The sequence below is a fragment of the Candidatus Scalindua japonica genome (assembly GCF_002443295.1).
Lineage (GTDB): Bacteria > Planctomycetota > Brocadiia > Brocadiales > Scalinduaceae > Scalindua > Scalindua japonica.
The window spans coordinates 1-115343 of sequence record NZ_BAOS01000004.1 but is presented as its reverse complement, the minus strand read 5'-3'; the positions used below and the strand labels follow the sequence as shown (position 1 = coordinate 115343).

The 115343-nt window shown below is 38.7% G+C and carries 99 protein-coding genes and 3 pseudogenes (1 of these 102 running past the window's edge); 63 read left to right on the top strand and 39 right to left on the bottom strand.

The genetic code is table 11. From position 1 onward, the window contains the following. The 4 genes from trpD to SCALIN_RS02755 all read left to right on the top strand — a co-directional run. Positions 1 to 365 carry the end of an anthranilate phosphoribosyltransferase gene (gene trpD / locus SCALIN_RS02770; RefSeq protein ID WP_096892735.1) on the top strand. Its footprint begins 649 nt before the window's first position, so the window shows 365 of its 1014 coding nt (coding positions 650-1014); its start codon lies beyond the left edge, outside the window; it ends in the stop codon at positions 363 to 365. A 324-nt stretch (positions 366 to 689) separates the two neighbouring features. Further along, a complete protein-coding gene (locus tag SCALIN_RS02765; protein WP_096892734.1) occupies positions 690 to 1163 on the top strand; it encodes a hypothetical protein in 474 nt (157 codons plus the stop codon). Positions 1164 to 1364: 201 nt separating this feature from the next. Continuing rightward, complete coding sequence (locus SCALIN_RS02760) at positions 1365 to 1592, top strand: DUF2180 family protein (protein ID WP_096892733.1); 228 nt, start codon at positions 1365 to 1367, stop codon at positions 1590 to 1592. A 27-nt stretch (positions 1593 to 1619) separates the two neighbouring features. After that, on the top strand, positions 1620 to 2993 hold the full coding sequence (locus SCALIN_RS02755) for a hypothetical protein (protein WP_096892732.1): 1374 nt from the start codon (positions 1620 to 1622) through the stop codon (positions 2991 to 2993). A gap of 186 nt (positions 2994 to 3179) precedes the next feature. On the opposite strand, the gene SCALIN_RS02750 is transcribed toward SCALIN_RS02755, so the two are convergent. Then, positions 3180 to 3362: a hypothetical protein gene (locus SCALIN_RS02750; protein ID WP_096892731.1), complete on the bottom strand. Its 183-nt coding sequence runs from the start codon at positions 3360 to 3362 to the stop codon at positions 3180 to 3182. Positions 3363 to 3641: 279 nt separating this feature from the next. Here SCALIN_RS02750 and SCALIN_RS02745 point away from each other — a divergent pair, with 279 nt between their 5' ends. The 18 genes from SCALIN_RS02745 to moeB all read left to right on the top strand — a co-directional run bounded on the left by SCALIN_RS02745 (position 3642) and on the right by moeB (position 19692). Then, positions 3642 to 4532 (top strand): cupin domain-containing protein, encoded by an 891-nt coding sequence (locus SCALIN_RS02745; RefSeq protein ID WP_133111625.1) that lies wholly within the window; start codon positions 3642 to 3644, stop codon positions 4530 to 4532. A 24-nt stretch (positions 4533 to 4556) separates the two neighbouring features. Then, positions 4557 to 5318, top strand: coding sequence for a 5'/3'-nucleotidase SurE (surE, locus tag SCALIN_RS02740; RefSeq protein ID WP_096892729.1), 762 nt, complete (start codon positions 4557 to 4559; stop codon positions 5316 to 5318). Positions 5319 to 5921: 603 nt separating this feature from the next. Continuing rightward, positions 5922 to 7196, top strand: coding sequence for an adenylosuccinate synthase (locus tag SCALIN_RS02735; protein ID WP_096892728.1), 1275 nt, complete (start codon positions 5922 to 5924; stop codon positions 7194 to 7196). Between the two features lie 3 nt (positions 7197 to 7199). After that, positions 7200 to 7916, top strand: a complete 717-nt coding sequence (locus SCALIN_RS02730) for an isoprenyl transferase (protein WP_096892727.1) — start codon at positions 7200 to 7202, stop codon at positions 7914 to 7916. Continuing rightward, on the top strand, positions 7913 to 8743 hold the full coding sequence (locus SCALIN_RS02725; protein ID WP_096892726.1) for a phosphatidate cytidylyltransferase: 831 nt from the start codon (positions 7913 to 7915) through the stop codon (positions 8741 to 8743). The genes SCALIN_RS02730 and SCALIN_RS02725 overlap by 4 nt, the downstream gene beginning before the upstream one ends. Positions 8744 to 8772: 29 nt before the next feature. Next, the gene (locus SCALIN_RS02720; protein ID WP_096892725.1) at positions 8773 to 9732 is read left to right on the top strand and encodes a PhoH family protein; all 960 of its coding nucleotides are present in this window, start codon (positions 8773 to 8775) and stop codon (positions 9730 to 9732) included. Positions 9733 to 9783: 51 nt separating this feature from the next. Continuing rightward, a complete protein-coding gene (gene ybeY, locus SCALIN_RS02715) occupies positions 9784 to 10221 on the top strand; it encodes an rRNA maturation RNase YbeY (RefSeq protein ID WP_162532117.1) in 438 nt (145 codons plus the stop codon). Between the two features lie 5 nt (positions 10222 to 10226). Beyond that, a complete protein-coding gene (locus tag SCALIN_RS23735) occupies positions 10227 to 10325 on the top strand; it encodes a DNA repair protein RecO C-terminal domain-containing protein (protein ID WP_420885412.1) in 99 nt (32 codons plus the stop codon). Between the two features lie 128 nt (positions 10326 to 10453). Next, positions 10454 to 11377 carry an outer membrane protein assembly factor BamD gene (gene bamD, locus SCALIN_RS02710; RefSeq protein ID WP_096892723.1) on the top strand — a complete coding sequence of 308 codons (924 nt, stop codon included), beginning with the start codon at positions 10454 to 10456 and terminating at the stop codon, positions 11375 to 11377. 13 nt (positions 11378 to 11390) lie between these two features. Next, positions 11391 to 11936 carry an LptE family protein gene (locus SCALIN_RS02705; protein WP_096892722.1) on the top strand — a complete coding sequence of 182 codons (546 nt, stop codon included), beginning with the start codon at positions 11391 to 11393 and terminating at the stop codon, positions 11934 to 11936. 6 nt (positions 11937 to 11942) lie between these two features. Continuing rightward, entirely contained in the window at positions 11943 to 12794 is an 852-nt protein-coding gene (gene folP / locus SCALIN_RS02700; protein WP_203415318.1) for a dihydropteroate synthase, read from the top strand. 165 nt (positions 12795 to 12959) lie between these two features. Further along, positions 12960 to 13793, top strand: a complete 834-nt coding sequence (cdaA, locus tag SCALIN_RS02695) for a diadenylate cyclase CdaA (RefSeq protein WP_096892720.1) — start codon at positions 12960 to 12962, stop codon at positions 13791 to 13793. 5 nt (positions 13794 to 13798) lie between these two features. Then, positions 13799 to 14797 carry a CdaR family protein gene (locus tag SCALIN_RS02690; RefSeq protein WP_133111624.1) on the top strand — a complete coding sequence of 333 codons (999 nt, stop codon included), beginning with the start codon at positions 13799 to 13801 and terminating at the stop codon, positions 14795 to 14797. A gap of 4 nt (positions 14798 to 14801) precedes the next feature. After that, positions 14802 to 15542 (top strand): pyridoxine 5'-phosphate synthase, encoded by a 741-nt coding sequence (locus SCALIN_RS02685; protein ID WP_096893040.1) that lies wholly within the window; start codon positions 14802 to 14804, stop codon positions 15540 to 15542. Between the two features lie 66 nt (positions 15543 to 15608). Then, positions 15609 to 16478: a 4-hydroxy-tetrahydrodipicolinate synthase gene (gene dapA, locus SCALIN_RS02680; RefSeq protein WP_096892718.1), complete on the top strand. Its 870-nt coding sequence runs from the start codon at positions 15609 to 15611 to the stop codon at positions 16476 to 16478. 66 nt (positions 16479 to 16544) lie between these two features. Then, entirely contained in the window at positions 16545 to 17105 is a 561-nt protein-coding gene (gene folE / locus SCALIN_RS02675) for a GTP cyclohydrolase I FolE (RefSeq protein ID WP_203415317.1), read from the top strand. A 7-nt stretch (positions 17106 to 17112) separates the two neighbouring features. Further along, positions 17113 to 18756 (top strand): TolC family protein, encoded by a 1644-nt coding sequence (locus SCALIN_RS02670; RefSeq protein ID WP_096892716.1) that lies wholly within the window; start codon positions 17113 to 17115, stop codon positions 18754 to 18756. Positions 18757 to 18885: 129 nt separating this feature from the next. Further along, positions 18886 to 19692, top strand: a complete 807-nt coding sequence (gene moeB, locus SCALIN_RS02665) for a molybdopterin-synthase adenylyltransferase MoeB (protein WP_096892715.1) — start codon at positions 18886 to 18888, stop codon at positions 19690 to 19692. 109 nt (positions 19693 to 19801) lie between these two features. On the opposite strand, the gene SCALIN_RS02660 is transcribed toward moeB, so the two are convergent. After that, on the bottom strand, positions 19802 to 21892 hold the full coding sequence (locus SCALIN_RS02660; protein WP_096892714.1) for a DUF542 domain-containing protein: 2091 nt from the start codon (positions 21890 to 21892) through the stop codon (positions 19802 to 19804). Positions 21893 to 22107: 215 nt separating this feature from the next. Here SCALIN_RS02660 and cobO point away from each other — a divergent pair, with 215 nt between their 5' ends. Genes cobO through SCALIN_RS02645 form a run of 3 tightly spaced genes read left to right on the top strand, consistent with a single transcriptional unit; the run spans position 22108 to position 24605 of the window. Next, the gene (gene cobO / locus SCALIN_RS02655) at positions 22108 to 22635 is read left to right on the top strand and encodes a cob(I)yrinic acid a,c-diamide adenosyltransferase (RefSeq protein ID WP_096892713.1); all 528 of its coding nucleotides are present in this window, start codon (positions 22108 to 22110) and stop codon (positions 22633 to 22635) included. Between the two features lie 47 nt (positions 22636 to 22682). Then, positions 22683 to 23420 carry an FAD-dependent thymidylate synthase gene (thyX, locus tag SCALIN_RS02650; RefSeq protein ID WP_096892712.1) on the top strand — a complete coding sequence of 246 codons (738 nt, stop codon included), beginning with the start codon at positions 22683 to 22685 and terminating at the stop codon, positions 23418 to 23420. A gap of 42 nt (positions 23421 to 23462) precedes the next feature. Then, positions 23463 to 24605, top strand: coding sequence for a uroporphyrinogen decarboxylase/cobalamine-independent methonine synthase family protein (locus tag SCALIN_RS02645; protein WP_096892711.1), 1143 nt, complete (start codon positions 23463 to 23465; stop codon positions 24603 to 24605). A gap of 236 nt (positions 24606 to 24841) precedes the next feature. Here SCALIN_RS02645 and SCALIN_RS02640 read toward each other — a convergent pair whose 3' ends face one another. The 4 genes from SCALIN_RS02640 to SCALIN_RS02630 all read right to left on the bottom strand — a co-directional run bounded on the left by SCALIN_RS02640 (position 24842) and on the right by SCALIN_RS02630 (position 26001). Beyond that, a complete protein-coding gene (locus SCALIN_RS02640) occupies positions 24842 to 25087 on the bottom strand; it encodes a DUF2442 domain-containing protein (protein WP_096892710.1) in 246 nt (81 codons plus the stop codon). Between the two features lie 3 nt (positions 25088 to 25090). Then, positions 25091 to 25192 (bottom strand): hypothetical protein, encoded by a 102-nt coding sequence (locus tag SCALIN_RS24245; RefSeq protein ID WP_478210002.1) that lies wholly within the window; start codon positions 25190 to 25192, stop codon positions 25091 to 25093. A gap of 62 nt (positions 25193 to 25254) precedes the next feature. Further along, the gene (locus tag SCALIN_RS23730) at positions 25255 to 25308 is read right to left on the bottom strand and encodes a DUF4160 domain-containing protein (RefSeq protein WP_420885413.1); all 54 of its coding nucleotides are present in this window, start codon (positions 25306 to 25308) and stop codon (positions 25255 to 25257) included. Positions 25309 to 25809: 501 nt separating this feature from the next. Continuing rightward, the gene (locus SCALIN_RS02630; protein ID WP_096892709.1) at positions 25810 to 26001 is read right to left on the bottom strand and encodes a CopG family antitoxin; all 192 of its coding nucleotides are present in this window, start codon (positions 25999 to 26001) and stop codon (positions 25810 to 25812) included. 490 nt (positions 26002 to 26491) lie between these two features. Here SCALIN_RS02630 and SCALIN_RS02625 point away from each other — a divergent pair, with 490 nt between their 5' ends. From SCALIN_RS02625 to SCALIN_RS02595, 7 genes are all read left to right on the top strand, one after another. After that, entirely contained in the window at positions 26492 to 26716 is a 225-nt protein-coding gene (locus tag SCALIN_RS02625; protein ID WP_096892708.1) for an AbrB/MazE/SpoVT family DNA-binding domain-containing protein, read from the top strand. Beyond that, positions 26713 to 27192 carry a type II toxin-antitoxin system VapC family toxin gene (locus tag SCALIN_RS02620; protein ID WP_096892707.1) on the top strand — a complete coding sequence of 160 codons (480 nt, stop codon included), beginning with the start codon at positions 26713 to 26715 and terminating at the stop codon, positions 27190 to 27192. The genes SCALIN_RS02625 and SCALIN_RS02620 overlap by 4 nt, the downstream gene beginning before the upstream one ends. 83 nt (positions 27193 to 27275) lie before the next feature. Next, positions 27276 to 28406: a threonine-phosphate decarboxylase CobD gene (gene cobD / locus SCALIN_RS02615; protein ID WP_096892706.1), complete on the top strand. Its 1131-nt coding sequence runs from the start codon at positions 27276 to 27278 to the stop codon at positions 28404 to 28406. 141 nt (positions 28407 to 28547) lie between these two features. Beyond that, the gene (gene asnS, locus SCALIN_RS02610) at positions 28548 to 29939 is read left to right on the top strand and encodes an asparagine--tRNA ligase (RefSeq protein ID WP_096893039.1); all 1392 of its coding nucleotides are present in this window, start codon (positions 28548 to 28550) and stop codon (positions 29937 to 29939) included. A 719-nt stretch (positions 29940 to 30658) separates the two neighbouring features. Further along, positions 30659 to 31027 carry a hypothetical protein gene (locus SCALIN_RS02605; protein WP_096892705.1) on the top strand — a complete coding sequence of 123 codons (369 nt, stop codon included), beginning with the start codon at positions 30659 to 30661 and terminating at the stop codon, positions 31025 to 31027. Positions 31028 to 31168: 141 nt separating this feature from the next. Further along, a complete protein-coding gene (locus tag SCALIN_RS02600) occupies positions 31169 to 31714 on the top strand; it encodes a gluconate 2-dehydrogenase subunit 3 family protein (protein ID WP_096892704.1) in 546 nt (181 codons plus the stop codon). Beyond that, positions 31711 to 33396, top strand: a complete 1686-nt coding sequence (locus SCALIN_RS02595; protein WP_096892703.1) for a GMC family oxidoreductase — start codon at positions 31711 to 31713, stop codon at positions 33394 to 33396. The genes SCALIN_RS02600 and SCALIN_RS02595 overlap by 4 nt, the downstream gene beginning before the upstream one ends. On the opposite strand, the gene SCALIN_RS02590 is transcribed toward SCALIN_RS02595, so the two are convergent. The 3 genes from SCALIN_RS02590 to SCALIN_RS02580 are packed head-to-tail and all read right to left on the bottom strand — an operon-like array spanning position 33389 to position 35051. After that, positions 33389 to 33820: a hypothetical protein gene (locus tag SCALIN_RS02590; protein WP_203415315.1), complete on the bottom strand. Its 432-nt coding sequence runs from the start codon at positions 33818 to 33820 to the stop codon at positions 33389 to 33391. The two genes, SCALIN_RS02595 and SCALIN_RS02590, sit on opposite strands and share 8 nt — an antisense overlap. Positions 33821 to 33837: 17 nt before the next feature. Then, positions 33838 to 34695 (bottom strand): ion transporter, encoded by an 858-nt coding sequence (locus SCALIN_RS02585; RefSeq protein WP_096892702.1) that lies wholly within the window; start codon positions 34693 to 34695, stop codon positions 33838 to 33840. After that, the gene (locus SCALIN_RS02580; RefSeq protein ID WP_096892701.1) at positions 34692 to 35051 is read right to left on the bottom strand and encodes a HopJ type III effector protein; all 360 of its coding nucleotides are present in this window, start codon (positions 35049 to 35051) and stop codon (positions 34692 to 34694) included. Before SCALIN_RS02580 ends, SCALIN_RS02585 begins: the two co-directional genes overlap by 4 nt. A 261-nt stretch (positions 35052 to 35312) precedes the next feature. Here SCALIN_RS02580 and SCALIN_RS02575 point away from each other — a divergent pair, with 261 nt between their 5' ends. Both SCALIN_RS02575 and SCALIN_RS02570 read left to right on the top strand, forming a co-directional pair. Then, on the top strand, positions 35313 to 35936 hold the full coding sequence (locus SCALIN_RS02575) for a hypothetical protein (RefSeq protein ID WP_096892700.1): 624 nt from the start codon (positions 35313 to 35315) through the stop codon (positions 35934 to 35936). Between the two features lie 75 nt (positions 35937 to 36011). Then, positions 36012 to 36383: a rhodanese-like domain-containing protein gene (locus tag SCALIN_RS02570; RefSeq protein WP_096892699.1), complete on the top strand. Its 372-nt coding sequence runs from the start codon at positions 36012 to 36014 to the stop codon at positions 36381 to 36383. Between the two features lie 196 nt (positions 36384 to 36579). On the opposite strand, the gene SCALIN_RS02565 is transcribed toward SCALIN_RS02570, so the two are convergent. Continuing rightward, entirely contained in the window at positions 36580 to 37089 is a 510-nt protein-coding gene (locus tag SCALIN_RS02565; RefSeq protein ID WP_203415314.1) for a phosphatidylglycerophosphatase A family protein, read from the bottom strand. 554 nt (positions 37090 to 37643) lie between these two features. Between SCALIN_RS02565 and SCALIN_RS02560 the strand changes: the two genes are divergently transcribed. Both SCALIN_RS02560 and SCALIN_RS02555 read left to right on the top strand, forming a co-directional pair. Continuing rightward, positions 37644 to 38648, top strand: coding sequence for an elongator complex protein 3 (locus tag SCALIN_RS02560; protein ID WP_096892697.1), 1005 nt, complete (start codon positions 37644 to 37646; stop codon positions 38646 to 38648). Then, complete coding sequence (locus SCALIN_RS02555) at positions 38632 to 39321, top strand: DUF6873 family GME fold protein (protein WP_096892696.1); 690 nt, start codon at positions 38632 to 38634, stop codon at positions 39319 to 39321. The genes SCALIN_RS02560 and SCALIN_RS02555 overlap by 17 nt, the downstream gene beginning before the upstream one ends. Before the next feature lie 406 nt (positions 39322 to 39727). Here the strand turns inward: SCALIN_RS02555 and SCALIN_RS02545 are convergent, their stop codons facing one another. The 3 genes and pseudogenes from SCALIN_RS02545 to SCALIN_RS02530 form a co-directional block, all read right to left on the bottom strand. After that, entirely contained in the window at positions 39728 to 41491 is a 1764-nt protein-coding gene (locus tag SCALIN_RS02545) for a hypothetical protein (protein WP_096892694.1), read from the bottom strand. Positions 41492 to 41850: 359 nt separating this feature from the next. After that, a complete protein-coding gene (locus tag SCALIN_RS02540) occupies positions 41851 to 42969 on the bottom strand; it encodes an IS91 family transposase (RefSeq protein ID WP_096892569.1) in 1119 nt (372 codons plus the stop codon). After that, positions 42966 to 43873: pseudogene (locus SCALIN_RS02530) on the bottom strand (tyrosine-type recombinase/integrase). The gene SCALIN_RS02540 and the pseudogene SCALIN_RS02530 overlap by 4 nt, the downstream one beginning before the upstream one ends. Before the next feature lie 682 nt (positions 43874 to 44555). On the opposite strand from SCALIN_RS02530, the gene SCALIN_RS02525 reads away from it, so the two are divergent. Both SCALIN_RS02525 and SCALIN_RS02520 read left to right on the top strand, forming a co-directional pair. Beyond that, complete coding sequence (locus tag SCALIN_RS02525; protein WP_133111622.1) at positions 44556 to 44789, top strand: hypothetical protein; 234 nt, start codon at positions 44556 to 44558, stop codon at positions 44787 to 44789. Then, a complete protein-coding gene (locus SCALIN_RS02520; RefSeq protein ID WP_096892692.1) occupies positions 44771 to 45901 on the top strand; it encodes a hypothetical protein in 1131 nt (376 codons plus the stop codon). The genes SCALIN_RS02525 and SCALIN_RS02520 overlap by 19 nt, the downstream gene beginning before the upstream one ends. Before the next feature lie 318 nt (positions 45902 to 46219). Here SCALIN_RS02520 and SCALIN_RS02515 read toward each other — a convergent pair whose 3' ends face one another. Together SCALIN_RS02515 and SCALIN_RS02510 are read right to left on the bottom strand one after the other, a co-directional pair. Then, entirely contained in the window at positions 46220 to 46624 is a 405-nt protein-coding gene (locus SCALIN_RS02515) for a type II toxin-antitoxin system VapC family toxin (RefSeq protein WP_096892691.1), read from the bottom strand. Next, on the bottom strand, positions 46611 to 46892 hold the full coding sequence (locus SCALIN_RS02510; RefSeq protein WP_096892690.1) for a type II toxin-antitoxin system Phd/YefM family antitoxin: 282 nt from the start codon (positions 46890 to 46892) through the stop codon (positions 46611 to 46613). The genes SCALIN_RS02515 and SCALIN_RS02510 overlap by 14 nt, the downstream gene beginning before the upstream one ends. A gap of 250 nt (positions 46893 to 47142) precedes the next feature. Here SCALIN_RS02510 and SCALIN_RS02505 point away from each other — a divergent pair, with 250 nt between their 5' ends. Beyond that, on the top strand, positions 47143 to 47391 hold the full coding sequence (locus SCALIN_RS02505; RefSeq protein ID WP_096892689.1) for a DUF2442 domain-containing protein: 249 nt from the start codon (positions 47143 to 47145) through the stop codon (positions 47389 to 47391). 533 nt (positions 47392 to 47924) lie between these two features. Here the strand turns inward: SCALIN_RS02505 and SCALIN_RS02500 are convergent. Next, complete coding sequence (locus tag SCALIN_RS02500) at positions 47925 to 48983, bottom strand: DUF1573 domain-containing protein (RefSeq protein ID WP_096892688.1); 1059 nt, start codon at positions 48981 to 48983, stop codon at positions 47925 to 47927. Positions 48984 to 49117: 134 nt separating this feature from the next. Here SCALIN_RS02500 and SCALIN_RS02495 point away from each other — a divergent pair. Beyond that, a pseudogene (locus tag SCALIN_RS02495) lies at positions 49118 to 50025 on the top strand (tyrosine-type recombinase/integrase). Next, the gene (locus SCALIN_RS02485) at positions 50022 to 51140 is read left to right on the top strand and encodes an IS91 family transposase (RefSeq protein WP_096892569.1); all 1119 of its coding nucleotides are present in this window, start codon (positions 50022 to 50024) and stop codon (positions 51138 to 51140) included. The pseudogene SCALIN_RS02495 and the gene SCALIN_RS02485 overlap by 4 nt, the downstream one beginning before the upstream one ends. Positions 51141 to 51250: 110 nt before the next feature. On the opposite strand, the gene SCALIN_RS21915 is transcribed toward SCALIN_RS02485, so the two are convergent. After that, the gene (locus SCALIN_RS21915; RefSeq protein ID WP_162532116.1) at positions 51251 to 51412 is read right to left on the bottom strand and encodes a hypothetical protein; all 162 of its coding nucleotides are present in this window, start codon (positions 51410 to 51412) and stop codon (positions 51251 to 51253) included. A 485-nt stretch (positions 51413 to 51897) separates the two neighbouring features. On the opposite strand from SCALIN_RS21915, the gene SCALIN_RS02480 reads away from it, so the two are divergent. The 3 genes from SCALIN_RS02480 (at position 51898) to SCALIN_RS02470 (ending at position 58881) form a co-directional block, all read left to right on the top strand. Continuing rightward, on the top strand, positions 51898 to 53904 hold the full coding sequence (locus tag SCALIN_RS02480; protein ID WP_162532115.1) for a multiheme c-type cytochrome: 2007 nt from the start codon (positions 51898 to 51900) through the stop codon (positions 53902 to 53904). A 74-nt stretch (positions 53905 to 53978) separates the two neighbouring features. Continuing rightward, on the top strand, positions 53979 to 57587 hold the full coding sequence (locus SCALIN_RS02475) for a sister chromatid cohesion protein PDS5 (protein ID WP_096892686.1): 3609 nt from the start codon (positions 53979 to 53981) through the stop codon (positions 57585 to 57587). Beyond that, positions 57559 to 58881, top strand: coding sequence for a MopE-related protein (locus SCALIN_RS02470; protein WP_096892685.1), 1323 nt, complete (start codon positions 57559 to 57561; stop codon positions 58879 to 58881). The genes SCALIN_RS02475 and SCALIN_RS02470 overlap by 29 nt, the downstream gene beginning before the upstream one ends. A 509-nt stretch (positions 58882 to 59390) precedes the next feature. Here the strand turns inward: SCALIN_RS02470 and SCALIN_RS02460 are convergent. After that, positions 59391 to 59618: a hypothetical protein gene (locus SCALIN_RS02460; RefSeq protein WP_203415313.1), complete on the bottom strand. Its 228-nt coding sequence runs from the start codon at positions 59616 to 59618 to the stop codon at positions 59391 to 59393. Between the two features lie 33 nt (positions 59619 to 59651). On the opposite strand from SCALIN_RS02460, the gene SCALIN_RS02455 reads away from it, so the two are divergent. The 11 genes and pseudogenes from SCALIN_RS02455 to queC all read left to right on the top strand — a co-directional run bounded on the left by SCALIN_RS02455 (position 59652) and on the right by queC (position 71781). Then, a complete protein-coding gene (locus SCALIN_RS02455; RefSeq protein ID WP_096892683.1) occupies positions 59652 to 60686 on the top strand; it encodes an IS630 family transposase in 1035 nt (344 codons plus the stop codon). 501 nt (positions 60687 to 61187) lie between these two features. Then, positions 61188 to 61913, top strand: a pseudogene (locus tag SCALIN_RS02445) (ATP-binding protein). A gap of 371 nt (positions 61914 to 62284) precedes the next feature. Beyond that, positions 62285 to 63835: a cobyric acid synthase gene (locus SCALIN_RS02440; RefSeq protein ID WP_096892682.1), complete on the top strand. Its 1551-nt coding sequence runs from the start codon at positions 62285 to 62287 to the stop codon at positions 63833 to 63835. Continuing rightward, positions 63828 to 64862 (top strand): adenosylcobinamide-phosphate synthase CbiB, encoded by a 1035-nt coding sequence (gene cbiB, locus SCALIN_RS02435; protein ID WP_096892681.1) that lies wholly within the window; start codon positions 63828 to 63830, stop codon positions 64860 to 64862. Before SCALIN_RS02440 ends, cbiB begins: the two co-directional genes overlap by 8 nt. A gap of 233 nt (positions 64863 to 65095) precedes the next feature. Beyond that, positions 65096 to 65743, top strand: coding sequence for a precorrin-6y C5,15-methyltransferase (decarboxylating) subunit CbiE (gene cbiE / locus SCALIN_RS02425; RefSeq protein WP_096892679.1), 648 nt, complete (start codon positions 65096 to 65098; stop codon positions 65741 to 65743). 93 nt (positions 65744 to 65836) lie between these two features. After that, positions 65837 to 67426, top strand: coding sequence for a DEAD/DEAH box helicase (locus SCALIN_RS02420; RefSeq protein ID WP_096892678.1), 1590 nt, complete (start codon positions 65837 to 65839; stop codon positions 67424 to 67426). 45 nt (positions 67427 to 67471) lie between these two features. After that, on the top strand, positions 67472 to 68152 hold the full coding sequence (locus tag SCALIN_RS02415) for a class I SAM-dependent methyltransferase (protein ID WP_096892677.1): 681 nt from the start codon (positions 67472 to 67474) through the stop codon (positions 68150 to 68152). Positions 68153 to 68274: 122 nt separating this feature from the next. Further along, positions 68275 to 68694, top strand: a complete 420-nt coding sequence (locus SCALIN_RS02410) for a hemerythrin domain-containing protein (protein WP_096892676.1) — start codon at positions 68275 to 68277, stop codon at positions 68692 to 68694. Further along, positions 68691 to 70118 (top strand): DUF4139 domain-containing protein, encoded by a 1428-nt coding sequence (locus SCALIN_RS02405; RefSeq protein ID WP_096892675.1) that lies wholly within the window; start codon positions 68691 to 68693, stop codon positions 70116 to 70118. The genes SCALIN_RS02410 and SCALIN_RS02405 overlap by 4 nt, the downstream gene beginning before the upstream one ends. A 224-nt stretch (positions 70119 to 70342) precedes the next feature. Continuing rightward, entirely contained in the window at positions 70343 to 70999 is a 657-nt protein-coding gene (locus SCALIN_RS02400) for a radical SAM protein (protein ID WP_096892674.1), read from the top strand. Between the two features lie 89 nt (positions 71000 to 71088). Next, complete coding sequence (queC, locus tag SCALIN_RS02395; RefSeq protein WP_230406543.1) at positions 71089 to 71781, top strand: 7-cyano-7-deazaguanine synthase QueC; 693 nt, start codon at positions 71089 to 71091, stop codon at positions 71779 to 71781. Positions 71782 to 71888: 107 nt separating this feature from the next. Here the strand turns inward: queC and shc are convergent, their stop codons facing one another. Then, positions 71889 to 73925 (bottom strand): squalene--hopene cyclase, encoded by a 2037-nt coding sequence (shc, locus tag SCALIN_RS02390; RefSeq protein ID WP_096892673.1) that lies wholly within the window; start codon positions 73923 to 73925, stop codon positions 71889 to 71891. A 141-nt stretch (positions 73926 to 74066) separates the two neighbouring features. Here shc and SCALIN_RS02385 point away from each other — a divergent pair, with 141 nt between their 5' ends. Further along, positions 74067 to 74918: a DNA-3-methyladenine glycosylase family protein gene (locus SCALIN_RS02385; RefSeq protein ID WP_096892672.1), complete on the top strand. Its 852-nt coding sequence runs from the start codon at positions 74067 to 74069 to the stop codon at positions 74916 to 74918. Here SCALIN_RS02385 and SCALIN_RS21910 read toward each other — a convergent pair. The 6 genes from SCALIN_RS21910 to thrC all read right to left on the bottom strand — a co-directional run bounded on the left by SCALIN_RS21910 (position 74915) and on the right by thrC (position 83940). Continuing rightward, positions 74915 to 75052: a hypothetical protein gene (locus tag SCALIN_RS21910; protein ID WP_162532114.1), complete on the bottom strand. Its 138-nt coding sequence runs from the start codon at positions 75050 to 75052 to the stop codon at positions 74915 to 74917. The two genes, SCALIN_RS02385 and SCALIN_RS21910, sit on opposite strands and share 4 nt — an antisense overlap. A gap of 161 nt (positions 75053 to 75213) precedes the next feature. Continuing rightward, positions 75214 to 75699, bottom strand: a complete 486-nt coding sequence (gene leuD, locus SCALIN_RS02380) for a 3-isopropylmalate dehydratase small subunit (protein ID WP_096892671.1) — start codon at positions 75697 to 75699, stop codon at positions 75214 to 75216. Between the two features lie 44 nt (positions 75700 to 75743). Next, positions 75744 to 80018: an acyl-CoA dehydratase activase gene (locus SCALIN_RS02375; protein WP_096892670.1), complete on the bottom strand. Its 4275-nt coding sequence runs from the start codon at positions 80016 to 80018 to the stop codon at positions 75744 to 75746. Between the two features lie 61 nt (positions 80019 to 80079). Then, complete coding sequence (gene leuC, locus SCALIN_RS02370) at positions 80080 to 81342, bottom strand: 3-isopropylmalate dehydratase large subunit (RefSeq protein WP_096893036.1); 1263 nt, start codon at positions 81340 to 81342, stop codon at positions 80080 to 80082. Between the two features lie 317 nt (positions 81343 to 81659). Then, complete coding sequence (locus SCALIN_RS02365; protein WP_096892669.1) at positions 81660 to 81974, bottom strand: hypothetical protein; 315 nt, start codon at positions 81972 to 81974, stop codon at positions 81660 to 81662. A 631-nt stretch (positions 81975 to 82605) separates the two neighbouring features. Continuing rightward, positions 82606 to 83940 (bottom strand): threonine synthase, encoded by a 1335-nt coding sequence (gene thrC / locus SCALIN_RS02360; protein ID WP_096892668.1) that lies wholly within the window; start codon positions 83938 to 83940, stop codon positions 82606 to 82608. Positions 83941 to 84166: 226 nt separating this feature from the next. On the opposite strand from thrC, the gene SCALIN_RS02355 reads away from it, so the two are divergent. Together SCALIN_RS02355 and SCALIN_RS02350 are read left to right on the top strand one after the other, a co-directional pair. Then, a complete protein-coding gene (locus SCALIN_RS02355; RefSeq protein ID WP_096892667.1) occupies positions 84167 to 84580 on the top strand; it encodes a putative sugar nucleotidyl transferase in 414 nt (137 codons plus the stop codon). Further along, positions 84559 to 85410 (top strand): hypothetical protein, encoded by an 852-nt coding sequence (locus SCALIN_RS02350; protein WP_096892666.1) that lies wholly within the window; start codon positions 84559 to 84561, stop codon positions 85408 to 85410. Before SCALIN_RS02355 ends, SCALIN_RS02350 begins: the two co-directional genes overlap by 22 nt. Positions 85411 to 85430: 20 nt before the next feature. Here SCALIN_RS02350 and glmS read toward each other — a convergent pair whose 3' ends face one another. Beyond that, on the bottom strand, positions 85431 to 87257 hold the full coding sequence (gene glmS, locus SCALIN_RS02345; RefSeq protein ID WP_096892665.1) for a glutamine--fructose-6-phosphate transaminase (isomerizing): 1827 nt from the start codon (positions 87255 to 87257) through the stop codon (positions 85431 to 85433). 122 nt (positions 87258 to 87379) lie between these two features. Continuing rightward, on the bottom strand, positions 87380 to 87919 hold the full coding sequence (locus tag SCALIN_RS02340) for a DUF2284 domain-containing protein (RefSeq protein WP_096892664.1): 540 nt from the start codon (positions 87917 to 87919) through the stop codon (positions 87380 to 87382). A 318-nt stretch (positions 87920 to 88237) separates the two neighbouring features. Here SCALIN_RS02340 and lpxD point away from each other — a divergent pair, with 318 nt between their 5' ends. Continuing rightward, positions 88238 to 89233: a UDP-3-O-(3-hydroxymyristoyl)glucosamine N-acyltransferase gene (lpxD, locus tag SCALIN_RS02335; protein WP_096892663.1), complete on the top strand. Its 996-nt coding sequence runs from the start codon at positions 88238 to 88240 to the stop codon at positions 89231 to 89233. Between the two features lie 98 nt (positions 89234 to 89331). On the opposite strand, the gene SCALIN_RS23650 is transcribed toward lpxD, so the two are convergent. Both SCALIN_RS23650 and SCALIN_RS02325 read right to left on the bottom strand, forming a co-directional pair. Further along, positions 89332 to 90543, bottom strand: a complete 1212-nt coding sequence (locus tag SCALIN_RS23650) for a peptidylprolyl isomerase (RefSeq protein WP_096892662.1) — start codon at positions 90541 to 90543, stop codon at positions 89332 to 89334. 22 nt (positions 90544 to 90565) lie between these two features. Beyond that, a complete protein-coding gene (locus SCALIN_RS02325) occupies positions 90566 to 91561 on the bottom strand; it encodes a methyltransferase (RefSeq protein WP_096892661.1) in 996 nt (331 codons plus the stop codon). A gap of 229 nt (positions 91562 to 91790) precedes the next feature. Here SCALIN_RS02325 and SCALIN_RS23725 point away from each other — a divergent pair, with 229 nt between their 5' ends. Next, entirely contained in the window at positions 91791 to 92318 is a 528-nt protein-coding gene (locus tag SCALIN_RS23725; protein WP_420885411.1) for a DUF5658 family protein, read from the top strand. Positions 92319 to 92343: 25 nt separating this feature from the next. Here the strand turns inward: SCALIN_RS23725 and galE are convergent, their stop codons facing one another. The 5 genes from galE to SCALIN_RS02295 all read right to left on the bottom strand — a co-directional run bounded on the left by galE (position 92344) and on the right by SCALIN_RS02295 (position 99140). Further along, the gene (galE, locus tag SCALIN_RS02315; RefSeq protein WP_096892659.1) at positions 92344 to 93378 is read right to left on the bottom strand and encodes a UDP-glucose 4-epimerase GalE; all 1035 of its coding nucleotides are present in this window, start codon (positions 93376 to 93378) and stop codon (positions 92344 to 92346) included. Positions 93379 to 93408: 30 nt separating this feature from the next. Next, complete coding sequence (locus SCALIN_RS02310) at positions 93409 to 94911, bottom strand: B12-binding domain-containing radical SAM protein (RefSeq protein ID WP_096892658.1); 1503 nt, start codon at positions 94909 to 94911, stop codon at positions 93409 to 93411. Positions 94912 to 94995: 84 nt separating this feature from the next. After that, positions 94996 to 96339: a phosphomethylpyrimidine synthase ThiC gene (gene thiC, locus SCALIN_RS02305; RefSeq protein WP_096892657.1), complete on the bottom strand. Its 1344-nt coding sequence runs from the start codon at positions 96337 to 96339 to the stop codon at positions 94996 to 94998. Between the two features lie 324 nt (positions 96340 to 96663). Next, positions 96664 to 97230: an HD domain-containing protein gene (locus SCALIN_RS02300; protein WP_096892656.1), complete on the bottom strand. Its 567-nt coding sequence runs from the start codon at positions 97228 to 97230 to the stop codon at positions 96664 to 96666. A 275-nt stretch (positions 97231 to 97505) separates the two neighbouring features. Beyond that, entirely contained in the window at positions 97506 to 99140 is a 1635-nt protein-coding gene (locus SCALIN_RS02295) for an alpha-keto acid decarboxylase family protein (RefSeq protein WP_096892655.1), read from the bottom strand. A 585-nt stretch (positions 99141 to 99725) separates the two neighbouring features. Here SCALIN_RS02295 and SCALIN_RS02290 point away from each other — a divergent pair. Genes SCALIN_RS02290 through SCALIN_RS02280 form a run of 3 tightly spaced genes read left to right on the top strand, consistent with a single transcriptional unit; the run spans position 99726 to position 106317 of the window. Then, positions 99726 to 100253 (top strand): RidA family protein, encoded by a 528-nt coding sequence (locus tag SCALIN_RS02290; protein ID WP_096892654.1) that lies wholly within the window; start codon positions 99726 to 99728, stop codon positions 100251 to 100253. A 15-nt stretch (positions 100254 to 100268) separates the two neighbouring features. Continuing rightward, positions 100269 to 104873, top strand: coding sequence for a glutamate synthase large subunit (gltB, locus tag SCALIN_RS02285; RefSeq protein WP_203415311.1), 4605 nt, complete (start codon positions 100269 to 100271; stop codon positions 104871 to 104873). After that, on the top strand, positions 104866 to 106317 hold the full coding sequence (locus SCALIN_RS02280; RefSeq protein WP_096892653.1) for a glutamate synthase subunit beta: 1452 nt from the start codon (positions 104866 to 104868) through the stop codon (positions 106315 to 106317). Before gltB ends, SCALIN_RS02280 begins: the two co-directional genes overlap by 8 nt. Before the next feature lie 111 nt (positions 106318 to 106428). On the opposite strand, the gene SCALIN_RS02275 is transcribed toward SCALIN_RS02280, so the two are convergent. The 5 genes from SCALIN_RS02275 to SCALIN_RS02255 all read right to left on the bottom strand — a co-directional run. Continuing rightward, entirely contained in the window at positions 106429 to 108573 is a 2145-nt protein-coding gene (locus tag SCALIN_RS02275) for a methyl-accepting chemotaxis protein (protein WP_096892652.1), read from the bottom strand. Positions 108574 to 108790: 217 nt separating this feature from the next. Beyond that, positions 108791 to 109948, bottom strand: a complete 1158-nt coding sequence (locus tag SCALIN_RS02270; protein WP_096892651.1) for an HD domain-containing phosphohydrolase — start codon at positions 109946 to 109948, stop codon at positions 108791 to 108793. 1 nt (position 109949) lies between these two features. Continuing rightward, positions 109950 to 111245 carry a response regulator gene (locus SCALIN_RS02265; RefSeq protein ID WP_096892650.1) on the bottom strand — a complete coding sequence of 432 codons (1296 nt, stop codon included), beginning with the start codon at positions 111243 to 111245 and terminating at the stop codon, positions 109950 to 109952. Then, positions 111220 to 112434: an HD domain-containing phosphohydrolase gene (locus SCALIN_RS02260; protein ID WP_162532113.1), complete on the bottom strand. Its 1215-nt coding sequence runs from the start codon at positions 112432 to 112434 to the stop codon at positions 111220 to 111222. Before SCALIN_RS02260 ends, SCALIN_RS02265 begins: the two co-directional genes overlap by 26 nt. Before the next feature lie 11 nt (positions 112435 to 112445). Then, positions 112446 to 115343 (bottom strand): PAS domain S-box protein (locus SCALIN_RS02255; protein WP_133111620.1); only part of this gene is annotated, 2898 nt, incomplete at its 5' end.

Sequence of the window (115343 nt, the reverse complement as noted above, 5' to 3'; positions counted from 1 at the left end):
TCGTATATGGCTATGATGGTATGGACGAAATCACTACAACAGACAAAACAAAAGTGTGTGAATTAAAAAACGGAGAGATTAACAGTTATTTTATCACGCATGATAGCTTTGGAATCGCAAAGGCCCAAATGAATGATTTTTATGTAGATTCTCCAAAGCAGAGCGCTAAGGCGATAATTGCTGTGTTGGAAGGCGAAACAGGACCAAAACGTGATATTGTACTGTTAAATGCATCAGCCGCAATTGTTGCCGGAGGGGGTGCGAGAAATCTGAAGAACGGAGTACGGGTAGCTGCTGAATCAATTGATTCAGGAAGAGCGAAGGCTTCCTTAAAAGAATTGATTAAACTGACACAAAAAGGCTAAATTATTTTTTAGTATTGGCAGCGTTGCCTTGTTCACTTACAGTTTATATATGATCTGGGAGCGTTAATGTATTTGAGATATTTCTACATTGACAGATCATAAAAAAAAGGTTTATTAAAACCAACTTTTATCATACATTATTAATAAGTTTAATACGATCATGTAACTCATAACTTATGGTTTGAGTTTTATAGAATAGCCTGAAGACTTTCTGTATTAGACCAGGATGAGTGAGAACTTAGAATATTTAAACGCATTGAGATGAGTATATTATTAAATTAAACATTTTAAAGTTTTACATTGTTTATTAATTTGGAGCAAAAAATGAGTGATGCAAAAATAACCACTTTCTGGTACAAATTTAATAGAAACAATTCAAGATATAATGCTAAAGTATTTTCAGCAATCAGGGCTAAAAAAGATAGTCTTGTAAGCATGCTAAGTGGAAGCATGGAGGGATCAGGCGAAAAATTTTCTGACATTATGATGAAGGTGTCTATTGCAAAGCTTGCGTTGGCGCTCGTAACGCTTATAGTTATGACAATATTGCTTATCAAACATTTACATGTTTTTGATCCGATAACAATACAATTCTCTGAGTGGGTAACTTCCCCTATAATTTGTTTTATTTTGTTAATTTTAATGATAAAGTTTATTGGTCTTTCGGTAGGTCTGGCTTTAACATTTATGTCAATAAAGAAAATTACTTTTTGCACCGCGCGTATCCGGTTGATTGGTTACGGCAAATCAGGGTTATGTTATTTAATAAGAAAAAAAGTACAACATCAAAAGGCTTAGATTTTTTTAAACTATTTGTATCAAAAACGACCTGAACTGTGTTTCGTTCTCTAAAACATTAACTAATGCATCGTGTAGACAATTTAACAAAACTTAATACAGAGATTTTTGTAATTCGACAAAAATTGAAGATGAGAAATCCCCGTATAGCTTATAAGATAAACATGTCTACATATAATAATTGAAAGAGGAGGTAATGTAGTGAAATGCTATATTTGTAAGAAAGCAGGAAAAGAGACAGATCCGATAGCAATATGTATTGTCTGTGGAATAGCGGTTTGCGAAGAACATCAGATCCGTGAACAGATACCGGTAAAAGAGACTTACAAATGGGGTTTGGGAGAAGAGGAGGTGACCTTGCCCAAACCACTTCCACGCATTCTATGCACCTGGTGTTATGAATCACTTATAACTCAAAAACAGAAGTAATACTTCTAACTAAATTTTATTGATGTTATGGACAAAAATAGTCTCTGTAAAAAACTATCAAAACATTTAGAAATTATTACTAAATGTTCAATATCAACCGAACGAGGCACTGTTCTTCTGGCAACTATACTGGAATCACGTTATCCATATGTATACCCTAGAGATAGTGCCTGTGCTTCTGTTTTGTTCAGGCGAATGGTAGAAAAAGACCTTGACCCTGATGGAGTCGCTTTTAACCTTCTGAAGGGATTGGCACAGTTTATTTCTTCTGTACAGGATGAAAGTGGAGAATGGGTTCAACGTTATGGGTTGAATGGGCAGAAAAAAGCTATTTACATTCAGGAAGACAATACCGCTTTCGGCAGTATCATCCTGGCAAATTACTTATTGGCTTGTTACCATCGACAGGAAGAGCCTGTTGAGTTAGATGGCTATATTAAAAAAATTAAAAAGGCGATACAATTTGCCATTAAGCATTTTTATCGTGAGGAAATATTTCTTTTTTTCTCGACAACCAGCATACACGAATCAGCCATTGAAAAAGGATACAGCATATGGGTAAATCATGCGTATATACTCTTCTTTAATCTCATCTCTCAACTTACGGGAAAATTTGATTTAAAAGATTACTTTGCTGAAGAGCTCTCATTCAAATGTCGTTTTTGTCAATCCGTACATAGACGCTTTATTCTTAATGACAGATTTGTCAGGCGTATAACGAAGGATGGTACTTTCGACTTGAGACCGGATGTAACAATGATGAGCCCTGTTTATTTTCAGTGTAAAGAAGATCTATGTGATACATGTGTATTGGATGAGAACCCTGATATTATCACCAACTCTATCAACTTCATGGTTGACAATCTGTGGGATCCTGAACTTGGTATGTTACAAAGGTATCTTCCCTTTACAGAAGATATAGAAACCCATATTCACGCTGGAAACGGACCATGGATTCAATACACCGCGATGTTGGCACAGTATTACTATAAAAATGGAAAGATAGATAGGGGAGATGCCATTCTTGATCAAATTGATAAGTATAGCACTGATGAAGGGTATATTCCTGAACATTTAAGTACGAAAAGAAGATTTGAAGAGTTTGTCCGTCTTGAGTGGGAAGTAGGACTTGATGCTAAGAAAGAATTTCACCCTGATATATTGATACCCGACTTGTCCTATGATTTCATTGTAGAGGAGCTTTTTTTTATGAAAAAAAGTTATGACAAGATCAGAAATGATATTGCTGATGGCAAGAAAAATGTCATTCATTTCGCTGTACCGCTTATGTGGTCCCACGTGGAGTACGCTAATGCACTTATCGCCCGCTATGAATCCGTCTATAGCAAAGACTTACTTGTGGAATCAAAATCTGAGAGAGATCTACTATCTTTAAAATGATCGGCACCCTGTTAATTACTGTAGAAGTCAGTTAATTAAATTTGGCCTCGACCTTGACACTATTTCCAATTGTACAAAAAAATTGTACGACAACTACCAGTCAAGTTTTGGATTAAAAAACCAATCACTTTACTTAAACCCATTTATAAAGATATGAATAAAAGATTTAATTAAATAAGAAAATGATTAATTATTTGTATCTTTAAAATCATCATCTTGAAGAACCACATTAATTTTAGACAAAAGATCATCACAAAATTTTTTTTCTGATTCACTTTTACTCAGGATAGTTGAAAGAGTTTTTGTCTCTTCCTTGTCCAGTCCAATTGTCACTTCGGGCAAAACTCTTTTCCTGTCAACTACTCTCATAATAAATACTCCTTCTCTTCTCAAATATTTCAGGTTTATTCCAAATTATTTATATTATTTATAAGGCAAAGGATCCTTCTTAGCTATTCAGTTATTTCGACATACACACATTGAAGGTGCTATCAAACTTTGTAGTTAGTAAGATAGAATTTTAATAAATTTTTTAATTTATGGCAAGTGCCCAATGATTATTTTATATTGACCCTCTTTTATATTGCTGTTAGAATCAGAAATTCAAATCAGATAAAGGTTGTAGGAAAGGGGCCTTACAAAGTAATTATGACAAAAAAATCTCTGGTAAAATATTTGCTGTTATTTGTTTTCTCTACGTCTGTTCTCGCAGGTAGTGGATGTATTGCAACAAAAAAATCAAGCGAATTTGTAGAATCCTTAAGAAATCCAACTTCCTTTCCGGAGGTATTTTTACCTGAAATTAAGTATATTGATGAGATTTTGGATAAAAAAAGCCTGGCTGCAGAGGAAAATGTTAAAGTTATTCCGTTGGGTAAAGACAAAAGTACCAGTGTATATCTATTTCAGATAAGACCGGAGGCTGAGATGAGCGCCCATTCTCATAAGTCCCATGATGAAATCCTGTATATTAAGAGTGGAAGTGGTGTTGTTGTACTAAATGGTACACGTCATATTGTAAAAGAAGGCATGATGATAATGATTCCTCGAAAAACTATACATAAATATTTTAATACAGGAAAAGAGACTAATGTTACTGTCTCAATGTTTTCTCCTCCTTTTGACGGCAAAGATATTAAAGTGCTCGAAAAATCAATAAATTATGTAAAAAAGAAAAAGACAATATATGACAAGGCAATGAAAAAGTCTGTTAAGGAATTAAGAATAGAAAAAGGTGAAGAGAAGAAATGGTTCGGCTTATGGGGCACGGATGAAGAAAATATAGAATCCGGAGAGCAAGAAGAGGGTGGTGTGATCCCTGAAGAGCAGAAAATACTGGTATTGACAGATGAAGGAAGAAAGAAAATCAGGGACGCGCGAATGAAAGTCAAGGCGGAAGAGAAGGCGATAATAGACAAGATTGTACTTGACGAGAAATTGATGGTTCTGCAGAGATTAAAACATGATGGATTGATTAGTGATGAAGAGTTTGAACGTACAAAAGCGGAAATAATTGAGGAAAGTGGATCAGGTAATTAACGGTTTGATAGTTTTGAATAATTTATGAAGATTATTTTAACAAATGATGATGGTATATACTCACCTGGTATCCTGGAACTAAAGGAAGCCCTGGCACCTTTCGGCTCTGTTAATGTTGTTGCACCGGATGTCCAGAAAAGCGGTGTAGGGCATTCAATCACATTCAGTCATCCACTGAGAGTGAGAGAGGTTTATACCAATGGTGACTTTGTCGGTTATGGCATTGATGGCTCTCCGGCAGATTGTGTCAAGCTTGCAGTGAGAGAAATATTAAAAGAGAAATCGCAATTACTGGTTTCCGGGATAAATATCGGAGCTAATGTCGGGATCAACGTATTATATTCCGGGACAGTTGCCGCAGCTATTGAAGGGGCACTTCTCGGTATTCCATCTGTTGCGGTCTCTCTGGAGATTTCAGAATCAACACCTGATGTGAAGGGCGCCGCTGAGACTACAAAAAATATTATCGATCTTATCATCAAAAAGGAATTACCAAGAGGCACGCTGCTCAATATAAATATTCCTAATATATCAAAGGAAAAGATTAAAGGTGTAAAAATTACGAATCAATTCTCCGGAGATTTTGAAGAACACTATGAGAAACGAACTGATCCACGTGGCATTGCGTACTACTGGTTGGCCGGCACCGGCTGGCCAAAGGAAGATGTTATTGGTACTGATATGCATGCACTTAAAGAAGGCTACATCTCAGTTACCCCGCTCAGGTATGATCTGACTGATAAAACATTCCTTACCGAGGTTGGATCATGGGAATGGAATACATAGTGACATCGGTTATTTCTTGCTTACCTTAGAAAAGAATATATATTGTCACTTCTCTCTTCTTTTATTTTTGTAATAAAACTACAATAAACAAAATCAAAGAACCCCGGGTTTTAATGTAGTAAATACTGTTATCGAGTGAGAGAAGAGATCGAAAACAGAAATAATCACCGGCAGGGGAGAAGAGTTAAATCCGATGGAAGCGACTATGATTGACTTATTTATTAATAAACCTTTCGATTTATCAAAACTATCCAATCATATAGATGATGTATTAGATTATATTAAAGGTTGAATAATTAAGAAATGCTGAAATTATCCATAAGAGCATACATCTTTTTTCCCACCAGGCGCATGCAATATTTCTTTTGCATTAATTCATATTACTAATGAGTATTCACACAATTGATGATTTGATATTCTATAATATGCAAATATTCACATCAAATAACATATAGAAATATTACTGTATTCTTATTCTTGTTGACTTTTAATGGTAATAACCTATAATTGCAACTTCATATTTATCAATGGCTTCTGTGTTTTATGCCAATTGTTTGATTATTACTGAATATACATTTTATAGCTTGGGAAGTGAGTTGTTTTATGGCAAATACCTGTGTTATTGGATTGCAGTGGGGAGATGAAGGGAAAGGTAAAATAATAGATATTTTAGCAAAGGATTTCGATATTATCGTCAGATATCAGGGCGGTGGAAATGCGGGACATACCCTTCTAATTGGTGATGAAAAGTTTATTTTCCATCTGATACCATCAGGAATCCTGCACAAGAACAAAAAATGTGTGATTGGGAACGGAATTGTTTTAGACCCAAACCTGTTTCTTAATGAAATTGAGGGTTTAGCAGAGAAAAACATCAATGTTGATGGAAATTTGTTTATAAGTGACCGTGCGCATGTTGTTTTTCCCTATCATAAGAAGTTGGATTTACTCCAGGAAAAGCAAAAAGGTAATTCGATGATCGGTACAACCGGACGCGGCATCGGACCGTGTTATACCGATAAGATATCACGTGAAGGTATTCGGGTTGCTGAATTATTACATAAAGAGCAATTTAAAGAAAAACTCAAAAAAAATGTAGAGGAGAAAAACAGGATATTCGTTAATTTATATAATGATGAGCCTGTTTCATGGGAAGATATTTATGAAGAGTATTGCGCGTATGCAGAAAAAATGGCTCCGTTTGTATGCGACACTGTAGACTTAATGGCCAGGGCCATCAATGATAACAGTAAAATCCTCTTTGAAGGAGCGCAGGGTGCATTACTAGACGTAGATTTCGGTACATATCCTTTTACTACTTCGTCTAACGCGGCAGCAGGTGGAGTCTCTTCCGGTATTGGTGTTTCTCCAAAGCAGGTACACAATATCATTGGAATAACCAAGGCGTATACTACCAGAGTTGGCAGCGGCCCCTTCCCCACAGAAATTGAGGGAGAACAGGGAGAACATATCCGCAAAAAAGGTGGTGAATTTGGATCAACGACAGGAAGGCCAAGGCGTTGTGGGTGGTTTGATGCGGTTGCAATACAGCATTCTGTAAGGATCAGTGGTGTAGACTCGCTTATTGTAACGAAGCTGGATGTTCTTGATGATCAGGAAACTATCAAAATTTGTACGGGATATAAGAACAATGGAACATTATATAATACTTTTCCGGCAGATATAAATATATTAAATAATTGTGAGCTGATTTATGAAGAAGTTTCCGGTTGGTGTGAAGATACATCAGGCATTAGAAGCGAGAAAAACCTGCCAGAAAAAGCCGTAGATTACATTAAAACATTAGAGGAAATCGTTGGGGTGAAAGTGAAAATGGTCTCTGTCGGTCCAGAACGTTCTCAGATCATCAGTTTGTGAATAATGGCGAAGAAAAACAAATTACCAAATCACATTGCTATCATAATGGATGGAAACGGGCGTTGGGCAAGGCGGAGAGGTTTTATGAGAGTCAAGGGACACGAAGAAGGCGTTAATTCTGTCAGGGAAATAACAACGGAGTGTGCGAAGAAGCACATAGGTCAATTAACACTCTACGCATTCTCAAATGAGAATTGGAAACGCTCGAAAACTGAAGTAAACTTTCTGATGAGAATGTTGAAAAAATTTTTGATAGCGGAAAGAAAGACTATAGAAGATAACGACATCATACTCAAAACAATTGGACGGACAGAAGCACTTCCTGATGACGTAAAAAAAGAGCTCTCTATCAGTATGAAGGAGAGCAGAAATAATAGAGGAATGATATTGTGCCTTGCGTTGAATTATGGAGGAAGAACTGAGATAATAGATGCAACAAAGAAACTGGCAGCAGATGTTAAAAAAGGAACACTTAAGTCAAAAGACATTGATGATGATGTTTTTAAGAAGTACCTGTATACGTCAGGAATGTCAGACCCGGATTTACTTATCAGAACAGGTGGAGAAATGCGTGTAAGTAATTTTCTTCTGTGGGAAGTATCCTATGCTGAACTCTGGTTCACATCGGTCTACTGGCCAGAATTCAGAAAAAAAGACCTGGAAGAGGCATTAAAGGATTATGCGAAAAGGGAAAGACGATTTGGCGGATTGATAGAATGAGTGTACTCAAGACAAGGATTATACTTGGCACCGCAATGCTGCTCGCATTTTGCGGTATAATTTATATCGATTTTGCCTTTGACTCTGACATAGGCATTGGTATTCTGGGCCTTCTTGCCGGAGGGATATGCTTATTTGAGTTTTATACTATTGTGGAAAAAAATGGCTTTGCACCTTTCAAGGCCTCAGGTATCATTGGAGGAGTTGTAGTCTTTTTAACACTCTGGTTGTCCGCTTACGTGGAGGGGCTGAAACCAATATATGCCTGTATACTATTTCCTATAGTTTTCTGGTTGTTTTTTGTGCAGGCCCTTAAGAGAGGCGTTGGTGATACGATAAAAAACGTTTCTGTCACTCTCTTTGGAATTATATATATTTGCTTGTTTCTCTCCTTTATTATGCCGATTCGACATATGCCCAATGGATTAAGTATTATACTTATTGTATTGTTGCTGACCAAAGGAGGTGATATTGGAGGATATCTTTTTGGCAGGAAGTTCGGGCGTCACAAGTTTTCATCGTTCAGTCCGAATAAAACAATTGAGGGTGCGTCTTTTGCCCTGTTTAGCAGCGTGATGATTGCTATTGGACTCAATATTATACCCGGAATGAGAGTGATGCCTTTCTGCCTGATAGTACCTTTTGGGCTATTGGTGGGGACTTCAGGTATAATTGGAGATTTAATAGAATCGATTATTAAAAGAGATATGACTGTCAAAGACTCAAGCAGCACTATTCCAGCCTTTGGCGGCTTGCTTGATATACTGGATTCATTACTTATAAGCATACCGGTAGCATATTTTTTCTTGATATTAACTAAGTATTAACATTTAACTTGGAACCTTCAGATTATAGTATGAGTGAGGTATCAATAGATCGCACAATTATAAAGAATCAGATACATCTGGAAAATGACAGCGAAGCATCTATTTTATTTGGCAACCATGATAAGAACCTGAAAATCATGAGAAATGTCTTTGGTGTTAAGATCGTTGCCAGAGATGGGTTCCTGAAATATGAGGGTGAGACTGACCGTGTTAAAAAGCTGACTGTTGTTATTAACAGGTTATTGCATATTATAAGAACATCCGGAAGATTAGATGAAGATGTTATAGATATTGCCATGGCTGATATAGACAGGGAAAACGACGCTATACTAACCGACCAATCAATCGAGGTTTTTACAAAAGGACAGACAATTAGACCAAAAACCGAGGGGCAGGCCAGGTATATTAAAGCGATAAGAAATAATGATCTGGTTTTTTGTATAGGCCCTGCGGGGACGGGAAAAACATATCTGGCCGTTTCACTCGCGCTTTCAACCATGAAAAGCGGTTATCTGAAAAAAATCGTCCTCGCGCGTCCTGCAGTAGAGGCGGGAGAACGTCTGGGGTTTCTACCAGGAGACATTCAGGCAAAGGTAAATCCGTATTTACGGCCATTGTATGATGCCCTGGCGGACATGATTGATGTCGGACAGGTAAAAAAGTACCTGGAAAATGATTTAATTGAAATACTGCCTTTGGCATTTATGAGAGGCAGAACACTTAACGACTCCTTCATTATACTTGATGAGGCCCAGAATTGCACCGTTAAGCAAATGAAGACTTTTTTGACTCGGTTTGGAATAAGGACTAAAGTTGTGGTTACGGGAGATATTACTCAAGTAGATTTGTCTTCAGGGGAAAAATCAGGATTGATAGATGTTCAGGAAAGGTTGAAAGCCGTTTCAGGGGTTGACTTTGTCTACTTGACACGTAAGGATGTAGTACGTCACAGGCTCGTTCGGGACATTGTTGAAGCTTATGATAACTAGGTTTTTGCAACTGTCTCAAATTAAAACTGAATATACATAACAAAAAACAAAGTGATTGTAGAAATAGTAGATTTACAAAATCATTATAAAATAAAGAACAGTATCGTCAAGCGAGTAGCAAAAGAAGTGTTAGGAAAGAAAGGCAAGGGTGCAAAGCTAAGTATTGCTTTTGTAGATAACAGCGAGATTAAGAAACTCAACAAAAGGTATTTTGACTCTAATGAGGTGACAGACGTTATAGCCTTTCCATTAGACGACCATAAAAGTGAGTTGAATGGTGAAATAGTTGTTTCAGTGGAGACTGCAGTTGATACCGCAGGTATAGACGTAGAAGGTGAGATAATCTTGTATGTAGTGCATGGTTTATTACACTTAATGGGATACCGTGATGAAAAAAGAGATGATTTTAAGATCATGCATGATAAGGAATCAGCTATTCTTAAGACCTTGGGTTATAATGTGCCAGAAGTAGAAGATGGATTTCAGTAAAACAGATGCTTGCTTTGCTGGGATATCTACCGGAACTGAATTGTTGTGTCAACTGTAAGACAAAAGTGAATTCAAAGAGTATTTTGTTTTTCAGTGCATTTTAGGGAGGGTTGATCTGCGCCGGTTGTGGCCGAAAAGTTAGAGAAAAAGTAAAAGTATCAGGTGGTACGATAGCTACGATAAATTATTTATCATTTATACTAAATAAAAAGCTTAAGATGTGGAGATATATATGAAAAAACAATTGATTGTACTTTTCATTCTTGCGGGTTTCCTGTTTACTGGTACAAAATCGTCATCCGCAGAATGGGTATGGAGTGGTGAGACAAGTTGGGTCGATCCTGATAAACTGACAAGAGAAACAAATGATCAACAATATAAATATGCCATTGCGTTAATGATTAAGAGAGAATACATAAGTGCGATAGGAGTTTTCAAGAGTGTAATTAAGGAAAATCCTGACACAGAACTGGCGGTTGAATCGCAACTAAACATAGGTAAGTCATATTTCCTGGCAGGTGATTATAAGAGTTCATTCAGAGCATATGAGAGATTAATTGAAAAAGACCCTGCAACTCGAAGATTGCAGGAAATATTAGACAGAGAGTTTAACGTTGGTGTTGCTCAAATGGAACGTGATGAATATGGAGCAATTAAGGTATTTGAAAGAATAATTGAACGCAATCCACTTGGATTTATTGCAGCAGACTCTCAAGTAAAAATTGGAGAGTGTTATTACCAGTTACGAGAATTTGATCAAGCAGAAGACAGTTTTCTGAGTGTTATGGAAAATTATCCTGATAGTGAATGGGTCCCTTATGCTCAGTTCAGGATCCCATATTGCAAATTAAGTAATATACGTGCACAGGAGAGAAATTATGATTTGCTTACTAAGTCGCGTAATGGATTTGAAGTATATCTGGCAAACAACCCTCAAGGTGCTCTGGTTAACGATACACATGAAATTATTAAAGAGATAGATACTAAACTTGCTGAAAGAGAATATGAAACTGGTACATTTTATTTACGTCAGAAGAGGCCGGCAGCAGGGTTAATCTATTTTAAATCAGTAATAAAAAATTATCCTGAAAGCGAATGGGCAGCCTTGGCAGAAGAGAAAATTAAAATGCTTAAGAATGTAGGAGCAATAAGATAACGAGACAAATATTATGAAAACAACCAAAATAAAGCAATGGATTTGCCAGACAAACCTTTGTAAGAGAGTTTCATTCAGACAATTAACATGCATAATGGTCCTTTTTGTGTTGATATCAGGGTGTGGATATACAACTAAATCATTGATCAGCCGAAAGATCAACACTATTTATATACCTATTTTTGAAAATAATACTTTCAGAAGGGGACTGGAATTTGATCTCACAACTGCAGTAAAAAAGGAGATCATGTCTAAAACAAAATTAAGAATTGTTCGGAAAGATAGTGCGGACACCATCTTGACCGGCAAGATAATAAAAGTAACCGAAGGAATGCTCTCGTCAAATGTAGCGGATAATATAGTAGAGAGTCGGGTTACAATATTCGTTGACATTTTACTTGTTGACAGAAGAACGGGAAGAACACTGGTAGAAGAGAATAGCTTGAGTACATCAGCGGAGTTTGTCGTAAATCGAGGAGAAAATATAAACTCAGCTTCTATGGAAAGTCTGGCTGGCCTGGCAGAAACAATAGTTAATCAACTAGAGGAAAAGTGGTAATTTTTTTTGATTATTAGATACGACAGAGGATACCTTGATTTAAGCAAACGAACACATGTGATGGGTATCTTGAATATAACTCCAGACTCTTTCTACGATGGTGGCAAATACTATAATATAGAGAATGCACTGAAGCGAGCGAGAAAAATGATCGCTGATGGTGTTGATATAATAGATATTGGAGGTGAATCTACCAGACCGAATTCAAATTATGTCTCTGCTGATGAGGAACTAAGGCGTGTTATTCCTATAATTAAGGAGCTAAGCAAAGAGACACGCATTCCGATTTCCGTTGATACATATAAGGCTGAAGTTGCTGACAAAGCAATTAAGGCTGGCGCTCAGATCATAAATGATATTAGCGGATTACAGGCTGATAAAGAAATGGGAAGAGTTGCAGCCGTAAATAACACACCCATAATTATAATGCACATTAAGGGCAGCCCACATGATTTTCCTGAAAATCCTGTTTATGATCAACTAATTACTGAAATTACCTTATTTCTTGAAAAAAAAATTGAATATTCCGTTAAATCTGGAATAGCGCGTGATAAAATAATAATTGATCCCGGGATAGGTTTTGGCAAGAGAGTTGAACACAATACTGAAATCCTCAAGCATTTTAATAAATTTAAATGCCTGAACCTGCCTGTTATGATAGGTACTTCTCACAAATCCTTTATCAACAAAGTCCTTATGCCCTTAGAGGACAACGATGTGACAATAAACAATACTCGCCTTATTGGTACATTAGTAACTCTGGTCATTGCTGTATCAAAGGGTGCAAATATAGTCAGGGTACATAACGTCAAAGAGGCTGTTCAAGTTATAAAAATGTATAAAGCCATAGAGGGATGAATCCGGTTCTCTTCAGACAGGCTTTACTCTCCAACATCCCAATATGAAGGAGTAATGACCGAATGGCTTTTTAATTTGAGTTTACTAACTATGTGGTTAACATGAAAGAGACAATATAAAACTCAATTTTGTCGTACATTCAGACTAAAAAAAGGGAAAAAGTTGATGGACAGTTTCTTAGGATTTTTTGAAAATTTTCATAGCATTATTCATCCATACTGGTGCAATGGATGGATGTTAATAAAATCATGTGGTGAAATATTTATAATATTTATTATTCTCTATACAATATTAAGAATCATGCAGGGAACTCGCGGAGCCGGTATACTTCGTGGTTTAGCATTTACATTAGTAATAGTTGCTATAGTAATACTGTTTTTTATTAAAAAGCTCGAACTTTATACCGTTAACTGGCTTATCACAGAGTTTTTGCCGGTATTGATTATTCCAGTCATCATTCTTTTCCAATTGGAATTCAGACGGGCGCTTATTAAATTAGGGCATAGACCTTTTTTCAGAATGTTTGTTAAGTCTGATATACAGGTTGCTAAAGAGATTGTAAAGGCAGTGACTGCCTTGTCTGAAAATAAGATAGGAGGATTGATAACTATTGAACGTGAAGACGGACTGGTCAATTATATTGAAGGTGGAATAAAGACAAATTCTAACATTTCAAGTGATCTTATCAGCACAATTTTCTGGCCCGGTACTCCACTTCATGATGGAGCGGTGATTATACAGGAAGCAAAGATTGCTGCCGCAGGCTGTTTATTTCCGCTAACAGAAAACGAAAACATACCAAAAACCTGCGGTACACGTCACAGGGCCGGTATTGGCATTACAGAAGAGACTGATGCGATATCAATAATTATTTCTGAAGAAACCGGGCTGGTATCTGTCGCTGTTGGCGGAAGGCTTACTGAAGATGTCACACCGGATAAATTAAGAAAAATACTAGAAGAAATGTCAACCAGTATAGTAGAAGAAGAACGGAGTTAATAAGCTTGATAAAAAACCTTTTTTTTCGAAATTTGAGAGCAAAGGGAATGGCGTTGATAATGGCTGTAGCTCTCTGGTTTTATGCTATAAGTAAACATACCGGCGACATCAAAGAAGATCTTCTGTTAACAATCAACGCACCTTCAGGCCTGACAATAATGGATACCAGTAGCGAAATGGTAACTGTTGGGTTGAGTGGTCCACAAAATGTAATTGATAGAGTATCTGATATGATAAAAGACAATAAAATTAAAGCCAGATATGACATACCAGACATAAATAATGTAGAAGAGGATAATTTTAAAAGAACTATTCACTTAACAAGAAGAAACTTTAATTTCCCAAAAGAGATTAGAATAAACTCGCTGGTACCCAATGAAATCGAAATAACTTTAGGTAGACTGGAAAGTAAGTACATAAAGGTACACATACAGAAAAATGGAACACCTGCGCTCGGTTACGAAATAAACAGTGAGTTTTTCTACCCTAGAGAAGTTCTTGTAACGGGACCTGTCAATATTCTCAAAGAAGCTGATTCTATTAATACAAGAGTGATAAATGTGCGCGGAATAACAAGCGAACAGAACAGAACATTTCCCTGGGTAGTCGATATAGAAAATAATATCTCGATAGTAAAAAATGAAAAATTTGTTTCTATACCTGTTGTATGTGATGAGAAAATTAATGTATGGTTTCATATAACGGAACAAATGGGTGTTAAAGTATTTGATAATGTCAAAGTAAACGTTTTTCACCCGATAGACTACAAATATAAAGTTAAACTAAAAGAGGAATATATTAGCCTGTCCCTGAAGGGTTCAAAATTAATACTGGACATGCTGAACCCGGAAGATATTATGGCATATATTGATGTCAGTTCATTAAGTCCTCCGGGGCCTTACAACCAACCTGTTATTTGCAAGATACCTGAAGGACTAAAAATAGAAGGACATGAACCCGAGTCTCATGTAGATATTTTTGAGGCGGTAAATGAAAAGGAATGAAATTATGATTAAATTAGGCGTTAATGTTGACCATGTTGCTACAATACGACAGGCGAGGATGACCTTTGAACCTGATCCGGTAACTGCAGCCGGGCTTGCGGATCTTGGTGGTGCTGATGTTATAACAATACATCTCAGAGAGGATAGAAGGCATATACAGGAAAGAGATCTTGAGTTAATGCATGATACAGTATTTACCAAACTAAACCTGGAGATGGCAACCTCCCGGGAAATTGTTGATATTGCGCTTAAAATAAAACCAGGGCAAATTACCCTGGTGCCAGAAAAGAGACAAGAGATCACCACAGAAGGAGGTTTGTCTGTTGCGTCACAGAAACAAATGCTTACTGATATAGTGAAGAAATTTAAAGACAATGATATATATGTCAGTCTTTTTATAGATCCAGATAAAGAACAAATTACTGCATCAAGAGAAGTTGGTGCACAATCAATCGAACTTCATACAGGAAGATATGCCAATGCACAGAGAGAAGAAGAGCGTACTGAATTGCTGCAAACATTAAGCAAATCGGTAAAGATCGCAAAGGGAGAGGGGTTGAGGGTAAATGCAGGACATGGATTGACATACAAAAACACTGGTCCAATTGTTGAACATCTGGATATAGAAGAGCTGCATATTGGTCATAGTATAGTTTCAAGGGCAATTTTTGTTGGAATTGAAACTGCTGTTCGAGAAATGAAAGAGCTTATATACAAACATTTTATGATAAAGCAAAACCTCTGAGTAACATCCAGTATATGAAATATTTTAAAAAAAAATAGTTAAGTAGAAAAGGAGGGACTTAAATTTATGTTTACCGGATCGATAGTTGCCATGGTTACACCTTTTGCAGGTGGAGTAGTGGATTATAATAAGCTTGGAGAACTGGTGGACTACCATATCGAAAATGGTACAAATGCCATAATACCCTGTGGAACTACAGGAGAATCTCCAACACTGACACACGAAGAGCATGGAGAAGTTATAGGCAAGGTGATAGAGGTGGCAAATGGACGTATACCCATTATAGCAGGCACAGGTTCTAATAACACCAGAGAAGCTATTAACTTGACCAGACACGCAAAAGAGAAAGGCGCTGATGGATCATTATTAATAACCCCATATTATAATAAACCAACACAACAGGGACTTTATGATCATTATAAGGCTATTCTGGAAGAGGTGGATATACCGATTATTATTTATAACGTACCGTCAAGGACTGGTGTCTCAATCTCTCCGGAAACAGTGGCCAGACTATTTGAGTTCAAAAAAAATATTGTTGCCATTAAGGAGGCGACAGGTGACATTGATCAGGCAAGTCAGATTTTAAATCTATGCGATATAACGGTTTTATCAGGAGATGATTCATTGACCCTGCCTCTGATGTCCATAGGGGGAAAAGGTGTTGTGTCTGTTATAGCGAATATTCTTCCTCGACAGGTATCGGAATTGGTCTCTAGCTTTCTCAATGGAGAGTTAGAAGTTTCTCAAAGATTGCATAAGAACCTTTTTCCTTTATGCAAAGCGATGTTTATAGAGACAAACCCGATTCCTGTTAAAACAGCAATGAAATTACTGGGTAGACTTAATGGCGAAATGAGATTGCCCCTTTGTAATATAAGCAACGAACATGAGAAACAACTAAACAATGCACTGAAAGAGTATGGTTTAATTTGATTCTTGACAAGAAAAAACAGTGTTATTATAGTGAAATTTTAATAATTTTATTGAATAGTAATTGAAATGGACAAAAAAAAGATAATTAAGGCGACCAAATTGTTCCTTGAAGGGATTGGAGAAGATCCTGAACGAGGAGGCTTGAAAGACACCCCAAAACGTGTTGCTGAGATGTGCGAAGAAATCTTCGCGGGGATCGGTGCAGACTCATCTAAAGTGATAAAAGTTTTAAAGTCAGAAGATCATGATGAGATTGTTTTAATGAAAGATATTTCCTTTTTTTCAGTATGTGAACATCATTTGTTGCCATTTATTGGAAAAGCTCATGTCGCATACATACCGAATGGACCAAGGGTAACCGGCTTAAGCAAACTTGCTAGAGTAGTGGAAATAGAGTCAAAACAATTACAGGTACAGGAGAGGCTTACCACGGCAATAGCGGAATCAATCATGAAAGCGCTCAGACCAAAAGGTGCAATGGTTGTCATTGAAGCAGAACATCTATGCATGGCAATGAGAGGGGTTAAAAAAGCCGGTAGTAAGGCCCAGACGTCTGTAGTAAGAGGTATTTTCAGAAAAAACCCGGCTACTAGAGCAGAGGCAATGGCCCTCATTACGGGCAGATAAATATACAATGTATATTAAAATAAAAAAAATACTGACGATTCTTTTTCTTCTCACTATACTTATATATCCGGTGCTTAGCGTGGAAGCAAAGAATACCTATGTTGAAGCGCTCAGTGATATACTGAAAGTATCTCCTTCAGATAAAATAGAAGCAATAGATAACTATGATGAAGAGATGGGATCTGATGTAGAGATTAACATGCAAGATTTAAAATTTCTTAAACTGACATTAAAGGACTCAATGATCCTTGCTTTGAACAACAACTATGATATCAGAATTGCTAAAACAGATCCAAAAATCAAAGATAATGACATTGCTGTCGCAAAATCGGTGTTTGATCCAATATTAACAATTACAGGGAATAGAGATGTCAGAGAAGAGCCAAGGTCCAATACATTGATAACCGGTACTTCCGGTGTAATACAGAGATTAAATGATAATAATGATTTAAATGCCACAATTGAAAAATCAATTGAAACCGGTGCAAAGATCACTTTAGACTTCAATCTTTTATTGCGCAATTTTATTGATCCTGCTACATTTCAGACATTGAACCCAATGTCAACTGCGACACTGGAGGCGAAAGTCAGCCAACCTCTTTTAAAGGATGCCGGTATTTTCTACAATAGAAGCAATATATATATCGCCAGAAATGATAAAAAAAAATCTATCTTAGAACTTAAAGAGACCGCTATCGACGTTATCAATACTGCACAAAAAGCTTATTGGGAGCTTGTAAAGGCTGTTGAAGCACTGAGGGTAAGGCGAAAGTCTCTGGAAAGAGCTGAGGACCTGTTGAAAAAGAATAAGATACAGGTTGAAGTTGGTACTTTAGCTCCCATTGAACTATTGGTGGCAGAGGAAGGTGTTGCAAGCCAGATAGAGGGTGTTGTAGTTGCCGAAAACGATATTAAGGATAAAGAAGATGACTTGAAGCTGATTATGAATTTACAACATGATGATCTCTTTTCAGATATTTCAATTATACCTTTGGATATGGCTTCAGATGGGATTAAGAAAGTATCACTGGACGACTCTATTAATATTGCACTTGCAAACAGACCGGAATATTCCGCACGAGGATTAGATATTAAAAATGCTACAATTAAAGTAAGACAACAGAAAAACCAGTTACTACCCAGGCTGGATATTGAGGCTGGGATTCGCTATCGTGGAATGGCCGGGGATTTTGGAAATGCTATTGACTCTGCTTTTTCAGAGAAATTCCAGGATGAGTTCTTCGGGCTTACAGTAGAAGTTCCTTTAGGAAACCGTGAGGCGAGAAGCAAATATACAAATGCCGTATTAGAACAGAAGCAATCAGTTTACAGTACCAGGAAAATAGAGCAGGAAATAGTGGTGGAAGTAAGAAAAGCTGTTCGTCAGATCAAAACGAATGAGGAAAGAATTAAGGCATCAAGGAAAGCAAAGGAGTTATCACAGGAAAGGCTTCAAGCGGAAGAAAAGAAATTCAAGGTTGGAAGATCTACTGTACTGGAAGTGATACGTGCCCAAGAGAACCTTGCTATCGCGGAAGGTAAATCCACAAACGCGTTAGTAGATTATCAAATATCTTTAGGTAATTTGGATGCAACTCTTGGCACTATTCTTGAAAAACACAGTATCAAAATAGACAAAGATATTTTTTAGGTATTTTATTTATACACCAGGGCATATGGTTAAACTGACTATCAAGTGAGATTTTACCTGATTCGCATATTGAAAATCGGATGTTCAGGATTTATTACCGGATAGACTATTGAGAGAGAAGGATAGAAAATGTCAGAATTTACTGAAGAGCAGATAAAGAGGTATTCAAGGCACATAATTTTGCCTGAGGTAGGGGGGAAGGGACAAAAGAAATTATTAGATTCAAAGGTGTTTCTCGTTGGGGCAGGTGGGCTGGGTTCACCTGCCGCATTTTATCTTGCTGCGGCAGGTATTGGTAAAATTGGCATTTCTGATGATGACGTTGTAGATTTTTCAAATTTGCAGAGGCAGATACTGCATTCAACAAAAGATGTTGATCATTCTAAGGCCCAGTCCGCAAAAGAGACTCTTGAAGCTTTAAATCCTGATGTTGAGGTGGTTCCTTATAAAGTTCGTCTTAATTCAGAAAATATAATTGATATTATCAAGGATTATGATGTAATCCTGGACGGATCGGATAATTTCCCAACCAGATATCTTGTAAACGATGCCTGTGTTATGCTGGGCAAACCGTTGTCACATGGTTCTATCTTCAGATTCGATGGCCAGGCAACTACAATTCTCCCCGGCAAGGGCCCGTGCTATCGTTGCCTTTATGAAACACCACCTCCACCTGATTTAGTCCCGTCCTGTCAAGAGGCTGGAGTGCTGGGTATAATTGCCGGAATCATAGGAGTCGTACAGGCAACAGAGGTTATTAAGCTTCAGCTCGGAAAGGGAGAACTTCTAAATGGAAAACTTCTTCTATATGATTCACTAAGCATGGACTTTAAAAAACTAAAAATACAGCGTAACCCCGCATGCCCGATGTGTGGAGATAGCCCGACAATAAAAGAGTTAATAGATTACGAAGAATTCTGCCAGGTCAATTTTTAGTAATGATGAAGTTATCAACACAATCAAAGGCAACATTCTGGCACAATCACAACTAATGACGTTACAGCAGCGTTACTTTCCCACACGCCTTCAGTGAATTACAATGTACTCAGGACTTGAGATAATCGTTCAACTCTTTCAATAATTGGTCCAAGTTGGTATGATGCATTTTTGTCGCCTGGGCCAGATTAACAGCCCTGGTCATTGTGTTTCTTAAAATCGGGTTCTTAAGCTGTGTAAAACCCTTGTTTACCAGAATGTCTATTGTTTTAGGATGTTGCTTTATAAGATGATATACGTTGGTTTTTGCAGTAACTGTGGTTATCTTGTCATGGCCTTCTTCTTCAGAACCTTGCCGCTTTCCAGCACTCATAGTTTTCCAGATATTAATTCCAAATAATAGAATAGCCACACTTTCTATAAAGCCGCTTATTCCCATTACCATGTAAGCAGGAACCGATCCAGTATGCACAGCAAGCGGTTGAAAAACAACTCTTACAACACTGCCGATATTAATCAGTATGAAAGTGACTGTTAACAATGAGTAACTATGGAGCTTAATACCCTGACTTATAGGTATTATTCTCGATGCAAAACCAAAGATCATCATTGTGACAAATCCTACAGTAATCGCGTGTCTATAAGACCCCATAAAGGCGTGTGAAACAGGTACATCGGTAAATGACTCCTGGAAGGTAAAAACTATCATTGCAATCTCAGCAAAAATCAACCAGAAAAGCCCTGCCCATATAAACTTTTCATAACTCTTTTCAATCTCCATACCTGAAAAATCAACTTCCGGTTTTGAAAGAATATTCAAGTTATACAGGAACAAAAAGACTGAAATCAGTTCAACACAACCTGAAGTGAAGTACAGTGTATTAAATACGTAATAAAATGGCATATTACTGACATCAGCATAGTAAACCATCAGAGGCTGGGATACTGCCCTGACGAGGACGGCAGCATTTAACATAAACATAATAATCAGGTTCATCTTCGCATTTGGTGTTTTCAAACCTAAAAAAGCAGGTAATGTTCTACTGATTACACCAAAGATTACCAGTGTTATGAACCCTACAACTTGTATATGACGAAGTGGATAAATCACGGAGTGAGGCAAAACTGTTTCATCAACAGACAGCATGTAAAATACTATAAAGGCGTGTGCCATCGTTACGATAAGAAACCATAGATACCCGGAAATCAGAAAAGTTTCGTATGTTTCCAACTCCTGCTTTTCAGCGGAGAGTACTGTTTTAACCGCTACGATCAGGAATATGATAACAGCTAAAACTTCAAAGATACATCCTGTCAGGATTAACGACTTAATGAAATAATGGTTATTTATCGGCAAGAGAGATCTGTAAGTAAATACCAGGAAAATACCCGTAACCATTAGATAGAAAGACAAATTGGCGAGTTTCCCACTATAAATACGGACTGCATAGAATCTCGGAAGAACAAAATACGATACACCCATAATAAATAACCCGCACCAGCCAAAGATCTGCGTGTGGCCATGTGTTTCAATTAAAACCTTTGGAACCGAATAAAGCGAGCGCTGGATGCCCATATAGAACAAAATAAATGCTCCATAAACGCACCCGGTAGATAAAGCAATAATAATTGCAGTCTTTATAAACTTCTCATAAATATTTTCATATGCGTAATCCGCTTCATCTGCATCAACATCAGGCGCAGCAACCTTTCCATGGATAACATCATTGAGCTCTTTAATCAAGTTGTCAGGATCAACGTTATGCACTCTGGCAAAAAAATAAATCGCCTCTTCAGGGCCGTACTCGCCACCACACTCAAGTAATCCGTATTTTGTAAAGACACCTTTAGTTTCAGGGTTGTGCTTAATAATGTCTTTTACCGTTGTATTTCCTGTTATTTCACTGCCAGACGTTGACTCTGGAGTGTCCGAAACAGATGGAGCGGCAGTAGCTTCAGTTTTAACCTCTTCAACTGCCTTGACTTCTTCCGGTTCAGGTTTAGGTATTACCTCATTCAAAGTCTTTAAGACCTCATCCAGTTTGACGTTACAGGCGGCAGCAGTTTTTTCTATGCTTTGTATACCACCACAACATGTGTCTACACCATATTTGGTGAATATTTCATTAGTTTGAGGATATATCAATACAACGTCATTGACGATCATATCCTTTGTAATCGTATAGTTATTCTGATCCATAAAAAAATTTACACCTTTCTGCTGTATTAACTATTAAACGTTTTTGATTGCAGAACTTTTATTAAGACAAATAGATAAGTTTTTGTATGACACATAAACTTATTAATTAGATTTGTAATTATACATAAAAGGAATTTCTAAATCCATTCTAAAATGCGGGCAAAAAACAAAAAGAACTTGCAATATCATTAATCATGTGATTTATTGTGGATGTAATGAAGAATGGACTGATAATGGTATACACTGGTAACGGAAAAGGGAAAACAACGGCTTCAATGGGTCAAGCATTAAGGGCTGTTGGACAGGGGCTGAAAGTATTGATGATCCAGTTTATTAAGGGAACCTGGGACTATGGCGAACTGGAATCAATAAAAAGGCTCGGTCCCGATTTCCAGATTAAACCTCTGGGAAAAGGGTTTGTTTGTTCAAATTCAAAATTAAGTGACAATGAAGCGTTAGAAAATATTAACAAATCATGGGAAGAAGCAGAGATTGAGGTCTATTCAGATAAATATGATATGGTAATACTGGATGAGATCAACTATGTCATAGACTATGGCCTGTTATCAGTTGATAATGTGTTATCATTACTCGAAAAAAAACCAAAGCGACTCCATATAATCTTAACTGGAAGGAATGCTCACAAAGAGGTGGTTGATAAAGCTGATTTAGTTACTGAAATGCTAGAAATCAAGCACCAATATTCCAGAGGCATAAAAGCTCAAAAGGGCATTGAATTTTAAATAATAACAACAGTTTAAACGGCTAAAGCGGTTTAAACAGTTCAAATATGGGACAATCCAATCTAAAAGTTATTTTATTGAATCATACAAAAGATCCTGAAGATTTAATCGCCCATGCAGCCAAACTGTGCTATAGCCCAAGTTCCTTAGAGGAACTAAAAGAAAAAATTGAGAGGTCAGACAATAAAAAGTTTATTGAAAAGCTTCTTCAAATGGGACATATGTCTCCTCTTGAGCATGTGTCGTTCAATTTTGGTATCGAAGGAATATCCAGAGGCTGCTCCCACCAGCTTGTCAGACACAGAATAGCATCGTATTCTCAACAAAGCCAGAGATATGTGGGCGAACACAGTAAAGACCTGCGTGGAGAAGATACATTTGATTTCATTATACCACCGGCTATTATAAATGCCGGGAAAAAAGAGTGGTTTCAAGATAAAATGAGGGACATACAGAAATGGTATGATGAACTGGTAGAAGCATTAGGGGATTCCGGAGAAAAATCGAATGAAGACGCCCGCTTTCTTCTTCCGAATGCTGCAGAAACCAAAATCATAGTCACAATGAATGCCAGAGAACTGCTCCATTTCTTCAGTGTCAGATGCTGTAATCGTGCTCAATGGGAAATAAGGGAGCTTGCTACTGAAATGCTAAAACTAGTAAGAAATATAGTATCCGGTATTTTCTCCAAATCAGGCCCAAATTGCATCTCAGGCCCATGTACAGAGGGCAAAATGACTTGCGGGAAGATCGATGAAGTAAGAGAGAAGTTTAAGGATTTATAATTATCTGGTACCCTCACGAAAGCGAGGATATCTTCCTCTTTAATGCCCCTTAAGAAGGAGGGGAAAGGGGGAGGTTATAAATTTATTGTTTTCTCCAGCTTATTGAGTATTTATACTTTTTCATGGAGTAAAAAATTGTTTAATGGAAATTTTTCAGCTACAGCAATAGGTAGCTATCCTCATAACAACGTTGAAGATGCGTGTAATCTTATTCTGAGGACTCTTCCGGAGGTACCGTGCTGGCCTCAACTACCGGAGAGAGATATGAGGGAAGAGATGCTGGTACAGTACACTGAAGGGCTTCCATTTCTGAAGATTGATCAGAAGAAGAAGAGTGTATATATCGATATGCCTGAAGACAGTACTGATGAGCTGGAAAAATTTTATTATAAATTTCTATCAGAAGATCCCGGGCTGTTTCCAATAAGTGATAACCATGCTCTCGGTTTTTCAAATATGGTCAACCTCCTTAAGGAGAAGAGGCCTGAAAGTCTCCGGGCTATCAAAGGGCAGATAGTTGGGCCAATAACACTGGCGGGTTCATTAAAGAGTCCGGAACAGATAGCCGTACTCCACAACCCTGTACTTTTCGATGTAATAGTCAAGCTGCTTACTATGAAGGCGTGTTGGCAGCTTGATCAATATTCAGAATTTGGATTACCAAGGATTATTTTTCTGGATGAACCATATCTTTCGAGCTACGGTTCCGCGTTTGCCAGTTTAAAAAAAGAGCAGATTGTTGAATCTTTAAATGAGATATTTCTGGCAATTCATAATCGAGACTCGCTTTCAGGCATCCACTGTTGCGGCAATACTGACTGGACAATGTTAATGGAGACACAGGTAGACATTATAAATTTTGACGCGTTCGGTTACATGGACACTATGCTCATTTACAAAAACGAAGTCCGGGCGTTTCTTGAACGAGGAGGAATTCTGGCGTGGGGGATTGTTCCAACTACAGATAGTATTAAAGAAGCAACTATAGATGACTTGATGGGAAAGATGGTATCTGCCGTTGACACTTTAACAGGCTTTGGAATTGACAGGAAACTGATTATCGAGAATTCACTGATCACTCCAAGCTGCGGTACAGGCACTATGCCATTAGAAGAAGCGGAGAAGGCAATGACACTAACTCATCAGTTAACAGTACAACTTAAAGATAAATATAACATCACGTAATCCCACTTACGTTTGCTCATAAAGCGGAAGGGGTGACGGTCATAGATGCAGCACATGTATTTGTCATACATGATGATGATCGGGTGGTGGGTCGAAAGGCCTTTGAGAATCCTGCTCTGCCCAACACTTTCTCTGTCTTCACTTGTAAACCTGGGTAGTTTCTTTTTCATGTGATATATATACCTTCCTTGATTCGCAATATACACAGCTTAATTGTTACAGCGGTAGAGAAAAGATTATGTCAGGATTGACATTTTGTTATATAAGAATTCAGGTGCCATATCAGCTCCATTATCCCAGACAACTGTTTCCAGTTCAGAATCACCCTTGAATTTCTTAAACTTATCTATTTCCTTCAATGGTTCAAATACTTCACCATAAAGTTCATCTTTTAAATCGACTTCTCCTTTTGTACCATCATTGAACTTTAACCAAATAACATAGCCATGTATATATTTTGCCTCTTTAACGTGAAGGATCATTCGTTACTCCAAAGGATCAATTTTTTTTAATGGTTTATTTTGCTCTGCCAGTTGCCAATCATTCATCAACTCTTCTTTATGGAGTCTCAGCCATTCTTTGACCATAGACAGAGCACGTTTAGATTGTTACCGGTAACCTTTCCTGTCTCAATCTCAACAATAACCTCTTACTCTCCATATTTAGCATGAAAATGCGGTGGTGCATGATCACGCCAGTACATGGCAATCACAATTCCAAAAAATCTGCTTAGAATAGGCATTGCTTGTAGTTTGGTTTCGAACGCTTAATAAACATATTAGTAAATGTATTTGGATTTTATCTTTGTTTCTTTTTTTGTCAATTTAGTTTTATTTTACTCCTGAGATATGGATAATAAATGAGCAAAAAATGTGGTAGATGGTAACAAGTCTCATGGATTCATTCTGCCACTGGCTGAATTATGGAATGAATGAAAATTAGATTGTTTTTATATCGTCTAGCATTTAAAATGCTTCTTTATTTTAAATAAATTCATTTTATGGTTAGGGAAATGCTCAACGGACACGGTAGCAGCATAAAACAGGTTGAAAAAGAGAGTCACATCTTGGTTAGTGGTTATTAACCAGCAATAGATGTGGGGTCAACATTACCACCATACTTTACTTAAGAATGGATGTCAGGCTTTCGTCATATGCAATTCTTCTTCGATTTTCTCTGACAAAAAAAATTCCAATAATGATTGCTATGGTACATCCCGTTTATTTGTCAATAGTTTAAGCTCTTCCAGCATTGACTCCGGGAGCCGTAAAGAAATTGTCTTAACTGATGGCTTTAAATTAGGCAATACGACTTTTCTTGCCTTTTTCCAATCCAGAACTTCAGTAGAATCCTGCATATATTCAACGCTAAAATTTTCAATAAATCTCAGAAGCATCCGGTTAGGTTTTTGCAGATACCACTACTGTCATACCCGCCTGCCCGCCCAGCTCAACCGTTCGCCAGCCCGACAAGGCTGTTCTGGCGGGGACGGGTACCTATTCGGGCAGGAATTCCTTTAGCGGGTATCCAGGTAACTCGTTCAATCTGGATTCCCGCTTAAAGCATGCGGGAATGACAGTTTTGGAGCATTAGTTTGTAATATGTAAAAACCTAACCGGATGCTTCTGAATAAATATAATATTCACCTATTGTATAATAAGCAGAACATCTTTGCTGTAAAATGGACGATACAGTCCTTCCTGAAATGAATATGTAGTTAATCCCTTTAGATGTTGATAATACTGATCAAGGCTGCAGCCAGATAGCAGTTTGTTGTTCTAATAAATAAAGAGAGATCTTGAAAAATTTTGAATAAATGATATAATTCCTTACATTAGTTGTAAGGAATTATATTGACTTACTGATTATTTGCAGGATAAAGGGTTATGCTTGTCTCTAAACTAACATCAAAAGGACAAATTACGATACCAAGAAAAGTAAGAGAGCGGCTTGGTATCAGCACAGGAGATAAAATTCAATTTAAGGAAAAGAACGGTATCTTTATTATTAAAAAAAGTGTTAAAGAGTCACCTTTTGACAAATGGATTGGGTATCTGAAGGATAAGAATAAGAACACAGACACTATTATTGAGGAAATCAGGGGAAGATGATCACCTCTATAGACACGAATATTCTTCTTGATATTTTACTGGTAGATAATAAATTTGCTTTAGATTCAAAAAATCTGATTGATTTCTATAATCAAAAAGGTCAATTAATAATTTGCGAATTAGTCTATGCTGAGCTTTCATCTCAATTTCCTTCAGATAAGGAATTAAGTAAATTCCTGAATGATACATCTATAAAACTGGTCTATTCAAATGAAAAGAGTCTTGCTCTATCAGGTGAAAGATGGAAAAAATATTCGAGAAGCAGAAAGAACACTCACCAATGTCATTCTTGTGGGAAAAAATTTTCCATTCATTGTCCGCATTGTAAGCATAATGTTAGAGTGAGACAACATATTATTAGTGATTTCATTATTGCTGCTCATGCTCTTAATCAAGCGACACTCCTTCTTTCCAGAGACCGAGGGTTTTTGAAGTCGTGCTTTTCTGATCTTGAGGTTAAGGGAAAATTACCCTGACAACTACTATAAAATATTTCTAAAATAAATGAAACAGATTTAACTTCATAGACTGTAGTAATTAATATTTTGAGGCAGAGAGAATGCTTAACGGACACGGTGGTAACATAAAACAGATATGTAATACGTATGGATTGAATCCGGACGAGATCATTGATTTCAGTGCAAGTATAAACCCGCTTGGATACCCTGAAGTTGTTCGAAAGGAGGTATTTGAGCAATTCAACGATATTCTGAACTATCCAGAAAGTCGGTGTACAGACCTGAGAGAATCTATTGCCAGGAAAATTTCTTGTAATAAGTCAAACGTAATTATTGGTAATGGATCAAATGAACTGTTTTATCTGATTCCCCGTGCTTTGAAACCTGAGAGGGGTGTACTTTTACATCCCACATTTGGTGAATTTAAAGACTCGTTTTCTAACTCAAACATAAATGTTGTTGAGATTATAAATGATGATAAGGACTTTCCATTAATTAACAATAATATCTCAAGACTGAAAAGTGTTGATGACTGCATGGTTTTTTTGTGCAACCCGAACAATCCTACAGGGCAACTTACCCGTAAGGAAGATATAATTGAACTTGTGAATGATAATCCAAACCGTCTGATTGTTATTGATGAAGCATTTATGGACTTTGTTGAGGATGATGGAAAGTATAGTGTTATTAAAAATGCTCCCTTAATGGATAACCTGATAGTTGTCAGATCGTTAACTAAATTTTACGGATTCCCGGGCCTGAGACTTGGATATCTTGTCGCAAATGAATCTATAGTTAATAAATTATTGCAATACAAAGAGCCATGGACAGTTAATACAATGGCTCAGGTAGCAGGAATAGCGGCAATTAATGATGAAGAGTTCGCTGCTAATACACGAAAGTATATATCTTCTGAAAAAACCTTTCTATATAACGGATTAAAAGGATTAAATAGTATACAGCCATTTCAACCAACGGTTAATTTTATACTGGTGAGGATCGAAGATTGCAGAACAACATCATCGGAAATCCAAAACTGCTTAATGAAAAACAATATTCTTATAAGAAATTGTTCGAATTTTGTGGGTCTTGATGAACGGTTTTTTCGTGTTGCTGTCAAAACCAGGGAACAGAACATGAAACTGCTGAGTGCGCTGGAATTAATAATAGGCGATACGGCTACTAAAGAAAATAACCGAAAGGATTCTGCCCCGGAGTTTGTTACCGGATAGAACATAGGCAATACACACGCAAAGCCGCAAAGAAAAATTTTTTTTATTTATTTTCTTTTTGTGTTTTCCTGGCGATCTCTGCAGCGTTGCGTGAGAATTATTTTAAACTATTTTTTGGATCTTAAGGACAAGACAGTAACAATGAAAAGGACCTACATAGTTGAAGCGCTTAAAGGAAATGGAATTGACAGGGAGATTCTGGTTAAAGGATGGGTCAGGACAAGACGTGACTCAAAAGGGGGGTTCTCTTTCATTGAACTAAATGACGGTAGCTGCTTCAATAATCTGCAGATAATTGTTGATGCAGAACTTGATAACTATCAGAATGAAGTTATCAAACTCTTTCCCGGAAGCTCAATTGCTGTAACGGGTATTCTGGTTAAGTCACAGGGGGGTGGTCAGAGTGTTGAGGTAAAAGCCAATAAAGTAAAAGTATACGGATTCTGTAATCCTGATGAGTATACAGTTGGTAAACAACGGGTCTCTTTTGAGCGTTTGCGGGAGATTGCTCATATCAGGGTCAGGACGAATACGTTCGGTGCGGTAACCCGTGTACGCAACAAATTGGCTAAAGCAACACATGACTTCTTTCAGGAACGTGGCTTTTATTATATCAATACCCCAATAATAACAGCCAGTGATTGTGAAGGTGCGGGAGAAATGTTCAGGGTAACGACACTTGACCATTCTGCAATACCTAAAATTGAAGACAATGTAGATTACAGTCAGGACTTTTTCGGTAAAGAATCTTTTCTGACCGTAAGCGGCCAATTAAGCGTAGAGTGTTTTGCCTGTGGTTTGAGTAATGCGTACACCTTTGGGCCTACTTTCAGAGCTGAAAATTCAAATACCTCCCGCCATTTATCAGAGTTCTGGATGATAGAGCCAGAGATGGCTTTCGCTGACCTCAGTGATGATGCCGATCTTGCTGAAGAGTATTTAAAGTATCTTATTACTACTGTCCTTGAAGAATGTCTTGAGGATATGGAGTTCTTTAATAAACGTATTGATAAAACCATTCTGCAAACTCTTACCCATGTCAATGAAAGCGAATTTGTCCGTCTTAGCTATACCGAAGCTATTGACATACTAAGTAAGTCGGGGCAGAAATTTGAATATGAAACGAACTGGGGTAATGATTTGCAGACAGAACATGAGCGTTTTCTTACTGAAAAGGAATTTAAAAAGCCGATAATAGTTACCGATTATCCCAGGGACATTAAGGCTTTTTATATGAAACAGAATGATGATGATAAGACTGTTGCGGCCATGGACGTACTTGTTCCCAAAATTGGTGAGATAATCGGCGGTTCGCAAAGAGAAGACGATCTACATAAACTTGATTCGCGTATCAAGGAACAGGGAATGGATCTGGCACCATACTGGTGGTACCGGGACCTGAGGAAGTTTGGCTCAGTGCCTCATGCCGGCTTTGGGCTTGGTTTTGAACGGTTGGTACAATTTGTTACCGGCATGGACAATATTCGCGATGTAATCCCTTTTCCTCGAACACCGAAATCAGCTGAATTTTAGTGTTTAGTTTTTATGTGCTCATGTTTCTAACCCATCAGATAAGGACCTTTCCCAATCTGAAAGTTCTTCCTGATATTCTAAATCCTCTGCCTCTTCCTGCTTCGCTTACACAATGGCTTTTTCTAAAATGCGCTGTTTTTCTTTTTTCAATAACTGTTTTATATAAGCACTATATAATGGACCCCATAAATTGAACCAATAATTGAACCAATAGTTAAACTACATTTTTGCTATAATCTTTTCATCATTTCATAAAAGAAAAGGAGACAAGTAGGGTGCATTCCATGCACCGCTAACAACGTTGGATACAGCAATAGTGTTATTTATAAAAACAAATACTTGATTATGCTGGCATGTTTCTGGTGCGTAAAACGCACCCTACGATTTTTGTTTCCGGATGTAGAATGTTTTTGGCGGGCGGGCGGGTATGACAAAAGCGGTATACGCAAGAAACTAACCGGATGCTTCTGGTACAAAATGAAACAAAATCTACTGGAAATATGTAGTTTATATGGATACCATTAAACGGTAGTGACTTTTAATATGTACACTTTGTTTGCATTGTACTTAATAACAGTTTTAAGCAGAAATAAATACAGGCTTAAATTTACCCCTGTATTTATTAGTTAATTTGTTTCTATACATTTTATTCTGTTAATCGGTTTTGTATATGTAAATTAATTTTATAATTCAGTTTTTATTATAATAGGGGATATGTTATGGGTTTTAACATAAAGAGAATATTTGTTTCAATAATTTGTGCTGCGTTTATTTTTGGATTCTCAGTAGTTTCCACAGTTAAAGCAGAAGTTAATCCATTTGCTGTCAATGATTCTGACTCTTTCATCAAACTAATCGGATGTGGTGAGGAATGCGGTGGTGAAGGAAAATGCGGAGGGGAAGGTAAATGCGGCGGTGCTGAAAAAAGCGATCATGACAAAAAACATGATAGTAAACATGATGATGACTCAAGCTCAGGCGATGAACATGAAGGGGGACATGGAGATAAAACTGAACACAAATGTGGTGGTGAAGGAAAGTGTGGCGGCGAGGGTAAATGCGGTGGAGAAGGTAAATGCGGCGGTTAATACATATTCGATCTTATGTAAACAGTGAATAGAAAATTTTGACTTATACAACAGGTCAGATGGCCTGCTGTATAAGTCAGTTTTTTATCAAGCTCATGGTTCCCGGCTTCCTTATAATATATTTTTGTTTTTTTATGCAAAATGTTTATAAATAGACGTACATTTCTTTTACGAGTGTCTGGTTTTTTCACTACACTTCTTTTGCCTTCATTTATTGTCCGTGCATCAATAAAACGTTCGACAAACCAACTCACAGATCCATGGTTTACAATTAATATTGTTCAGGATCATCTTTTTCCATCAGAAACTGATTCACCCGGAGCAATAGAGATCAATGCGTTAACATATTTACAAAATCTTGTTGCAAGTCCCGCACTAGATCAGGATGAAAAAGAATTTATCCTGAACGGTGTTAAATGGTTGAATGATCTTTCGCTCGAAAAGCATGAAGCTGTTTTTACACAATTATCAAAATTGCAGCAAACAGATATGCTTAATCAAATTACAAAGAGCAAGGCAGGTCGGAGGTGGGTTTCCAGATTACTTACCTATATATTTGAAGCTTTGTTGGGTGACCCTGTCTATGGTGGCAATCCTGATGGTATTGGATGGAAGTGGCTGAATCACCATCCGGGATTCCCTCGTCCTCCTAAGCGTAAACTTTATTGGAATTTAAGAAGAGTATGAATACGGATTATGACGTATGTATTATCGGAAGTGGGGCAGGTGCAGGCCCTGTTGCTCTGACTTTGGCAGAATCAGGATATTCCGTACTTGTTCTTGAAAAAGGGCCATGGTTTGAGGAAAAAGATTTTTACAAAGATGAACTTGCTTTCAGGTATGGTGCTTACTCACCAAAATTGAAAGATGAACAACATGTAATAGAAAAAGCGGATGGACATGGTGGATGGATAGGCAAATCTACTTTTGATTCAGGGAGAAGTTTCTGGCGAGGAAACTGTGTCGGAGGCTCCTCGAATTTTATGAGTGGTTTTTTTTTCAGATTGAAACCAGATGACTTCAGACTGCTTTCAGTTTTTGGCCCGATCGATGGAGCAAATATTGTAAATTGGCCGATCTCATATGAAGATCTTGAGCCATATTACACAAAAGTAGAATCAATAGTCGGAGTATCTGGGCGTGTTATTAACCATCCAAATCTTGAACCACGCTCTACCAGTGATTTCCCGTATCCTCCTACTCTTGAACATCCGTTTTCCGGATGGTTTGATAATACCTGCCAGAAACTGGGGTTAAATCCATTACCAACTCCACGAGCAATTCTATCAACCATGAAAATGATGCGTCAGAGTTGCGGCTATTCAGGCTGGTGTGGCAGCTATGGATGTGCAACTGGCGCGAAAGGGAGTTCCCGGGCGGCATTACTCAACCCCGCTCTTAATTCAGGACATTGTGAAATCAGACCGCATAGTAAGGTCTATAAGCTGAATAGTAATTCTCAGGGAAATGTAGTTACTGCTGAGTATTATGACAAGACGGGTAGCTCTCAACAAGTCTATGCTAAGATTTTCGTAGTTGCATGTCAGGCAATTGAAACATCACGACTGTTACTCTCTTCCCCTGGGCCTCGTCACAAAAAAGGCCTTGCAAACAACAACGGCCAGGTGGGAAGGAATCTTCTTTTTTCAGCCGGAGGTATAGGTAGTGGTGATTTTCTCTATAAAAACCTTGATGAAGATAAAGTAGAATCACTGAAATACCAGGGACGCTTTGTCAACAGGAACCTGCAGGACTGGTATGTTATGAAAAATTCTGAATTTGGGAAGAGAGAGAAGGGCGGTACTATTGATTTCCTTATTGAGCATCCCGGTCCAATTGCAAAGGCAATAGGACAGAAATGGGATGATAACAACCAACTGATCTGGGGCATGGACCTTAAACAGGCACTGAAATCGTATTTTACGACAAAACGACACATAAAATACGAAACATTCTGTGATTGGCTACCGACAGATGACTGTTTTGTTACTCTGGACACCAGGGTTAAAGATAAGTGGGGAACTCCCGTATCTCGGGTAAGAGTTGGCTATCATTCACATGATATCAAGGTAGGTAATTATCTGGCAGAAAAAGCGGATAGCGTATTACAAGCCATGGGCTTAACAAACATTCATTCCAATGTCAACGGTAATGCACCGGCAAACCTTGTAGCTGGTGGCTGCCGGTTTGGGAAAGATCCTGAAAAATCTGTTCTTAATCAGGATTGCCGTGCCCATGACGTTGAAAATCTCTATGTTACAGACGGTAGCTTTATGCCAACAGGCGGTAGTGTTCCATATACCTGGACAATTTACGCAAACGCATTTCGTGTAGCGGACAAGATCATTGAACATTTATCTTCTATTTAAGAAGAAAATAATCAATATCCTTTTTCAACACACCTTTCCAGTACCCAAACATTTTATCAGGTTCCACTTCTTTAACCTCAGTTATCTGCTGGATCTTAATCTGGTCCGGCCTTGGTGGCCTCCACAACATAGCCATATAGTCACCAACATTTCCGACATTTTTTGAAGAAGCAGCAATAATATTCTCTTTTGAAAATCCAAGTGTTATCAAAACACCTTCAGCTTCTTCTTTTAAGTCTTTTCTCCCATGAAGGAATAGATAAACATCCTTCATAGGATCTATCTTAGCAGAACTCTTTATTTGATCCATCACCGCTCCTATCAAAAAAATACCTGTAACTATAAAGATTAACCATAGTGCCTTAAACTCTCGAAATTTCATCCTCTCCATAAAATGATAAAATTTCCCATTTTCATTTGCCATAGTCATTCCTCCATTTATTATAACGAGTTACCACAATGTTTACAATAATGCGCGTCATCATCATGCCACCTGTAACCGCACCCTTCACACACATTTGATGAAACTTTATTATGATGTCTCATGGCTTTTGTCATTTCAGCAGTGACAATTCCGGTTGGGACGGCAATTATTCCATACCCCATAACCATAATTACCATAGACAATACTTTTCCTATGTGTGTTTGTGGGGTCATATCTCCATATCCCACTGTTGTAAGTGTAACAACTGCCCAGTAAATACTTTGCGGTATATTGGTAAACCCGTTTTCCGGTGTCTCTACAATGTACATTACAGAACCAAAGATAATAACAATCGTTATAACGGAGAACAGGAAAACGGTTATTTTTCGTCTGCTTGACCGCAATGCGTCTATGAGCAGTTCTGATTCGCCTACATACTTAACAAGCTTAAGAACGCGAAAGATCCGGAGGACTCTGATGATTCGTACAACCGCTAAAACGTGACTACTTGGTAGAAAAACACTGATATATGTTGGCAGTATAGAGAATAGGTCAACGACACCAAAAAAACTTTTAGCGTAGGCAACCGGCCTTCTGCAGCATATCAATCTCAGGATATACTCAATAGTAAAAATAACAGTAAATACCAGCTCTGCCATATGCAGAAAGTGTCCATATTTTTGATCTATAGTATCAACAGTGTTAATAATTACCGTTATCACACTCAAAGCAATAATAACGATCAATGCAACATCAAAGGATTTCCCAGGCACAGTATCTGCCTTGAAGATAACATCATACAAAACGTCCCGCCAGTTATTATCACTTTCTTGCTCTACAGATCGCTTTATCGTTTCTTTTTGTGTGATACTCATTTATTTTTTTCAGACTTTGCATGCAAAGGTTTACTGTCAAAATGAACTTCTGACCAGCCTGTTTTCATGAAATTACGAATATTCTGATGATCACTGTTGTCAGGATGTTTTAAAACATCATTTCGATAATAACTGCCAAAACAGGCCAATGTCTGTTCTGGTGTCAAATCATGGAGACGGCCAAAGGAAAAGACTTTACATGATCCTGAGTTCTGACCGGCTTCATTAAACAAGTTGCCATTTTTAAATGCGGAAGGTGTAAAAACATAGAGAGAATCTACAATATCCATGGTATCATTAAATTCAACTTTTTCCGGGCACTCTTTAAGTTTTTTGAGAAATGATTCAAGAGCCATTATTTTATATCCTTTTTTACATTACACTGCATATATGGTTAATGTGTGCTATACAACTATTATGAAAGTAGTTTATCACATTACTGTATAGATGTACAAGTGTCATATGGTATGATTTACATACAGTTATTTTTATTAATAGTGTCGTTTAATCTATAAATAAGCTTAAAACGTCACAAACCGTGTAAATAATATCCCTTTTTAATATTTTCTGGGAGCTTATCTTGTATATAATTTGTATAAACATAGGGAGAATATTTCATGATGAAAAAAATATTGTGTTTTCTTGTAGTCATAATGGTCATGCTGGTGTTAATAACAACATTGAAAGCAGACCTGTTGCCCAGAGGTGAAGATAATTTAGGTCATAATCTCGTTTATGACACAGAGCTTGATATTACATGGTACGATTTCAGTTATTATTCACCTGAATACAAAGATGCGGTAATCTGGGCAAACCAGTTATCTGTAAGAGTTGGCACTGTTGAACTTACTGAATGGCGGTTACCATCACTCATAAATGGAAAAGGTTCTAAGTCGGGGCCACAACACTACTCTGAAGTTGAGCATCTTTATCTTTCCGAGTTGGAACATTATCAGGTTTTGCATCCGTGGGCATTCCCGGGTAAATGGAGATATTTTGACAATCTTCCGGGAGGACATTACTGGATAATTCATTCGAATGAGGAGAGTGGTGTTGGAAGCGATAAAAACGGAGATGCACCGGTCTATAACTCATTTGCGCAAAAGTTGCAATATGTACCCATTTCCGATGTAAACAGGCCAAAAGCAGTGAGGCATACTTTTTTCTACGACAAAAACACATACCTTGGTGTCGCCGTTCATCAGGGTGATATAATTCGAAAATTACAAAATCAAAAATGATCAAGTGAAAAAGTAGTTGTATGATAGGTGTTGTAATAGCGAACTTGCATTGATAAAACCTGGAAGGGGATTGTAATGAAACAACACGCAAAAAAATTTTTAACCATTGTTCATGATGCAAAAAGTAGAATTAGAGAGACTAATGTGGAAGAGGTCAAAATTAAACTTGACCGTGGAGACAGATTTTTCCTGGTCGATGTCCGTGAAGAGAGTGAATGGAAAAAAGGACATATAATAAATGCTATATATATTGGGAAAGGGGTCATTGAGCGTGACATTGAAAAGAATATCAGTGATACAGGAGCAGAAATCATATTGTACTGTGGAGGTGGATTTCGTTCTGCATTAGCTGCAGATAATTTACAGAAGATGGGCTATACCAATGTGATCTCAATGGATGGCGGATATGGTGGCTGGGTCAAGGCCGGTTATCCAACTGAAACCTGATGATATTTATATCAAAATCTGGTGGAATATCTGTTTTGGTATATATGGTTGCGGGTTTTGACTCTTGTGTACGATTCTCAGTCTTTCTTACAGGATTAGATTTTTTCTTATTGCCAAAAATATCTTCTAGAACAAGACCAATTGCTTCCTTCTCGAATAGGTTCTGCTTATAAACTAAAAGTTAACTTCGTTATCACTAAAATGACATAACCACTCCCACTGTCAACACGGATGTTACTATTAGCGAGTACATCCCAGCAATAACATCGTCAAACATAATTCCAAAACCTCCCCGAAAGTTTTTGTCTGCAAAATTAACCGGCCATGGTTTCCATATATCAAAGACTCTGAAAGTTATAAAAGCAACTACCGTTATTGGAATAGAAATTGAGAAGAATAAATCAGGACCATAGATGTTATAGAGCAGCGGCAGGGGGAGCAGGGCTATCCATTGACCTGCAACTTCATCAACAACAATGAAGTCGGGGTCTTTTATTTGAGCACTCTCTTCTATTTTATCTGATACCCACATTCCTATGAAAAACAGAGCAACAGTGGAGGAGAGCAGTGCATAGGGACAAGTATATATTGAAATTAAATATGCAAAAGGAATAGCTGACAGGCTTCCCCATGTTCCAGGTGCTTTTGGTAACAGTCCTGGACCAAACCACGTAGCAATAATCCAGCAAATTTTGTGTCTCAGCATTGCCATTATATGTCATACAGTAAATCATTTAGTTTCTTGAATATCTTGACATATTCTAACAAAACGACGTAGAAAAACAAAACTGTAAAAAAACCTGGGTATGGAACTAACGTGTGTGGAAGGTTACCATCTGATTTGAAAGGAAGCTTTGATTGCTCCATTTTCTGTTACTCTTTGATGTTAACATTGAGAATAGCAATAGAATATCGAAAATAGCTCCATTGAACATAACTCTTCTCGCAATGTTTTGCTAATTTTTAGAACGGCTATCAAGTTCAGTGAGTAGCTTCAAATCTGTTTCTGCCATCATGGCAAATGAATCTTCATATGGCACTTCAATTTTATCTCCAGGATATTTAAAATAAAATATATTTCCAGTGCTTACTCCCTCTGTTTTTAAATGATGTTTACCGGTATATTCAAATACTTTTGGTTTGCGTTCCCGGTGACATATTATTACAAGATTTTAAACGTTATTGTCTGATACTATGACATTGTTTAATAATGTTTTATTAATTGATATTTCTTTACTAAGTTTATAACATTAACTGATTATGAAAAAACACTCTAACATACCAATATTTATCCCGGAGTTGGCTTGCCCACATCAATGTGTTTTTTGTGATCAGCAGAAGATAAGTGGTACGCACTCAATCCCTGGACCAGATGATGTTAAGGATATTGTAGAACGACATCTTAAGACAATACCTGAAAACAGAATAATTAGTATCGCGTTTTTTGGTGGCAGTTTTACCGGACTGCCTGTTGATCTAATGGAACAATATCTGAAAGAAGCATTCATGTATGTTAAAAGTGGGAGAGTATCAGGTATCAGGCTATCTACAAGACCGGATTATATAAACAAATCAGTTCTGGAATTACTGAAGAAATATAGAGTAACGACTATAGAGTTGGGCATCCAGTCTACTAACCGTGAAGTATTACAAAGATCAGGACGGGGACATACCGTTGATCATATCAAAGATGCGTCTTATCTGATCTCTAAATATGGATTTGAACTGGGACTTCAAATGATGATCGGATTACCGGGAGACAATTATGAGAGATCAATTCAGACTGCCAGTGATATAGTTTCATTAGGAGCAGTGAATACACGAATTTACCCCGCAATTGTTATAAAAGGAACAACTCTCGAAAAGTTTTACCATGAAGGGGAATATACACCATTAACACTTAAACAGGCAGTGGAATGGACAAAGGACATTGTTCAAATATTTGAGACAGGCAACATAGCTATCATAAGAATGGGATTGCATCCTTCAGAAGAACTGATCACGGGAAAATCACTGATTGCAGGTCCATTTCACGCCTCTTTTAAAGAGATGGTGATGACTCAAATATGGAAAGAGATACTTGATACTGAACTGAATAAATTTAATACGAGAAAAGTTAAAATAACAGTTTCCAATAAGCAGATACATTACGCGATAGGGTATAGGCAGGCAAATAGAGAATTGTTAAATTCAAGAGGCTACAATGTCAGGTTTGTCAGTAATCCCGGTTTCTCTAAATACCAGATAAATGTTTGCAATAATTGACGCCAGATCACCTGAAAAGTCTATCAATAAATTAAAAGAGCATGTTGATGACCTCTTTATGTTCCAGACAAACGCGATAACAGAAAATTCTATTTCCGGACATCCGGACATCTTTATCTACCGGGATAAGAAACAACTTGTTGTTGCCCCAAACGCACCTATTGATCTTTTTGAATTCCTGGACAACCACCATATTGCCTATCTCAAAGGCGAAAGGGCTGTAGGAAAAACTCTGTATAACAGTGTCCAATATAACTGTCTGGGTACCTCTGGATTATTTTTTCACAAATCTGGATACACAGATCACAAAATTATGAAAATTAATAAAAATAAAAAATTTATTAATTTGCCACAAGCCTACACACGATGCAGTCTGGTACATCTGTGTAAAGACAACTACCTGACCTCTGACAGGGGGATAGAAAAAGTGTTGTTAAATAAGGGATTTTCCTGTTTCTATTTTAGTCCGGAAGAGATAATCATACATGACCACAAAAATGGTTTTATTGGAGGGGCAATTGGTATATGGGGTAAAAGAATATTCTTTAATGGGAATATGGAGATACATGCAGATGGGCAAAGACTAAAAGAACACTTATTGCATTTTAGTTTTGAAATTGTAAATCTTTCAGATCATTACTTATATGACGGAGGTTGTATATTTTTTGTTTGAGAAATGAACAGATATGGATGCTAATAGAATTCCGTTAAAGTTGTCAATAATCTCCTGGTTTCCTTATAATTCTTTTTTTGTTTTTATGTTTACGAAAAATTTGTTCGTGGAAAAGGTATAAATAGGGAAGTTAAAACGTGTAATTTATGACAAACAATAAGAAAACGATTATAAGGAAGCCATGAATGCAGGAGAAAAGCAGGAAAGCAATAAGATGAAATTTGTATTTTTGCAACCTAACCGGATGACGCTGAAAGAGAATACAAGAATCTTACATATTGTGCTGTTTTTTGAAGTTTACCGAAGAATCTCGTTCATATATTATGAAGCGAGATTCTTCGGAGTAGTATGCATCATGATAGCAAACCTATATATGTTTGCATCAGTAGTCTATGAATTATCGGTATCAGAATTCTGCCGGATTTAATGGAGCAAACTGAAGTGTCCCGATACCGGTGAGATCTTCAAGCAATGCACCGCCTTTCTTACCAAGCGATATTATACCCTGCAGTTTAAAATCCATTTGAGTAACAGCCTTACCTATTTGACCAGGCAAATCAATAGTCTGATTCATTACGATGGTCATAATGGTACATGCTGTTGGAGAGTCATCCAGGCATAGTATCTGCCCCTTGACAGATGCCTTGAACTTAAGCCAACGGGTTGATCCATCACTCATTTTTACCAGTATCTTCCCTCTAGAATCTCCAATTATGCCAGCGCCGATGACATCAATAACTATTTGCATGTCTTGTTGAATTGTTAGACGTGCACCGTCAATTCCATTTGTTTCGCAATCGGTATTTCCGGAACAGTGGAGCGTTGCAGTCCCCACCTGCTTTTCGAATGTCACCTGCAAACCAGATCCAGTCCTTATTACTCTGCCTTTACCGGGTATGAAATCAAGGTTATTTATGAAGTAGTGTTTCCCAGCGCAAGGGCCGTCTGCTTCATCATAGTCCGCAAAGTTCGGGACATGATCTCCATCGTCATCACCAAGTGCACAGGGTCCGTCTGTTTCGACAGGGTCAGTATAATTCGGAATACCATCGCAATCATTGTCACCAGTGCCTTCGTAGATGTCTGGTCTGCCATCATTATCAGAATCCTTATCTCGATCATTAGTGATGCCGTCATGGTCAGAATCAACTCGGCCTTCTTTGTTACCAGGAATACAGTCTCCATCATCGTCCGGATCAAGGACATCTATTATCCCGTCTCTATCCGTATCATAGCCCTCTGCCCATTCTCGACCATCCCCAACTCCGTCATTATCAGAATCATCATCGAACGGTTCAGTACCGATGCGGTCCTCAAATATATTGCTCAGGCCGTCACTATCTGCATCACCTGCCGGGCCGTCATGATCATCTGTATCAAGGTAATTTGGCACTCTATCTCTGTCACGATCATTCCAGATATTTACAGGATCATCGAGCCTACCATCGTTGTCAGAGTCTTCATCCAGGTAGTTGGGTATGCCATCACCATCTGGATCATTAAGATCGTACCAGTAATCCGGCCAGCCATCAGGGTCCTGTACCCAGCGATCCGAGCCTGTAAATAATTCATCTGCCGTCAGAATGCCATCGCCATCATCGTCATCATCGCTTATGTCCAGCAGGCCATCATTATCGGTATCAACCGGGTTCTCAGGGTCAGTTACTTCAACCCCGTCGAGCACACCATCGCCATCCGTGTCTGATGAGTTCTTGTTACTACCCAGTGCATCTTCCTGACTGTTGGTAAGACCATCACCATCCAAGTCGCCATCAGGACCATCATTATCATTGACGTCAATATAATTTAAGATACCATCTCCATCATCGTCACCCAAACCTTCATCTATATCAGGCTTTCCATCACCATCCGAATCTGTGTCAAGGAAATTCGGGATACCATCATTGTCCAGGTCTTCAGTGCCTTCATCAAATGTTGCAATACCGTCACCATCATCGTCAGGGTCTAGATAATCAGGAATACCGTCACCATCGGTGTCGGGCGGGCAGCCTACGTGACCTGGAATCGTGCAATCTTGCTCAAACCAGTCAGGGATACCATCAGCATCAGAGTCTGCTGCCTGTGCAAAGACAGAAGGGTCCATCATATAAAAAAAGCACATCGAAATACTTAGTATTATTATAAAATATTTGCATAGACCTTTTATCATGAAACCCTCCTGTTTAATTATATTAATTGGCAAATATAAGAAGAACAACTTTTATTAAACTGTAGATAACAATTATTCCAACAACCCCTATGTTTTTGGCAAAGATCTGAACCGTTTGTTGGACAAGCCCGTTGTTTGGGTGCTAAACATTGTATAAGAAAATATCTTATGAAGATTGCTTCTCTTTTTTACCGCAGAAGCTATGAAGCCAAAGAAGTGGATTTTTCAATTGCTGTCGTCATGCTTTAGGAGCTACAGAACATGGTTTTTCGGCCATTTTACCTCAAATTTGGGCAAACGGGGGCCATCTCGACCCGATAATGCCGTTTTTGCAAATCTTAGATGCATAGCGGATTCGATTACATAACCAGAACAGCCTCCTCTTTTGTTAACTTGTAGGGGAAAGACCTGGATTTGTGTGATGGAGGTATCATCGTTTTTATGATCTTCATTATTCCTCCACAGCATTTGCACGTAAGCTTTGGACGCTCTCTGAACCAGGCTGACGACTTATTCGGGTTGATACCGGTAAGGTACTGAAGCAATGCAATCAAGCGTTTGCTATTAGGGTGGAGGAAACCAAAGTTCCGTGTTCGCCTGAAACCTTTGGGTAGAACATGCTGGAGAATCAACCTGAGAAACTGCGGGCCGGGAAGTGTTCTTGTGAGCATTTTTTTGCTCTTACTATCCTGGTAACGAAAGGTCACCTGACCATCTTTGCACGTAATAATATCTTTCTCTTGAATGACCCCTTTGTAGAGATAACGACCAAGATAGACCAGTGCCTTTTCACCGTTGCCGACAAATTTGCAATCGACGACCCATGTTTTGGGATAATTAACTGGAAGCGTAAGAGCCGCTTTGTTCACGGCATCGAGCATTTTTGCTCGAAACACTTTAGCCAGCGCTTTGTGATTGAAAAGGTACCGCGTCTTTCCTTCGCTTTTTTTGAAGCTCCAAAGCTTTTTCTTCTGATTGATGGCCCCGGCTGGCATTACCAGATGGATATGCGGGTGGTAATCGAGAGAGCGAGAGTGGGTGTGCAAAACAGTGATGGCTCCAGCGTTTCCTTGTAATACGCTGTCATTTTGGACAAAGGTTTTTACGGTTTCCCAACAACACTGTATCATTATCGAGTAAAGCAAGCGTTGATGCTGCCATGCTAATGATCGAAGCTCTTTGGGTATAGTAAAGGTGAGCATAAAATAGTCAGCAGGCACTTCTTTTTTCAGTTGACGCTCCAACCACTGCTGACACTCATGACTCTGACAATGAGGACAATTGCGGTTACCGCAGGAGTGCGGTACAAAAACCTGTTTTTCACAGTCATTACATTGGACCAGCATGACGCGGCTTTGCGTAGTGCGACAATCCTTCATGGCTGCCAGGGCTTTGAATTGACTTGGCAGGATCGAACCATGATAAAGAGTGATAAAGTCAGCAATGAAGGTCTCAATTATAGAGGAGAGAGATATCATATAACATTCCCCCATTCTATGGAAAAACCATTCATCAAATCATTAATTAATTGCAAGGCATTACGATTTGTATGAGAGGTCAGGTGGGTATATTTGGCAGTGGTTAAAATACTGTGGTGGCCGAGGATTTTTTGTACTTCAAGCAGATCAACACCCGCCTCAATCAGATGGGTTGCGTAGCTGTGTCGCAGACTGTGTGGTGTAATTTTTTTTTAATTCCACACTCCCGGGCTACCTTACGCAGAGTGGCCTGAACGCCATTTCTATTCAGAGGTGTTTTTGCCAGGTGGGCTGATTTCAAGCCACCATGACGGCCTGGAAATAGAAAGACAGGATTGCGATGAACAAGCCAAAAACGGCGTAAGAGATTCAGGGTTACCTTTGGCAGGGGTACGAAACGGTCTTTATTGCCTTTGCTATCGCGGATATGCACCCGCATTCGCTGAGAATCGACATCGCTAACCTCAAGACGTAGTCCTTCACCCAGGCGGAGACCAAGACTGTAAAGAACAAAGTAGAAGGCCCGGTAACTGAGTTTTCTCGTCACCTGGAAAAGTTGGTGGGCTTCATTAATGGTGACAATATCGGGCAAACGTTGCGTTTTGGGTGGTTTAATAAGATTTACTTGCTCCCAACGCTTATGAAGCACATGAGTGTAGAAAAACTTTAGTCCGTAGAGGTCTAATTTGACTGCGCTCCATGAATGGGTATTGAGGAGATTGGAAAAATAGTCAAGTAGTTGCTGTTCAGATAGATCGTGTATCTGATTGTCAAAATAATCACCGATCCGTCGGATGGCACGTGAATAAGCCTCGATTGTTTTTGGCCGGAGTCCTTTCAAGCGTAGGTGCTTTAGATGCGTTTGGTAATTTTTGTTGAAATCGGATTGAGATAATGTCTTCATAGACCTGTAACTCCTATTTGTTAATAGATTCACCCTCCCGTTGAGGGTGTGAGGTTACATTATATAATAAATTTCCGATTTTGTTCTCCGCGATAGCGGCTTCGTCCAACAATTATTCCAACAACCCCTATGTTTTTGGCAATATTAGTTCAATTGGTAGAGGTTGTCAATGTTTTTAACATTATACATATTGTTGTATGTGCCATTTGACACTACAGTTACTGCACTATTTTGTACTGTAACACATGTAAATTGACGAGAAACAATTATATTTTCAGCCAGGTAGGGCAGGCATTGCCTGCCAATTCAAGATCTGTCACATTTGAGGTATGTATTTGGTGTAAAAAAGATGATTTTATGGGTAAAGAAGCAAAGTGTACCTGGCTTGCCAGGCCTCTTCGTTCGGCAGCCCGACAACCAGCCCGACAATGTCATTCTGGCGGGAAGTTTCTAAAGTTGAGGAATACAAGTAATTACCCAGAGTGCCAGGGCTTACAAAGGAAAGATACTTAATGAATTCTTTGTTTCAAATGTCTCTGTCTGTAATACCTGATTACCTGAGAGGAATAATTGTGTTTATTTAAAAATTACCGCTGAGGAAAGCAGGAAAAAACTACTGAAAAAGAAAATGACAACAGCGAATCGTAGTTGCTCCATTCATGGAGCTTATGGTGACTGACGTGTGTATGGTAGCCAAATGGAGCTCGATGAATCGAGCAACTACAGAAATCGAACTACAGAAATCGAGCAACTACAGAATGGTGAAGCCAGGCGGTTTATGGTAAGGTTTTTTGTGGTTTGCGTTGTCTGGCAAGAAACAGCAGGGCGTGCGGAGGGAGAAATAAAAACTGTACTTAAATTCGTACAAATTAGTGCCTGCCCGTTAAAGATGTTAGGATGGGAAATTCGTGTCTAAATTATTCAATTCCTAATGAGTTGGGCAGTGGAGCCGGTCAGTTTGGTACGAGTGGAGGTGGATTGGCAAGGATAGTTGCTGGTAGTATAAGCATGGATGGAGGTATCTACTCCTATGGTAGTGATAGTGGCAGTAGTGTACTTGCGGGAGCAGGTAGTGGAGGTGGAATATACATAGAAGCTGAAACGATTATGGGAAGTGGAGAGATAATAGCAGATGGAGGTAACAGTGTAAACGGAAGAGGCGGAGGAGGAGGTCGTGTAGCTGTTTACTATAATGATACGTCTGGGTTTAATATGAATAATATCAGAGCATACGGAGGAAATGGCGTTTCCAGTAGTGACGGAGGAGCCGGTACGGTATATCTCAAATCATCAACACAGGTAAATGGTGATCTGGTAGTGGATAATAATAATCTAGTTACGAGTGGCTTTTCAACACCTTTAATATCGATAGGAACAGGTAGTTCTACAGATTTAACGGTAGATACATTAAAGGATACTACAAGAAGCTGGAGGCCGAATGAAATTATCGGTATATTTCTGAATCCAAATATAAACCAGGGCACCACTCCGGCAACAGTGTTTAAGTTACTGTCCAATGACGCAACCTCAATCACGGTGGACAATAGCCTTAATAATCTGACAGATGTTGGGTCAATTGGTGATACATACATAGGAGAACACTTCTTTGATAACCTGTCTGTGATAAATGGCGCAAAGGTAGAAACGTCTGATCGTGTAAACTTTAACAGCCTCAATTTAACAGGTGGTGAATTGCAGGCGGAAAATATTTACCAGATAGGTAAGTCAGAGACGAGTCCAATAGATAAACTCGTAAAGCATCAAGAAGATGATACGCAAAGGGTGAAAAACAGGAGGAGAATAACAAACGAGGGACTAAAGACGAAAGGTGATAGACGAAATACGAAGAGTAAAGTAAAATTGAAGAAGGAAGAACTTCAGATTATAAGCAAAGAGTTCAATACTCATAAGGTGGATTTTTCAATACCTGAGCAGCAACATGACAAAGAAACAATTAAAGAAAAGACTTCTGACAACTATCAGGAAACTGCTGGAGTAATTAATGTAGCAGAAGATGTCAGTGGTTAGAATAAGGACGAATGACGAAAGGTTTACGAATTCCACTTTGGGATTTATTAGACCAATAAAAAAAGAAAGTAATCACGCTCCCGCCAAACATCACGTCGGGCAAGAAGCCGCAGGGCCAGTAAAGAATAGATGCCTAAAAAAAAAATTGTGCTCCAACTTCCTCTTCCTGTAGTTCATACTTGCCTGAGCACATTATAGAATAAATTCAATAATAGTAAATAACCGCTGAGGAAAGCAGGAACGGCAGGAAGTCAATAATAAAGCCGAAAGAGTGTTCTTTTTGCTTTTTTCCTGATTTCCTTAGCGGTTATTATTCAATTATTTCAGCCAATTATCAATCTGTAATATGTCTATTCTCTTAAAGTGTTTCGTATTTCCGGTAATCAGGATTAAATCATTTGCAATGGCGATAGAGGCAATTTGCAGGTCTGCCAGTGAAAGGGCCATGCCTTTTTGTTGCAACTCCGCTCTTAATCTACCACAAATATATGAGGCTTTAGTATCAAATAGTAAAATGTTTACAGCAGGAAGAAGAAGCTCTTCCAATCTTTCAATATGGTAGTCTGGTCGGGCGCTTTTATATGCTCCATATACTATTTCAGAAATAGTTATAGTTGAAATAAATTGGTTGGATTTCTTGAGTTTTTGTAGTTTTTTAACTAATCCGGGAAAAGGAGATTTCTTTAATACGCCTGTTATCGTGTCCGTATCAAAGAGATACATCTCTGCCTGTTCCTCCTTTTTTTCTGAGATTTGGAATATCTTCCAGGGATTCTTCTATTTCATCAAAATGTTTCCATTTTCCTATTAAGGAAGCCAGGCCCATACGTTCTTCCTTCTGTTCAATAAGATGTAAATCGTCAATGTTTATTAAGGCTGCCACCTGTTTATTGCGCCTGGTAATAATAAATCGCTCCTTTTTATAAGTGCTTTTTGCAATATACTCAGATAGATGGCTTTTCATTTTAGCTACCGAGACGGTTTGGCTCATTTTATTCCTTTCTACAGTATGGTCTTATAGACTATTTCGACTAAGTGTTATAATATAGCTTTGCATCAAATATTACAAGATTATTGTTATAATTTCTATTGATTATTACTTTTTACTAAATTAAGATGTAGTAATATTGATAAGAGGAACAAAGTGGAACTTAGGGAATCATACGGTTTGAAGGTGAAGGAACTTGCGCGGGCCTAGAATTTGGCGAAAGAACATCAGGAACTTATTAAGGAGAAGTGGCATGAGTACCTTGATTGATATGCCGCGTACTGCTTGTTTTCGTAACGGTGAAATTATTATCTATATGAAGAGCGGTGCAGAGTTACGCTTTCCTGTGGCGAAAAACTTGCGTCTAGCGAAAGGGACCGCAAGGCAGTTGAATAATATTGAGATCTCACCATTCGGTGTCCATTGGCCTGATTTGGATGAAGACCTTTCATTCCGAGGGATTGCGGATGGAGACTACGGACAACGTCGAAAAAAAGCGTGATGTCAGTTCTATAATAGTATACCCATCACGAATTGGTTTTCGGTTTTCATTACCAGATTTCACCAGAATTTATAGATTTTTCTCAATCACAAAATCCTCGACTTAGCATTGCTATGCCTCTGGTTTTGTTCAATCGAAAAACCAAAATTTCAGGCAAACTCCTGTCCTGAAATTCCTAAAACAACTTTGTAATGGGTATAATTCCTACGTAAAAACCACAAATGTATGAGGCTTTAGTATCAAATAGTAAAATGTTTACAGCAGGAGGAAGAAGCTCTTCCAATCTTTCAATATGGTAATTATTGTATATTCTGAAAAATAACCGCTAAGGAAAGCAGGAACGGCAGGAAACGGGCAAGCAAGCTTTTAGCGGGAATCCGGATTAAACGAACCGTCTGGATACCCGATAAAGGAATTCGGGTATGACAAACGAGGTATGCGCAAAAACCTAACCGGATGCAACCGACTTTATTTGATATTCGGATTTTATCGAATTGCGTGCTTCGGATTTCTGCTTTTCCCGCTTGTCTGGTTTAGGTCACTTCACCCACGATTGGTACTTTAATGACAGGTTGCACCTTACTGCTTGTGTTGATCTCAAGTAATCCGTTTAATTTACCAACTGCAGCATTTTCATGTAATCGTACTTCAATCAGAAATTGCAAATTGTTTTTCTTATAGTTTTCAATGATTTCAGCGCTTAGATAATCCGGATTTATTTTAACTCCTGATATTTGAATGTTCTCTTTGTTCAATTTAACGAAAACTTTCTGGACTCTTCCCTCTCCTTTTTTAACCTTACCATAATAGATTCTCTTAGGGTAGGTGGTAATATCTCCTGTTATTTCACCGAATACCGGTATTGTAACTTTTGGCTGAAGCGAATTGTCAGTTTCCAGGTTTATAACCCCACTGAATCTACCTATCTTATCGCTGCCTTTTGATGTCACTTTAATAGTGTACTTGTTGGCATTTACTTCCGTAATGGAGGCGTTTAGTAAGGGTGTTGAAGGCGCGACTTTATTTATCTTGAAATCAGAGTCTGACGTGACAGTAATGGTCTTTTCTGTTTTCACTCCAATGTATACTGAGCCGAAATTGATTCTTTTGGGATCTGTTGTTATCAACTCAGTGATCTCGCCGGAAATGGTCAGCATGTAACTCAGGTTATCAGGGTCATTGCTCTTTACTGTTATGCTCTTCTTTACCTTTCCTCTATAGGAACCTGTATTAAATGTAGTCTTGATCTCGCCGGTCTCGCCGGGAGGTATGATCTTGTCTGATAATATTGCGGCAGTACACCCGCAAGAGGTTTTAACTTTTTTAATTTCCAGGTCTGCGATTCCCCGGTTCTCAAACTTAAATATGTGTTCAACCTTCTGCCCTTTAAATACTTGTCCAAAATTGTGGTTTGGTGTTTCAAAGAATATTTTGGGAGATTGCGCGCTAACGTCTTTACCGACAACAATTTTTTTATTTTCAGTAACGGTGCTTTCCGGAGGTGGATCTGCTTTGACAAATCCTGTGCAGAAAATCAAGGATGAAAGAAATGGTAAAAAGAGTAAAAAGGTAAATAGCAGTAACTTTTTCATTGAGTAATATCTCCTTTATGTAGTTGGACGAAGCCGCTATCGCGGAGAACCAAAATCGGAAATTTATTATATAATGTAACCTCACACCCTCAACGGGAGGGTGAATCTATTAACAAATAGGAGGTTACAGGTCTATGAAAACATTATCTCAATCCGATTTCAACAAAAATTACCAAACGCATCTAAAGCACCTACGCTTGAAAGGACTCCGGCCAAAAACAATCGAGGCTTATTCACGTGCCATCCGACGGATCGGTGATTATTTTGACAATCAGATACACGATCTATCTGAACAGCAACTACTTGACTATTTTTCCAATCTCCTCAATACCCATTCATGGAGCGCAGTCAAATTAGACCTCTACGGACTAAAGTTTTTCTACACTCATGTGCTTCATAAGCGTTGGGAGCAAGTAAATCTTATTAAACCACCCAAAACGCAACGTTTGCCCGATATTGTCACCATTAATGAAGCCCACCAACTTTTCCAGGTGACGAGAAAACTCAGTTACCGGGCCTTCTACTTTGTTCTTTACAGTCTTGGTCTCCGCCTGGGTGAAGGACTACGTCTTGAGGTTAGCGATGTCGATTCTCAGCGAATGCGGGTGCATATCCGCGATAGCAAAGGCAATAAAGACCGTTTCGTACCCCTGCCAAAGGTAACCCTGAATCTCTTACGCCGTTTTTGGCTTGTTCATCGCAATCCTGTCTTTCTATTTCCAGGCCGTCATGGTGGCTTGAAATCAGCCCACCTGGCAAAAACACCTCTGAATAGAAATGGCGTTCAGGCCACTCTGCGTAAGGTAGCCCGGGAGTGTGGAATTAAAAAAAAATTACACCACACAGTCTGCGACACAGCTACGCAACCCATCTGATTGAGGCGGGTGTTGATCTGCTTGAAGTACAAAAAATCCTCGGCCACCACAGTATTTTAACCACTGCCAAATATACCCACCTGACCTCTCATACAAATCGTAATGCCTTGCAATTAATTAATGATTTGATGAATGGTTTTTCCATAGAATGGGGGAATGTTATATGATATCTCTCTCCTCTATAATTGAGACCTTCATTGCTGACTTTATCACTCTTTATCATGGTTCGATCCTGCCAAGTCAATTCAAAGCCCTGGCAGCCATGAAGGATTGTCGCACTACGCAAAGCCGCGTCATGCTGGTCCAATGTAATGACTGTGAAAAACAGGTTTTTGTACCGCACTCCTGCGGTAACCGCAATTGTCCTCATTGTCAGAGTCATGAGTGTCAGCAGTGGTTGGAGCGTCAACTGAAAAAAGAAGTGCCTGCTGACTATTTTATGCTCACCTTTACTATACCCAAAGAGCTTCGATCATTAGCATGGCAGCATCAACGCTTGCTTTACTCGATAATGATACAGTGTTGTTGGGAAACCGTAAAAACCTTTGTCCAAAATGACAGCGTATTACAAGGAAACGCTGGAGCCATCACTGTTTTGCACACCCACTCTCGCTCTCTCGATTACCACCCGCATATCCATCTGGTAATGCCAGCCGGGGCCATCAATCAGAAGAAAAAGCTTTGGAGCTTCAAAAAAAGCGAAGGAAAGACGCGGTACCTTTTCAATCACAAAGCGCTGGCTAAAGTGTTTCGAGCAAAAATGCTCGATGCCGTGAACAAAGCGGCTCTTACGCTTCCAGTTAATTATCCCAAAACATGGGTCGTCGATTGCAAATTTGTCGGCAACGGTGAAAAGGCACTGGTCTATCTTGGTCGTTATCTCTACAAAGGGGTCATTCAAGAGAAAGATATTATTACGTGCAAAGATGGTCAGGTGACCTTTCGTTACCAGGATAGTAAGAGCAAAAAAATGCTCACAAGAACACTTCCCGGCCCGCAGTTTCTCAGGTTGATTCTCCAGCATGTTCTACCCAAAGGTTTCAGGCGAACACGGAACTTTGGTTTCCTCCACCCTAATAGCAAACGCTTGATTGCATTGCTTCAGTACCTTACCGGTATCAACCCGAATAAGTCGTCAGCCTGGTTCAGAGAGCGTCCAAAGCTTACGTGCAAATGCTGTGGAGGAATAATGAAGATCATAAAAACGATGATACCTCCATCACACAAATCCAGGTCTTTCCCCTACAAGTTAACAAAAGAGGAGGCTGTTCTGGTTATGTAATCGAATCCGCTATGCATCTAAGATTTGCAAAAACGGCATTATCGGGTCGAGATGGCCCCCGTTTGCCCAAATTTGAGGTAAAATGGCCGAAAAACCATGTTCTGTAGCTCCTAAAGCATGACGACAGCAATTGAAAAATCCACTTCTTTGGCTTCATAGCTTCTGCGGTAAAAAAGAGAAGCAATCTTCATCAGATATTTTCTTATACAATCAATAGCACCCAAACAACGGGCTTGTCCAACAAACGGTTCAGATTGTGGTTCGTCCCTCACACAATCTAACCTTATTCGTTAGGATTCGGCGAACGACGAACGGATATGAGTGATTATATAGAGAGCTGTTTAATATTTCAATACAGAAAAAGGTGAAAAGAGATTTGTCTTTTAAACCGAAAATCAATTTCTTAATTTAATAACATTGGTAGAAAAAAATGTTGAGGGGTATTCACCTGAAACAGTATTTATCTATCAGGTGAAAAGTATCTGTTTTCCTGACAGAAAAATTGTATAAACAAGATAAATCAACAAGAAAATCCACTTGAAATGTATACCGCTTAACGGTATGGTTGCAGTGTGCATAATATGCGTCGCGGACACTCATCAGAAATTTGTATAACTATGGGAATAAGAAATTTCCCTTTTAATTTTATGTAATACAATAAGATACATTTAAGTCGCTAATTTAAATACAACGCTTTTTCTTCACAACAATCATGGTTAGAAATAAAATCTCAGCATCATGGAATTTAATTGTATTTTTGATCATAGCATCCCTCATTGCATTTGATTTTGCCGGAGGACTTTATCTGTATTTTAGTCATAGCTTTTCTATCTTTTATCAATATTCACTCCTTTTTCATATATTCATTGGTCTTGCTCTGATAATACCTCTTGCCATTTACCTTTTTATTCATTCATATGATGTTCAGGATAAAAAGAATTTGAGGGGAAAAACAGTCGGGATGTTAAGCTTTATTGTTATTGCCATAGCATGTGCTACTGGAACTTATCAGACATTTGTCGGGTTTGAAAAAGGTAATTACTGGGTGTCTTACGTTCATTCATGGGTGGGCTTTGCCAGTATATTCATTATTGTTGCACATATTGTAACCGCCCGGTTTGGAGATAGATGGGCAAATGGAAAAAGAGAAAGCGCTGCAAATGTAAATTATCCTAACACTTTTGATACCGGAAAGGTATTGATAGTAACCACTGCCTCTTGCCTTGCTCTTTTTCTGGTAGTTGCATTACTGTCAGTTACATACAGAGGAATTGAGTATAAAAACGGCAGAACAGAAGCGTATACAATGAAATATGGCGATAATCCATTTTATCCCGGTGAAGCGATGACGGCTTCCGGTGAGTTTATCGATGCCAGACTGCTGGGTAATTCACGATCGTGTTCAAGTGTTGGATGCCATGAAGATATCTACAAACAGTGGTACTCTTCCGCGCACCGTTACTCATCAACAGATGTCTTTTACCGAAAAGCTGAAGAGTATTTTGTTGAGACTGAGGGGAAAGAGGCAACACGATATTGTGGCAGTTGCCATGACCCGGTAGCCCTGCTCTCCGGTGGTATTAACCCGGGTGAGGGATTTGATACCAAGTACAGTGAAGAGGGCTCATCGTGTATTGTCTGCCACGCTATCTCTAAAATCAGGCATTTAAAGGGGAGTGGCAGCTATCTCTTAACACCTCCTGAAAGGTATATCTTTGAGAACAGGGAGGGGTGGTTTTATGAAACGGTTAATAACCTCTTGATAAAGACCGCACCGGATATGCACAGGAAGGAGTATTCAAAGGAATTTTACGACTCTCCTGAATATTGTGCAACGTGTCACAAACAGTATATAAATGAACCAAACAGATGGGGGTGGGTAAAACTTCAGGACCAATATGGAGAATGGCTCTCCAGTCACTATTCCGGTAGAAACGACAAGGGGTTTAACAGAGATGAAGTAAAACTGTGCAGGGACTGTCACATGCCTCTTGTAGACTCAGACGACCCATCGGCAGGTTCTGATGGAAAGGTGAGGTCCCACAGGTTTATTGCCGCTAATACGGCCATACCGTGGCTGGATGGTGATAAGGAACAATTTGAACTTACAAGAGACTGGCTGAAAGGGCGTAAGATGCTGATTACGGTGTTTCAACCCAGAGATGACAATGCGTCCAGAAATACGGCATTTGTTGATAATGAGATATACAAGCTATCAGAGCCTGCTCCCTATGTAACCATGGGTCAGGAAGTGGACCTGAAGGTGATGCTTACCAATGCGGGCGCCGGACATGGCTTTCCCAACGGCCCTCTTGACATTTATGAGTCCTGGCTTGAAGTAAAGGTGGTAGACGGACAGAATAACGTTATTTTCTGGTCAGGGAAGGTTGATGATGATGATTATGTGGAAAAGGAGAATACAAGGTTCTTTTTTACCCTTGGTGTTGACCGTAAAGGAAGGTTGGTAGATAAACATAATCTCTGGCATATGATTGGGAGCGCCTATAAAAAGAAGATTATGCCGGGCGAGACCGATCTTTCATCACATAAGTTTGTTGTACCTTATTGGGTAAAGGGAGATATTACGGTTATGGCAAAGCTGAGATACAGGCGTTTCAATAAGTGGTTTACGGACTGGGTATTTGAGGATGAGGACATAAGGCTACCAGTGATCGATATGGCAAGAGCAACCGTCAGTATACCTGTGAGGATGAGGCCTGATCAGGAAGAAATGAAACAGCAGATGTCATATTCAGGTAACTAATGTGAGACATGAAGGCCTCAATAATTTAATTTCCCTCCTTTTAAAGGAGAGGTTTGGAGTGGTCGGATAATTTAATGATAAAAGCTTCTCTCTATCGCATTCTGCTTAATCCAGGTTTTATCTTTGTAATCCTATTCATTGCAACCGGCATAGTAATCATTAAACATGTATCAAGGGGTGAGGTTGAAGATATAAGCAGTGCGGGGAAAAAAACATTGGGCTCCATGAGTGATACTCTCTCTGATGACAAATCTGGAAAGGATGGTAGTGATAAATCAACAGGTATCGTGTTTAAAGATGTCACGTTGGAGTCTGGCATTGAATTCTTTCACACACAGGGGGGGAAGATGTTAAACGCGATATCAGAGGTTATCGGTTCAGGTGCGTGTATGGCAGATTATGATAATGATGGCTTTGTGGATATATACTCTGTAAATGGAGCCGGATACACTCATTATTATGGAAAGAAATGGTGGTGGTCTAAGGATCCATATAACACGCTCTATCATAATAATGGCGATGGGACTTTCACGGATGTTACGGAAAAAGCCGGTGTTGGAGATAAAGGATGGGGTATGGGCTGTGCCTTTAGTGATTATGATAATGATGGGAATCCTGATCTTTATGTTACAAACTATGGCGCAAATGTCTTATACCATAATAACGGGGATGGGACTTTCACGAACGTTACAGAAAAGGCGGGAGTTGGAGATGAGGGATGGGGGACTTCCATAGCCTGGGGCGATTATGACAATGATGGAAATCTGGACTTATACATTGCCAATTATCTTGTGTTTGACAAAACGATGAATCCCGGTGAACCAAACAGTGCGTATAAGATAGATATGCCATTGTTAATGGATGCAAAACTCTTTGAAGGTCAACGTAATGTACTTTATCGAAATAATGGTGATGGGACTTTCATGGATGTGACTGATCAAGCTGGTGTGGGTAACTCACCAGGTAAAAGTATGGGTGTAGTATTCTCTGATGTTAATAATGATGGCAATCAGGACATCTATATTACCAATGATAAATCTCGTAATGTTCTGTACCTGAATAATGGTAACGGAAATTTTACGGACATCGGAGGTAAACTTGGTGTGGATTCTCCCATGAGCGGAATGGCGGCGGCCATAGGTGATTATGATAATGATGGAGACATGGATATATTCTCTACCTATACCCAGGAAGATACAAATATACTTTATAAAAACACCATTTTAGATGGAAGAGGACAGTCTGGACTATATACTCATAATAAATTTGTTAATGCTACGATGGATGCAGGTCTGGGCGAAGATGTAAGTGTGGGATACTTTGGCTGGGGTGCTGATTTCTTTGATTACGATAATGATGGACATCTAGACATCTTTGTTGCCAATGGGCATGGAATGCCTGATTTCGATAATCCGAGATCAACTATAGGTCAAAAGAACCAGCTCTTTCGAAATAATGGTGACGGATCTTTTCTTGAAGTCTCAGGTAGTGTTGGCTACGGATTAAGGCCCATGGATTCGAGTAGGGGTGTTACCATGGGTGATTATGATAACGATGGGGACATAGATCTCTTTATAGTAAACAATAACACATATGCCTCTCTCCTCAAGAACGAAGGTGGTAATGCCGGCAACTGGCTTAATATTAAACTAAAAGGTACAAGGAGTAACCGGGATGCTATAGGGGCAAAGGTAAAGGTGATAACAGGCACAGTATGCCAGACAAAGGAAGTAAGAAGCGGCTCCGGATATTTATCTCAAAGTGATATGAGGTTGAATTTTGGTCTTGGCTCTCTCGACAAGGCTGACAGTGTTGAAATAAGATGGCCCAGTGGAATTATAGAGTCATTCAAGAAGGTAAAATCAAACCAGTTTGTTGCTATAGTTGAGGGAGACAGGAAATTCAGTGTTGTTGAAGCAGTTAAAAAGGCAGGTTATAAACATTTACCCGGAACTGAAAGTCTTACAAAACATAATAAAGAATTTATGAGTTCTGAGGTAAGACAGCAGGCGTTGTCAGCTCTTGGAAAAACAGGTGATGAGAGAGCGCTTAAAGCTTTACTGAAATGTTTACAGGACGAGGATACGGAGGTGAGGAGGGAAGCGGTAAAGGCACTAAAACATTTTGACAATGACCGAGCCATTGGACCGATTATTATTGCCATGGAGGATAGCGATGTGGGAGTAAGAAGGGAAGCAATAGCTACGTTAGGTTTTCTGATGAAGGAAGAACAGACAATCCGTAAATCTTCTGTCGAGAGAAAACGATTAGCCATTGCTCCACTTATAATGGCTTTAGAAGATGAAGATTCTGTTGTGAGACAGGAGGCAATTCGGGCGTTGGGGTTTTCAGAGAGCTATCGGGCCTGTATACCAGTAACCAGGGTACTGGATGACACCAATAAAGAGGTAAGAAGGGATGCGGCATTAACATTAGGGTTATTAAGAGATAAAAGGGCTATTCAATCCTTAATAAGGGTATTAAGGGATAATGATGAAGATGCCTCTGTAAGAGCTACAGCCATAATTTCTTTAAACCGGTTAGATAGTGACATTATCGTTGAACCATTAATAAAAGCATTAAATGATGATGACAGGCGGATAAGGCAAAAGGCTGCCTCTGTATTTATAGCCCTGCTTGAAAATGAAGAAGGGGTAGTGTTTAAAAAGAAACCGTCCATTGAACCTTTATTAAGTGCAATGAATGATAATGACCCAATGGTACGTATTGAGGTGATAAAGGCGATTGGATTAATTAAAGAGAGGCAGTTTAACAGCTATTTGATAAAGGCTTTATCGGACAACGATGATGGAGTAAAGCAAATGGCTGTTAAAGCAATAAGCACCATTGGAGACAAAGAGGCGCTGTCTCGTATTGAAGATGCCATGCAAGACAAAAACTGTGAAGTTCGTAAGGAAGCAACAATGGCTTTTAGTGTATTGAAAGGCCGTGAATCAATTCCATACCTGGTAAATATGCTGGACGACAGTAGCATCGAAGTTAAAAGGCAGGCAATTATATCGCTAGGGTCATTCAAGAACAGGAAGGTCATTAACGTTTTATTGGGAGTTATAAAAAATAAAGATGAAGATGCGCGTGTGAGGTTGAGCGCTCTTTCATCTCTGGTTAAAATCAATAAGGATCCGGCAATGTTTATAGACTTACTAGAAGATGATAATTACGAGATCAGAAAAGAAGCAGTGAGATGTCTGGGTGTTTTAAAGGATGAAAGAGCGATAGAGCCATTAAGTAAAAAAATAGTTGATGGCAATAATGAAGTAAGGCGGGAAACAGTGCTGGCTTTGGGGAGTTTTAAAAATAACAGGGTCTTTGACACTTTAGTAAAGGTATTACTTGATAAAGACGAGGACGATACAGTACGGTCTGGCGCGATTCAGTCATTATGCCATTTTGGTAATAGAAAGGCGCTGTTAAACCTGATTAAGGTGCTCAAGAACAGGGGAGATAATGTCAGGTTAGATGTTATTATAGCTTTGGGTGGTTTCAATGATGAATTGGCATTTAAACATCTTATGATGATAATAAAGAACAGACATGAAGATACCTTATTGCGTACTAAGGCGGTCATGGCAATAAGCCAGATGGGGAGTGAAAATGTGGTAGATACATTAATAAGCTTAATCCATCCAAAAGGTGTCAAATACAGATGTTTCCGGAACTAATCCAGAAAGCCTTACTATCGGCAACTACCAACTTGTCAGTAAAACGAGGGCTGGCCGCACAGATTATGACTATACCTTTCGCGCGGACATTACCAACGCCGGCACGGAAGATGCCCTGAGTGTCAGCGCGGACTTGACCAGCCTTGTCGCGACAACTACCGTAATAGAGGGGCATCTTACCTTTAGTGATATCACGGCAGGGGCCACTGACACATTCACTGTCAGGGTCGACCGAAGGTATCCCTATAATGAAGCCAATCTCAGCTGGGCAATTGACGCAACATTTGCCGGGGGAGGCGCGGACGATGATGGCGATGGCCATATAGCAGTGGAGGATGGCGGTGACGATTGTGACGATACCAACCCGAATATCCATCCCGGCGCGGCAGAGGTCTGTGATGGACTGGATAATGATTGTGATGGCCAGGAAGACGATGGACTGACCATTGATTCAGATGGTGACGGACACACTACAAAAGGGTCATGTTCAAGCACAAAGGACGACTGTGATGATAGCAATCCTGAAGTATATCCAGGTGCTACTGAGATACTTAATAATGGTATTGACGATAACTGCAACGGCGAGGTTGACGAAGATACTGTTCCTCCTAAAGTAACAATCACTTCACCAATTACTTTTACTACTGTAGGCAGCTCTCCGATTACGGTAGAAGGTACGGTGGTCGACCCGGATGCAACACTTACAGTAAATGGAGTTAACGCCTCTATTGGAGGTGGTACATTCAGTGTTGACGGTATCACACTTAAAGAAGGCGGAAATATAATTACGGCTACCGCTATTGATACTGCTAACAACGTAGGTACCGCTCATGTTAATATACATTTTGATTCCACACCTCCTAATGAAAACATTACCTTTCCTCAAGATGGATATGTGGCCACTGCATCTCCTATAACGGTAACTGGCAGTATAAACGATATTGTCAAAGGTACGGTAAATGTGAACAATGCTACTGTAGAAGTAAATGGGATCTCGGCGTCTGTATCAAATAATACATTTAAGTTTTCATTCCCGGAAACAACAGGAGATTTTACATTTGATTTTACATTTGAGGCCACCTATTCTGTAACTGTTCCGGCTGAAGCACGGATTGTGTTGATGCATTTCTTATCACGACATCTTGATAGTACTACCGCGAGAAGCATGGCGCTTAAGTTACAAAATCTTCAAGGCCGGGCGCTTGAAGGTATTAGTGATAGACTTAAAGCAGATATTGTTAATTTTATTCCATTGATTGATTCCAATTCGGGTGATTTAAGCGACAACAAATAATAGCGGTATTGAATAAAAAAGCTGGTGTTAAATATTTGACATTGCCTCTTTGCTCCATTTTCATTACAAAAACTTCATCGCTAGTACAGACAGCTCTGCCACAGTTCTTGGCATCGGTACTCTCATTCTTGGGTTTATTCCCCTTGAATTTCTCCCTTATCATCCAAGCGACTGCTTCCTGCAGTTCCCTACAAACGCCCAAACCAGACTCACGCCTCCTGCGCACACCGAACACCATCTACTCAGTAATCAGGTTTCTTGTAGGCTTATCCCATCGCCCCACAAATAGCAATGGTTTTGATGTCACTATAGGCTTTACGATGGATCAACAGAGGTTCAGTTTCATTCGTCTTTCTAACTCATACCTCGCCAGATTATATTCTAACTTTTTTCAACGCTCACGACCACTGCTCTTTACAGAAGCTGCTTGAAGTGGTTTGATACCGACACCTGAATGCCGATACCGAAGGGTCGATTCCTTGATCATTTGCATAGCTTAGGCTCAATCTTTATGGAGCAAAGGCTGCTTTAATTGTGCGCCTGCAGCGCACTTGCGGCGTTCCCTTCCCGGCCTTTGACTGTAGTGTGCCATCTTGCTTTTGTACTGGCATACCTAACCATCTCTCAACATACATCTTTACCCATTTCTCCTCTGAAACATACTCCACTGCTTTTAGCATCAGCACATGATCTATTTCATCAAAGAACTTGCTTATTAACCCGGCAATTAAATACATTGAAATTTTCTCTGGATATGTTATAATTGCTGCATGGAAAATATCGATGCACGAAAACTTTCAACAGAAACCCAGCAACAAATACGTAACCAATCAATTCGACTCAGAAAGTCTGGAAAAACCTACAGAGAAATATCAGAGATTACCAGTATTCATCTAAATACTATTGCCAGATGGTGTAAAGCTTATCAGCGTAAAGGTGCTAAAGCTATTCAAATTAAGAGAAGGGGTAGACGAGTGGGTAACTGCCGAACATTGACCCCGGAGCGAGAAAGAGAAATCCAGAAAATTATTTATGAGAAGTGTCCTGATCAGCTTAAATTTTCTTTTGCATTGTGGACTCGTAAAGCAGTTCAGCAGTTAATCAAACAACTCTGTTGCTTTGATATGCCGGTACGAACTGTAGGTGAATATTTAAAACGATGGGGTTTTACGCCTCAAAAGCCATTACGCAGAGCTTACAAGCAGAATTCTAAAGCCGTTAATGAATGGCTGGATAAAGAGTATCCTGCAATTGCACAAAAAGCTAAAAAAGAAAAAGCAGAAATCCACTGGGGAGATGAAACGGGACTTTGTAATGACAGTTATCACGGCAGAAGCTATGCACCACGAGGGCAAACACCCGCGATTCGTCTTCACCCCAGGTGCAAACGGGTGAATTTGATTTCTACAGTTACGAATCAAGGCAAGGTAAGATTTATGGTATATAAGGATAAAATGAATTCTAGTACTCTTATAAAATTTATGAAACGCCTTATCAAAGATTCAACAAGAAAGATATTTCTGGTTCTTGATAATTTAAAGGTTCATCATAGTCACATTGTAAGGAATTGGCGACAAAAGCATAAAGAGCAAATAGAGGTTTTCTTTTTACCCTCTTACTCCCCGGAGTTAAATCCAGATGAGTATTTAAATTGTGATTTAAAAGCAGGTGTACATTCCAAAACGCCTGCAAGAACAAAAGAGCAACTCAAGAATAAGGCAATATCTCATCTGAGAAAACTTCAAAAGTCTCCGGGCAGAGTAAGGAAATACTTTAAACATCCAAAAATTGCGTATGCTGCATAGTCAATCTATTTAATTGCCGGGTTAATATGTCCATATCTATCACCCAGTCATACCTGTAGCAGTTCTGTTTGACTCGATCTATGGCTTGATGTGCACTTTTCAATGGTCTGTAACCATATGAATTCTCATGAAAAAGACAGTCTATCCTCTTCTCCATGTAGTCCTTCACTACTATGGCTCAGTCCGACTTCCGTTTCACGTCTTTTACAAACGTTACCCCGAAACGGATATCCCGTGTTCCGTAATAAAGCCAAACTTTAAGTCATGTCGCCTGTATAACGGTGGGCACATACCCAGTAAACAGGTTTCCGCCATGTTAAAGAACTCCGTTCTTTAACTTCACGGCACAAGCAGGGACCGCAAAGGAATTGTAAATGATGACAGTGAATCGTAGTTGCTCCATTCATTGAAATTTCGTTGCCTGACATAGGTATGGTGGCCCTGGGGAGCTCGATAAATCGAGCAACTACAGAATGGGGAATAAATCATATTAAAATCTAAATGATATTTATCATAAAGTCAATAATAGAGACGAAAGAGCGTTCTTTTTGTTTTTTTCCTGAATTACGAGTATTGTTGGATCGTAAGCCTCTACCCGCAAAATTTCTTATTCTGGGAAGCGCTTCACCTGGCCTCTTACGTCAATCCTCAGAATCTCTTGCCGGTCGTCAAGAGATTGTTGAAGTAGGTGGTTTTAGTTTAGCGGAGGTGGGAATAGGGAATGCCTCTCAATTTTGGGTACGGGGTGGTTTTCCATTGTCTTTTCTCGCTAAAAATGATGTAGATAGTTTTGCCTGGAGAAAAAGTTTTATCAGGACCTTTCTTGACCGGGATTTGAGAGAACAGGGAATTGATATACCCACAGTAACATTACACCGTTTCTGGTCGATGCTTGCAAATAGTCACGCGCAAATATGGAAAGCAGCGCCTATTGCTTCTTCATTAGGAATTTCAGAGCCTACGGTTAGAAAGTATTTGGATATTTTTAGCGGCGTGTTTATGGTCCGCCAGCTTCAGCCCTGGTACGCGAATATTTAGAAGCATCAGGTAAAGTCACCAAAAGTTTATATTCGAGATAACGGTGTATTACACTATTTGCTGGGCTTAAATAAGGAAGCGGAAATTCTACGTCATCCTCATTTCGGAGCATCATGGGAATGGTTTGTAATAGAAGATAATATTCGTACCGTTGAGCCAGATGATGTTTATTTTTGGGCGACACAGTAAGGGGCTGAGATCGATCTTATTATTTTCAAGGTAGGGCAAATGTTTGGTATTAAAGTAAAACATTATATTTTTTAAGACGTGGATGCTCTCTTTTCTATTGTAGTTTTCCCTTTCTCTTTATACTTTTTTTTTGATAAGATACAACGTTAAAAAAGCACTCACCACTCCTAGGACAAAAGGTGCCGAGTACAGGAAGATGCTGAGAGCGCAAAGATCGACAAGAAGAAAGAAAACAATAATACCCCATAGGAAAGCATGAATGACAGGAAGAGTTTAAAATCCAAGGCTTTGTTCTGTATATTTTCTCCTGCATTCCTTAGCGGAATATGTTGTTACATTTAGGTTTTATGGTTTAGAGGAGTTTTCTTTGTATGGCAAAGGCCATCATGGTACAGGGTACGGGATCAGATGTTGGAAAAAGCATTCTAGTATGCGCATTATGTCGTATTTTTCGACAAAACGGCATGAATGTGGCGCCATTTAAGGCGCAGAATATGTCCAATAACTCATATGTGACGGCAGATGGAAGAGAAATGGGGAGGGCTCAGGCCGCACAGGCAGAGGCTGCGGGTATCCTTCCTGAAGCAGAGATGAACCCTGTCCTTCTAAAACCGTCAGGTAATAATGGCTCACAGATTATAACGATGGGCAGGCCGCTCAGGCATATGACTGCTCATGAGTATTATGAGAATAAAGAATTGATGCTGGATATTGCGAAGAAGGCATATGAATCATTAAGCGATAAAAACGATATTATTGTCATCGAAGGAGCCGGCAGCCCGGTTGAAATTAATATTAAGGATAATGATATAGTCAACATGAAGATTGCAGAGATTGCTGATGCGCCGGTAATACTTGTTGCAGATATTGAACGGGGAGGGACGTTTGCATGGATAGTGGGTACGCTGGAGTTGCTGAACAGCAATGAAAGAGAGAGGGTGGTTGGAATAATTATAAACAAATTCAGAGGTGACATGGCAATATTAGAATCCGGAATTAAGATGCTGGAAGAGAGGATTAAGAAACCAGTATTAGGAGTATTGCCATATTTTACAGATATAGATATTGATGATGAAGATTCAGTAAGCCTTGATAAAAGAAATAAAGGACAGGAATCATCGAACCTCAAAATATCAGAAGCTCAAATAGATATTGTTGTCATAAGACTACCGAGAATTTCAAATTTTACCGATTTTGATATATTTAAGAGAGAAAAAGATATACGTGTAAGGTTTATTGATAAAGCCCAGTCAATTGGTAATCCGGATTTAATTATCTTACCGGGTACCAAAAACACCATAAGTGACTTGAAATTTATTAAAGATAATGGTATCGCCGATGCGATTATTGAACTCGAAAAAAAAGGAACTATGGTTATCGGAATTTGCGGGGGTTATCAGATGCTTGGTAAAGTGATCCGGGACCCTGAAAATGCGGAATCAAAAACAAGTGAAACAGGAGGGCTTGGACTTATCGATGTAAGCACGTTATTTAAATTACAGAAGAATACATATCAGGTAAAAGCAAGACTTTATGATAATGGGCCGTATATCTTAAAAAACTTAAATACTGAAAAGGAATTAAAAGGTTATGAGATCCACATGGGGGAGACGGAGCTACTCAACGGCACATCACCGTTTTTAAAAATAATAGAAAGATCTGATAAGGAAGTGTGTATGAATGATGGGGCAGTCTCCAATGATGGAAACATAATTGGTACATACTTACACGGTATTTTCGACAATGTTGAGTTCCGGTTTCAGCTTATTAACCATCTAAGGACAAATAAAGACCTTTCTCCTATATCACCTGAGGAGCTGAGTACAGATGATAAGGAGAAGCAATACGATAAACTTGCTGATTTAGTTCGAAAACATATAGATATGGATTTGATTTACAAGATTATTAAATATTATGGATGATTATTTGCCGGTACAAATTGGCCTTGCCTTCCTTCTGGACATCCTCTTAGGTGACCCAAGGTGGTTTCCCCATCCTGTCAGGATGATAGGAGTGTGCATAGAATATACAGAGATGACACTGCGCAAGCTGGTGCCTTCAGAGCGTGTAGGGGGTGTATTTCTTACTCTCATTATTGTTCTGGGTACGTATCTGGTTACTTACCGGATCTTAATCTTTTTTTATGAATTAAGGTGGTCCCTCGGAATTCTTGCCAGCATTCTTATAATCTTCTTTTCATTGTCCACGCGTGATCTACTAAAGCAGACTGGTAATGTATTGAAAGCGCTCAAAGCCGGCAAACTGGAAAACGCACGCAAGAAACTTTCCAGAATTGTCGGGAGAGACACACACAACCTCAATGAGCAGCAGGTCGCTGCGGGATGCATTGAGACATCAGCGGAAAACAGTGTTGATGGTATAATTGCACCTCTGTTTTATGCCTTTATTGGTGGGCCCGCGCTGGCAATGGCATATAAATCAATTAACACTCTTGATTCCATGGTTGGATATAAGAACGAAAAATACCTTAATTTCGGCTGGGCATCGGCGAAACTTGACGATATTGCTAACTTTATTCCGGCAAGGATTGCTGCTATAATACTACCTATCGCTTCATTTATCTGCGGTGCTGATTATTCTAACTCAGTGAAAATAGTGAAGAGAGACGGTCAGAAACATCCAAGTCCAAATAGTGGAATCCCTGAAGCCGCTATCGCCGGCGCGTTAGGTATCAGGCTGGGTGGACCATATAAATACAATGAAACGCTATCAAACAAACCATTTATAGGAGATCCTCAGAAAACTGTTTGTATTGATGATATTCGCAGTACTGCAAAAATAGTTATGGTATCAGCAATAATTTCAGTTACCATGGGTATTGCATTTTTATTGATTGGCGGCTATCTTTCGATTAGTGGAAACAATTTTTTACAGGGAATCTATGAATCATCGTCAGGAAGAATATTTTATAAAATACCTGATTTCTAGAGTTACCGCCTACGGCAGACTTGACAAGAAAGCATGTCATTCTGAAGGAGGAAAGACTCCTGCCCGAAAGACATTGTCAGGCGGGGAAGAATCTCTTCTCAGAAACCTTATAAACCTTGCAAAACATAATCGCGTGTTAGAATAAACGTAATCAAATGAGTGTTAAGAGAGATGTTATCCTGATCAACGCTTTTTATATTTAAATTAATTAGAGGAATAAAGAGTTTTAAGATTTGGCAAAAAAATTTATAAACAAGATTACTATTGTTGGTTGTGGTCCCGGTTCTAAAAAATATTTAACCGGTTATGCCTTGCAGCAGATCAACAGCGCTGAAGTATTAATTGGCAGCAGAAGGCTTTTGTCACTATTTCCTGACGCAGATCTAGATACATATGTGCTGAACAATAATTACAAATTACTTCTTACAAGAATTGTGTCATTAAGCAAAAGAAAAAGAGTTGTTGTTCTTGTAAGCGGTGATCCGGGATTTTTCAGTTATGCAAAACTGATAATTGATAAAATAGGTATTGAAAATTGCGAAGTAATTCCCGGTATAAGTTCTGTTCAGCTTGCATTTGCCAAAATAGGGAGGACCTGGAACGATGCATGTTTTATAAGTTTGCAGGGACGATCAGGAAAGCTTGCTTCAGTTGTAAAAAAAATCATAGAAAATGAAAAAGTTGCAATTTTAACTGATAATGCTAACAGTGTTAAGCTTATCGCCAGAAAATTAATAGATTCAGGTTTAAAAAGCAGGAAGATATATGTCTGCGAAAATCTTTCTTTAGAAAAAGAGAGAATTAGAGAATTTGATGTATCTTCAATAATGAAAATACGGGTCAGTGACTTAACGGTAATTATAATCCTTGATGAAAGCTGATGTTAATATGAATAAATAAATTTAAATAGCTATTACCAAACAATTTATAGTATATTACGCGAAAGAAAGTTGTAAAACCTTTGTGGAGACAAAATGGAGAAATTAGAAAAGTTTAAGAATCTGGGATTATCTGATCAAACATTAAAGGCACTGAAGAAGAAGGGGTTTGAAGAACCCACTCCAATTCAGGAAAAATCAATACCTATCCTGCTTAAGGGAGAATGTGATTTGATTGGTCAGGCACAAACCGGCACGGGAAAAACAGCCGCATTCGGACTTCCCATTATTGAACAGATAAAAGAAAAGTCAAAGCATACTCAGGTTCTTATTCTTGCACCAACAAGGGAGTTGGCAATTCAGATTTCTGACGAATTAAACTCATTAAAAGGGAGTAGAAAATTACATATAGTGCCAATATATGGGGGGCAGTCCATAGACTTGCAGCTGAGAAGTTTGAAGAAAAGAGTTGATATAGTGGTAGGAACTCCGGGCCGCGTAATAGATCATATTAAAAGAAAGAGTATGAATCTCCAAGGAGTATCTCATTTGGTTCTGGATGAAGCGGATGAAATGTTGAATATGGGTTTCCTTGAAGACGTAGAGATAATAATGAATGCTACCAACAAGGAAAAAATAACAATGCTCTTTTCCGCTACAATGCCTAAGGAAATATTACGTATAGCTAAAAAATATATGAAGGGTTACGAATTTGTAGCAATTAAAAAAGAACAGTTAACTGCTAACCTGACTGACCAGATATATTTTGAAGTATCGACAGGGGACAAATTTGATGCTCTATGCCGGATCATAGATATTGAGCACGATTTCTACGGTCTGATATTCTGTAGAACCAAAGTTGATGTTGATAAAATAGGAAGGCGCCTGGTTGAGCGAGGATATGATGCTGACGCACTGCACGGTGACATATCTCAGTATCAGAGGGAAACAATATTGAATAAATTTAAAAGGAAAAGAACTAATATTCTGGTGGCTACAGACGTTGCCGCGAGAGGTATTGATATCAATGACCTTACACATGTAATTAATTTTTCCCTACCTCAGGATCCTGAATATTATGTCCACCGAATAGGAAGGACTGGAAGGGCGGGGAAAGAGGGTACCGCTATAACATTTGTTACACCGGAAGAGTACAGAAAACTTTTATTTATTAAAAAAATAACAAAAGCTGACATTAGAAAAGAAAAAATACCCAATGTTAAAGATATCATTGATTCTAAGAAAAAACGGATTAAAACACAGCTTAAAAATATTATTAAAGGCGATAAACACGGTGAATACATTAATATGGCACAGGAGCTTCTGGATGAACAGGATCCTGAAACCATTATAGCCGCCCTTCTTAAACATTCATATCAGGATGAACTGAGTGGAAAAAGTTACAGCGAAATCAAAGATATATCTGTTGATAAGGCTGGAACCGCAAGGCTATTTGTTGCGCTTGGTAAATCTGACGCAATAACACGTAGTAAATTGTTGAAATTATTGGAACAGAAGGCCAACATAGAAGAAGGCAAGATAGATGATGTTAAAATATTTGATAATTTCTCCTTTATCACAGTTCCTTTTGAAGATGCTGAAATAATTTTACATGTTTTTAAGAAAGAAGGTAAAGGGAAGAGACCGATCGTTGTAAGGGCCAAAAAGAAAAAGTCAAGAAAGTGACTTTTTGTATTATCTGCTTAGCAGGTGAGTGGAGTATTAGACAGAATGATAAAACATAGATTGCCATTTTCAATTCGAAATATATTAATTTTTCTGGCTCTTTTACTGTCTCTGTTTTCCACATATATTTCAGCACAAGAAAGGCTTCCCGGAGAGCTTTTTCCTCCTGACAAGATTTTCTTACTTGAAGAACCCAGGGATTGGCAGGATATAGAAGCAATCATGGGAAGATTGCATATTGAAGAAGGCAATATTGTTGCTGACATCGGCGCAGGTTCCGGTTATTTCACTATACCATTAGCATCAAGGGTAGGGGACAAGGGTCTGGTTTTTGCCGAAGATATTCAAATAGAGATGATTAATTACCTCTCCAGGAAAGTTGAGGCACTCGATCTGAAGAATGTTAGAGTTGTATTTGGACAAGTAGAAGACCCTTCACTTCTGGATAATTTTTTTGATCTAATCTTCCTTGCAAATACATATCACGAACTGGAAAAGCCTTTCTTAATATTAGAAAATATAAAGAAAGATTTACGGTATTATGGTAGATTCGCAATCATTGATTGGGACCCTGCGAAGAAATCTCCTTTTGGCCCTTCGATAGAAGTAAAAGTGCCGGAATACACCGTAATCAAAGAGTTAGAAATGACCGGTTTTGAATTAGTTGAAAAACATAACTTCATGCCATATCACTATTTTTTAATATTCAAAAAAAAGCATAACTAATAGTATTTTTTATTCTGAAATCCTTCTATAAAAGAATGGAGGGGGGGGGGTTAACAGTTAATTGAACAGGTCTTACAATAGGAAGTTGTACTATAAAACACCTGTATTGAGAGGAGTAAAAGATGTCAGCACTAATTGAAAAGTTCAAGAAAGAACATTCTGAGATCGTAGCCATTCTCAAAGATGTTAAAAAACTTGGCATTCATTCGGAAGAGGGAAGGTCTAAGCTCATGTCCGCAAAAGAGTATCTGCTTGAACATCTTAGAGAGGAAAACGAAGAGCTTTATCCTGTTCTCAGGAAAAATACAAAGCATAATAAGAACCTGAAGAAAGATTTAGAAATTTTTGCAATAGAGCCGGAGTATGTATCCAGAGTAGTGTTAGAATTTTTTGATAAATATTCTGAAGGAACGATTAATAAAGATTTTCAGATAAATTTTGAAAGCCTTTTTACTGCTCTTAATGCGAGAATAAGGAATGAAGAAGAAGCGCTGTATCAGGAATATGAAGAGATTATGAAAAAAATGGGAGGTGTATCGTGAAAGTTAAGCTACTTATAGCGTTATTTGTGGTAATGTCATTTTTCTCAACAGTAAAAGCAGAAAATGTAGAGGTCGCTAAAAGTACAATTGATGATCAGATAGGTGTGGAGGTTGCAGTATACAATAACAACATCGGGATCATTAAGGATACTCGTAAGATCATGTTACCTTCCGGTGAAGGTGAGTTAAGGTTTATGGGTGTCGCGTCTAGTATAATGCCTGTTACGGTCCATGTAGAATCATTGAACTATCCAAATGACTTATCTGTCGTTGAACAGAATTATGAATATGACTTAATAAATGCTGATAAACTTCTGGACAAATATGTAGGCAAAAAAATCAAAATTATAGTCCGGAACGAGTATCAGGATAGGAAAGAGATTGTAGAAGCAGTCTTACTGAGTAACAACAACGGTCAAATTTACAAAATTGATAATGAAATCTTTGTAGGACATCCAGGTATCAAAGTACTACCGGAAATACCTGAAAACCTTATTGCAAAGCCAACATTAACATGGCTTTATGACAACACTTCTACAAAAGAACACCATATTGAAGTCTCATATCTTTCTAATAATATAAGCTGGAAAGCGGACTATGTAGTTGTACTGAACAAGGATGATACCTCTTCGAATATATCAGGATGGGTTACGCTGGATAACAAAAGTGGTGCTACATATAATAATGCTCGACTGAAGTTGATTGCCGGTGATGTTCACAGAGCCACACAACCATCTAGAAGGAAAGCGGTCAGGATGGATTACTCGATGGAAAGTGTCCAGGCAGCGCCACAGTTTCAAGAAAAAGAATTTTTTGAATACCACATGTATGATTTACAGAGAAAGACGACCATCAAAGACAAACAGACGAAACAGGTCAGCTTGTTGGAGGCTTCAGAAGTAAAGACACAGAAAGAGTTCATAGTTGAAGGCTCGCAAGGAATTTTTATGAGACAATACCGGGGAAACAATCCGAAACAACCGGTAAACGTTTATGTCAAATTTGTTAATAGCGAAGGTAATAACCTTGGAATCCCAATCCCTGGGGGTATCATGCGGTTGTATAAGATGGACGATGAGGGGAGTTTACTGTTTATTGGTGAGGACAGGGTTGAACATACACCGAAAGATGAAGAGGTTCGTCTCAAAATAGGTAAAGCATTTGACATTGTAGCGGAACGAGTACAGACAGATTATAAACAGAAATCGTCTAGACGCCATGAATCAGAATGGGAAATCACACTTAAAAACCGTAAAAAAGAAGATGTCGTTGTGAGTATCCTGGAATCTCTGTCAGGAAACTGGTCGGTGATAAACAGCAGCCATCCGTATACTAAAATAGATGCTTTTACCATAAGGTTTGATGTTAATGTACCAAAAGATGAAGAGGTTAAGGTAAAATACAGATTGCGGGTGGGTTTGTAATAATGGTAGACGGCCGTGATGACGTATATTAAAACAAGGTCACAATCACTGTACTCCAAATGAACATGGCTTAGCAATAGATGGTTTTTTGTCTTTATTTCCTGACATAGTTAACGTCTGATAAGATATCTTATGTTATGTTGGCGATTTTTCTACATTTTTATTATTTGAGAACAGTAGTATAAATCCCGCTGTAAATTAGTCTTAGGTAATGCATTACCATTATGAGCAAAAAAGAGCATCACATACGGGTCAATGAAATATTTAAGAGTATTCAAGGTGAATCTACCTATGCCGGTATCCCATGTGTATTTGTCAGACTTACTGGTTGCAACTTACGGTGCTCGTACTGCGATACAACGTACGCCTATAATAAAGGAATTGAAATGTCACTTAGTGACATAATAGGTACTATTAATAGCTATGAGTGCAGAAATGTCTGTATCACAGGCGGAGAACCCTTATTACAGGAGAATATCAACAACCTGATAAATCTGTTGTATAAGGACAGTTTCAATATTTATATAGAAACTAACGGCAGCCTGAACATTGACACATTACCTGAAGGAGTCGTAAGGATCGTTGATATCAAGTGTCCTGACAGCAGAATGGAACCGGAAATAGACTGGAAAAATATTAAGAGACTTAGACAGAAAGATGAAGTAAAATTCATAATATCATCTAAGAGTGATTATGAATGGGCAAAGGGAATTACAAAGAAACACAAAATAGCAGATAGAACAACCGTGCTGTTCGGGTTTGTATATGGAAAACTTAAACCAAAAACCCTTGCCGGATGGATATTGAAAGATGGGTTAGATGTGCGCCTTCATCTTCAATTGCATAAGATTATCTGGCCGGATAAAATTAGAGGTGTATAATAGATAACATCCGATATCCAGATATCAAAACACGAAACAGTAATAATCCAATTATTTGAGGACAATCTCCTACTTATAGAAAGACAAAAATGAAATCCATAGATATGTCAGCAAAAAATCTTGCCGTAGTCCTTTTAAGCGGCGGCCTTGACAGTTGTGTGACCATGGCTATTGCCAGGGAGGAGTACAACATCGCCCTGCTTCATGTCGGTTATGCTCAACGGACGCAAACAAGAGAATATAACTGCTTCCGTTCTATCGCAAGATATTACAAAATACCTGAGACAAGAACCCTTGCACTTGAACTGGATTTCTTAAGGAAGATCGGAGGTTCATGCCTTACTGATCCCAACATACCTGTAGATAAAGATACTATACATGAAAAAATTCCCACTTCGTACGTACCTTTCAGGAATACTCACCTGCTATCAATAGCCGTTTCCTGGGCTGAAGTTATCAACGCAAATAAAGTATATATAGGCGCCGTTCAACAGGACAGCCCGGATTATCCTGATTGCAGGGCTGAGTACTATGATGCCTATAATAAATTAGTGGAAGTGGGCACAAAGCCATCAACTAACATAAAAGTGATTACCCCCCTGCTCAATATGAGCAAAACCGAGATAGTCAAAAAAGGACTTGAACTGCAAGCCCCCCTGCAGCTCACATGGTCATGTTACGAACGCAATGACAAGGCCTGCGGCCACTGCCAAAGCTGCCTCCTCCGCCTGAAGGCTTTTGAGGAAGCAGGGGTTAAAGACAAGATACATTATGCTTTGTAAGATAAATGAATTTGGTGCAATACGTTATTCCATGAAGGATGTGATATTTTTGACTTGGTCTCTCGAAAGAGAGGTTTAGCAGGGCATGAAATGCATACAAAACTAAATCACTCAATCAAATTTCGATATCTACTCAGTGCCAGAAGAGGAAAGTAGCTTCGATACATATGGTATCTGAGGTAAAAAATCTTTGGGAATCCTGTGCCGGTAAACTCTTCCTCGTCCCATGTTCCGTCCTCTTTTTGAGTATTTATTAAATACTCAATACCTTTTTTTACTGCATCAGAATCTTTCTCTTCGGTACATAAGAGAGCTAATATTGCCCAGGAAGTTTGAGAAGCGGTGCTCCTGCCCATAGCGCTGAGAGATGTGTCCCAGTAAGACTTACACGTCTCACCCCAGCCACCATCTTCATTTTGGAAATCTATTAACCATGATGCCGCTTTTCTCACATAATCCTTCGTCATGTCTTCTTTTATTGAGTGTAGTCCGGATAGTACAGACCATGTTCCGTATACATAATTAGTACCCCAACGACCAAACCAGGATCCATTTTTCTCCTGCTCCTTTTTCAAAAATTTAATGGCCTTTTTTGCGGGAGAAAATTCCATGTCATATCCTAATTTACCCATCAAATCCAGAACACGTGCCGTAAGATCACTCGTACTGGGATCAAGGAGTGCATTCCAGTCAGCAAAAGGAATGTTATTAAGAATTGTTCTATTATTGTTTTTATCAAAAGAACCCCACCCACCATCATTACACTGCATACCCATAAGCCATTTGAAACCCCTCAGGATTGCCTGTTTCTTGCGCTCCTTATCAGGCAGATCTAACAGCTGCAACGACATCATTACAACCGCAGCATCATCATTATCCGGATAGAATTCATTTGCGTGTTGAAAATACCACCCGCTTGGTTCCTTGACAGGGTTTTTCATACTCCAATCCCCAAAGCTTTTGACCTCCTTTTCGAGCATCCACTCCCCTGCATTAACTAAAGCTGGATGATCATTCGGCAAACCGGATTTTAAGAGCGCCATAATCGCCCATGGCGTGTCCCAGACAGGTGATACACAGGGTTGTAAAAACATAGTATCATGATCATGTACTGCCAGATGCTCTATATCTTCTATTGCTTTTTCTACAACAGGGTTTCCATCTTTATACCCAAGGCATTTCATAGCCATTAATGAATTGACCATAGATGGCCATATTGCCCCCAGGCCTCCCGACTTTTCCAGGCGTTCCAGCATCCATTTTTCCGCCTTATCAATAGCCATCTTCCTTAAAGATTGAATAGGTTGATTCTCATATCTTCTAAGGAGAGTATCAAAGTTTATAAACATATTCTTGATTGTTAACCTGTTCTGGTCTCTTTTCAGTCGATAACTGACTTTACTCTTTGGTATCACATATAATTCATCTAATGCCGCTTTATCACCAATGAAACTCCTTGGTCTATTAGCCATTATAATACCTAAAGGGACGACAATACACCTGGACCAATATGACATTTCATAGATGTTAAAATAAAAGAATTTTGGCAGAAGGATTATTTCTACCGGTAATGCGGGAATGCCTCTCCAGTCAAATTGTCCAAAAATAGCAAGGTATATCTTGGTGAATGTATTACACTTCATTATTCCACCAAGTCTCAGAATACACTCTCTGGCCTTTTTCATATAAGGTTCTTCATTCGAATGACCAGCTAATTTAAGCGCGAAATAACATTTTACAGAGATACTGATATCACTAAAACCATCATGGTATATACTCCAACCACCGTCTTTTTCCTGTTTTCTTATTATATACCTGATAGCTTTTTCCTGCTTTCTGGTATCAATCCTCTTTAAAAAGTGCATTAACATTAAATATTCCGCGGTTAATGCGACATCTCCCTCAAGCACACCGGCCCAGTATCCTGCATGCTCCTGTTCACCAAGTAGATGAGTTTGTGATTTTTTAATAGTAACATTTAATTTGCTATCAGGTGAAGATTCGCCAGAAAAACCCTGGAGTTGCCTCTCGAAACTGAGTTGATCTGAAGTGATTTTAGGCAGGTAATAGCCATTCTTACCTTTAATTATTTTGTTACTTATATTATCTACTGTTTCTATTAAATCAATCAGAAGTTTTGCCATTTTTTATACTGGAGAAATAGTTAGAATTTTTCTATTCATATATAGTAAATTATTGTATCTTTTACAAGTAAATTTTAATCAAAATATCGATACTCAGGTTGTCTTAATTATTTAAATTTAAAGAACATAAGGCAAATTCTCATGGTAAATATAAAGTTAAAAAAATTTAATTTAGAACATACACTCGAATGCGGTCAAATATTCAGAATAAACAGGCTCGAAGAGTGGTATTATGTCAATGCCCAGAACAAATTTTTTAAAATCAGACAGAATGGAAATGAGTTGGAATATCATGGTGTTGACAAAAAGTTTGTCACCCATTTCTTTTCTTTAAATGAAGATTATTCTAAAATACTCAAGAAAATAGATAGAGATAAATATATGCGGGAAGCTATAGAGAGATACCGTGGTCTAAGGATCCTCAGGCAGGACCCATGGGAATGCCTGATCTCATTTATCTGCTCTTCCGCGTCTAACATTCCAAGAATAAAGTCAATCCTTAACGTACTTTCTGAGGACTTTGGAAAACAAATCAATCTGGACAAAGTATGTAATTACTCTTTTCCTATACCCGGGAGCATTAATAATTACAAGAAAATTTTAAGTGCAAAAACAGGCTTCCGCGCAAAGTATATTTTTGAAACAAATAAATCTATGAATATTAAAACCCTAAACTCTTTTAGAACTATGACATATAAGAGTGCAAAAGATGAACTAAAGAAGTTAAATGGTGTCGGAGATAAAGTAGCTGATTGCGTTCTGCTTTTTTCTCTCGGCTTTAACCAGGCGTTTCCTGTGGACACCTGGATTAAGAAGGTAATGCAACTACTGTACTTTGATAATGAAACTGTTTCTAACGAAAAGATCAGAGATTACGCATTAAATTATTTCGGTGATTATGCCGGTTACGCACAACAATTATTATTCATGTTTGCAAGGAATGAACTGCGCACTCCAAACAGGTTAAAACTCTGGAAAGAAGGTAAGCTTTAAGGGCGATTTTCCCCCTCTTTCGACAGGAGTATTGTCAGGCCGGAAAGCAGATACAAGAGCTTTATAAATTTACCGCATTCATCTTTTAAATCATCAATTAAAACAATGTCTATCTTTTTTTTAATTATAGACATTAGCACTACACCCCCCCCATTCTAACCGTTTTATTGCCTTTTTAACTGAGCTATCTTGAATCAATAGGAGCCTGTGTGTAATAATTAAATGTGGTAATTGGGAATGCAATGATTCCAGTGCAGAGACCTCACGAATGAGAGGTCTCTCATAAGCCGGAAATTCAGCGGTTTGCCTTAATATATTCCATAAGCCCCCCTGCCTCGATTATATCTTTCATCTCATCGGCAAAGGGTGTAAACGAATACTCTTTGTTTGTTGACAAATTAGTAATTGTACTGGAACTAATGTCTACTTTAACGTTGTCTCCATCACTTATCTCAGTGCTTGCCGTTTCGCTTTCAAATATTGGTAATCCAATATTGATTGCATTTCTGAAAAATATTCTGGCGAAACTTTTAGCTATTACACAGGAGATTCCTAATGCCTTAATAGATATTGGAGCATGTTCCCTGGAAGACCCACATCCAAAGTTATCTCCGGCTATTATTATGTCTCCAGCACTTGTTTTTTTAACAAAATCCTTGTCAATATCCTCCATACAGTGAGAAGCCAGTTCTTGTTCGTCAGTTGTATTTAAATACCTTGCAGGAATTATTTCATCTGTGTTAACATTGTCTCCATATTTCCAGCTTTTACCATTTATCATAAATAAGCCAACACCTTTCTAAATTAAACTTGCTTACTGCAGAATTAATTCACTGTAGCATGTTCTTTTCTTCTATTCTGTCTGCTTTCCATCCTTTGATATGCCTGGTGTATAAACGCTTCCAAACGGGTCTCCTCATTCGTCTCTTCCTGACCATCAAATGTCAGCTTTAGTAATGGAATTTCGTTATGGTCCTTCTGTAATTTCTCTAAGACCGCATTCACAGCCGTTCCCGGCATGCAATGAAAAGGAATAACGTTTATTATACCGTCATAATCCGACTCAATATATTCAATTGCTCTTCCCATGCTGAGAACAGGATCACCCCTGTATGAATCATGAATATATGATTTACCCTTTGAAATTAATTTCTTTACTGAACTCTCTTTGAAAAGTTTATTTCCGCTTTTCTTAAAAGGAGCTGACATTTTGTGTTCATGGTATTTTTGTATTGCTCCTGTCAGCACCTCTATTGAAAGAGCGTTTAAATCTTTTTCCTTGATGCAATCTTCCCGCCTTATATGAGCAATATAGTCAATCCACTCGCTAAAAGGAGGTACAACCGCTTTACCACCCAGTTTCTCTATTGTCCTTACTATAAAGTTATTTGAATACTCATTACCACGAACATAAGTCTCACCAATAATACCTATTTTTGGTTTCGCTACACTTCTGTCAACCATAACCCTGTTAAAGGCGTCACATGCATCTTTTGCAACCTGTATGAGATCATGTCCAAATTCAATTGCGTGTTCTGCTTTTCTAAGATGCTGTTTATATACTACATCCGAATCACCTTTATGTATTTCGTATGGTCTTATTTCATATAATAATTTTTGCAGATAATCGACAAATACTATTCCATTCCAGGTAAGTTTACGAAAATTGGCCCCTAATCGACTTGTATCTTCCTGGTAGTCATCCCCCTGGTCAAGTGTATAAATCGGTACATGTGGCAGACCAATATCATCCAGGATCATTCTGTGCATTGAATTATACTGACCAAATCGGCACGGGCCCGATGCGGTTGCCATAAAGAAGACACTCCTCTCAGGATCAAAATCAGGACATTTTGCTTTTTTGACAATATCTCCTGTCGTAAGGATCGCCGGATAACACTCTTTTCCGGACGTATGCTTTCTTCCTAATTCAAGACTTGTTTCATCCGGCATTGGCATTGCAACAGCGTTAACACCGTTTGCCCTCATAGCAGCAGCTGCCATAAAGCAGCAATCATTCATATACGGTATGTACATAATCCTTTTCTTGCTTAGCGAACGAGTACGCTTTATGTCTGTATCCTTTTTAAACTTTTTAATTCTCGCGTTTTTGAGGCTGTCAAGAAATGCCTCGCAACGTGTCATTACTCCTGCATCAGCACTATGTTCATCTATGTCTATCATTAAAAATGGTTTTCCGCCAACTTCTTTAGGAAAGAACTTTGAGATGAAAGAGTCCGGACCACACCCGAAATTTGTGATATAAAGAGCGTGCAACCTCTTGTCTTTTGCAATAAATCTTGCTGCAGCTAATATTTTCTGCCCATATTTCCAATACATATTTGGATAATCCCTTGATATATCTTCTAAATCCATAGGTATACAATCCATTGGTATTGCCTGTATACCCATATCTCTGAGTTTTTCGGGCAGATCAAGATTAACACCGGAATCACAGCCGTTATAAGGACGACTGATGATTACCAGTGCACTCTCATCTTCGCCTAAATTGTCTAACACTTCTTTGCCTCTTCTCTCGAGACGATTATAGAAATCTTTTTGTGTTTCCAAGGCTTTTGCTATTGCGCTGGCAGCCTTTCTTCCCCTGACACCAATATCAGCAGCGATCTTACGAAATGTTTTCTGTACATGAGATTCTCCGTATTCAAAGTGAATTATAGGCTGCAACAACTTGAATTTCCGCGATTCCAGATCAACCGCCGATCCAATTATGTAAGGAAGACACTGTATATAAGGACACGCATACGAGTGTGTCAAGTTAGAGGATTCATGGGTCATATTGATGACACTGGGGAGAAAAAGATAATCTATGTCCTTGTCAAGCATATCCACAACATGTCCGTGTGACACTTTTATAGGGAAGCATGTCTCGGTGTTTACATGTTCAATCCCTTTACTGATAACGCTTCTGTTAGTATTCTTAGAAATAACTATCTCAAATCCTAATTCCGTGAAAAACGTTCTCCACATAGGAAACAGTTCGAAGAATGTAGATGCCTGCGGTATACCTATTCGGCCTCGTGACTTAGTTTTATTGTCACGTACCACTGTACTTTTAGTTTTTCGATCTGTATAGTAAGGACCATATAAAAGCCTGCTTCTTTCATTAAACAACCTTGGCAGATTCTTTGATTTTTTTACCTTCTTTTCATCATCAAACTTACCACAGCGACTTCCATAATGAAGCGGAGATTCGCCGGTTATAGAAACTTTTCTTATCTCACATATATTTGAACAGTCCTTGCACACAAATGAAGTTGTCTCGTATTTCCTTCCCCTTAAATCAAAACCCTTAAACCTTGACTCATCCCATGTTTTTTCATCCATAGAAATTATTGCTGAGCCTATTGCACCCATAACATCATGTTGAGGTGGTACAATAATGGTTTTACCGGTCACTTTTTCAAAAGCGGCCTTAACGCCCCTGTTTGCGGCCACTCCACCCTGCAGGAAAATAGTATCTCCTATTTTTCTCTTTTCTACAACACGATTTATATAATTTAATACGATTGAGTAACTCAACCCTGCCAACAAATCATCTTTAGGTACGCCCAACTGCTGATGGTGGTTGAGATCTGATTCCATAAATACCGTACACCTCTCTCCAAGTTGAGATGGGCAACACGAATCTAACGCACGCTTACCAAACTCCTGTTTAATATTAACATCCAGCTTTTCAGATTGTTCTTCAAGAAATGACCCTGTTCCGGCAGCACATACTTTATTCATGGTAAAATCAACTATTGCACCGTTCTCCAGACTTATATATTTTGAATCCTGCCCACCTATTTCGAATATTGTATCAACATCATTATCAACCCATGCGGCCGCTGTCGCGTGGGCGGTTATCTCATTCTTGACGATATCAGCACCAATAAACTCTCCCGTAAGATATCTTCCCGAACCGGTAACACCAACACCCTTTATTATGACATTTTTACCAACCTCTTCTCCTACCTCCAGCAACCCCTGTCTCACTGCCTCGAGCGGTTTACCTGCCGTCATGAGATAACGTCTTGCTAAAACATCTTTGTTCCTGGCAATAACCACAACATTTGTGCTGATTGAGCCAACATCAACACCAACATAAGCCTCCACTTTTTTACCATTTTCCAGAATACGTCTGTCAACATTAATGTCATATTTGTTGCAGTTCAGTTTTTTAAGATTAGAGCTTTTTCCTTTACGATTTTTCAGATAGGTATCGATTGCCTTAAAACCGTTAAAGGGAGAATTAATATTCTTTTCAATTAAAGCCATCGCACACCCTATCGCACCCATAGTATTAAAGTGTTTCGGGATTATGAGCTCTCCTTCATCTAAATCCAGTATATCCTCAAACGATTTAACTATTCCGGCATTTGCCGCAACGCCGCCTTGAAATGCTATTGGCTTTACAAAATCCTTACCTTTCCCGATGTTACTTTTAAAATTCCTTGTAAGCGCATAACACAGACCGGCGACAATATCATGGGCTTCTGTTCCCACCTGTTGAAGGTGGATCATGTCCGATTTTGCAAATACACTGCACCTTCCAGCTATTCTTGGTGGGGTTTTAGACTTTAATGCCATTTTTCCAAATTCTTCTTCTATGGAGACACCGATCCTTGTTGACTGCTGATCTAAAAAAGACCCCGTCCCGGCAGCACACATCGTATTCATAGAAAAATCTGATACTTTCAAGTTGCCAGTTGTTTCATCAGGTTCAAGCATTATCAGCTTTGAGTCTTCACCGCCTATTTCGATAACCGTTCTTACTTCAGGATGTAATACCGATGTTGCCGTGCTTTGTGCAACTATCTCATTTATAAAACTGATGCCTAATATGTCTGCCAAGAGCTTACCACCGGAACCGGTAGCAGCTATCCCTTTGATTTCATCAATTTCAATTCTGTTTACAATTTCTTTAAGGACAATCAACACCGTATCTAACGGTTGGCCATGTGACCTTACATAATGGTTCTCCAGAACTTCCTTATCCTCGTTAATAAGGACAGCCTTTACACTCACAGAGCCTATATCAATTCCAATGTATTTTTTCTGGTTTTTTTGTTGTTTCTTTTCAATTCTGTTTATCACTTTAACAGTCCCCTTTAAAAGGTCACTTCAAAGACGTAAATGTTGTTTTTAAGTTCAATTCTCAATCAATATTTTCAGGATGAGTAATTATTCCCGTAATAGCAGAAGCAGCAGCTACAGCAGGATTACAAAGATAGATTTCAGATTTAATATGGCCCATTCTACCGGCAAAATTTCTATTAGTGGTAGACAAAGCACGTTCCCCTTCTGCCAGAATGCCCATATGACCACCAAGGCACGGACCACAAGTCGGTGTAGAAACAACACCCTCGGCTTTAATGAAAATCTCTATTAAACCTTCTTTTAATGCCTCAAGATATATATCTTGTGTACCAGGGATTACAATTAAACGTATCGACGGATGGATTTTTTTATCTTTAAGGATTTCAGCTGCTACTCTTAAATCAGAAATCCTACCATTGGTACATGAACCTATGACAATCTGGTCTATCTTAATATCTGACAATTCTTCCACCGGACGTACATTTTCAGGCAGATTTGGTAATGCAACTTGAGGTGAAAGGGTGCTGACATCATACTCATAAATTTCATGGTACTTACAATCCGTATCACCGGAGTAAAATTTGTATTCTCTTTGAGCTCTGCCATTAACGTAATCTTCTGTACAATCATCCGGCTCTATAATCCCATTTTTTGCACCGGCTTCTATAGCCATATTGCACATAGCAAGTCTATCGTCCATTGAAAGATTTGTCACAACAGGCCCTGAAAACTCCATAGCTTTATACCTTGCACCATCAACACCAATGTTACCAATAATATGAAGAATCAAGTCTTTACCTGAAACCCATTTGTTGAGATTCCCATTAAAAACAAATTTAATAGTTTCCGGTACTTTTAACCACACTTTTCCGGTTGCATAACATGCTGCCAGATCAGTGCTTCCAACGCCTGTAGAAAAAATACCCATCGCACCATATGTGCATGTATGTGAATCTGCTCCAATCACTAAATCACCGGGAACTACTATTCCCTGTTCCGGTAGTAAGGCGTGCTCAATCCCCACCCGCCCCACTTCAAAATAATTCTTAATTTGATGCTTATGTGCAAATTCTCTGAGTAATTTGGAATTTTGAGCTGATTTAATATCTTTATTTGGTGTAAAGTGATCAGGGACTAAAACAATACTATCAGGATTCGATACATTTTCTACTCCAAGTGTTTCAAACTGTTCAATAGCAATCGGGGCAGTAATATCATTACCCAGGCAGATATCAACATCAGCATAAACAAATTGGCCGGCACTTACATCTTGATTTCCGGAATGTGCTGCAATAATTTTCTCAGTAATAGTCATTCCCATAATTAGCTTAAATACAAATTTGTTAATAATTTTTATAAATATTATATCAGTTATTACATAGGTCAAAAGGATATTTGACTAACGTTTTGAGGAGTTAAAGAGGTGATTAAGTGAATATATACCGCCCTTGAAATAAACCATTATATATATGCTATTATTTATTCAGCTATCAGCCGCAACAATAATGAGTTGCAAGCTCAAGTTCGGATGGATATGAAACCCTTAAAAACCATCATCTAATCAGCGAAAAAACAGGACTGGACATCAATGTCTGATTTTATTTAATACCAACAGGTTATTTAAAAATCAAAAAGAATTTAATTTTCAGAAAAACGCCCTCGTCTTATCGAATTAATCGAAAGAGGATCCTGTAAATATCTACTATGACATTTACAACATAAATCATAACGAAATGTCTTATATTCGATACTATCTATCTCATCCGGATCAAGATGATCACATTCATCATCAACATCATCGTCCACCTCTTCAAAATCGTTTACAAACTCTTCATCTTCACAATCGGTGTCCATTGAGTCACATGCAGAATAAACCTCAATCTTAACAACATATCTATCATCTTCTTCGGGAACTAGTGACCGTCCACACATATCACAGCTATAACGAATCATTTCTGAATACCTCCAATTAGCTTGAATCCATTGTCAAAAATAAGACTTTAAGAAATAGTTATATTCATGAAATCTCTTTTCGCCTGAGCTTGATAAATACATCCAGCTAATATAAATAATAAAAGTACTTTTTCTTCGAATCTTCAATGTAAAAATTATACGATAATGGATTTTTTTGTCAAGTACATAGAGTTTTGAAATAAAAGAACACCGACCGTATGAATGATAGCTATAGATAGTGTTAATATATTTACCTGTAACAAGTTATGACTTTAAACAGAGTAAATTCCATAGTATTTCAGACTATTTGATAATATTCATAACACTATATATTTAAAAAGCTTATGAGACAAGGTGCCTAATCAACAATAATTGTTATTAATTTTAGTTTCGAGTATGTTCCTAAACACATCTAATTTGATTCATTACAATTTATTAAGTTGAAGGTTTATCGGTTAATTGTGAAAAAGCATAGAGTGGATATTGGCAAAACAAACAAAATACTGAAGTACACCGTTAAGGAATGAAAGAAAAACATGGTCTAAATCAATTAACAAACGGAGATATTATGATAGTTTCTTCTTGGATTTTATTATAGATACTATAACGTAAACTACGGTTTATAAAAAAACTAACTGTATTCAGATATTTTGTCAATGATAGCCCTGTTTACTTTGTCATATTCCGGAGGAAGCTCTAAAGGAACATTTGCATATTTTGATTCAACTTCTTCAAGTTTATTTTCATGATATTTTACTTTAAAATCGGTGAATTTCAGTCCATGTGCGGTTGAAATAATCACTATTCTTTCATCCTTCTTAATCTCATTTTTTTCTAAGAGCTTAAATAGCGCAGCCAAAGCAACTCCGGTATGAGGACAGTTAAATAGTCCGGTTTTATCAGCTAACGCAGCGGCATTAGCAAGTTCATCTTCTGTCGCCTGCTCCACAACACCATTAAACAACTTCAGCATCTTGATGGCCTTGTTAATACTGACAGGGTTTCCTATCTGGATTGCGCTTGCAAGCGTCATTTGCGCCTGAACCGGCTTAAATTCTTTAAAACCACTCAAATAGCTCTGATATAAAGGGTTTGCCTTTGCCGCCTGTACACATACAATTCTCGGAAGCTTGTTAATCATACCCAGTTCTTTCATCAGCAGAAATCCCTTACCCAGAGCAGTAACATTCCCTAAATTACCGCCAGGAATGATAATTACGTCAGGAACTTCCCAATCAAGCTGCTGGACCAATTCAATGCTTACCGTCTTCTGCCCTTCAATCCTCAGAGAATTCATTGAATTAGCAAGATAAATATTATTCTCTCTACATATTTTCTGGACTATTTCCATGCATCCATCAAAATCAGTATCAAGCGAAAGCGTTAATGCCCCGTTGGCAATCGGTTGAATTAATTGTGCAGTGGAAACTTTATTTTTTGGCAAAAACACAATTGCAGGGATACCTGCAGCGGCACAGTAAGCAGATAGTGCAGCAGAAGTATCACCCGTTGAAGCACACGCTACCCCCATTATGTCCTTCCCTTCTGAAATCATCTGCTTAACCATGGAAACCAATACGGTCATACCCAAATCCTTAAACGAACCTGTATGAGCGTTTCCACACTGTTTGATCCATAAATCTTCTGTACCAATAATATTCCCAAGGCGTTCGGCCCAGAATAAATTACTACCACCCTCATAGAGAGATACTACGTTTTCATTATCTACATTGGGACAAACCATCTCTTTTTTTCCCCAGACGGAGCTCCCGAAAGGCCATTTAGTTCTTCTATAACGCTCGTCTAGAAGCCTCATCCAGGAACCGGGACTTCGATGTTTCAATTTCTCAATATCATGCTTCACCTCCAATAGGCCACCACATGTTTTGCAATTGTATATTATCTCATTTAATTCATATCGCTCATTACAGCCTGAAGCGCATTGAAACCATGCTTTATAGCTCATATTTCACCTTTTCCATCCATTGCTTACACTAGTTAATCGCGGAGTAATTACGATCTAAGTGAGTTCAATAATTAAAAATTTTTTACAGATTTTCATCTGTACTGTTTCATTTAAATGAGATTATCTGGAAACTCAAAGTAATTATAAAATGCCTGATATTTTTTACAAGGAAAATATAACTTCATTCATCTTGACAATTTAACAAGTACAAAGTATCCTCTTAATTATGAAAAGCTTATGTGTTTTTGAAGATGGCTCATATCAAAACTTCCTACCCCTGGCTTACAACAGACCTGTTTATGAACTACGTTGCGGCATGTACAGTTTTCTTGAAAGAATAACCATCCAGTATCCTGATACAGACATCAGTCTTTATTGCAGAGAATATCTTAAAAATTTTCTTGACGAAATTTATCCTCATAGTTTAAACAATAACGAAAGCAACATCCAAAGCTGTTTATTTATCAACGGCAGGCTCTTAATGTCTTCACCAATTGCTATTTCCGGTGAAGAAGAGATTGGTATTAATAACAACACTATCGTTTATGCAAGGCTGCTCAGGAAAAATTGCATTTCAATAACACCGGATACATTTTTAGATAAAGATTTGACTTATGAATTAAAAAAAAATTTAAAGTAAAGGAAGTCAGTGCAAGGCTTATACAATATCCATGGGACTTAATTCACATCAACAAAGAACAGCTTACAACGGATATTACATCATACATAGAAAACAAGCCCATAAAGGAAAATAAACATATTGGAGTACATTTTATTAAAGGTTCTCAAATAATTACAGGAAAGAACTCAATAATTAAACCAGGTTGTGTTCTTGACGCTGAAAATGGTCCAATTTTTATAGGCAATGAAGTGAAGATATCTTCAAATAGTGTAATTGAAGGCCCTGCGTTTATTGATGACAACGTAACTATTCATGCCCTTTCTAGAATTCATGCCGGATCAAACATAGGAAAAGTGTGCAAGATAGGCGGAGAAATCACAAATACGATAATCCAGGACTATACAAACAAACAGCATGATGGATTCCTTGGTGATTCTTATATAGGTTCATGGGTTAACCTGGGGGCAGGAACCGTAAACAGTAATCTTACAAATATATATGGCTCGGTTAAGCTCCAATTGTATGACAAAATCATAGATTCCGGACAAACATTTCTTGGAATGATAATGGGTGATCATACAAAAACTGCAATAAACACAAAGTTTACAACCGGAAGTATTATTGGCTTTGCCTGTAACATACTCCTGACAAGTACTCCCCCAAAATTTATACCCTCATTTTCATGGTACTCTGACAATCTTACAAGGGCATACGACATAAAAAGAGAACTTCAGGTAGCAAAACGAATGATGGCAAGGCGTAACAAGAAAATGACACGTAATGGAGAAAAAGTATTCAAGACTATTTTTACTTTAACTGAAAAAGAAAGAAAGCTACATGACAATTAAATCCCAAAACTGATAAGTGGTTATTCCACAGTAACGCTTTTAGCCAGGTTACGTGGCTTGTCAACATCACAGCCCCTCATCACGGCCATTTGATATGCTAGCAACTGGAGTGGGATTACAGACAATATTGGCACTAATGCATCAATTGTCTCCGGGATAAAAATAACATGATCTACCATCTTTGATATTTCACCGTTTCCTTTGCTTGCTATCGCAATCACCCTGCCACCTCGTGCTCGGACCTCTTCAATATTACTCAAGACCTTTGAATACACCTTGTCAGTAGTAGCAACGACAATCACCGGCATATTCTTATCAATAAGCGCTATTGGCCCGTGTTTCATTTCTGCTGCAGGATAACCCTCTGCGTGTATATAAGATATCTCCTTCAACTTCAGAGCCCCCTCTAACGCGACAGGATAGTTGTAACCTCTCCCCAGGTAGAGACAGTTATCACTATCTTTGTAAAGTTCAGCGATTTCAGTTATTTGATCATTATTATCAAGAATTGACTTAACTTGCTCCGGAAGTACTATTAATTTATTTGCCAGATCGCTATCCAATATCTCTTCCTTACCTCTAATTCGGGCCATAAAGAGAGTAAACATGAACAATACCACAATTTGTGAGGTAAAAGCTTTTGTTGAAGCAACACCGATTTCAGGACCAGCATGGAGAAAGATACCACAATCCGCAGCCCTCGCGATACTACTGCCAACCACATTGCAAATTGACAAAATGAGAGCCCCCTTCTTTCTAGCTTCGTGAATTGCGGCCAGTGTATCCGCTGTTTCACCAGACTGGCTTATCGCAATTACCATTGTATCAACTTCTATAACAGGATCTCTATACCGGAACTCTGAAGCATATTCCACCTCAACAGGTATTCCTAAATGTTCCTCAATCATGTACTCGCCTATCAGGCCGGCATTCCACGAAGTACCACACGCCACTATTATAATACGCCTGATTTTGAGCAGATCATTTTCATGATCTTTCAAGCCGCCCAGGTGTACAAGACTACTATTTTTTTCAAATCTGCCCAACATCGCATCACGTATAGCTTCCGGTTGTTCATAGATTTCCTTAAGCATAAAGTGTTCGTATCCACCCTTTTCAATTTTATCCAGATTCCATTGGACCTCATCAACCCTTTTAATAATCTGAACGTTGTCTATGTCAGTCGTACTCATACCATCCTTTGTCAGTACGGCAATCTCATTATCATCCAGATAAACAACTTCTTTAGTATATTCCAGAATTGCGGCAACATCTGAAGCAACGTAATGCTCTCTCTCTCCTATACCTACTATTAAAGGGCTCCCATGTCTTGCCGCTACCAGTTTGCCGGGATCTTCCGCACTGATTATAGCCAATCCATAAGCACCCTCAACCTCCTTCAGAGCAGTTCTGACAGCATCTTCCAACACGCCTTCGAAATGACTTTCTATAAGATGTGCAATCACCTCAGAGTCCGTTTCACTTTTAAAAACATGACCTTCTTTTTCCAGTTTTGCTTTCAGATAATTATAATTCTCAATAATACCATTATGTACAATCGATATCTTTCCTGAGCAATCAACATGAGGATGTGCATTTTCAATTGTAGGCGCTCCATGAGTTGCCCATCTCGTATGAACAATGCCTGATGTAGCTTCTTTAAACCTGCCATCTATCTTCTTCTCTAATTCACTGACAAAACCCACAGATTTTTCACAAAGTATTTTACCATCATCAAACACTGATATCCCGGAAGAATCATAACCTCTATATTCCAACCTTTTAATCCCATTAATGAGAATTGGTTGAGCACAGTTTTCGCCAATATATCCTACAATTCCACACATATACACACCCTTTAATTTATTTTATGGTAGATTAAACGACAGGAAATCCACCTTAATTTATTACCAGTTATTGGTGAATTCGTCCTTATTCCACCCTACCTCTTTTGTTGTCTTTATTACGGTTACTCCAATAATATCATACCGAAATATTTAACATATTCTGTCTTATGTTCAAGAAATTTTATCTCAAAACCATTATTGCGAACCGTTTTAAAGACGTCTATTCCACATGCTTCCATTGACGGCCTTACGTCTTTGGGCATTATACACGTCCCATCCACATCACATACCGCACAATGTGGACATGGTCCGGCATTAAGAGAAAATGCCTTATAAAAACCGGCAAAATTTGCTTTATGTTCAATTTCAAGAAGCATCTCCTCAAATTGTTTTGCGGGAGGTTGTCCTTCTATCAAAATAGCACTTTCATAACATTCTAATAACTCACGAGTCTCTTTATAAGTTGGAGTATATGGAGGGCAGGCTTTGTATTTCCCAAATTTTGGGCAACCAAACCTGCACTTCAACTGCACCCATGGTTCCACGACAATGCTTTTTGTAGAAATTAACTTAGAAAATGTTGCGCCTAAATTAATAGTCTCGTCACATAGCAAAGTGATTTTATCTTTACTTGTACAATCATCAATTTTAGATTCTATCATGTCAGTGCTTTATTTCACCTTTATTTAGAGCCATTCGGACACGTACTCGTTAACATACTATTCTGAATCAGGTTCAACTTGAGAATTATTTGCACAACGCTATTATCCTTATTAAGCGTAATTAAATTTCTAACAAGAGTCTCTTCACTTTCTTCAGAATAACAGGAAGTAAAGGAAATGATATTCTGTTAGAATAGTATTGCCATATTTGCCTATTGTCAACATGAAAGTTAAATTTGACAGTATTATATTCCTGTGATATAAGATTAGCTCAATTCTCTAGCTAATTTGATATCATCTACATCATAATATATCATTATGAAATATACTATAAAACAGATCAGCGAAATTATTGGCGGTAAGGTGCTTGGAGATGGCAATCTGATCGTCACAGGTGTTTCAAGTATTGAAAATGCTGAAAAGGGCGACATAAGCTTTATAAAGAATGAACGACTCGTAAGTAAAGTTCTTCAAACAAATGCATCCGCGGTGGTATCACACAGACTAATTGAAGAATCTAAGAAAACATTTATTATCACCGACAACCCTTTTCTCGCGTTTATTAAACTACTTAAGGTTATTTCTGATAATAAGCAGCAAAGGCCGCGAGGGATTCATGAATCAGCAGTAATCTCTAATGAGTCTTCGGTTGGTGACAATATATCTATCGGAACAAATGTTGTAATTGAAGGTAATACACAAATAGGCAAAAATGTAATCATATACCCTAATGTTTTTATAGGTACAAACTGTAAAATCGGTGATGATTCAATTATTTATCCGAATGTTACGATCAGGGAAGAAGTTACAATAGGTGATCGCGTAGTAATCCAATCCGGAGCGTCTATAGGAGATGACGGTTTTGGTTATCTCCAAATAAAAGGCAAGCACGTAAAGATACCTCAGGTAGGAACTATTGAAATTGGTAATGATGTATCAATCGGATCACACGTAACAATCGCACGTGCCGCGCTTGATAAAACTATCATAAGCTCCGGTGTCAAAATTGATAACCACTCCCATATTGCTCATAATTGCATTATCGGTGAGGACTCTATGTTAATTGCCTATGCAAAGCTGGCCGGAGGCGTAAAAATAGGTAAAAATGTAATAATTGCGGAGGATGTAGGTATTACTGATCACGTAGAAATTGGTGATAAATGCATGGTAGGCGCGGCTTCAAATGTTTATAAAAGTATAAAGCCGGGGTCTGTCATCTGGGGTTCGCCCGCAAAACCAATTACTTTTGAAAAAAGATTACAGGTTTTAATAAAAAAACTTCCGGATATTTACAGGAAAGTAAAAGGGTTATGATCCTCTCTCATCGGTTTTTCTTTATCACAAATGGTAATAACGAGAAACCGATGAGTAGAGAACGCAATGAATGAAAATATTACTCTTTATAATGGAACTTAAAGCATAATTTCTATTTTTGCCTTGTCATACAACTCCTTTAAAAGACTTTCGGTTTTGATCTGCATAAATACAAAATCAACCATATCTGTAACATCTTCGTAATTAACATCTTTTCCTTCTTCCTTCTCAGTCACCTTAATTATATGATATCCAAACTCTGTCTCGACTGGGTCACTAATCTCTCCAACATCCATCGCATAAGCAACTTTTGCAAATTCTTCTACAATAGAACCTTTTCTTTGAAAGAAACCGATGTCGCCTCCATTTTCTGCGGAAGGACAATTTGAGTACTTTTTTGCCATCTCAGCAAAATCAGCACCTTTATCTATCTCCATCTTTACAATGTCAATCATCTTTTTTGCTTCTGCCTTTTCAGCATCCGTTTTCATGCTTTTAGTATCAATCAATACATGGCTTGCCTTTACCCTTGAACCATTAAACGCATCTTTATTTGCATTGAAATATTCTCTTTTGTCAGCATCGTTAACCGTTTTTTCCAGGTATTTGCTTAGAGCAAGGGCCCTGCTCACTTCATCTTCCAACTCTGACACACTTGATCCCTGGGTTTCAAGTATTTCCTCCAGTGGCTTGTCTTTATTAGCAGGATTATTTTGCAAAAAGAACTTTATTTTTTCAATCTCAGCCTGAACGTCTTCCTTGCTGGTATTTATATCTTGTTTATCAACAAATTGTCTGAGTAGTTCTTTTTTTGTTAACTGGCTGACAACCTGCATTTTAATTGTATTTGTCACGTCCTGATTCATTCGTCTGAAAACATTCAACCTTTTATCAAAGTCTAGACGTAAAATCTTTTCACCATTTACCGTAGCGATAACATCACTTTCCTTTTCCACAACAGCTTCAGCACTTTCATCTGGTTTTACTTTTTCCTCTGCTACAGCAGAAGCTACTACCTCTTTGACAGTCTCTTCTGCTTTCTTAACAACATCTTTTATCCCTTCTACGGGCGCAGACTGAGTGACAGAATCGGTTATTTGACTATTTACTGCTGTTGGAAATGCCTTTACATTTTCTTCAGCTTTGGCTTTCTTTTCTGCTATAGCCGCTGTACTCTCTTTTACATTAGCTTCTGCTGTAGCAGTTATTGCTTCAGCTTTTACCACTGCATTATCACTTGCAAACAGAAAATTATTTGTCTGCAAAATAAACAAAAACAGTATTATTGGTGTAACAATCATTCTATACATCTTTTTCTCTCCTTAATTGTATTTATAACTTATATCCAATTATCAACCCTGAATCCATACTCAGATCAATTCTCTTTATGTTTTTAAAACCTGCCTTCTTAAGCCACTCCTTCATCTCAACCGCAGAATACGAAGAACCATTCTGGGTTCCCATTAACATATTCAGACTAAATAGTGCACTGAATAGAGGTGTCGTCTTTGCAGGATTCAATATAAATTCCTGAATTACGACTATACCTTTTTTTGTCAAGGAATCCCAACACTTTTTTAAGATTGTACGGTTCTCAACTACGTCATAAATGTGTAATAAATTTGAGACTAAGACAATATCATACAACTCTTTACCAAAATTATCCTCAAGGCAATTACCGGCCTTTGTAGTAATTTTACCAGTAAGTTCTGATTTTTTAATATATGCTCTGGCAATCTTAATTACATCAGGAAGGTCAAAGACAACAGCCTGCAGATTCTTATTCTTCTCTGCAAAACGCACTGCATACGTACCCTGCCCCCCCGCAAGATCCAGTAGTTTTCTATATTTCCCTAATTCGACTTTTTTGTATATCTGATCGGCCTGTATCGTAGCAATGTTATGCATAGCCCTGATAAATACCCCTAATCTCTTTTTATCAACATTTTTCTTTGCATTAAAAAATGCCGTTGGCTTACCGGTCTTTACAGCAGTGTTTAAGCGAGACCAGTAATCACACATATTATTAAAGTGGCAAATCCGATCTCCCTGGAAGAAAGGACTGTTTTTCACCAAACAACGCTTGGAAATTGTAGTATTTATATACTTTTGCTTATTTTTTTTTAAAAGTTTGAGCGAGACTAGTGCATTCAGCAACATCTCCGTTGCTCTAATATCAGTCCTGAGTTCTGCGGCAATATCCTTACCACCTTTTCCTCCTCTATCAATCAACGTGAATAGATCTAACTCAACAGCTACAAAAAGGACCTGAGACTTCCAATAGCCATAGCTTAAATCATTCAGATATTGAACATCATCACTATTCATAAACCAATATTTTCCCAATGCTTATATAAGTTGTCTTCTTTATTGTACATTAGTTAAAGTCTAGAAACATGTATAATAACAAAGTAGTTAAATAATAACAGTTGAAATCCAGTGAAATTTTGTTTCTAATCTCCATAAAAGTCTAGTAATGAATTTCGATCAAATCGGTTCGGTTTTCGTTGGACACTATTTCCTTGTAGAACATATTGCCATACGAACGAACTAATCAATGTTTGTGTCGAGTAAGAAACGTTACCAGCCCATACAATATATTTTTTTCTCTATGGAATTACAATCACCTTCAGAATCTGAAAAAAACCGGTCAAACGACACTGATAGAAGGCAAGAAGAAGGTGCGCCAGGATTACGGTATCTGTTTTTTGGCCGACGAAAGACAATTCGAAGAAGAACAGATCATCAGGAAAGTTATTTTCTTGATCATTTCAGCGTGAGAGTTTTCAGCATAATCATTGTGATAATTCTTTTAAGTGTAACAGACGCCATGCTGACTCTCCATTTAATTAGTAAAGGAGCCGCAGAAATAAACCCAATAATGGAACATTTCCTTCAATATGGCACGTTGCCATTTCTTACAGCAAAATATCTCCTAACAACAGCTTCTGTGACTTTACTGCTAATTTATAAAAATGTTCATATTTTCGGCACAAAAATTCGTGCTAAATATCTGTTTATCTTAATTCTTCTGATTTTTATTTCAGTAGTCCTATGGGAGTTGTATCTGATTTGGTTTCAATGAGTTCCCGTTTATACCATGCATTACTTTAAAGCTTTATCTTAAAATTTATTTTTTTCAAATGTTTTTGCCATTTCCAGGCTGAGCTTAATGAATCTTCTAACGAGTACCTGCATGTCCAGTTAAGAACACGGTTTGACTTGTCCGCATTAGCATAAATAGCCGGCACGTCTCCATCTCGCCTTGGAACAAATTCATAATTAAGCTTTTCACCGGTTACTATTTCAAAGGTTTTTACCAATTCCGTTACAGAGTGCCCTTTTCCAGTGCCCAGGTTAAATCGGGAAACTCGCTCTTCCTGTTTGCCTAAGTACCCTAGTGCCTTTACATGCGCATTTGCCAAATCTGTAACATGAATGAAGTCTCGTATGCAGGTCCCATCCGGTGTCTCATAATCGTTTCCAAAAATAGAGAGTTTATCTCTAAGGCCTATTGCTGTTTGTGTTATAAATGGCACCAGATTATCCGGCTTGCCGATTGGCAACTCACCAATTCCGGTTGACTCATGAGCACCAATTGGATTGAAATAACGAAGTAATGTAGCTTTGATTTCACATGAATCAGCTACATCAGAAATAATCTGTTCTGACATAATCTTGGTCTGCCCGTAAGGGCAGTTTGGTTTTTGCAACATAGTATTTTCATCGACTTGTATCTTTCCTTCAGGGATTCCATAAACAGTACATGACGAAGAAAAGACAAGATTACCAATACTATATTCATTCATCAATTCCAATAATACAAGTAATGAATTAAGATTGTTTTGATAGTATAAAACTGGTTGTGCCACAGACTCACAAACAGACTTGAAGGCAGCAAAATGAATCACCCCTTTAATGTTATTGTTTGCTTTAAAAACGTCATTAAATGCACTTTTGTCAGCACAGTCAATCTGATAAAACTGAGGTTTATGACCCAGAATTTCACCTAACCATGAATAGACATCAGCATAAGAATTAGAAAGATTATCAACTATGATAGGTTCAAACCCATTATTTACTAATTCAACAACCGTGTGTGAGCCAATATATCCCAGCCCCCCTGTTACTATGATTTTCTTCATAAGGTCATTTTAACAATAAAAAAATCTGCTTTAAGTAAAGACAGGATTGTCCTCAAAGGATTTTAACGCCATTTCAAAATGGTCAATCAGTTTTTTGTTCATCTGCCTGGAAAAAAGATCATCTTCTTCATATACACAAGAATCAAAATGTACATTAAATTCATCTCTGTTCCGGAATAGATCTCTAAGCGACTTAAGGCAAAAACTGTTTATATCATCAGATAACGCTTTGACAGACTTATCCTTAAATTCATACGAACATTCATACATTGTTCCGGAATCCGTATTGGGGCCATAGTACTTCTGTTCAAAATCGAATGTTCCCTTAAATATTGTCTGCTTATGGTGCAAGAGGTGTGCAGTAATACTTGGTGTTCTCAGCATATTCATTTCTTTAAGAAATTCAAAATTTTCCCTGACATCCGTAATTGTTGAATCCGGATCAAACATAATGAATCCGTAATTCGGTTCAATACCATACTCTCTGAGTAGATAAATTGCATTCTTATTGTCCTCTACCGTTGTATATTTTCTGAATTTATCCAAAGACCTCTGGCTACCGCTTTCAATGCCAAGGAAGACCTCTTTCAGACCTGCCTTAACCAAAGCAGAAATAGTTTTCTCCTCTACATCATTAACCCTGCATTCTATTCCAAAATTTATATTCAGTTCTTTATCTACAATCAGGTTTGCGAGTTGACACGCGCGTTCTTTCCCATTCCTGCCGGGACCAAAAAAATTAGCATCGGCAAAATAGAAATATTTCTCTCCATAATTTTCATAAATATTACAAATCTCTTTAAAGATATTTTCAGGGCTTCTCCCCCTCCAGTACGATTCGTCACCATAGAAATTATCCAGATAACAGAAGGTACATTTTCCATAACATCCTCTACTGGCGAGTATATAGGTAGAAATACCCTTTTTTTTCTTTTGTTTAAAATCGTTACGATAAGGAAAAGGGAGTTTGTCAAGATCTGAAACCGGCTTTCCAGGTCGGTTCTGTACAACGCCACTTTCCACTGTAACTCCATCTGCCTTACTATTTGCTGCGTTAAAAGCAAGGCCGTTTATTGCGAGCAAAGCAGAATGGCCCTTGTTGTTTACAATTGACTCGGCAAGTTCCAGAAATGCACCCTCAGGCTCACCTATGGTTATCGAATCAACAAAAGGGTTTTCTGCCAATAAATCTCCTGATGCAAATGTGGGAAAGTGGCCGTAAAGGTTTATGTGGATATCAGGGAGCTTCTTCTTAAGGCTTAAAAGAGCTTTAAACATATCTCCGGTATATTCCCATAAATAGACAAAATGAACACCTAATAGTTTAAAGCTTCTTTTTTCCAGTTCCTGAATCATTTTAGCGAAAGACCACTCGTTCAGGTTCGCATCTACGACATTCACTTCAAGGTGCCGCGATATCAGCGTAGAAGCAATGTAGCCTGTCATCAGACAGGCAGATAGCGGAGTATTGACAACAGATTCATATCTTTCAGGTGGTCTTGGCCTTGGATGCTCTAATAAAACTATGGACATGTCTCATGTTTCCAAAGATTAATAAACAAGGATAAATTCTGCACATCATTCAGGAAACCATTAAACCGTCGCTACAATTCATATTTAAAAGCCATTTCCCGATACAGCCGCAGCGTAACTCTTCTTTCTGCTCCCTTTAAGGTCATCTTCGTAATATTCCATCACACCCTTTAACGAACAGACCGAGCCGCACATTGTGCATGTCTCCTCTTCCATAGGCGGCCTGCTTTTTCTGATCTCCTCAGCTTTTTCTGAAGTGATAGCAGTTTCAAACTGGGTTTTCCAGTCAAGGTCCCTCCTGGCAATTCCCATTTTTAAATCCTGGTTTTTAACTTTATCCTTAAGTTTCACCATATCTCCAACGTGAGCGGCGACTTTCGCTGCCATAACACCCTCTCTAACATCATCAGGGTTAGGAAGCGCAAGATGCTCAGGAGGGGTAACATAACAGATAAAATCAGCTCCATAACGTGATGACAAAGCAGCACCAATTGCAGAAGATATATGATCATATCCCGGTGTTACGTCAGTAGTAATAGGGCCAAGCATGTAAAACGGTGCGTTATTGCTCATCCTCTTCTGTATAATAACATTAGCCTCTATTTCATCTATCGGTATATGCCCGGGGCCTTCAACAATTATCTGAACGCCTTTGCTCTGGGCATATTCAGCAACCTCGGAATTCATAATCAATTCCTGGATCTGAGCCCTGTCGGTACTGTCATGTACCGCCCCGGCTCTCAGACCATTCCCCAGGCTTAAAATCACGTCATATTTCTTCATTATATCAATGAGCCTGTCAAGTTCTTCATATAGTGGGTTCTCTCTCTTATTATGGTTCATCCATGCGGTCAAGAATGATCCTCCCCTGCTTACAAGGCCACCGTATCTATAACCCTGCTTTCTCAAGCGTTCCAACGTAATCATATTTATACCACAGTGAATAGCCATAAAACCGATTCCATCCTGTGCCTGCCGCTCAATAATCTCAAAAAGGAAATCAGACTCCATCTTTACAACAGAACCTTTCTTATCAATAGTCTCCATTGCTGCCTGGTAAAGAGGCACAGTCCCAACCGTTAAACCGATTGAGTCAAGAACCCTTCGCCTTATCTCACCTAAGTCACCACCGGTAGAAAGCTCCATCAGAGTATCAGCACCGGCCTTCTCAGCAACCTTGGCCTTTTCTACTTCCATATCAAAGTCAACTATATCCGGAGAGGTCCCAATACTTGCATTTATTTTTGTTCTCAGGCCCTGTCCAATACCTACAACCTTGGATTTTCTCTGAGTATTACCATATATAACAATGTGGCCATTAGCAATTCCGTCACGTATAAATTCAGGGCTGACATCATCAAAGACAGCAGCCTCTTTCATCTCTTGTGTAATTTCGCCTTCTCTGGCCCTGTCAAGTTGTGTCTTCATTTAAATATTCCCCTTTCGATTTCTATAAAAACGTACTTCCTTAAATAAGTTAAGGAAAACCACCGCTAAACGCCCTCTTTGAGAAGGAGGGGAAAGGGGTGGTCATCGGATTAATAAGTTTACCTTAACTTATTGAGTAATTACATAAAAACTATCCAAAACGAGTTAAAATTTTAGGATAATAAGTAATGATTGTCAAAATATTTCTTTAAGTCAATAATTTCACAGATTTATACTATAAATTAGCACAAACAATCTTCTGAAACTTCTCAGTTGTAATAATTATAATGTAATATTAAAAACCAATTCACAAATCGCAGAAAATTACTTTTTATCCTTAAGCCTCTTCCACCACTCATTCGGGTCTGACTGTATTAAAATTGACAGCAGCTTTTTTGAGGACTCACACCTTAGTCTATCATCAGCTCTGTCAAGCCAATCAACAGCGGCATCAAATCCTTGAACCTGATACTCTCTGGCCTGCATTGCGCACTCCAGTATGTCCGCGTCTCTGGCAACAATACTCTCCCTGCTCTTCTGATTTGTCAACTCGCTCAGCACATCTCCTATCTCATCTCCTATCGCACCTTTTAACGACCCCAGCTGTTCCTGGGTTGCTTTTTCTCCACCCTCTTCAAGGTTTATGTATCTTTGTGCTATTTTGTGAAGATCGTTAGTCCTGGCCTCGTGCACATCATGGAAAAGACACATCATGATTACTTTAGACGCGTCAACCCTTTCTAATTTTGCCAATATGTATCCTAAAATAGTACAACGAAAAGAGTGTTCAGCTACGCTCTCAGGTGCTTTGTTCCCAAACAGCCGCCATCCGCTTCTCTCTACATTCTTCAAGAAACCCACTTCAAATAAAAAGTTTACGATTTCCTGCATTATATTACCTCCTGGTAATTGTGTTCTTTCTGTTTTAACGAATCATATTAAGTAATAGTTATTATCCGTTGTCCTGCATCTCAAGGGCCGGAAGCACAGTAATTAAGTGCATCCAGACACCGCTTTCAGTACTACTCTTCATCCGTTGAAAACCTGGAAATGTCAATAGTTGGTCAAAACCTGCTTGACAAAGACCATCCCGAGTGTAAACAAAGCGTGATTGGAGAAACCAGGTTTGAAAGTCCAAATAGTATAAAACAAAAGCCTGTGAATTTTTAAACGCGACTGGCAAATGCTTTCGCTATAGACTCGAGAGCCAATGACTTATCATCAGCATCTATTTGTACATCAAGAATACAGATATCTTCAGCATATTGACGGGAGAGTGTTAACGCCTCTTCAAGTTGATCTTCAGTCTTAATGCTAAACCCTCTACCCGACTTAAGAATATCAGGAATAGAACTATATGCCCATGTTGTTAAATCGTTGAAGCTGCCATCCAGCATCGGACGTTCAGTCCCATAACCACTATTATTCAAAACAATAATAATCGGGCTAAGTTGATATCTTGCTGAAGTTGACAGTTCCATTCCTGTCATTTGAAAAGCTCCATCTCCAACTAATACAAGTGGTCGAAGATTGGGATCAGCTAATTGTACACCAAGGCTTCCCGGTACGGCAAATCCCATTGACGCGTAATACGCAGGTGCAAGAAACTTCGTCTCCTTGTGTATTGTTATATCCATGGCGCCGAACATAGCATCTCCGGTATCTGCGATGACTACGGTGTTTTTGTCAAGAAAGGCATTAAGAGACCGAAATAAATAGTTTATTGTAATTTTCTTCCCCGTAACCGGTTGAAGTGGCTGAAGGGGTTTCGGGTGAGGAATAGCCCCGGTCTCTCGTTTGTCAATATCAGTCTGCAAAAGTCCTTTAAGAAAATCACCCAGGCTCACATTTTCATATGCGTGATAATGTATATATACTTTTTCACTGGTTGCATAAATTGATCGACCCTGGTCAAGACACGCTGTAAACAGACCAAGATTTATATCTGTCATAAACGCGCCCAGAAGTACAAGGCAATCACTCGATTCTACATATTCTCTAATATCACTCCGACCAATGGCCCCCTCATAAATACCCATATATTGAGGATGGTGTTCACTGATAACCGATTTACTCAGAGGTGTAGAAACAACCGGAATATTGGTTTTATCTATAAACTGAAGAAATTCGTCCTGTAACCCGTACCTGTGCAGCTCAATACCGGAAACAATTACAGGCTTTCTTGATGTGTTGATGATATCTCTTGCCTCAAGCAGTGCTTCCTTAAGTGCATTGTCATCACGTGGAAGAGGTATATCCTGTGGTAAATAATAGGGTAGCGCGGTAACAGAAACCATATTACGTGGCAATTCAATATAAACAGGCCTCTTGTGTTGTAAAGCGGCATCTATTACACGGTCAATTTCGCGACATGCAGTCTGAGGATTGTCAATAACCGTCGATGCTACCGTTATCTGTTCAAAGACCTTCAATTGCGTATCAAATTCTCTGACCTTATGATGCAGGAGCGGTGACTTTATTCTTTCATTCGTTCCCGGCGCTCCACTTATTACAACAACCGGAGACTTTTCTGCAAAAGCCTGGGCGGTTGTATTTGTAACCTTCAAACCACCAACGCAGTAGGTAACACACACCACCCCTAAACCTTTTACTCTTGCATAAGCATCAGCCGCAAAACCTGCCCCCTGCTCATCACACGTATTAATAACCTTTATTGAACTGGATTCCACTTGATGAAAAAAACTAAGAACATAATCACCCGGAACACCAAACATATGCCTGACACCATGTGTGAATAGTTTTTGTAAAAGATATTCACTTATAGTTTTCGCAGCGGCCATAATATCTCGATCTCCAAATTTAAAATATACTTGCCATTATATAGTATTTTTATGGCTATAAATTGATAATGACTTGATTTTACAATGTTGTGGCCAATATGTCTAATTTTACATTAAATTTCTTAACTTGAGAATTATAAATTGTCACATTTAATTTATCATTTGATCAGTATTACTCAAAAAATGTAGAAGAAAAAACAAATACCACTGTCTGCGCATATATTTCGCTAATTTTCAGCCACACAGTAATAATTTAGAAATATTTGCGCACAAACCCACAGGTAAAATATTAAATATTTTTTTTGTTTTTCAACAATACCACTATATCATGTTATTATATTTATACTTATACAGCAGATGAAATTAGTTACATGTAAATATTTCATAACCGGCATCATTGTTGCGTAACTAAGCGCATGTAAATTTTAGCCCAATGAAATCACTATATAACACTTAATTTTCAAAAGAAAAAGTAATGTTTAATTGTAAGTTTTAAAATTATTATCCAGGCTGTTACGACAGAGTAATACGTATAGTATATTAATCTGCCTCAACAGCATAACAAGTTCTAAGGGGGAAATATTCATGGCTAAGGCAACGAATAAAAATTATACGTTAAAAGAGTTAGATAGTATGTCTACAGAGGAAGCACAAAAACTATCATTTGCCGCAAGAGACAAACTTCTTGATTTAGTCATTGCAGATGGCAGAAAAATAGGAGGCAAACAGCCTGCCAGGCAAGTTGGTTTGATGTGTGACTGGTTTGAGGAAGATGTGGTACGTCTTCAGAAGATTAAGGCAATTAAAATAAACTGCGGAGGGTTTATACCAATTGCTAAAAACGGTGAAGTTCCGACATTAGACCCCAATGGACAATTCAAATTAATATTTGAAAATGTAAAGGGTGCCCTTAAAAAAGCCGGTACAAATTTTGACAGAGTTATTAATACTGTCATCTTCATGAAGAATATAGATTATTGGGGCGAGATGAATGAGGTGTATAGAAAATATATCAAATGTTCTCCAACACGCGCTGTGATTGGCTGCCAGGATCTTAATAAAACTTATCAAATTGAGATTGTAAGTCTACACGCATACAAAGTGGCAAAATAGATCAAGGAATATTACGTGGAAACAAAAGCTGATATGCTGGAAATTAATAATTTCAAAAATGTAAATTTAGCCGGACAACCCGAAAGATCTGGATTGTATGATCCGATATACGAACATGACGCCTGTGGCGTCGGTTTTGTGGCGAATATAGATGGAACTCCAACACATTCTATAGTTTCAAACTCTATTCAGATTTCAATCAATTTAGAACATCGCGGTGCTATTGGGAGCGACAAACTGACGGGAGATGGAGGTGGGCTTTTATTGCAAATTCCGGATGATTTTCTTCGTCAAGTTTGTTCTGAACAAGATCTTGCTTTACCTCCTGAAGAAAAATATGGTATAGGTATGTTTTTTATGCCTCAGGAAGAAGCCAAGATTAAAGAATGCAGGCAAACTGTACAAAAAATTGTTGAGGCTGAAGATTGCAGATTTTTAGGATGGCGAGATGTTCCATCCAACGGCAATTCACTTGGAGAGATCAGCCGTTTGACACAACCTACGGTACATCAGCTTTTTATTACAAGTAAAACGCTTGAAGGTGAGAACTTTGAAAGAAAACTATACATCATAAGACGTTGCATAGAAAATGAGATTTCATCTTGGACAAATGGAGATTACAGTCAGTTTTACGTCTGTAGTTTCAGCCATAAAACTATTGTCTATAAAGGATTACTCACAGGAAACCAACTTCCGGTTTTCTTTCCTGATCTGAGTGATCCACGTTTTACATCAGCATTTGCAATAATTCATCAACGATACAGCACAAACACATTCCCGGCCTGGAACCTTGCTCAACCTTTCAGATGCCTTGCGCATAATGGAGAAATAAATACTCTTCGTGGCAATATTAATCAGATGAAGGCACGTGAGAAGAACCTGGAGTCTGAGCTTTTAGGTAAAGATATAGAGAAGATAAAACCTGTTATTCATGATGAATACGGAAGTGATTCAGCAGTCTTTGACAATGTTTTTGAATTGCTTGTCAAATCCGGCAGATCACTTTCACATTCTGCCATGATGATGGTTCCCGAGGCTTGCGGTAAGAAGTATTATATGAGTGAAGACAAACGCGCATTTTATGAATACCACGCCGCATTTATGGAACCATGGGATGGACCTGCTGCCATTGTGATTACTGATGGACGTTTTATCGGTGCAATGCTGGACAGAAATGGATTAAGACCAGCGCGTTACACAGTTACTAAAAACGGTATGATAATCATGGCCTCCGAGACTGGTGTTCTTGACATACCGGGAGAGGAAGTTCGTCAACGTGGTAGATTACAACCCGGCAAAATGTTCCTGGTTGATTTAGAGCAAAACCGGATCGTTCCTGATAATGAAATAAAGGCAAAAATTTCCAGACAATCGCCCTATCGCCGTTATTTAAAAGAAAACCTTATTGAACTTCGCGGATTATTTAATCCGTCAAGGATACCTGAAATAGATTTGGAAGTATTAAGGAAGCAACAACATGCATTCGGATATACTGATGAGGATATCAATACCACTATTTCACATATGGCAAGCCGTGGACAGGAACCGATAGGCGCCATGGGAAATGACAATGCACTGGCGGTATTGTCTAACAAACCTCAACTGTTGTATAACTATTTTAAGCAGTTATTCGCCCAGGTAACCAACCCACCCATCGACCCGTTACGTGAAGAGCTCGTTATGTCACTGATGAATTACATCGGGAAAAAAGGCGGATTCCTTGAGGAAACGCCGGAACATTGCAGGCAGATTAAACTGTCTCACCCAATATTAACACCTACAGATATGTGGCGAATTCGAAATGCAAATCATCCTGGTCTGATGGTAAGAAAGATCGACATTCTATTTCCAACTCAAGGTGGAGGAGAAGCCTTGAAGTCTGCCATGAATTCACTTTTCGAAAAAGCAGAAAGACATATTTCGGACGGAGCTAATATACTGGTCATGACGGACAGGCATATCAGCAAAGAGCGTTGTGCTATTCCATCTCTTCTGGCCGTTTCAGGTCTGCATCATCACTTAATCAGGAAGGGATTGCGCGGCTCGTGCGGACTGATTATTGAAACAGGAGAAGCAAGAGAGGTGATGCACTTTACTCTTTTAATTGCATTTGGAATCACAGCAATTTGTCCTTACGTCGCTTTCAGCACAGTAAGAGAAATGGCGGAGCAGGAGTACCTGGTAGAGAAAAAAGATCCGGAAGATGCGATGGATGCCTATATTTCAGCTGTTAAAAAAGGGCTCTTAAAGTCATTCAGCCGTATGGGTATTTCAACAATTCGTAGCTTTTTCGGGTCTCAGATTTTTGAGGCTGTTGGAATTGATAAAGCAGTCATTGATGAATACTTCTGTGACACTGCATCACGAATTGGTGGTATCGGAATGGAAGAGATAGCACAGGAAGTTTACGCTCGACACCTTAATGCCTTTCCGTATGATGGCAAACATGATGAATTCCTTGATGTCGGAGGCTATTATTCAGTTAGACATGGTGGAGAAAAGCATCTCTGGAATCCGGAGACCGTCTATAAATTACAGCAGGCAACACGAAACAATGACTATAAAATCTTTAAAGAGTTCACGCAGCTTGTTGATGGTCAGACAAAAGAACTGGCAACATTACGTGGTCTTTTTGAATTTAAGGAGTCTGCTAAGATTAATATTGAAGAAGTTGAGCCTGTAGAGAATATAATGAAGCGATTTATGACTGCCGCAATGTCATTCGGTTCAATAAGTAAAGAATCTCATGAATCTATTGCTATTGCAATGAATAGAATTGGAGGTAGAAGTAATTCTGGTGAAGGAGGAGAAGATCCTGAACGTTTTGAAAAACTGCCAAACGGCGATTGGAAGATTTCCAAAATCAAACAAGTTGCTTCAGGCAGGTTTGGGGTAACCAGTGAATATCTGGTAAATGCGGAAGAGATCCAGATCAAGATGGCACAGGGAGCTAAACCTGGTGAAGGAGGACAGTTACCCGGACATAAGGTGAGTCGAGACATTGCAAAGGTACGACATACTACACCCGGAGTTTCATTGATTTCACCGCCACCTCATCATGATATTTATTCTATTGAAGACTTAAAGCAGATAATTTACGATCTCCATTGCGCAAACTCTAAAGCAAAAGTGTGCATAAAGTTGGTAGCCGCATCAGGCGTAGGCACTGTTGCTGCGGGTGTATCCAAAGCAAAAGCAGATCAAGTATTAATCAGTGGTTATGATGGAGGTACCGGAGCTGCGCCATGGTCAAGTATTATGCACGCCGGTTTGCCATGGGAGCTTGGACTGGCAGACACGCAACAAACTCTTGTTGCCAACCAACTCCGTGATAGAATTATTGTACAGACGGATGGTCAGTTAAAAACGGGAAGAGATATCGTCATTGCGGCACTGCTTGGCGCGGAAGAATACTGTTTTGGTACTTCCGTTCTGGTTACGTTGGGTTGCGTGCTTATGAGGAAATGCCATTTAAACACCTGTCCTGTAGGCGTGGCTACTCAAAATCCGGAGTTACGAGCCAATTTTGATGGACAGGCTGAGTTTGTTGAACGTTTTTTCAGATTTCTTGCTCAAGAGATGAGAGAATTCATGGCTGAACTGGGTTTTAAAACCGTTGATGAAATGGTTGGACGTGTAGACAAACTTGAAGTAAGAAAGGCAATAGACCATTGGAAGGCTAAAAAACTTGATTTCAGCGCTCTCTTAACTCACCCGGACCCTGATGGAAAAACAACATTACACTGTATCAAGAAGCAGGACCATGAGTTATCCATGTCACTTGATAATGAATTAATAAAATTGTCTGAAAATGCATTAACAAAAAAAGAACAGGTAATTATTGATATTCCAATACGTAATATTAATAGAACTGTAGGAACAATACTTAGTAGTGAAGTCACGAGAAAATACGGTTCTGCCGGACTTCCTGAAGATACAATCCAATTGAATCTCAAAGGATATGCCGGACAAAGCCTTGGAGCATTCCTGGTCCCGGGTATTACCATACGTGTAGAAGGAGATGCTAATGACTACGTCGGAAAGGGAATGTCAGGTGGCAAAATTATTGTGAACCCATTTAAAGAATCAACGTTCAAACCGTATCAAAATATTATTGCAGGTAACGTAATTCTCTACGGAGCTACAGGAGGAGAAGTTTTTCTTCACGGTATGGCAGGAGAACGTTTTGCTGTACGAAATAGCGGTGCAACTGCTGTGGTTGAAGGAGTTGGTGATCATGGTTGCGAGTATATGACCGGAGGAACGGTAGTCGTTATCGGACAGACCGGCAACAACTTTGGGGCCGGCATGAGTGGTGGTATCGCATATGTTTACGACGAGCACGAATGGTTCGGTATGAAATGCAACCTGGACATGGTCGATCTGGAAAGTGTCTGGACAGACGAGGACAAGAACTGCTTACACACACTGCTGACTAAACACTTTGAATATACACAAAGTGCCAGAGCAAAAGACATTCTTGATCATTGGGATAGTCGTCTGCCATTATTTGTTAAAGTTATGCCAATGGAATATAAGCAATCATTAGAACGGATCAGACAGGAAGAGCACCGTGATGATGAGCTGGTATTAGCAACAGAGGAGGTGTTTAGTGGGTAAACCGTCAGGATTCCTCGAAATGGACAGAAAGCCAGGTGTTAAACTTCCGGTCGATGAACGCATAAAAAATTTCCAGGAATTTGAGCAAAATGTTTCTGACAGCGAATTGGAATCACAGGCAAGTCGCTGTATGGATTGTGGGATTCCATCGTGCCATGCCTATGGTTGCGCGGTAAAGAATAGAATACCGGATTGGAATGATCTTGTTTATAAAGGCCATTGGAAGCGCGCATTGGCCATGCTTCATTCAACGAATAACTTTCCTGAGTTTACCGGACGAGTTTGTCCGGCTACATGTGAAGCATCATGCACATTATCAATTAACAGAAGAGCTGTCACTATAAGACAGATTGAAAAACAGATTGCCGAACGAGGCTGGTCTGAGGGTTGGATACAGCCTCAACCTGCTGAAGCGAAGACAGGCAAACGTGTAGCAATTGTTGGCTCCGGGCCTGCAGGGCTCGCAGCAGCACAACAATTGGTCAGAAAAGGCCATGACGTTACCGTATTTGAAAAAGATGACAGGATTGGAGGTATGTTACGTTATGGTATACCTGATTATAAAATCGATAGAAGTGTACTTGAAAGAAGGTTGAATCAACTGAAAGAAGAGGGTGTCTCTTTTGAAACACAAGTAAATGCGGGCATTGATATTTCAGGGATGTATTTATCACGAACGTTCGATGCTGTAGTTATTTGTGTTGGAGCACAAATTCCCAGGAATCTTGTAATCCCCGGAAGAGATTTAGATGGTGTCCATTTTGCGATGCCTTTTCTCACTCAACAAAACCGCAGAATAGCAGGTGATATCATTACGGATAAGGAAGTGATTACTGCTGAAGGAAAGAGTGTCATTGTTATTGGAGGTGGTGATACAGGGTCAGATTGTATCGGTACCAGTATCCGCCAGGGAGCGGCAAGTGTAACACATATTTATTACCAGGATGTTCCCCCAAAGGATCGCCCACCTTGTAATCCATGGCCTGAATGGCCAAAAACGTTCAGTACCAGTTCATCTCAGGAAGAGGGTTGTGAGAGATTCTGGAAATATCAGACAAAAGAGTTTATAGGTAAAAATGGTAAACTGACTGGACTGAAAGTGGCAGAACTAGATTGGACGAGACCAGAGGATGGTTCACGCGGCACTTATACAGAAAAACCTGGTTCCGAAAAGATTTTTCCTGCTGATCTGGTTTTCATCTCAATAGGTTTTCAACATTGTGAGCACGGCCCTCTTATCAATGACCTGAAGCTTGAACTTGATAAAAAAGGCGGGATAAAGATAGATGACAATAAGATGAGTTGTCTACCAGGCATCTTTGCCGCAGGTGACGCGGAACTGGGAGCAAGTCTCGTTGTTCGAGCTATCTACAGTGGCCGACAGGCTGCCTCAGGTGTGCACCAATATTTAATGTCTGAAAGACAAAGCTCCGCAGTTGAATGAAAAGGAGAGAAAGTAACCCCACACAACTCCTACATTGACACAAAATAATTAAGTAATGTAGCTTGTTTCACATAACTTACAGATTTATGATACCTGCTTGAAGAGTTGCTGCTAAAAGTCACTCATACTTTCATCGTGTTCAACTATCCTGTTTTCTCCCATTGGGATTAACTCCTCTTTTGCTGACGGACTATTATGAGAAATAGATTTTTTGTAATTATCATTTGGTCTTGTTGAGTTCGAAATTTTGTGGAATGATTCATGTTGAGTGGTTTGGAAAAGTGATTCTTTGTTAGAACCGGTTAATATATCAGACTCATCTCCAACCTGTTTCGACAGGATATTGACTTGATCAAGCAGACTTAGTGCCTGGGCCGACATCTCCTCACTTGCAGATGCAGTCTCTTCCGCATTGGCCGCATTTTGCTGTGTAACCTGGTCCATCTGCTGCAATGCTGTACCTACCAGATCAATACCTTCAGATTGCTCCGTCGAAGCAATGGATATTTCATCAATCAGACTTGCTACTTTCTTTACATTTGTTACTATACCGCCCAAAACAGTCTTACACTCTTCAGAAAGTTTTGTGCCTACTTCCGCTTTACTTACACAATCTTCAATAAGTTCTGTCGTATCCTTTGCCGCTGTTGCACTTCTCTGTGCAAGATTACGCACCTCTTCTGCCACTACGGCAAAACCTTTTCCATGTTCACCGGCACGCGCCGCCTCTACAGCGGCATTCAGTGCGAGAAGATTAGTCTGAAATGCTATACCGTCTATTACCTTTATAATGTCTCCAATTTTCTTACTGCTCTCATTAATATCATGCATTGCATTATTCATCTCATTTACCGATTTATTGCAGGATTCAGCGTTCTGGTTACACTGCGCGGCAATTTTTGCTGTTTCCATGGAGTTTTTGGCATTTTGTCTTGTCATGGATCTCATCTCTTCCATTGATGCGGAAGTCTCTTCCAGCGATGACGCCTGCTCTGACGAACCCTCAGCAAGGCTCTGACTGGAAGATGATATCTGTTTTGATGCTGCTGCAACTTGATTTGAACTCTCTGTCAGTTTTCCAACTAGTTCCTTCAGGAAATTTATCAATGGATTCGCGAAAAAAACCCAACCAAGACCAATGACTAAGCAGATCAAACCAACAGAACCGGCCTGAATCCACAACAAAAATATCCCTTTTTTATTAGCATCTGCCACATAAATACTAACCGCCTCATTGATAGCCTTCATTGTAGCGTTATTTGTTTTATAAGCATTCATATAAGCAGCTATATATTCAGCCGAATTTGGAGTTGTCTCTGTAAGCTGTTTCAGTGTATCCTGTGTAGTACCCCACAATTTTTGCACTTCACTAAGCTTGCTATGGACCGATGGATCAATTGCTGCTGTGAGTTTTGTAAATTTTGTCATTCCTAGGTCCAGAGGAGCATTGCCACCATTCATAAGAGCTCCGAGAGTCGTATCAAATACTTTCTTAGTCTTAAGAAAGGTATCCTTTCCGAAATTATCATCGTTCGTAGTTCCAAAGAATGCTGCAGTTTCAGTGCTTATTGTACCGATTGGAATATTTACCACCAGCATACCCATCACATCTCCAAGTTTAAAATCATGTTTAGGGCTATCCTCATGGTTATTGTGACAATTTACACAACCAGAAACAGAGGCTTTATCAGCTGTCGCATAACGAAGTGAATAAATACCATTGTGCACCATAAATCGAGAAAAAGTTTCACCTTTTTTATGAAACAGATAATTAAACGCCTCTTGCTCAAAGCCCGGTTTTAACCCTTTTTCTTTATTTATATTCCACTTGCTGAGAAGTTCATAACTGTACACCGCTTTTTCGTTTATTTTTTTGGATACTTCCTGTACAAAAGTGGCAGGAAGAGGTATGCCACCATCGATATTGGCATATTCCCTGTTTGGGTGTACGTTAACAACACCATCTTTCTTCAGCTTTGTTACAATATTCTTTGTATATTGCTTACGATCTTCCACAATCTGGAGTGTCGCAATTTCTGCCGCTTTCAGTGTACTATGGCGTATCTGTAAGGGTATCAAATCATTGATATATTCCTTAAAATATTTCTGGGTAAGCATCCGCTGTCGACCAGCAAGATCAATAGTTGTTTTTTCGGCATTTTGTTCCCTTGTAGAATTAAAGACAAAGAACGCTCCTGTTATTACAGAAACAAAAAAAACAGAATACATCAAAATAAATTTCTTGCCGATCGTCATTATTTACCCCTCCTAAGAATAACAATTATATTTTGTCCACATTTATATAAAGAATTTATTGATATCACTAATGAGTCCTTAACATATGTCTTTAGTACCGACTAAAGTTTTTTGTTGTTTTAATATCTACTTTATCGGTTATATTCCCAGTAACTTTAATAAATATTTATGCTCTTCAGGTTTGTGTATATCGTGATTCGATTGCCAGCAAAAGGTTTTATACCTCTGTTTTCTGTAGCTCCTTTAATACCTTTATAGGCTCTATTATTGGATTCACATTACCAATATTCAGTATACGTTTCTTCAAGATATGTGTAATCTCGTATCCCTTTTGTATTAACAGCATACCTTTCTCGGTTTTTACATCCTCGGCCAGTACCATTCCCGGCATCAACTCTTTTAACATTATTTCCTGTTTCACATAGCACTCTTCTTTTTTGATGACTTCTGATTCAAGCTCTCTAAAAATATCGGGATCATACCATTGCATATGACTGCGCATCTGAGCAATAGCCTGAGGCTTGGTCTCACCTCTCGCTACCCTCAGATCAAAGTCCAGAACTACTTTAAGAATTCTAGAAATCAAAGGAATGTCTTCTCCCTTTCTATCATCAATTGGAACGCCGCCACCATTAAATCTCTTCTCCTGGTAGGCAATAGCATCAGCAATCCCTCCAAGACGGGGAATATTTGCAAGCAGGCTCTTTCCTATATTAGGATGATCAAAGAACATCTGGTTCTCTTCAATGGAGAGGTCTTCGCCCTGATATTTTCTTTCCAGGGTTTCTCCGGGAATAGTAACGCATCCTATCTGTGACAGCATTACCGCAAGCTCCACTTCCCACATATTTTCCACATTTAAACGTTCTGCCAGCTTTTTCGTCAGATTATTGATTCTGGAGGAACAACTGAATGCAACAGGGTTCACCATTGAGAGAATTTCACTGACAACCTTTATGCTGCCTCTTAATGTTTTGTCAAGAAGTTCACGTTCAGCAGTAATAAGTCTGTACTGTTCTATCGCTGCGTTTAATGCCTTTGTAAGAATATCATTCGAACATGGTTTTGAGAGAAAGCGAAAGATATTTCCTTCATTAATGGCGTCGATAGATGTCTGCATATCAGCTTGTCCGGTAAGCAATACACGTACTGTATCAGGTGCGATCTGCTTGACGGTTGAAAGAAACTGGACACCGTCCATTTCCGGCATACGATAATCAGAGACAACTACCGCAACGGGCCCCTGCTTTTTAACCTCATCTATACCTTTAGCGGCACTATCAACAGTAATCACATTAAATTTCTTGTGAAACTGCCTCTTATGAGCGGCAAGTATATTACTATCATCATCAACAAACAGTATTTTTTCATCCATATCAACCACCTCTTTCTCTTACCTTTTCATAACACACTACCCACTCCGGCAATTTTTCAACCAGACCAAGTGCCTTTAAATAACGCATATCAATATATTTAAATTCAGTTGTATCGGAATCACAATCTTTCTGATTTATTAATGCATCTGCCACATGTACCGCTGTCAATACCGCATATTCTTTTACGTCCAGCGACGTCGAACCGCTGCTATCAATTGGTTTTTCGTATTTTTCCCCCACCTCGAATGCCACACCTGATACGTCAAATTCATGCCCTATCAGTCTTGATGGATGGTGGTGAAAAGCAATTGACTCAACTATACCTATCGGAAGTCCCCACAGTCCTAAAAGATACGCTCCCATTTCAGCATGCGAAGTATTCAGGACTTCATGTTCAGCAGTTAAATCGTCACATCCCATATCACCCTTAAACGTTTGTATTTGTTTATAGTGATCAGGAATAGTCAACATCAGCAGTTTACCTATATCGTGAAGCAACCCTGCTACCATCGCCTCCTCTTTTACCCGTTGATCAACCGACTCACTACCCATAATTTTTTTCACAAGATTCCCCACTGCCATACTATGATTAAATAAATTTGGTAAAGAAAAATCTAATGACTCGGAAGTTTCTGTAAATGAAGAAAAAACGTGTGTTGAAAGTACAAGGGCCTTCAGTGTTTCCACACCTAGATAGATTGCCGCTTGCTGAGGATTTACCATTTTTTGAGGCAGTCCAAAAAAAGCCGAATTTACCAACTGTAATATCTTTGCTGACATCGAAACATCATGGGCAATAATATCTCCCACTTTTGCAAGAGATGGCTCAGTCAAGTTCATCTCTTCAATAATCAAATTGTATGAATTAGGCAAACTCGGCAAGTTCTTCATTCCTCCTACTAGTATCCTTAACTCATCGCTCTTTAATATATCACGAAGATTGCATGCACGATTTATTATAGATTTTACTACTACCGTATCACACGGTTTCATCATATACTGGTGCGCACATTTAATCGACCCCAGTACCATCTCATGGTCAGAATGACCGGATAATATGATTCTAATACACTCAGGATGCTGTTTTGAAACGATTTGCAGCAGTTGACTTCCATCCATATTTGGCATGCGCATATCACTAACTATAACGTCAAATTTGGAATTTGACATGATGTTCAGGGCTTCCAGACCACCCGAAGCGAATTCTATAATCCACTCCTTACGCATTGAGCGCAGCGTCCTCTTTAACCCGTTAAGGACATTCAGATCATCATCTACAAAGAGTATTTTTTTCAAAACGTCCTTTCTTTTTGTTATGTATTCCTTTTTTCTGTTTTAAATATTTATCTGAAAATTGTTCTTTAATGATTCTTATCTCACTCAGTGATTTCGCAAAGGCATGATATACATCAGGATCAAAGTGAAGTCCAACCTCTTTACCCATGATAGTCAATGCCTCATTTTCGGAAAATGCCGACTTGTATGGACGTTCAGAGCACAGAGCATCATAGACATCTGAAATAGCAACTATACGAGATGCTAAAGGGATTTCATCTCCTGCAAGGCATTTTGGATATCCTGTTCCATCCCACTTTTCATGGTGCGTCATGGTAACACTGGAGGCCATTTTATAGAGAGGGTTATTTTCATTATTGTACCTTTTATGTTCATTCTTCCAACTCCACGCAAGAAATGATTTCATACCAACATAATCCTGATTAAAAATTTCAGATCCTATTATACAATGCCGCTTCATTATTTCCCACTGATCATGATTCAGACGTCCTCCCTTTAAAAGAATCTCGTCCGGTATTCCCACCTTGCCGATATCATGAAGAGGGCTTGTCAGAAATAACATTTCAACAAAGTCCGATCTCATCCCTAACGATTCGGCAATAATTTTACAGTACCACCCAACCCTGATAACGTGGTTCCCTGTTTCTTCATCACGAAATTCTGCCACCTTACCAAGTCGCCATAAAATATCCAGACGGGAATTTTCTAACTCAATTGTTCTTTCTCTAACCTTATGCTCAAGGATTTTATTCTGGTTATTTAGTTCATCCTGATAACTCTTCAAGCGAAGAACGCTATGGAGACGAGCCAGAAGGTCTTCCCTGCAAACCGGTTTGTTGAGGAGATCAGTTGCGCCCAGGTCCAACGCGCGGCATTTCATATCACTCTCATTACAGCCGGTTATAATTATTACGGGAATATTTCTAGTCCTTTCTGATTTGTGAAGAATTTTCAACAATTCAAATCCGTCTTTCTCCGGCATCTTAATATCAGAAACTATAACGTCAAAGTATCTCTCTTCTATCAGTTCTAATGCTGCATCCACACTGCCGATATAACTCATATCCCACTCTTTACGCTGGTTACGTAACATGCGTCTAAACCCGTCCAGCACATTAGATTCATCATCAATAAAAAGGATTTTCCTTTTTCTGCAAAAATGTTCTCCTTGAAGTGGATTATCATCCATTTTCATATCCTTTAAACTTTTACAATTTCAGAAGAAGAAGTACAAAGAGGCAGTCGTATGATAAACGTAGTGCCTTTCCCCAACTCTGTATCCAGGGTAATTGTCCCATTATGTCTGCCAACCACTGTGGAATGCACAAGAGAAAGACCCTGTCCCGTTCCCTTGCCTACTTCTTTGGTAGTAAAGAACGGATCAAAAATCTTTTTCCTTATATCTCCTGAGATACCTGTCCCTGTGTCACTGACCCGTATTTCGGCCCACTCTCCATCGCAAAGGGTACTGATAACAATTATGCCCTTTCCTTCATTTCCGTTTCCCGGTTCTTCGCCAATAGCATGAGCGGCATTAACTATCAGGTTAAGTATCACCTGATTAAACTCTCCGGGAAAACACGGCACAGATGTCAAACTTGAATCAAAGTCCGTCTTAACCTCCGCCACATATTTCCACTCATTTCTTGCGACAGTAATCGTATTATTAATTGCCTTGTTAATATCAATCGGCTTCTTATTCTCATTATCGGGATGTGAAAAATTCTTCATTGCATATACAATATTTTTTACACGATCCAGACCCTCTAATGACTGAGTGATCGCGTTAGGAATTTCATCTACAAGAAAGTCTTCGTCCAACTCCCTGACTGCAACCTCTATCTCCTCAATTAATTCGGATTCTACTGAACCTGATTTACAGGTTTCAAGTAGATGTGAATATTTTTCAAGAAGTTTGTTGATGTCGTTAAATGAATCCTGTAAAAATCTTGTATTGTCCATAATGTACTGTGTTGGTGTGTTGATTTCGTGTGCAATGCCGGCAGCCAGATGTCCTATTGATTCCATTTTTTGTGCATGCATCAGTTGCTGCTCCAAATTTTTGTGCACTGTTATATCTTCTTTTATCGCAATATAACCGGTTGTGACACCTTGATTGTTTTTGATTGGTGAAATAGACGCAAATTCCCAATAAGCTTTTCCATCACTATTCTTGTTTTTAAATTCACCTCTCCATTCCTTACCGGATGAAATGGTATCCCAGAGTTCTTTATAATCTACAGAGTTTCTTTCATCTGATTTCAGTACTCTTGGATTTTTCCCTTTTACCTCTTCAAAAGAATATCCGGTGACTTCAGTAAATTTTCTATTAACATATTCAATGTTACCTTTAGTATCCGTAATAACAACAGACGCGGGGCTTTGTTCGACGGCGCGTGACAACTTACTAATCTGTTCATCTGCCTGCTTACGTTCAATAAACAGAGCGATATGGTTGCCAATACTTGACATCATATTAAGCAATTTATCATCCGGTCGCCGTATCTCTCGGCTAAAGAAACAGATTGTTCCAAGTACGACATTATCGATAGCAATTGGAAAACCGAAGGCTCCATGCAGTCCTTCTTTATCCGCAACAGATGCCCTTAGGAAATTTGAATCACGGGCAACATCTTCAATCCAAAGTGGCTTTGCGGTTTGCCATACCAGGCCTGGCAGTCCTTTTTGTGGTGAAAAGGTTGTGCGGCAGGTGATATCTTTAAATTCAGAAAAGTTTAAAGATGGTAGATGCCAGATTTCTGTATTACGTAAAATATATTGTTGCTTATCATATATCCAGACTTCTCCCAGATCCCACCCTAGTGCGATACAAACAACTTCAATTATTCTGGTAGATGCTTCTCTAATTGTATTAGATTCTGCCAATACTTTTGCAACCTCAAGTTGTGTTTTAAGATGACTTTGCACCAACTTGCGTTCTGTAATATCTTCTTTTAACTGAATGAAACCTGTTATGATACCATCGCAGTTCTTGATTGGTGAAATAGATTCTGATTCCCAATATATTTCACCATTCTTATTAAAATTGCAGAATTCTCCCTGCCATTCTTTACCAGATGTAATGGTTTTCCAAAGTTCTTTGTGTTCTTCAACATTCTCTTCAACTGTTTTTAAAACTATTGGGTTTTTCCCTTTGACTTCTTCTAAAGAATATCCAGTTACTTCAGTATATTTTCTATTAACATACTCAATATTATTTTTTGTATCTGTAATAACAACAGACACCGGGCTTTGTTCGACAGCGCGAGACAACTTACTAACCTGTTCATCTGCCTGCTTACGTTTGATAAATTGACCTACCTGACTACCAATTGCCTCCATCATATTAAGCAACTCTTTGTCTGGCTCTTCTGGTTTCTGACTAAAGAACTCGATAACCCCAAGTATTTCAGTATTGGCAATAATTGGAAAGGCAAAGGCGCCATGCAACCCTACTTTTGATGCGGCGGTTGCTCTTGGAAAATTTGATTCCACCACAACGTCTTTGATCCAGGCCGCTTTGCCCTTTGACAATACACGTCCCGGCAAGCCAATTCCGGGTAAAAAACTAATTTCTTTAGTCTTTTTCTTAAATTCCGAAAATTGTAAGCCTGGAACGTGCCAGAGATACACGCAACGCAATACATTGTCATGTTCCAACCATAACGAACCAAAATCCCAATCCAGTGCTTCACATATAACTTTTAAAATTCCTTGAAAAGCAATTTTTATTGTTTCTGACTCCGACAATATTTTTGTCACGGCATGCTGAGCAATAAGACGATATTCAGATTTTTTACGCTCTGTAATAACTCTAATTATTCCTTCAATACGACATTGTTTACCTTTTTTATCTTTAACTAAATGAGATGTACATTCGGCGTAAAAACAATCACCGCTTTTATTCTTACATAAATACACAGTATTACTCAAGACACCATGTTTCTCAAGCATCTCTAACTGCGTTCTTCCATCATCAATGTTTACATATATTTCATTTACCTTTGTCCCAATCATTTCTTCAGGTGATTTATAACCAAACATTTCAGCAGCTGTTTGATTAACCCAGATAAATGCGCCTTCTTTACCAAGTTCACA

Coding starts and splice junctions, on each gene's coding strand:
- SCALIN_RS02545 (WP_096892694.1), bottom strand. CDS start 41,491: ATGATAAAAGGTCTATGCAAATATTTTATAATAATACTAAGTATTTCG.
- asnS (WP_096893039.1), top strand. CDS start 28,548: ATGAAAAGGACCTACATAGTTGAAGCGCTTAAAGGAAATGGAATTGAC.
- SCALIN_RS02540 (WP_096892569.1), bottom strand. CDS start 42,969: ATGATATCTCTCTCCTCTATAATTGAGACCTTCATTGCTGACTTTATC.
- cobO (WP_096892713.1), top strand. CDS start 22,108: ATGAAGAATGGACTGATAATGGTATACACTGGTAACGGAAAAGGGAAA.
- leuC (WP_096893036.1), bottom strand. CDS start 81,342: ATGGGAATGACTATTACTGAGAAAATTATTGCAGCACATTCCGGAAAT.
- SCALIN_RS02270 (WP_096892651.1), bottom strand. CDS start 109,948: ATGGATGAAAAAATACTGTTTGTTGATGATGATAGTAATATACTTGCC.
- leuD (WP_096892671.1), bottom strand. CDS start 75,699: ATGATAAATGGTAAAAGCTGGAAATATGGAGACAATGTTAACACAGAT.
- SCALIN_RS02605 (WP_096892705.1), top strand. CDS start 30,659: ATGGGTTTTAACATAAAGAGAATATTTGTTTCAATAATTTGTGCTGCG.
- SCALIN_RS02515 (WP_096892691.1), bottom strand. CDS start 46,624: ATGTATCTCTTTGATACGGACACGATAACAGGCGTATTAAAGAAATCT.
- SCALIN_RS02505 (WP_096892689.1), top strand. CDS start 47,143: ATGAGTACCTTGATTGATATGCCGCGTACTGCTTGTTTTCGTAACGGT.
- SCALIN_RS02765 (WP_096892734.1), top strand. CDS start 690: ATGAGTGATGCAAAAATAACCACTTTCTGGTACAAATTTAATAGAAAC.
- SCALIN_RS02260 (WP_162532113.1), bottom strand. CDS start 112,434: ATGGATGATAATCCACTTCAAGGAGAACATTTTTGCAGAAAAAGGAAA.
- SCALIN_RS02555 (WP_096892696.1), top strand. CDS start 38,632: ATGTTTGCAATAATTGACGCCAGATCACCTGAAAAGTCTATCAATAAA.
- SCALIN_RS02365 (WP_096892669.1), bottom strand. CDS start 81,974: ATGATTCGTTATAGCTGTGATATGTGTGGACGGTCACTAGTTCCCGAA.
- SCALIN_RS02290 (WP_096892654.1), top strand. CDS start 99,726: ATGGCTAAGGCAACGAATAAAAATTATACGTTAAAAGAGTTAGATAGT.
- SCALIN_RS02485 (WP_096892569.1), top strand. CDS start 50,022: ATGATATCTCTCTCCTCTATAATTGAGACCTTCATTGCTGACTTTATC.
- SCALIN_RS02355 (WP_096892667.1), top strand. CDS start 84,167: ATGAAAAGCTTATGTGTTTTTGAAGATGGCTCATATCAAAACTTCCTA.
- SCALIN_RS02670 (WP_096892716.1), top strand. CDS start 17,113: ATGTATATTAAAATAAAAAAAATACTGACGATTCTTTTTCTTCTCACT.
- thyX (WP_096892712.1), top strand. CDS start 22,683: ATGGGACAATCCAATCTAAAAGTTATTTTATTGAATCATACAAAAGAT.
- SCALIN_RS02570 (WP_096892699.1), top strand. CDS start 36,012: ATGAAACAACACGCAAAAAAATTTTTAACCATTGTTCATGATGCAAAA.
- SCALIN_RS02735 (WP_096892728.1), top strand. CDS start 5,922: ATGGCAAATACCTGTGTTATTGGATTGCAGTGGGGAGATGAAGGGAAA.
- SCALIN_RS02440 (WP_096892682.1), top strand. CDS start 62,285: ATGGCAAAGGCCATCATGGTACAGGGTACGGGATCAGATGTTGGAAAA.
- SCALIN_RS02275 (WP_096892652.1), bottom strand. CDS start 108,573: ATGACGATCGGCAAGAAATTTATTTTGATGTATTCTGTTTTTTTTGTT.
- SCALIN_RS02755 (WP_096892732.1), top strand. CDS start 1,620: ATGGACAAAAATAGTCTCTGTAAAAAACTATCAAAACATTTAGAAATT.
- SCALIN_RS02295 (WP_096892655.1), bottom strand. CDS start 99,140: ATGGCCGCTGCGAAAACTATAAGTGAATATCTTTTACAAAAACTATTC.
- SCALIN_RS02420 (WP_096892678.1), top strand. CDS start 65,837: ATGGAGAAATTAGAAAAGTTTAAGAATCTGGGATTATCTGATCAAACA.
- SCALIN_RS02685 (WP_096893040.1), top strand. CDS start 14,802: ATGATTAAATTAGGCGTTAATGTTGACCATGTTGCTACAATACGACAG.
- SCALIN_RS02385 (WP_096892672.1), top strand. CDS start 74,067: ATGGTAAATATAAAGTTAAAAAAATTTAATTTAGAACATACACTCGAA.
- SCALIN_RS24245 (WP_478210002.1), bottom strand. CDS start 25,192: ATGGTCAAAGAATGGCTGAGACTCCATAAAGAAGAGTTGATGAATGAT.
- galE (WP_096892659.1), bottom strand. CDS start 93,378: ATGAAGAAAATCATAGTAACAGGGGGGCTGGGATATATTGGCTCACAC.
- cobD (WP_096892706.1), top strand. CDS start 27,276: ATGCTTAACGGACACGGTGGTAACATAAAACAGATATGTAATACGTAT.
- SCALIN_RS02500 (WP_096892688.1), bottom strand. CDS start 48,983: ATGAAAAAGTTACTGCTATTTACCTTTTTACTCTTTTTACCATTTCTT.
- SCALIN_RS02300 (WP_096892656.1), bottom strand. CDS start 97,230: ATGCAGGAAATCGTAAACTTTTTATTTGAAGTGGGTTTCTTGAAGAAT.
- thrC (WP_096892668.1), bottom strand. CDS start 83,940: ATGAGCTATAAAGCATGGTTTCAATGCGCTTCAGGCTGTAATGAGCGA.
- cbiB (WP_096892681.1), top strand. CDS start 63,828: ATGGATGATTATTTGCCGGTACAAATTGGCCTTGCCTTCCTTCTGGAC.
- SCALIN_RS02745 (WP_133111625.1), top strand. CDS start 3,642: ATGACAAAAAAATCTCTGGTAAAATATTTGCTGTTATTTGTTTTCTCT.
- lpxD (WP_096892663.1), top strand. CDS start 88,238: ATGAAATATACTATAAAACAGATCAGCGAAATTATTGGCGGTAAGGTG.
- SCALIN_RS02565 (WP_203415314.1), bottom strand. CDS start 37,089: ATGCTGAGACACAAAATTTGCTGGATTATTGCTACGTGGTTTGGTCCA.
- SCALIN_RS02580 (WP_096892701.1), bottom strand. CDS start 35,051: ATGGCTCTTGAATCATTTCTCAAAAAACTTAAAGAGTGCCCGGAAAAA.
- SCALIN_RS02720 (WP_096892725.1), top strand. CDS start 8,773: ATGAGTGAGGTATCAATAGATCGCACAATTATAAAGAATCAGATACAT.
- SCALIN_RS02460 (WP_203415313.1), bottom strand. CDS start 59,618: ATGTATTTAATTGCCGGGTTAATAAGCAAGTTCTTTGATGAAATAGAT.
- SCALIN_RS02620 (WP_096892707.1), top strand. CDS start 26,713: ATGATCACCTCTATAGACACGAATATTCTTCTTGATATTTTACTGGTA.
- SCALIN_RS02730 (WP_096892727.1), top strand. CDS start 7,200: ATGGCGAAGAAAAACAAATTACCAAATCACATTGCTATCATAATGGAT.
- SCALIN_RS02475 (WP_096892686.1), top strand. CDS start 53,979: ATGATAAAAGCTTCTCTCTATCGCATTCTGCTTAATCCAGGTTTTATC.
- moeB (WP_096892715.1), top strand. CDS start 18,886: ATGTCAGAATTTACTGAAGAGCAGATAAAGAGGTATTCAAGGCACATA.
- SCALIN_RS02725 (WP_096892726.1), top strand. CDS start 7,913: ATGAGTGTACTCAAGACAAGGATTATACTTGGCACCGCAATGCTGCTC.
- SCALIN_RS02630 (WP_096892709.1), bottom strand. CDS start 26,001: ATGCTTCTGAGATTTATTGAAAATTTTAGCGTTGAATATATGCAGGAT.
- SCALIN_RS23725 (WP_420885411.1), top strand. CDS start 91,791: ATGTTTGTGTCGAGTAAGAAACGTTACCAGCCCATACAATATATTTTT.
- SCALIN_RS02660 (WP_096892714.1), bottom strand. CDS start 21,892: ATGGATCAGAATAACTATACGATTACAAAGGATATGATCGTCAATGAC.
- SCALIN_RS02560 (WP_096892697.1), top strand. CDS start 37,644: ATGAAAAAACACTCTAACATACCAATATTTATCCCGGAGTTGGCTTGC.
- surE (WP_096892729.1), top strand. CDS start 4,557: ATGAAGATTATTTTAACAAATGATGATGGTATATACTCACCTGGTATC.
- SCALIN_RS21910 (WP_162532114.1), bottom strand. CDS start 75,052: ATGTCTATAATTAAAAAAAAGATAGACATTGTTTTAATTGATGATTTA.
- SCALIN_RS02455 (WP_096892683.1), top strand. CDS start 59,652: ATGGAAAATATCGATGCACGAAAACTTTCAACAGAAACCCAGCAACAA.
- SCALIN_RS23735 (WP_420885412.1), top strand. CDS start 10,227: ATGCTTGCTTTGCTGGGATATCTACCGGAACTGAATTGTTGTGTCAAC.
- SCALIN_RS02595 (WP_096892703.1), top strand. CDS start 31,711: ATGAATACGGATTATGACGTATGTATTATCGGAAGTGGGGCAGGTGCA.
- SCALIN_RS02415 (WP_096892677.1), top strand. CDS start 67,472: ATGATAAAACATAGATTGCCATTTTCAATTCGAAATATATTAATTTTT.
- shc (WP_096892673.1), bottom strand. CDS start 73,925: ATGGCAAAACTTCTGATTGATTTAATAGAAACAGTAGATAATATAAGT.
- thiC (WP_096892657.1), bottom strand. CDS start 96,339: ATGAAGACACAACTTGACAGGGCCAGAGAAGGCGAAATTACACAAGAG.
- glmS (WP_096892665.1), bottom strand. CDS start 87,257: ATGTGTGGAATTGTAGGATATATTGGCGAAAACTGTGCTCAACCAATT.
- SCALIN_RS02625 (WP_096892708.1), top strand. CDS start 26,492: ATGCTTGTCTCTAAACTAACATCAAAAGGACAAATTACGATACCAAGA.
- SCALIN_RS02400 (WP_096892674.1), top strand. CDS start 70,343: ATGAGCAAAAAAGAGCATCACATACGGGTCAATGAAATATTTAAGAGT.
- folE (WP_203415317.1), top strand. CDS start 16,545: ATGGACAAAAAAAAGATAATTAAGGCGACCAAATTGTTCCTTGAAGGG.
- SCALIN_RS23650 (WP_096892662.1), bottom strand. CDS start 90,543: ATGTATAGAATGATTGTTACACCAATAATACTGTTTTTGTTTATTTTG.
- SCALIN_RS02325 (WP_096892661.1), bottom strand. CDS start 91,561: ATGAATAGTGATGATGTTCAATATCTGAATGATTTAAGCTATGGCTAT.
- cdaA (WP_096892720.1), top strand. CDS start 12,960: ATGGACAGTTTCTTAGGATTTTTTGAAAATTTTCATAGCATTATTCAT.
- SCALIN_RS02585 (WP_096892702.1), bottom strand. CDS start 34,695: ATGAGTATCACACAAAAAGAAACGATAAAGCGATCTGTAGAGCAAGAA.
- bamD (WP_096892723.1), top strand. CDS start 10,454: ATGAAAAAACAATTGATTGTACTTTTCATTCTTGCGGGTTTCCTGTTT.
- SCALIN_RS02410 (WP_096892676.1), top strand. CDS start 68,275: ATGTCAGCACTAATTGAAAAGTTCAAGAAAGAACATTCTGAGATCGTA.
- SCALIN_RS02510 (WP_096892690.1), bottom strand. CDS start 46,892: ATGAGCCAAACCGTCTCGGTAGCTAAAATGAAAAGCCATCTATCTGAG.
- SCALIN_RS02340 (WP_096892664.1), bottom strand. CDS start 87,919: ATGATAGAATCTAAAATTGATGATTGTACAAGTAAAGATAAAATCACT.
- SCALIN_RS02645 (WP_096892711.1), top strand. CDS start 23,463: ATGCCCCTTAAGAAGGAGGGGAAAGGGGGAGGTTATAAATTTATTGTT.
- SCALIN_RS02705 (WP_096892722.1), top strand. CDS start 11,391: ATGAAAACAACCAAAATAAAGCAATGGATTTGCCAGACAAACCTTTGT.
- dapA (WP_096892718.1), top strand. CDS start 15,609: ATGTTTACCGGATCGATAGTTGCCATGGTTACACCTTTTGCAGGTGGA.
- SCALIN_RS02310 (WP_096892658.1), bottom strand. CDS start 94,911: ATGTCCATAGTTTTATTAGAGCATCCAAGGCCAAGACCACCTGAAAGA.
- SCALIN_RS02750 (WP_096892731.1), bottom strand. CDS start 3,362: ATGAGAGTAGTTGACAGGAAAAGAGTTTTGCCCGAAGTGACAATTGGA.
- SCALIN_RS02640 (WP_096892710.1), bottom strand. CDS start 25,087: ATGATCCTTCACGTTAAAGAGGCAAAATATATACATGGCTATGTTATT.
- SCALIN_RS02520 (WP_096892692.1), top strand. CDS start 44,771: ATGGGAAATTCGTGTCTAAATTATTCAATTCCTAATGAGTTGGGCAGT.
- SCALIN_RS02590 (WP_203415315.1), bottom strand. CDS start 33,820: ATGGCAAATGAAAATGGGAAATTTTATCATTTTATGGAGAGGATGAAA.
- SCALIN_RS02600 (WP_096892704.1), top strand. CDS start 31,169: ATGTTTATAAATAGACGTACATTTCTTTTACGAGTGTCTGGTTTTTTC.
- SCALIN_RS02575 (WP_096892700.1), top strand. CDS start 35,313: ATGATGAAAAAAATATTGTGTTTTCTTGTAGTCATAATGGTCATGCTG.
- queC (WP_230406543.1), top strand. CDS start 71,089: ATGAAATCCATAGATATGTCAGCAAAAAATCTTGCCGTAGTCCTTTTA.